Raw genomic sequence first — 115,343 nt, 5'->3', positions numbered from 1 at the left:
GCGATACACTTGGAATGCATGGCCTGCCTCATGCGTCAAAACATCTATATCCCCGGAAGTACCGTTGAAATTAGAAAAGATGAATGGAGCTTTATAGTCTTCTATAAAAGTACAATAGCCACCGCTTTCTTTTCCTTTCTTCGCCACAAGGTCCATCAGGTCATTATCAATCATATAGTTGAAAAACCGATCAGTTTCAGGCGAAAGCTCCTGGTACATCCTTTTCCCATTTTCGATGATCCACTCAGCATCGCCTTTTGGAATGGCATTACCCGTTCTGAAATGAAAATTCTCATCATAATAGTTCAGTTTCTCCAATCCAAGACGTTTGCGCTGACGTCCCTTCAGCCTGGTGACAAGCGGTACCACTTCCTCTTTCACCTGCTTGCGGAATGCGGCAACCATTTCAGCATCATAATCAGTCCGTGTCATCCGATAATACCCAAGTTCCACGAAATTCCCATAACCTAGCGCTGTCGAAATTCCATGCCTCACCTTGACTAGGTCATCGAAAATACGATCCAATTCCTCCTGTTTTTCTTCAAAGAAACCGTAATATGCCTCACTTGCATTTTTCCTTAACTCACGGTCCGAGGACTCCATAAAAGGCTGAAGCTGCGCAAGTGTTAATTCTTCTCCATCAAAGTGAATTTTTGCAGAGGCAATCAATTGCGAATATTCACTTGATAATTTATTTTCTTTTTGCAGCTGTGGGATGATTTCGGGAGAAAAAGTTTTGAGTTGGGCCTCTGCCAGGTCAAATAGTTGAGTTCCCCATTTTTTCTCAAGCTCCTTACGATATTTCGAGCGAACGAGTTCATTGTAAAACTTTGAGGTTAACTCTTCCATTTCAGGGGAAAAGTCATCTAAATAATCATTCTCAGCTTTATAAAAATCATCATTCGTATCAATGGAATGCCGTATATAGACCAAATTGAACATCGTACCTACATAATTTCGGATTTCATTTATTTCTTCCATAGCTTTTATCTGCGCATCAGCATTAGCGGCGTCAGTAAACTTTTCCAAAGCTTTCATGAATCGGGTTTTAATTTCATCCATTTCAGGACGTTTATATTCATACTCATTAAATTTCATATGTACGCTCCTTTTCGCGATATAAAAACATTTATTCAACCTGAGTAACATGATTCATCGAATTCGTTTTCAAGTCACATTTACCATTATCGCGGTTATCGTAATATAATTTAATTCGCCACAGCGTTACTAAAAACCTTTATTCCTCAAAACAAATTCAGATTTTATCAGAAATAAAAAACCAGCACCTGCAGTCAAATCCGGGTGCTGGTTCTTTAACTAATTTTGAGCGGAATACCCAATCTTTTTAAGCAATTCGATAACAGTGTCCTTTTCATCGTGCGTAAGTACACTCATGATATCATCGATTCTTTTTTCATGCTCAGGAAATACGCCTTCAATAAAGGCCTTTCCTTTATCCGTTATTTTTGCAAAGGTTACACGGCGATCCTCTTTACATGCTATTCGCTGTAGATATTCCTTCTGTTCAAGTTTATCCACGACATAGGTAATGCTGCCGCTAGCTAGCAGGATTTTTCCGCCTATTTGCTGCAGGGGCTGATCCCCTTTATGATAAAGTAATTCCAGTACTGCGAACTCAGTTGGATTCAAACCCTCTTCTGCTATATGTTTATTCACCACATCATTTATTGAACGATGGGCTCTAGACATCACAATAAACAGTTTCAAAGACTGTTGGATGTTATTATTCTCCATAACTTCACAACCTTAAAATTTTTAATTAAAATATCTTGAATTAAAAGTTATTATATGGCATAAAGACTTTTTTGTCAATCTCTCCTGTTAGTATGCACTATTGTTTAATCATTCATTTTGTTATACTTGAAAAAAAAGCTAAAGTAGTGACAATCATGAAAACAAGGCATAAATTCACCGCATATCTACTTATTGTTATTTTACCATTAATTATCCTCTCAATCATTTATTGGGTGCATTTAGAACGTTCGATTCAAAATGAAAGACAGGAACAAGCTGAATGGACGGTAACGGTTTATCAAGAATACATAGATCAAGTTATCAGAGAAACGAAGGCAAACCTTGAGCTGCTTAGCCTTAGCAGTTCCGTCCTTTATATGGATAACAAAAAAACTGAACTTCTTATGAAATGGATCAAAGATACAGATTCCAGGTATGCCGGAATATATTGGCTAAATCGCGACGGTGTCTCCATTTCAGGGACGAATAAGAATTTCAATCATTACTATCTAATTGAACAGAATGATATAGAACTTGCAGTAAAAACCCGAAAAGCCGTTGTTGTAGGAACAAAGGAGCTATATAACCCTGATTACAATTATTTTTCCATTTTTGCTCCCATTCTGGATCATGATAAAAAAGTGCAAGGGTTTTTATTGGCACATATCAGGCTGGACCATATGAAAAATATATTAAAAATTCTCAGCCCTGGTCAAACCTTTATATTGGAAACAAAGGACAAAACCCGAATTTTGGATAGAAATGCCGACGGATTCACTGGACATTCTAAATCGGTGGCTGTTCCTTTGACCGAAGTCGATTGGAAACTATCCGTCAAATTGCCCGACAAGATTAGCACAAATAACATGAATGTTTTTTTAATGCTTGTCTTTTTCACCTTCTTTTTTGCTCACATGATTTATACCATCGTGGAGGAACTTATCGTTCGCAGGAATGCCAAAAACCAAAAGTTAATAAATGAAAGGAAAAAAATAGAATTTGTCGGTACATTGGCTGCCAGTACTGCACATGAAATAAAAAACCCACTTACCGGCATAAAGGGGCTAGTGCAGTTATTGGTTGAAAAACACCCCGAAGAACAAGATCAGTTCTATTATTCTGTCATCATGAAGGAAATTGAACGGATCAATAGTATCGTCAGCGAATTTTTGATTTTAGGGAAGCCGATGGCCCAGACTTTATCCATATATGATATTCGCAGTATCATTGCTGAATTGAGACCAATAATAGAATCAGAAGCACGCCACTTCAATATTGAAGTGGAATGGAAAATCATAAAGGAGCCGATCCCGGTTCATTGTACAAAGGACCAACTTAAACAAGTCATTCTCAACATTGCCAAAAACGGTTTCGAGGCCATGGAAGTTGGGAAAAAGTTAAGGATTCAAATTCACCATGAAAATGAATGGGCTAAAATCATGATCATCGACACCGGGCAAGGACTGAGTGAAAAAGAAATAGGCAAAGTATTCGATCCCTTCTATACATCGAAAAAGGAAGGAACCGGATTAGGGCTATTTGTGTGTAAACGAATAATTGAATCTTTTAACGGTTCCATCGAGTTTTCAAGTAAACCTCTGAACGGTACAACCGTAACAATCAGCTTACCGTTGATAAAAGGCCACCATTAGCAATACTTAAAAGAGTTTCACTTTTTTATGAAGACCAGTAACGATTCCGATTTATTTAAAGGTGTCATGCATACGGTGCATGCTTTTTGAATCTATTAATGGAATAGGTAAAAAACTTAATCAGGAAGAAGGAAATATACAGATGGGAAGTATCGCTGCCATTAAAACAAAACCGCAAAAACAAGATATGACTCTGAAAATCATGATTGTCATTGGCATTTGCCATTTAATGAATGATTCTCTTCAGGCCGTCGTACCGGCCATGTTCCCAATCCTCGAAAAATCAATGTCGCTAACATATACACAGCTGGGAATGATTGCTTTCTGCCTGAATATCGTCTCATCGCTCCTGCAGCCGGCAGTCGGGTTCTATACGGATAAAAAGCCATTTCCATATGCATTGCCCATTGGGTTGACCAGTACTTTAATCGGGGTCATCATACTCGCAATCGCCCCAAACTATAGCATTATCCTTGGTGCAGTCATCTTGATGGGCTTAGGGTCGGCCATATTCCATCCCGAAGGCTCCAGGGTTGCCTATATGGCAGGCGGACCCAAAAGAGGCCTGGCACAATCAATTTATCAAGTCGGCGGGAATAGCGGGCAGGCACTTGCCCCACTCATCACTGCCATCGTGCTTGTTCCTTTTGGTCAAAAAGGTGCACTCTGGTTTGCCTTGGTTGCTTTATTGGCCGTTATCCTATTGCTGTATATTGCCAAGTGGTATTCCCAAAAATTAGTTCACTTCCAGCCTAAAAAGCTTGCTGCAAAAATAATCAATAAAGAGCGGACCCATAAAGTGGCCAAAGCCCTGGTATTGATTTTATTCATAATCTTTGCCCGTTCCTGGTATGTATCTTGCATGACGAACTTTTACAGTTTTTATTTGATCGAGCAGTATTCGTTCACGATAAAATCTGCACAATTTTTCCTATTTGCCTTTTTGGCTGCCGGTGCTGTAGGTACATTTTTCGGAGGTCCGCTTGCTGATAGATTCGGGCGTAAAAATATCATTTTCTTTTCTTTCGCCGCTAGCATGCCAATAACCGCACTTTTACCATTCGTACCTCCAACAGCCGCTTTTATTTTATTATTGTTGGCGGGATTCATTATAATGAGCAGTTTTTCCGTCACTGTAATATACGCACAGGAATTGGTCCCGGGAAAAGTCGGAACAATGGCAGGCTTGACAGTGGGGTTAGCCTTTGGAATGGGTGCCATTGGATCCGTTTCATTGGGAGCCATTGCAGATATAATTGGAATCGGTTCCATGATTAAGCTAGTGGGATTCCTGCCACTTCTGGGAATCATCAGCATACTGCTGCCGACTGATCTGACATTGAAAAAATGGTATACAGAAGAATGACTGCAAAATGGTTTTTTCCTGGAACATTTCCTTTATGTCTAAATACAATAAATTATTGTTCCACCCAAAAATTCACTAATGAGTAACGATACGTTCCATACAAAAAGGAGAAATTTATGAGTGGAGTTTTATTAGGCAGCATCCTTTCTGCAATGTCTACGGGGTTTGGTGCGTTACCAATCTTGTTCATTCAAGGATCAATCACACATCGATTCAGAGACACGCTTCTGGCATTTACGGCTGGAATTATGATGGCTGCTTCGTTATTGAGCCTGATCCCGGAGTCTCTGGCCACCGGAGGGTATGTGCCGCTAGTCATTGGGGTTTTTCTCGGAGTAATGACATTAACGATCATGGAAAAAAACATTCCTCATATCGATCTCAGCCATACGAAAAGTGGCATTCAGTTCGATGAAAAGGCTTTGCTCATCATCACTGCCATTACACTCCATAATATTCCTGAGGGTCTTTCTGTTGGGGTCAGTTACGCCTCTGATACTGCTGATACAGGTAATTTGATCGCTTTTGCCATCGGCCTGCAAAATGCTCCGGAAGGCTTACTAGTGGCCTTGTTTTTAATTAATCAAAAAATCGGTAAACTCACAGCCTTCCTGATAGCAACCTTAACCGGTACCATCGAAATAATTACTGGCTTACTAGGTTTTTATTTAACCTCTTACATTGGGTTCCTGGTCCCATACGGCCTAGCTTTCGCCGCCGGGGCCATGCTTTTCATCGTTTATAAGGAATTGATTCCAGAAAGCCATGGGGATGGTAATGAACGCACATCTACCTATTCCTTCATTGTCGGCCTTTTGTTCATGGTCATATTATTGGATGTTTTGTAATACCCGAACTTCCATGGCTGGCTCCATCAAGTGAGTCAGCTCTTACTTTTTATTTATCAGTGTAATCCATTCAGAAAAATTAAGACTTCTAAACAGATCCCGATGCATGAAGGACACCTTCTGGTGGCCTCCCCTCGATATATACCCCAAATCCATAGGAAATTCAAAAGATATATTGTCTTGTTTATATAAGTCTTTCATTAATTGTTTTCGGATATGTTTGCAAAGGTTCATTTCACCAGAAATCACACAAAGTTGCTAGTCTCCTTGCCTGCTACTTTAAAAAGTCATGCATGCATTCAAATCCCCACTAAAAGGTAATGTCGTCATTAAAGGGCTGCTGCACAATAACGACCATTTCTTCCCGCTTATTTCTCACTTCCACTGATGAATGATGTTGAAGGATCAAATACTCATTTATAAGTTTGTCAAGCTGCTCACTTTGGCGAAGGGTATTCTCATGATTTAGCCCATACATTTTGGCCAGCTCCATCATTTCCCAACGCTTCATTCGAATCTCAGAACAAATTTCCGTTGCACACCTAGAATTCATAACAACATTCACTACTCCTGCCTTTTTAAAGTTACATTATAATAAAGAAGTATTACAAAATATGCCTTATATGTAAATAGATTCGCAAAAAAAGACAAAACTTCTTAAATTGCGATAGTGCTTTAACCACCAGCAGACAGGATATGACGGAAATTTCTAAGCATGGCCCCTTATATTGATTAGGACAAGTTCATATGAAGCCCGCTTTGAAAATCGATTCGAAAGTTCTGCAATTTGGATGTCATTCTTATTTTCCAACATAAACTTCAGCAGCTTCTCTATAATGGGGTTCATTGTTACAACCCTCAATTGTGATTCTAAGATAATATAATATGAAAAAAGGAATCCAATAAAGGATTCCCATTAATTGATGAAAATTTCATGCTTTCCGTTAACTAAAAAAAGGTTTGGAACCTCCCCTTCTGCATTACTCGAATGGTAAATAAATATGAAAGCTCGTCCCTTTTCCCACTTCGCTTTCCACTTCTATATAGCCATTGTGCTCTTCAATGATTTTATAGCTGACCATGAGCCCGAGCCCGGTTCCCCTATCTTTCGTCGTATAAAAAGGTTCACCCAATTTTTTTAGCATTTCCGTTGAAATCCCCATTCCTTTGTCGGTAATCGAAATGCAAACGTATTTCTCTGAAAATCGGCTTGTTTTAATGGAAACAGACCCCCCATCCGGCATGACTTCCAATGCATTTTTGATGATGTTAATGAACACTTGCTTTAACTGGTTCGCTTCACATAAAACGTTAAATTCATCTTCTTCAAAGTCTGTCTCGAATTGAATATTTTCCAATAGTGCCTGAGCCGCCAGTAATTCAAGTGTCTCCCTCAATATGGTATGAACATCCTGTTTGAAAATTTTTAGCGCCTGCGGTTTTGCCAGTACCAAGAACTCCGTGATAATGGTTTCGATTCGCTTAATTTCGGAAGTAATCACATGAAAATATGTGGAAAACTCCCCTTTAACACCATCCTCAAGCAACTGGATAAAACCTTTTAAGGCTGTCATTGGATTCCTGATTTCGTGAGCAATTCCGGCCGCCAATTCACCAACGACATTCAAAGTATCCGATTTTCGGATTTGTTCCTGCATTTCGAGATTTTTACTCACATCACGGAAAATGCTTAAATTCAGGTTCGAATATAAATTTTTCCTCGTCAAAAATTCAATATGCTTAACCCTTCCATCTTCGAATGTTATCGGAATGATGGAAGAGTAGACCTCATGCTTATAAACATTTTCAATGTGAGCGTTCAAGACAGGAGCATTTTCAGGAATTTTTTCGATGAATCCCTGTACAGATAAAGATAGCAGTTTGCGCTTTGAAATCTCCAATATTTTCTGACCAGCTTCATTAATATCGGTGAACCCTTCATGATTCCATAATATCAAGCCGTCTAATGTTCCCTCAAAAATCTTCCTGAACTTCTTTTCACTATCCCTTAATTCCTTCTCAATCAGCCAACGCTCACTGACATTTCGAAAGATCGTTACGTTATATCCGTCACCTTCATGTTTTTTGGCAGTCAATTCAAGCAATTTAATTTGGTTATTAGGCATTTTATAAATCAGCTCACCCCGCACCTGGGTGTCTCTTTCAAACGTCTCCATCATCTGGCTAAAATGGTTACTATTGCTATACACGTATTTCCAGATATGACTGCCGATCAAATCCTCTCTGCTGGATTCGAATATTTTACATGCTGAATGATTGACCCGAAAAATGATCCCATCATCATTCCAGAATATGATTGCGTCCATGGACTGGTCGAATAATTCGGCAAAAATCCGTTCGCTCGTCTCTAACTTTTTTTCTATTATATTTGATTCTGTAATTTTTCGAAGCACCGACATATATAATTCATTTCCTACCGTTGAACTTATCGAGAAAGTGAAATGATGCAGTTCATCCCCAACCTTTATCTCTACCTCTCCTTTGAAGTTCGACTCATCAAAGGCCCTTTGTATGCTCCCATCCCAATATTCCCTATAATCTGGGGATATGAGGCCCCTCATATTCTTACCGACAATCTCTTTTTTCGGGATGCCCAAGACATGGATAAAGGCATGGTTCACTTCCATTATTATTCCTGAACTGTCGAATAGAACGATGCTTTCTATGGCTGTATCGAAAATGTCCAAAAACATCTGCCTTGACATCCTTGTTTCCCTTGATGAAGAAACATCCAATGTCACATCCCCCAAACGGTAGAACTGCTGTCCTTCAAAAAGTGAGCCTATACGCATAAACTCTATTTGCTTAAGGGCTCCGGTATGTAGTTGGATAATTTGCCTTTCACTTTCATTCGAGGTTTTTAGGGAACTTGACACTACCTGGTTATTTAAAGGGATGACATCGAGAAAATCAGTTATCTTCATGGACTCCAGCTGCTCTTTCGCGGTTTCCAGCAGGGCGCAAGCGGCATCATTGGCATAAGTGAGACGCAGTTCCTCATCAACCCTAATATAAGGCTCTGACATCGAATTGAAAATGTTCAAAAACCCTTCGATCTGTTTATTCAATTTTAAAATTTCCTGTTTATATTCCGATTCATTCTCATAACCGACTTTCATATTAACCCCCCTCATCAAAACCGATACTTACCACCTTTATTCGACATCCATCTTGATTTTCCTCGGTATTTTTCGAAAATCTGCGCAATCACGCTATTCCAAAATTATCCTATATATCAAATTATAGTATATTGAACACTATAAAACTTAGCGTTAAGCTTAATTTAAGGTTTTTATAATAAGTTTAATAAATATTGATTTAGTACAAGGTATTTAGGGTATAAGAAATAACAACGCTTTCTAGCTACCTTAAAAATTTATTAAATGGAGGCAACGATGAAACAACGTGATTTTTTCTTCGATAACGCCAAGTTCATTCTCATGGCTTTTGTCGTCTTTGGACATTTGCTGAATACGTATATACATGACAGTGAAACGATATATGCTTTATATAAAACCATTTATTCCTTTCACATGCCTGCCTTTATCCTTGTTTCAGGGTTCTTTGCGAAAGGTTTTTATCAAAAAGGGTATTTAGGTAAAATTACTAAAAAACTGATATTGCCCTATATCATTTTCCAATTGATCTATACCGTTTACTACTATTTCTTATATGAACGTTCTGCCATCACTGTAGACCTGCTTGACCCCCAATGGTCGCTATGGTTCCTGATCAGTTTATTCTGTTGGAACATCATGCTCCTTGGTTTCTCAAAGCTAAAGCCATCAGTAGGCATAGGTTTATCTTTTTTAATCGCATTATTGATTGGATATATTGACAATATCTCCAATTACCTTAGTCTCTCCAGGACATTCGTTTTTTTCCCGATGTTTTTGATCGGGTACCATTTAAGCAAGGAACATTTAAAAAAACTATTCACACCCAAAGTTCGTTTGGCTTCACTTAGTGTCATGTTAGTGATTTTTATCGGTTTTTATTTAAATGGCGATATCAATTATAAATGGCTGCTCGGTTCGAAACCATATGCCGAACTTGAAGATGCGACAATCGTGTCCATGTTTAAACGCCTAGGATTTTATGGATTAAGCATAATTTCAGTGTTCAGCTTCCTTTCGTTCATTCCACGCGGACAATATTTCTTTACGAACTGGGGTAAACAAACCCTTTATGTCTATCTGCTGCATGGTTTCTTCATTCGGTTTTTCCGTGAAAGCACCATCCAGGAATACTTCAGCAATACAGAAAGCTTTATCATGCTCGCCGGCCTCTCTTTCTTGATTACCGTGTTATTATCTAGCGAAATGATCGCTACCATGGCGCAGCCGATCATCGAATTGAAAGCGACCAAAACAAAACGTTTCATGACTAAAACGAAAGAGTATATTAAACAAGCTTTTTAAATAAAACGGATGAAGCATCTTCTGCTTCATCCGTTTTTCCAAATTCCATTTCATTTCGCTTTCAAGCTGAAAAGATTCCCCTTCAATATCATAACCCATTTTTCAAATGGAGCACGCTATGGTAAAATTACTCGTTAGTGCTTGTTGGCTTAAAAAGACATGTACACGAAAGGAGCCAGGCGTTTCTTTTACGCCCTTTAACATGAATATAATAATCAGTACTCTTAACGCAAAATATATCCATACATCGCTATCCATCCGATATTTAAAAGCTTATGCCCAGCCCGATTACGATGTACAGCTGGCAGAATATACGATAAAAGATCCAATTATGAACATAGTTGGTGATCTTCATTCCAAAAAACCCGATGTCATAGGGTTCAGCTGCTATATTTGGAACATCGAAGAAACAATGAAAGTCATAGCCATGCTGAAGAAGATCAATCCAGAATTGGTTATCATTCTCGGCGGGCCTGAAGTCACCTATGATGTCGGGGAATGGCTTGATCAGATTCCCGGGGCTGATTTCATCGTAATTGGCGAAGGTGAAGTCACTTTCAAGGCCCTTTTATCTGAAATTGAAGGTTCAAATGACTATAAGAAGGTAGGCGGCATTGCGTATCGACAGGATGGAAAAAAAATCATCCAGCCTCAGAACGGCAAGGTTGATTTGAAATCCCTCCCTTCTCCATATCGTTTGGAGGAAGACCGCGGAGACCTATCTAAACGTGTCACCTATATCGAAACTAGCCGAGGGTGCCCGTTCAGCTGCCAATTTTGCCTTTCATCGATTGAAGTGGGTGTCAGGTATTTTGATCGTGAGAAGATTAAAGAAGATATCAGATACCTTATGGCTAATGGTGCCAAGACCATTAAGTTCGTTGACCGAACCTTCAATATTAGCCGAAGCTATGCCATGGAGATGTTTCAATTCTTAATCGATGAACATCTTTCCGGTGTAGTTTTCCAGTTCGAGATCACGGCGGACATCATGCGTCCGGAAGTTATCCAGTTCTTGAACGATAATGCCCCTGCAGGACTGTTCCGCTTTGAAATAGGGGTACAATCGACGAATGATCATACGAATGATCTAGTAATGAGAAGGCAGAACTTCGAAAAACTGACAAGGACCGTAACCATGGTTAAAGAAGGGCAAAAAATTGATCAACATTTAGACCTTATTGCCGGTTTACCAGAAGAAGATTATCACTCTTTCAGAAAGACTTTCAATGATGTTTTCGAGCTCAGACCCGAAGAGATGCAGCTTGGTTTCTTAAAGATGCTTCGTGGAACTGGCCTACGGATACGCGCCGCTGAACACCAATATATATACAGCGAACATGCTCCCTATGAAATCCTAGGAAATAATGTCTTATCCTTTGATGACATTGTCCGAATTAAACAGGTTGAAGATGTCCTTGAAAAATACTGGAACGACCATAGAATGGATCATACCACAGAATATCTTGTCAAAACGGTCTTTCAATCACCATTCGACTTCTTTCAAGATTTCGGTACCTATTGGGATGAACAAGGCTGGTCACGAATCGGTCATCAGCTCGAAGACTTGTTCAGACGTTTACAGCAGTTTTTGGCTTCCCGGGAATCTGCTGAACTGAAAAACATTATCGGACTCATGAAATTGGATTATTTCATGAATCAGAAATACAAACCACGTAAACCTTGGTGGGAAGCTTCATTAGATAAAAATGGTCGGAAAGAGATATATGAAGAGATTCTGAATAATCCTGAACAGCTTGGTTCCTCTTTCGGAGCTTTGTCGCTTAATGAAAAAGAAATACACAAACACACATTGCTCGAGGCACTTCCCTTTGATTTGGAAACGTATTTATCTGAGGGAATGATTGTCGAGAAACCTTCGTTCATGCTTGCCTATTTTGATCCGAGTGGTAAGGGATCAACGATATTCCCTCTCACAAAATCTGGCAGCATCATTTTATAAGAATAAGGACGGACCCAAGAATTGGGTCCGTCCTTATTTACTTATCACTATCACGTTTTTTATTTTCTTTTGCCAAAATTTCATAAATTTTGGTTGCGTTCATATCGCCGCTGAATTCGATTCCAAATTCAGTTCGTACATGTTGTCCCAGCTTTTCCTGGCTGTTCTGTTTTTCTTTATCCATTAACTTCTTCCTTTTCTGCCTTGCTTCGAATTACGGTTGGCACCTTTCATTGTGTTTTCCTCCAATGCGAACTCATTGGAAAATTCATTTTCAGCTTGGTTTCTTTTTGGCGTTTTACTTGCTTTGACAGCTCCATCCACATTGGCTTTCCGTTTCATTTTCATCCACCCTTTTCATATAGTTTACATTTTAGAATGGGGTAAAAATGCCTGAAATTATTCAGGGATAATATAGGGACAGACGAGAAAAATAACCGTAAAACGGAAAGGGAGACACTACATGAAAAAGAAATTGGAGTCACCGGTTGTCGACGATACACAACCACACCAAATTAACGCACCAAGCTTTAAGGGAACCGGCCTAAAACCACAGGCTCCATTCGTCAATGATTATGGAGTCGTCATCGGCGACAGTAAATATGCATCTGAAAACTCTCCACTCGAAAATTGGAGCGAAAATACTGACCCGGAAATCATGGCTGGAGACGAATGGATACATCCCACCAATGATATAGGCTGGAATTCAACTGAAAACCGTGAACTGTTAGAGGCTAAAAAGGCGCCGCAGCCACCTTTCATGCATCCCGATAAGGATGTGAGCACTGATACCGATTGAATCGTTCTTGAGGGATTAAGGAACTAGTGAATCCAATTAAACTGGAAGGGGTGCATCATATACACCCCTTCTTCTCATTTCACCTGCAAAATCAACTTCCCTTTCGTTCGACGGGCGTTCATTTCCTCATGAACGGCTGCTGCCTTTTCAATTGGGTAGATGCCGCCGATAGTTAGCTTAAGTTCCCCGGACGTGACGTAAGAAAAAAGCTCTTGAATGCTAGGCAACAGCAAATCTGGATGTTTCATGATCTGTGGCAGGAAAAAGCCTACGACGGATTGATTGCGCCTCATCAATTGCTGCGGGTTCATCGTATAAGGCTTACGACTGGCATTACCAAAAACAACAAGACGTCCAAATGGAGCCAAACATTTCAATGTTTTATTGAAAACATCCCCTCCTGCCATTTCCAGCGCCACGTCTACTCCCTTGCCGGACGTGACCTCACGGACTTTCATTTCCCATCCTTCTTTCGTGTAATCGATAAGTTCATCTGCCCCCATCGATTTAGCCAGTTCCAACTTTTCCACTGTGCTGGCGGTGGCAATCACTCTTCCAGCCCCGAAGATTTTGGCTAATTGTACGGCAATCGTTCCCACACCACCTGCAGCAGCATGGACCAATACCGTTTCCCCCTGTTGCATGCGTCCCATTGTCTTTAGAATATGATAGGCACTCAGACCTTGAAGGGGCAGGGAAACAGCTTCATGGAACTGAATGGAATCAGGAAGCGGAATGGCCGAGAATTCATCCGAAAGGGCATATTCTGAATATCCACCAGATTCAATTAAACTCACGACCCTTGTACCAGGTTTGATTTTGGTCACCTTTCCACCAACTTCCACCACAACGCCAGCCACTTCCGCACCTGGAATGAACGGAAGCGGCGTAGGTACTACATATTGCCCTTCCCTTCTGGCTGTATCTGCATAATTGACGCCGACACAATCTATTTCAATCAGAACTTCATGCCCAGTTGGCACGGGCCTTTCCATTTCAGTCAATTTCAGTACTTCCGGTCCGCCGTATTCTTCAAAATGAATGGCTCTCATCTTTATCCCTCCCTTATTAATTCCCTGTAAATTCCGGTTTTCTTTTTTCTTTGAATGCTGCAACTCCCTCAAGATGGTCTTCTGTGGAGGCCATCAAGGTTTGCGTGATTCTTTCCTGTTCGAGCATTTCATCAAGTGTAGCCGTAAATGAATGGCTAACGAGCTTTTTCATCATCCCATAGGCTTTTGTCGGTCCATTTGCCAGCTTTTCCGCAAGTTTCAATGTTTCCTCTTCAAGTTGATTAAGTGGATATATATAATTAATGACACCTAACTGGTATAAGCGTTCCGCAGAAATTGGCTCGGCAGTAAAGAAGAGCTGCTTTGCAAGGTGTGGCCCTACTAATTTAGGTAAAAAATACGAACCACCTCCATCAGAGATCAGGCCTACCTGTGAAAAACTCATGGCAAATTGACTATCATCGGAAGCCACGATCAAATCACAGGCGAGTGCCAAATTAAATCCGGCCCCTGCCGCAAATCCATGGACGGCAGCGATTATGGGAACCTCAGAAGCATCCAGTGCCAATATGCATTCATTCATTCTGCCAACATGATCATACAATTGACTTGCAGAAGCCTTGCCCATTGACTTAACGTCACCTCCCGCAGTGAATGATCTTCCCGCCCCTTTGATGATGACTGCCCTTATATGTGGTGTTTTTTTTACATCCTTTATCGCTTTCGTTAAGCTTGCAATCATATCCGGGCTAAATGCATTCAAGCTTTCAGGACGATTCAAAGTCAGGATCATTACATTATCGGTTACCTCTGTCAATAAGTGTTCTTTTAACATTTACCCATCCCCTTTTTTATTGGCTTTTTTCGTTAAGATTGTTGTTTTTAAAAACTAAACGATTTAAGGTTGATTGGAGCGCAAGTGCGAGACTCCTGCGGGAGCAGCGGGACAGGTGAGACGCCACAGGCGTTTACGCCGAGGAGGCTCACCGACCGCCCCGCGGAAAGCGAGCATCTGGAGGGGAAATCAACCACAGCGCTTTACTTTGTAAATAGCAACAAAGTATGCGAAAACAGCCTTTTTATTTGATCAACCAGCCGCCATCAACCAATAAATCCGTCCCAGTCATATAGGAAGCCTCCGGCGAAGCAGCAAAGGTAATGACATTACTTATTTCCTCTGCTTTCCCCACTCTTTCCAGTGCCGTATTCCGTTGAATCGACTTTACGAATTTTTCATTTTGCAATCCATCCTCCGTTAAAGGCGTTTCAATGAATCCCGGTGATACGGAATTGACCCGAATGCCAACTGCAGCGAGTTCCAATGCCAATGATTTCGTTAAACTGATGACTCCTGCTTTAGCAGAGCTGTAATGCGGGATGAATGCCCCTGCCTGATGCCCTGACAGTGAAGCCACATTCACGATTGCCCGATTGATGGCTTTATTTCCACTGCCCGCTCCTTCTTCCATCACTTTTCCCAAGTACTTGGAAACTAGAAAGACACTTTTCAAATTGACATGTTGAATCATATCCCAATCAGCTGCAGATGTATCCAAAAGCTTCGAGGACTTTGATCCACCTGCATTATTGATTAAAATGTGAAGGTCACGATATTGTTCCTTCACATACATGGCCAAATTCTTTACATCTTTTTCGACGGTAACATCTGCAGCGAAAATGTCAGCCATGGGAATCTTGTGCCTTGCATTGATTTCTGCAGCTGCTTCCTCCAGCTTCCCTTTCGTCCTCCCTACCAACAACACTTTTGCCCCTTCGTCCGACAGGCGCATCGCTGTATCCTTCCCAATACCGGAACCTGCACCTGTCACCACCGCCATAGACTGTGAAAACCTCATCCCCTTCACTCCTTATCCAGGTTTTGAACTACGTTTCCTGCCTTTTCAATTCGGCTTCGATCTTTCCATCCACCAACTCTGGGACAAGACCCACCGACCCTTTTTGCGCCGCCAATTCCAAATCTGCGATCAAGCTGTGTTTGTCGAACAACTGTCCGACATATGATGATTTCAGGATATCAAAGGCATTTTCGACATTCGTTCGATAAAGCGTTTTTGCTGCCTTTGCTGCATCGTTGAGTATGAACGTACCTTGTGATCCAGCAATCAGGCAATCTATCAAATGACCTGCACCGTAAAAGTCTTCCAGACTGAATTCACCTGAGTTTCCTGAACATACGATGATGATCGTTTCTGTTTTATGATGTTTTTTTATTTTTTCAGCAACAGACGGATTATTTAACAAAGATGCGATATAGACCTTTTTTGCAGCGGCTGAATTCCTCAGTGCTACCGTTCCATTAGTCGTTGACAATATTAAAGTTTTTCCAGGTACCAACTTACTCAATAGCGTCGGACTTGGATACATTAAATCATCAACCGGTTTTGCTTTTAGTTCCCCTGCCACTATGGAATCCCCATGGTCCAATTCCTGGCTTTTCACCAAGGCATCCACTGGATCCATGACAGGTATCACCTGGCGTGCCCCATCATGAAGTGCTGAAATAATCGTTGTGGTCGCTAATAACACATCCAGGATGACCGCAACTTTATCCCCCTCTTGGAGTTTTTCCCTATCTATTTCTTCTTTTTTTAGTAGCAAATGAATGTTTTGTATATATTCCATTTATTTAAACTTCCTTCGCAGCTACATTTGCAGCATGAGTGAGTAAGCTTTTTACCGTTTTTCCGAGATTGGAAAAACGGGGATCATTAGTCTGGCCTTTTTTATATCGATAATAGATTTGCTGAAGGATGACAGCTAACTTAAAGTAACCAAAGGTTAAATAAAAATCGACGTTGGAAACATCCCTGCCGCTTCTTGCTGCATACGTCTCGATAAATTCCCTGCGTGTCAGGAAACCCGTTAAAGTCGTGATTGACGCTTGACCCACACCGAATTTGATAAGTTCCGGGTCACCGCTTTCCGTCCAGTAGCTTAAAGCCACTCCTAAATCGGCTAGCGGATCACCAACGGTGGACATTTCCCAATCAAATAAACCAACCATCTCTGTAAGGTCCTTGTTAAACATGGCATTATTGATCTTATAGTCATAATGGATAATTGAAGTCTGGCTATATTTTGGGATATTCTCTTGAAAATAATCGATAAGCGGACGAATTTCCTTGATTTCATCTGTCTTTGCTCTCTCATAGCGGGAAATCCATCCGCGCACTTGTCTTTCAATGAACCCTTCAGGTTTGGAAATTTCCACCAATCCTGTTTTCTCATAGGGAATCGAGTGAAGATCAGCAAGCCGGTTGACCATCACATATGAAAGCTGTCTGCACTTTTCAACAGTAGGCTCGATTCCCTTGGGAAATTCAGTATCTATTACAATTCCATGTTTCCTTTCCATTAGGAAAAAAGGGGCCCCCGCAATCGATTCATCATCCGAGAACAGAATAGGCTCGGGAGCTGCCTGAAAATATGGGTTGATTGAGGATAGGATATGATGTTCACGCTTCATATCATGTGCCTTTGGAGCAACAGGACCAAGAGGTGGCCTTCTGAGGACAGCCTCCCACTCACCAATTTTCAGTTGATAGGTCAAATTGGAATAGCCCGTGGAAAATTGTTGCAATTCTAACGGTTCATTTGGAAGGTCCAATACATTTTTTCTTAGGAAACCTTCTAATGCACCAATATTCAGTTCCTCGCCGGGCCGAACAGAAATCGTATCGTCTGCCACGTTCTTCCACTCCTTTAGACTTTTGACATTCTATTTATGAACAAGATGTGAAATGAGCTTTTCTTTAATAAATTCAGGAATAGGTTCACTTTTTTGATTCAAAAAATCAAAACAGACTAAGACTGCACTTCCCCTAGTGATCACTTCCCCAGTTTGTGAACAGAGGATATCATGGGCCATTTCACAACTTTTCGTCCCTACTTTTGTCAAAGATGTACGGATGGTCAATAGTTGATTGAAATATCCCTGAGCAATAAAGTCGCATTTAGTGGAGGCTAACAAAAAATTCCAAGATTCAACATTCGCCGCTAGGCCTAAAGCTTCAAAAAATTTCATTCGTGCTTCTTCGAGGTATATGAAATAGCTTGTGTTATTGATGTGGCCCAAAGCATCCGTTTCGGAAAAACGGACGTTGACTTCAAATTCATGCATAAGACCCCTCCTTGATTAACGATGTACGAAAGCTGGTTTACGTTTATCCAAGAAAGCGGAAACCCCTTCTTTAACATCTTCAGTTTGGAAGATTTCTTCAAAAAGATTCGTTTCAATCTCTAGACCTTGTTCAAGCGTTGCCTCACTTCCTTCATCAATCGCTTTCTTGATTCTCGAAAGTGCCTGAAGTGAGTGCCTTGTCAATCGTGAGGCCAAGACTTTCGCTTCCGATAAGCCGCAGCCTTGCTCAACGACTTTATTGACAAGCCCGATCTTTTCCGCTTCTATGGCACCAAGCGGATCACCGGTAAATATAATCTCTTTTGCTTTTGCGTTTCCTACAAGTCTGGACAAACGCTGTGTACCGCCAGCTCCAGGAAATAAGCCCAATTTCACTTCAGGCAGACCAATTTGAACCTGTGTTTCTGCCACTCGCAAATCACAGGCCAGAGCCAGTTCGCATCCGCCTCCCAAAGTCAGGCCATTTAATACAGCTATCGTAGGTTTAGGTAACTGGTCGATTTTGGTTAGGACGGCATGACTTTCCTTTACCATTTCTTTCATGTTCGGGTTCCCCATCATGTTGGGGAATTCTTTTATATCGGCACCAGCCGCAAATGCGATATTGCCTGCACCGGTTATGAGTACCGCAACAGTTTCAGTATCTTTTGAAAGTTCATCGAATGTTTCTCCCAATTCTCTGAATACTTGTTTACTGATTACGTTTAATGGAGGATTATCGATGGTGATGACCGCAAGCCTATTTTCCTTAACCACTCTAATTAATTTTGTCATCCATTCTTCACTCCTTGGTTTGGATAATCATACCAGCCTTTTCCTGTTTTCCTTCCTAAATGTCCTTTATTCACCTTTTCTTCAATACAAGCATTTGGCTTGTCTTCTGGATTTCCAGTTTCATTGTATCGCTGCTGCATGACAAAATATCCTACATCAATACCTGATAGATCCATCAGTTCAAAAGGGCCAATGGGGTGGCCTAAAGCTTTTCTGCAAATTAAATCGATATCCTTATAGTCCACAATCCCTTCTTCATACAAATATAAGGCCTCACGCTGCAAAGCTCCCAAAATTCGGTTGGCTACGAAACCCGATATCTCTTTCCTCAACAAAACTCCTGTCCTATTCATTTTTTCTGTGACTTCCATCGCAAGCCTCGCGGTTTCCTCCGATGTTTGATCACTCATGACAACTTCAACACAATCCATTATTAGAGGCGGGAAAAAGAAATGCATATTAATGAACTTATCCGGACGATTCGTCACATTCGCAATCAGGCTATTGACAATCGTTGAACTATTCGTAGCAAAAATGGTTTCTGCTGGGGCCGATTCTTCAAGTCTAGCAAAGACTTCCCGTTTCACATCAAGTTTTTCAACAACCGCTTCAATGATCAAATCAGCTCCACTGGCCGCTTTCTCAAGATCGGTGGTATATTGAAGACGGTTAAAAGCAGCCAACTTACGATCTTCGGACAATTTTCCTTTTTGAACCCATTTAGTCAAAATAACATCCAACTTTTCTTGGGCTGTATTCAACGCGTCTCCCTGAACATCCTGAAGAATCGTTTCGTAACCTCCAAGTGCAGCAAGCATCGCAATTTGATGCCCCATCTGCCCAGCCCCAATTACGGTTATTGATTGAATTTGCTTGTTGGTCATGCTTTCTATCTCCCTTCTGCTAACTGGTTAGTATGTTACCCGGTCACGCTTCAATTCCCTGCAGTATCATCCCCATAAAAATGGCTGCAACTTCCTGTTCGGTTTTTTCACCTTCTGGGTCGAACCAATGATAGCTCCAATTGGCCACACCCAAAATAGCAAAAGAGATGATGGATGCATCGAGATTGGAACGTAGTTCTCCGCTCTCGATGCCGCTATTCAGCACTTGCTCGATTTTATTACGGAACTCATCCCGCTTAGGAAGGATTTGTGCAAGTTTTTCGTCACTTAGATTTTTCATTTCACGGAAAAAGACCGTTGCGCTGGATTTTTTGGTTTTGATGCTTTTTAATAACATCAATACCATATCGAAAAGCTGATCCTTACAGCTTTTACCAGGCTCCAACATGATTATTTCCTGCTCACTAAGCAACTCGTCTATATAAGCTAGATGAATATCCATAAGCAACTGCTCTTTGCTCGTAAAGTAATAATAAAACGTTCCCTTCGTAACCCCGACCGATTCGACGATATCGGAAATCGACGTTTCACTAAAGCCCTTCTTTTCAAATAAGCGTATGCTATGTTCTGTCATTTTTTCTTTCATGTTTGCATCCTCGCAATCTGTTAAAATTTCAGCTGAATTGATATCATACGCGTTCGTACTATCAAAGCCCTCTTATTTCCTGGAAAGTTCTTCTCTTAAAGCCCGTCTTAAAATCTTTCCGACATTTGTTTTCGGTAACTCATAACGAAATTCAACGAAATTCGGAACTTTATAAGCCGATAGGCTTGCTCGGCAGTAATCGATGATTTCCCGTTCATTTGCCGTTTTATTATGTTTAAGTACAAGCACAGCTTTTACCGACTCCCCTCGGTAAGAATCTGGAACTCCGATGACAACCGCTTCCTGAACAGCAGGATGTTCATAAAGAACTTCCTCCACATCTCGCGGATAAATATTATAACCACTTGCGATGATCAAATCTTTTTTCCTGTCGACAATATAGAGATACCCGTCTTCATCAACTTTGGCAATATCACCCGTATAAAGCCAACCATCCCGAAGGGTCACCGCCGTTTCCTCCGGCATATTCCAGTAACCTTTCATCACTTGAGGTCCTTTGACGACCAATTCCCCCAATTCGCCAGGGGCCATTTCTTTTGTCCCGTCCCCCAGGTCCATCACTTTATATTCAGTCGATGGGAAACCAATTCCGACGCTCCCAGGCTTCCTTTTTGCAAATGCCGGGTTACAATGAGTTGTTGGCGAAGCTTCCGTAAGACCGTATCCTTCCAATATCTTCGCACCCGATTTTCGTTCGAACTCACGCAGCAGTTCCACAGGCATCGGTGCACTTCCGCTGTTGCAGACCCGAATTGAGCCCATTCCATATTCTTCTGCCTTTGGATGATTCGTCAACGCTACATACATGGTTGGTACACCAGGAAAAGTGGTCGGCTGTTCACGCTTAATCGTTTCCAGCACTTCTTCTATTTCAAATCGTGGCAGCATGATGGAATCACCCGCGATATACACGGATAAATTCATTGCGGACGTCATTCCAAAAACATGAAAAAGCGGGATGACCGACAGCGTTCTTTCAGAGCCCATTTTTAATTCATGCTTGAAGAATTCATACGATTGAATGACATTGGCCAGAATATTTCTGTGAGTCAGCATCGCCCCTTTTGAACGGCCGGTCGTTCCTCCTGTATACTGAAGAACGGCTATATCATTTTCCGGATCGATTGATACGTGACTGATATTCCCGTCCCCTGTCTTCATGAATTGGTCAAAAGAAGCATCAGGCTGGAAATCTGCATCCGAAGACTGAAGGCTTACGGCGATGATATTTTTCAAATTGGCGTGTTGCTGCACACTTTTCACCTTCGGGTATAATCCATCCAATACAACGATCGTTTCTGCACCGGAGTCCTGTAAAATATGCTGCAGCTCCCTTTCAACCAGCATTGGGTTGATTTGGGTGATTATTGCTCCTGTTGCTAACGATCCATAGTAGGCTATAACGTATTGCGGACAGTTAGGCAGCATGATGGCGACACGATCGCCTTTTTGAACACCTTTTTTTTGAAGGGCCGAAGCAAAGGCTTGCGATGCATGAAAAAGCTCCTGATAGGTTATCTTTCTGTCATAAAAAGTAATAGCTGTATTGTTTGGATAGGACTGACATGCATTTTGAAGGATCCTTTGCATCGGAAACTCAGGGACTTTTATTTCCTTTGAAATTGAATCAGGATAAACGGAAAGCCATTTTTTTTCATTCATCATTTCATACCCTCCAGCCATATTTACTTATCTTTCATTACTTTGCATGTGAACCCCCATCGACAATCAAGATATTTCCAGTCACAAAATCGGATGCCTTTGAGGCCAGGAAAACCGCTGCCCCTTTCAAATCATCATCACTCCCTAATCTTTTTAGCGGCGTGGAATCCAAGATCGGATTCTTTCCTTGCTCAAGAACACCTTTCGTCATTTTTGTAGGAAAGAAACCGGGTGCGATTGCATTAACATTGATATTATGCTGACCCCATTTAACAGCTAAATCCTTCGTTAAAGTAATGACCGCCCCTTTACTCGTATTATATCCGACCGTATCGAGCACCCTCGGGTCGGTTCCCCCTAATCCGGCAACGGAAGCGATATTTATGATTTTCCCATGTCCCTGTTCAATCATGACCCTGCCTGTTGTCTGGCTCATGATAAAGGTTCCGGTTACATTGACATTCATCACCTTCTGCCATGCTTCAAGGGGCATGTCGACGGCTGGTGCCCCCCAGGATGCCCCGCTATTGTTTACTAAAATGTCAATGGCGCCAAATTCACGGTACGTTTCGTTAACAACTTCCTGTACATCTGACGGATTGGTGATATCACACTTCAGGGAAAGCGTCTTGACTCCAAGCTTTTCGATTTGTGAAGCAACTTCATCGCATGCCTCCTTCTTCCGCGAACAAAGAACGACATTTGCCCCGGCTTCGGCAAAGCCGGTCGCTATTTGTGCTCCCAATCCTCTTCCTCCACCGGTTATGATCGCCGTCTTTCCAGTTAAATCGAATAAGTCGGTTACTTTCATATTTTCACCTCATGCTTTTGTTGGTATTTTCGAAGTTCTATCTTGGCAACTTGTGAGCGGTGAACTTCATCGGGACCATCAGCAAGCCTTAAAGTCCGTGCATTTGCCCAATGTGCAGCAAAAGGGAAATCATCGGAAATCCCAGCAGCTCCAAAGCCTTGGATGGCCCTGTCAAGCACATTCAAGGCCATATTTGGTGCCACCACTTTTATCATGGCAATCTCCGCCTTCGCTTCTTTGTTCCCGACTGTATCCATCATATAAGCAGCTTTTAAGGTCAGAAGTCTCGCCTGTTCGATTTCAATGCGTGAATCAGCAACCCACTCCATGATCACACCTTGTCTCGCCAATGTTTTACCAAAAGCGACACGATTTTGAATGCGCTTACACAATTCTTCAAGGGCTCTTTCAGCAGCGCCGATCAGCCTCATGCAATGATGTATCCTTCCAGGTCCGAGCCTTCCTTGGGCAATTGCAAATCCTTTGCCTTCACCCCATAGAATATTCGTTGCCGGGACCCTCACATTTTCAAAAGTGATTTCTGCATGGCCATGCGGGGCATGATCATAACCGAACACAGGGAGCATTCTCTCGATTTTGACACCCGGTGTATCCAGCGGCACAAGAATCATTGACTGTTGTTCATGCTTGGGCGCCTCAGGATCCGTCTTACCCATGACGATGGCGATCTTGCATCGGGGATCGCCTGCTCCTGATGACCACCATTTTCGGCCGTTAATGACATACTCATTACCCGTCTTTTCTATCCTGCATTCGATATTGGTTGCATCGGAGGACGCCACTTCCGGTTCTGTCATCGAGAAGCATGAGCGGATTTCCCCAGCAAGCAAGGGCTTCAGCCAGCGTTCTTTATGTTCATCTGAACCGTATCTCACCAACACTTCCATATTACCAGTGTCCGGTGCATTACAGTTGAAGATTTCAGGGCCTATCGTCGACCTACCCATGATTTCACAAAGAGGGGCATATTCTAGATTTGTTAAACCCGCGCCATAACCGCTATCAGGTAAAAATAAATTCCATAATCCTGCTTCTTTTGCTTTTGCCGTCAATTCAGATAATATCGGGGGTATTTCACTCCAGCGGCTCTCCTGTGTTGCGAGCTGCTTCTTGTATATTGATTCATTTGGATAGACGTGCTTTTCCATGAATTCCGTTAACTTCTTTTCCAGATCTTTCACCTTTTGAGTATGTTCAAAGTTCAAATTGAATTCCTCCTTTAAACTAACTAACCGGTTAGTATGTTATTACTCTTAAAGTATATACACAATATTCAGATTTTTTCAACGATTAAATCATTATTTTCTTGTCATTCGCGGCCATGCATCGAGACCTTTTCGTTCTCACTATTTTCCCTTTGTTGGACGGTTGGAAAGATACAAACGATTTTCGTACCTTTTTTAAGTTCACTTGTGATGAAAACTTTTCCGCCGTGCTTTTCGATGATTCTAAAACAAACCGAAAGACCCAATCCCGTTCCTGATGTTTTTGTAGTGAAAAATGGTTCTACTACTTTTTGAAGGGCGTTTTCCGGGATCCCCTCCCCTTCATCCAAAATGCTCAAAAGAACTTCCCCATTTTTTTCATTAATGCCTACAAAAATATTGCCGCCATTCGGCATCGATTCTATGGAATTTTTTATCATGTTTATTAATACTTGCTTGATTTGGTTTTCATCAAAGTACATAAAAATAGGTTCTGAATCATAATTTTTATGAATTTGAATATTGTTCAGTACGGCATTTGTCTGCAACAGCGTTACGACATGGTTGCAGCTTTCCTTTAAATCCTTCTCAAGAAAAACCGCCTCAGCAGGTTTCGATAGCATCAAGAGTTCGTTCAGCACTTGCTCGATTCGATTTATTTCCGAAAAAATAATATCATAGTATTCCTGCTTTTCGGAACCGCCATCTTTAATCAACTTCACGAATCCCATTATCGCTGTCATCGGATTCCTGACCTCATGTGCAATCCCTGCCGCAAGTTGGGCTGCCGTTGATAATTTGCTTGATGTGATTGCCAGGTGTTCGTTTAGGCTCACAAGCTTTTCCTCCGCATGTTTACGTTCATTGATCTCCGATAATATGCCCGCCGTCCCGATGAATTTCCCATCGTCATCGTAAATTAGTTTAACGAATGCTTCAACCCAACTTGTTCCCTTTTTCGCATTCAGCTTAATGTCCGCACGAAAATATTTGTCCCCTCGATGAAAGGAGTCCTCAAAGGTCTTTAATAGGTCTTGATAAGAAGCGTTATCCATATGTTTGGAAAAGTGAAGCCCCAGGGATTCATTCACGGTTGCACCACTCATCGATTTCCATGCCGGGTTTAAATACAACCATTTCCCTTTCTCATCCGTTAGGAAAACGACTTCATTGAAGCTATTGATCAATTCTTTAGAGTAATTGGAGATAATGCGATAATGCCCTTCGCTATCCTGCAACAAAGCAATCGTTTTCCGGTTATGATCGAAGATGGCACCCAAACACCAGGCAATGGTTAAAATTACGATTACATATATTCCTGAAAAGGCGGAAAACCCTCGTTCTTCATGCCCAAGCCACCCTATATAGGGTAATATCAATATGAAGAAAAGGGCAGGGACAAAAAACCTTCCAGTATATTTCTTCACTTCTTCCACCTCCTCACCAAAATGATTTATACTTCATCCGAATGAACTCAAAGTAAGGGGGCAAATTAGCATATTTTTGTATGTTTAAATGGTTGAAAACTCTCACTTATAGGTAAATTTCAACATTTTGTCCATGATTCCTGCAAACAAAACAAAAAACCTTTCCTCGATGGAAAGGTCACCGTTCTACTTTATTCATTTACCCAATAATGACACGTTCTTTAGGGTAATGGAAATTTTCCGTAACTTCTTTATGGCCTATGATATACAGGAGGGACGTTATCCCGACACGGCCAATGAACATAATGATCATAATGACAATTTTACCGATATTGCTGAGTTCAGGTGTAATTCCCATCGAAAGACCGACTGAACCGAAGGCCGAACATACTTCAAAAATGATTTGCATCAAAGTAAAATTCTCAGTAATCGATAAAATGAAGACCGCGATTATGCATAGGAGCGATCCCATGATCATAACTGCTGTCGCTTTTCGAATATCATCGGGATGAATCTCCCGCTTGAACACTTTAACGGAACGCCTTCCCCTCATGAAATTCCATAAAAATAGAATCATGATGGCCAGAGTCGTTGTCCGTATCCCTCCACCGACTGAACTTGGTGATGCTCCAATGAACATCAAAATGCTCAGCAATAAAAGGGTCGGTTCCGAGAAATCGCCCACATTCATCGTTGCAAGGCCACCACTTCTCGTATTCGATGACATAAATAGAGAATAAAAAAAAGATTCATGCCAGCTCTTACCTTTAAAAAACCCGTTCATTTCCAGCAAGTGAATCAGGATCGTTCCCCCAATGATAAGGGAAAAGAAAGTGACTGATGTCAGCTTCGTGAACAAAGAAAAATGAAACTTATAAGTACGGGCTTTATTGGATAAAAACTCTTTCAACTCAATCAAGACAGGAAACCCGATAGCTCCAAGGGTAAGCAGGATGATCGTGATGAACTGTACAAAATAATCGTTTTTAAATGGAATCATTGAAATACCGGTGATATCAAAACCTGCATTCGTGGTGGCACTTATGGCTAAAAACAAGCCATTTAAAAAGGCATCTTGCCAGCTTGGAAAATAATTCAGAAAGTAAATGCCTAAAACTAGAGCGCCAATCATTTCAATTACGACAAATATCTGAATGATTTGAATCAATAATTTAACAAGCCCCGAAAGATTCGATTGGTTTTGATCTGTCATGATCAATTGTCTTTCCTTCAAACCGATTTTCTTACCTAAAATCAACCAGAAAAACGTTCCAAGTGTCATAATGCCAATACCGCCAAATTGGAGAACAAACATTAGAATGAAATAGCCTACCTCATTATACACTTCAGGTAAACTTACAACTGTTAGACCTGTCACACTAACTGCACTTACGGCTGTGAATAATGCATCCATGAATTTAAATTCCACGCCTGGCTTAAGAGCAACAGGCAGGCTCAACAGTATGGTCGAGATACTTACGGCCAAAAAGTAATAACCGACGATAAGCTGAGCGGGTGTTAACTTTGATAATATTTTTTTGATAGCAAACATGAAGAGTTTCCTTTCTTACTCCTTTATAGTTATGCGAATCACATAACCATTAAAAATCTAGTTTACCCTTTTTTCATCCTTTTTTCATTCTTTTTTCCATTCTCTTTTAAAACTGACTTACTTACAACAAATAGGTAGGTTTACCAATAAGTTTGATGAGGCTCATATAAGTAAAACTCCACATTCTACTTATACTATCATTACAGCGGCAAAAGCCGTTGAAAAAGTAAAGGGGAGATTCAAATGGCTAACAGCAGTAACAACCTTCTTGTTCCTGGAATCGAACAAGCATTAGAACAAATCAAATATGAAATTGCATCTGAATTCGGTGTACAATTAGGTTCCGATACTTCAGCACGTGCCAATGGTTCAGTTGGCGGAGAAATCACGAAACGTCTTGTACAACAAGCACAATCTCAACTTAAAGGTCAATAATTCTTATTAAAATTAAATATCCATGGCTAAGAGTCCAGCTGCATGCTGGACTCTTTTTATTCATTATGTCCATTTCCGTTTCCATTATTGCCTTTACCCCATTTCGACTTATCCCAATCATTCTTATCTTGTTTATCTTGCTGCTTATCATGGTGGTTATATTGCTTACCATGTTTATCCTGCTTGCCCTGATTATTCTGCTTGCCCTGATTATTCTTCTTGCCCTGATTATCATGCCTGTCGGGCTTTCTTTGATCGTTATTATTCTTTTCTTTGGCTGATGGAACTTTTTTCACATCGAACTTTTTATTACCCTTATCATTTTTCTGCTTGTTCTTTGATTGGTTGCTGTAATCGCTATCAGATTTTCCTTTTGACTGGTTGCTTTTTTCCTTGTATCCATTTATGGCATTCCGTTTTCCAATTGTATCTACCTGTTCGTTTTGTTCCTTAATTTTGGTAAATTGCGTTCCCGGTCCTTTCCTTTCAGTCGGTTTGGCTTCATTGGCTGGCTTTTGCTTTATTTCAGTTGCATCATTCTCTTTTTTCTTTTCCCCATCCGATTTGTTTTCCGTACTCAGCGTTTCGCCCTTCTCTTTCGGAATAACAACTTTTCCCTCTACTTTTTTATCTGGTGCTGGAGCAGACTCCCTCTTATTGACTTTTACCTTCCCTTTTTCTTCATTCAACTTCTTTTCGAGATATCTACCCGTAGATATGCCTTGTTCCCTTGCTTGCTTCCGATCGCTTTTTGTTGCCTGGATCACTTTCATTCTTGTATCAGAAACATTATCCTGCTCAGATATTTCTTTTATCTCTTCTTTTAAATGCTTATCCAGTACTTTATTTTTTTCCAATAACGTTGTGGAAACGACTATTTGTTTATTTCCTTTCATATATCCAAGTTGCTTCGTCGTTTCAACGATTCGATTTGTAACAGTCTTTATATTCTTGCCTTTCCAGTCCTTCAGATGATCAATCACAAGCTTGCCGTCTTCATTTAAACCGGTAAGTTTGAGAACTTCTAAATCATCGTCAAGCTCCAATTCAATGCTTGGATTCACGTCTATCGTCATATATGCCGACACGTGATCGGAAAAATAAGAAGGAAGAATCGAAAAGAGTATCAAGAAGGTAGATGCAATGCTTAGCACGGCCGTTTTTTTGAAAGATGAATGAAAATTTGAAAAAGCTAAAGTGAACTTTTGGTTAGCAGGTGAAAAAGTGATTTCCTCGCCCACTTCATAAACCCGTTCCTGCCTTTTGGTTTTCAGAAATTCACCCTCGGGGGTCAATAGGGTTACATATCGCTTATTAACTGAAAGAATAACTCCTTTTTTCATCCATCGATAGCCCCTTTTATATAATCATTCAAATACAAAAAATCTCCGTTTATTATGATTGCCACAGCAATGATGTATTTTCTGTTCCGTTCAATCGTTTTTCTGCTTACTTCCACTTTTCCCTCAAGCTGTTTTACGGGCAGCCGCTTTTTTGCAAACAGGGTTTCTTTCAGTTCGGCATCTTCCATTAATAATTTAGCGATCATGATAGCTCCCTTCCTTGCATCTGCATGTTTGGGAGAGTTTTCAACTAAATCCTCAAATGACAGACCAAAATCCTGTAGATGGCTAATATAAAGCTGAATTTCTTCTTTTCTTCTTTCCGATTCCTTCTGCTTCTCGTACTCATTGATGGAATTTTCATTATCGATATAAATATGGCTTCGATCATTATCATCATTCAGTGATAAATCCAATAGTACTTCTTTTTGTTTGGATTGGCTTCTTAAATAATCTATAACCCTTCGTTTAACGAGGGTTTCGGCAAATGCCAATAAAGAACGGCCTTTTTCCGGGGAATATTTATCGATTGCCTCGTTAAAAGCAATCATACCAATACTGAATTCATCATCCGATTCGTATATGTACCGTTTGCAAACCGACGAGACGGTTTTCGCAATAAAAGGTTTGAATGACTCTATAGTATCATTTCGAAGGCTAATATCGCCTTGTTGAATTTTCAATACGGTTTCTTCTAAAGAACGCTTTTTTTTGAATGCTGTAAACAACAATCCAAGCATTTGCTCACCTCGCTCCTGTTGAACATAAAATACGCATCAACATACTTATCTTAAGCGGAGGGAGTCTAAATGACAGTACCAAAAGAACTATTTTTGCGATTTAAATAAAATCACACAATATATCAACATGATAAAATACTTAGTTTTTTCTCGTTTATTACAGTGCAATTACAGTAAAATAACTTTTTTCAGATTTCCGTCCAATACAATGGGACAATTGTCATTTTTATAATCGGAATTTAATATTCACATCTTTTAACATATCATACGTAAACATACCTGCGCTTTTGAGGGTCATCTCCATAAATACATTAAAAAACAAAAAAATAGGCGTGATTAACACGCCTGTTTTTTTAAGCTCCCTGTATTTTTTTCTCTTCTTTTTCTTTTTTTTCTTTTTTACTCGAGATGATCCATGCACCTGCTGCAATTCCAATCAATACAGTCCAGAAAATCGATTTCCAAAGAGTTGATTCAGGGAAATGATGATCGATGACAGCCAGTGAAGGGTGTGCGAGTGTGTGTACCGCCAATTTCACTCCAACCCAACCCACAATCAAAAATGCTGCCATTTCAAGTGAAGGTCGCTGATGAAGCAACTTCACGAATGCAGTTGCTGCAAATCGCATGATGACCAATCCGATCAAACCTCCGAGAAACATGACAGCGAATTGCCCTCCGTCAATACCGCCGACTTTCATCCAGCCTGTTGCAGGTAGTGTAACAGCCAGTGCGACGGCAGCCAACATGGAATCGATTGCGAAAGCTATATCTGCCGCTTCAACCTTTACCACGGTCATCCAGAAGCCCGATTGCTTTTTGGGTTTCGTGATTTCCTTCTCACCTTTACCAGTGTATTTTTTATAAATGTTCTGAAAAGCAATGAAAAGTAAATAAATCGCACCGATTGCTTGAACCTGCCACACATCGACAAGAAAGGAAATAAGGAATAAACTTGCAAAGCGGAAAACAAAAGCTCCCATCAGTCCATAAAACAAGGCTTTTCGCTGTTGTTCTTTTGGCAAATGCTTAACCATGACAGCCATGACGACTGCATTATCCGCAGCAAGTATCCCTTCCAATCCAACCAAGATAAGAAGGACCCAGCCATATTCCAATAATATTGATGCTTCCATCCATTCAACCTCCAATAGTTAGTATTTCCTTCCTATTGGCATTGGCAAAATAAAAAGACCTCTGCCATATAGGCAAAGGTCTTGCTGAACATGAAAACATGTCAACAAAGCCGATGAATGTTCAACATCCACGTAATGACGACTTTGTTTTAGGGCGAACCCTAACGCTACTCCCCTTTGAAAGGAAAATCAGTTATTAAGTATATTAATAGTATACGCGCGAGTTATGAAAATAACAATCTTTTTTATAAATGGATCTCATTTTCGATTCCCTTTTGATAATTTAATCAATCGCAAATATTCTTTGCCGAAACGAATCCAGTTAGGTTTGGCAGAAAAGTAGTTCTGAAACAGCGATAAAAAACTCGTGTATTTCCCTTCATATGGATACCATTGTATTTCTGTATTGTTTTTACCTTTATCGATCATGATCGCTTTTTCATGGCAGAAAATCTTCAATCCATGCTCGCCATGATAGCGGCCAACCCCACTTTGTTTGGCACCGCCAAATGGTAAATGATGATTAGCAACCGTTATCAGCACATCATTGATCGTCACCGCCCCGGTTACTAACCGTGTCGCAATCCTGCTTGCTTTTTCCCTATCCATCGTCCAAACGCTGGAATTGAGTCCATATTCACTTTCATTTGCCAGGGAGATCGCTTCTTCCTCCGTATCGAAAGGTATAACAGGCAACACAGGACCGAACGTTTCTTCTTTCATGATTTTCATGGAATGATCGACATTGGACAGAATTGTCGGCGGAATGAAATGGGTCTGTCCCATTTCCCACTCTTTCGGAGGTATACCGGTTTCAAGAACGGCCCCCTTATTCAGTGCATCCTCCAGGTGCCCAGCCACAATATCAACTTGTGCCGGGAAAGTCATTGAACCGATATCATCGTTCAATTGCACTCCCTGCCTCATGGACTTCGTTTTTTCTTTAAGAAGCATGAGGAACTCCTTATAAACAGGACGTTCCACATAAACCCTTTCAACACTCATGCACACCTGCCCACTATTTGTGAAAGCTCCCCATAGAGCCCCGTTCACAGCCCGCTCCAAGTTAGCATCACGCAGAACGATCATCGGATCCTTACCGCCAAGCTCCAGAGTCGTAGGGATCAGGTGCCTTGCTGCGACCTCACCAATCATTTTTCCAGTCCTTACAGATCCAGTGAAAAATATATAATCTGGTTTTTGCTCAGTTAATGCGGAACCCAATTCTTTCCCTCCATGGGCAAACTGTATAGTCCCTTCTGGGAAACCAGCTTCAAGAAACAGATTTTCGATGCACACTCCAACTAAAGGCGTTACCTCTGATGGCTTGGCGATGACTGTATTTCCCGCTGCTAAAGCATTAAGAATGGGTACCATGGAAAGCTGCAGCGGATAATTCCATGGTGAAATGACGAGAATCGTTCCACGGGGCATATAATGAATATAAGATTTTTTACCAATTAACATGAGTGGAGTGGTGACCTTCTGCCCAGAAAGGGTCTTCACTGCATGTTTCTCGATATGCTTGATTGCATCAATCGTTGGCATGATGTCAGCAACCAGCGCTTCAATTTTCACTTTTCCCGTATCTTTTGAAACGACTTCAGCTATTTCATCCATTTTTTCAACCATCAATAAACGAAGCCGTTTTAAATAGTGCAGCCGTTCCTTGATGGGAAGGTTCGACCATGATTGGAACGCATGTCTTGATTTCTTATATATATGAGGAATCGACTTCAATGGCGTTGGGACGATTTCCGAAATCTTCTCACCTGTTGCCGGAGAAAACACTTCCAACTTGTCATGTATTTCTTCCATAACTACTCCCCTTGCTTTACTTTATTTTTATTGGTATTCCATATCATTTTTATCCTTTGAATAAAGATCTACCCAGGAATAACACCTTCCATGAAATGCAGCAAAACTTCTCAGCTGAAGTGCTGTCTGTCAAAACTCCCTTTCTAAGTGAAAGTAAAATAGCGCTTCAATTCCACTCCTTGATTTCCCAGGATGGTTTGATAAGAGCGCCTGACTACTTTTCTTAAACAGCTCATAAACTTCACTAAACATACGAGGTTTTTCCTGAACCCTCTTATATAATGCCAGAGACGCAGCAGCCTGTATAATATAATCGATTGGAACCAAGCTAGCAACCGTAACCCTCTCTCCATAAAATTCCTGTTTGTTTCCCTGCAATATAATCGGGGATAATATAAGTATACCTCTTAAGATGAGTTATGCCTTTAACAAATTCGTTTACAGTATCCGCGACATCACATCACGTTTTACAACTCATTTGGTGAAACCCATGAACTACAGCCCAGTCATCAATAACCTTGAATAGTAATCTTTATAGCACTTCATAAATGGAATATATAGTAAAAAAATTCTCGATTTTAAAAGGAGTATTCACGTTTGCCATCGAAGGTAATATATAGGAATCCAAATTCGACCTTAAGCAAAAAGGAAATCCGGGAGACTAGATTATCGGTTTTAGTGTTTAATATTGGGTAACGGAGGATAAATTCATATTATCTAATATAAATTATTATCTATATAACCGATTTTCCGTTACTATATAAGAAGGCGATTTTTTCGCGCATACATATTTGAGGTGAGCGCACAAGTGAAAAGAATAATTAAAGCATACGACTTCCCTATTTTCATCGCTGTCGTATTACTCTGTTTGTTTGGTTTAGTCATGATTTACAGTTCGAGCATGATTACTGCTGTTGCTCGATACGGTCAGCCCATGGATTACTTTTTTGAGAAACAAAAAACGGCCTTTCTCATTTCATTCCTGGCAATGATCGTCACGATGATTCTTCCTTATAAGATGTACAAAAACAAAATGTTCTTGATGTCTATGATGTTTGGAATGGCCGGTATCCTTTTGATGCTATTTATCTTCGGCCATACAGCTGGAAATGCCACAAGCTGGTTCAAGTTAGGGACAAAATCGATCCAACCCGCAGAATTTTCCAAATTGGCGATGATCATTTATCTGGCAGCCATTTACGGAAAAAGGCAGGATCGAATCAATAGTATTGATAAAGCCGTCATCCCCCCGATTTTCTTTCTGGTATTCATCTGTTTTTTAATCGGGATACAACCTGACTACGGAACGGCAGCGGTCATTTTCCTGATTTCAAGTACCATGATCATTTCATCCGGGATGTCTTTTAAGAGCATATTCAAACTTTCATTGATCACTGCGATATTCGTTGCGATATTCGCATTAGGAGTACTTGTGACAGGTAATTTCTCATCCGTCTTCTCTCAAAATAAGGTGTCTCGTTTTACGGGGTTTGCCGATCCATTTGGAACGGCAGGAGAAAGCGGGTATCAACTCGTCAATTCATTATTCGCGATAGGATCCGGTGGCCTTACTGGAGTGGGACTTGGTGACAGTGTACAAAAATACGGATACCTGCCTGAATCACATACTGATTTCATCATGGCCGTCATTGCGGAAGAACTCGGGATATTCGGAGTCGGGTTCGTTCTATTGACACTAGGTTTTATCGTCCTAAGGGGATATGTGCTTTCCGCAAAATGCAAAGATCCTTTTGGAAGTCTTTTATTGATCGGCATCTCATCCATGATCGGCATTCAGGTTGGCATTAACGTAGGCGGAGTGACTGGACTTATCCCAATTACAGGGATCACCCTTCCATTCATCAGTTATGGAGGATCCTCCTTACTGCTTCTCATGCTTTCTATGGGTATATTCCAAAATGTCGTCATGCGAATGAACTTACTTGAACAGAAAGAAAAGGTCGTGTCCATCCCAAAGGATGAGATTGCGTCTTCAAAATAAACGTAAAATCCTATACCCCCTGACATTTCTGTTCATGTCAGGGGGTTTTCCCTATTGAAGTTCATATAAAAAAAACAGGCAGTCGAAACCGACCGCCTGTTTTTTTTCATTTATAATGGATACCGATTTTCGTAAAGCCAGAAATCAGACTGAGCAAAGGACAAAGTAAGCAGAAGAATGCAAATGGGGCATATTCAAGGGTTGAAACACCCAATACCTGTGTCAGGAATACACCGCAGACACCCCAAGGAACCAGAGGATTCACAACTGTTCCCGCATCTTCAAGTACCCTCGCAAGCGTTTTGGGCTGCAAGCCTAAATCTTCATATTTCTGCTGAAAGGCCTTCCCAGGCAGTATAACTGACAAATACTGTTCACCCACCAGGAAATTCACGCTGATTCCTGTAAATACAGTAGCGGAAATAACTTTCGCTACACTCGTCAATGAATCCTGGACCGCTATTAAAATAGAAGGGATGACTCCCAATTCGAACAATAGTCCGCCCATCGCCAATGCCAACAACACCATCGAAACGGAGAACATCATACTTTCAATGCCGCCCCGCGATAGGATTGTGTCGAGTTGATCCATTCCACTCTTCAGTACAAAACCCCCGTATAAGATATCCGCTAGTTTTGCAACGGTCAAGCTTGGCGTTTGAATGAAAGCAACCACGGCCGCCGAAATGATCCCTGCTGACAATGTCGGAATCGCCGACACCTTTTTCAAAGCCATGACTAGAACGATGACAAACGGAATCAAACTCCATATGCTTATATTCGTCTCCATTTCCAAGGCTTTGGTCATGGCTTCGATTTCCTCAACACGAGCCACTTTGACATTCGGTGAAAGGAAGTAAAAACTGATAAGTGATATTAAAAATCCTGGAATCGTTGTCCAAAGCATATTATTAATATGTTCAAATAATGATGCCCCAACCGTTCCCGATGCAAGGTTGGTCGAGTCGGATAATGGAGACATTTTATCCCCAAGAAATGCACCGGAAATGATTGCACCGGCTGTGATCGCCAACGATAAATCCAGCGCAGCCGCCATGCCTATTAAAGCAACGCCGATTGTGGCTGATGTTGTAAGTGAACTCCCTATACAGAGCCCTATTAGCGAACACACCAGAAATGTGATCGCATAGAAATATTCACCAGAAATCCAGTTAAACCCATAGTACATGATGGTAGGGATCGTCCCGCTTGCCATCCAGATGGAAATCAGCATTCCAATGAAAAAAAATATATAGATGGCTCCCATACCAGAAACTGCACCTTTGACGATAGCTGCCTCCATAATTGAAAAAGGCAGCTTCTTGATCATTCCATAGACAAATAGAAATAGGATTGCCGCTATAATTGGAATATGGGGGGCAAGTCCATAATGTATGATACCAGTTGCAATAATAAAGAATAGAACGGCCAAAACCCCAATTGCTTCAGGTAAGGAGAGTTTCAGCTTTGCATCTTCAAGACGCATAATGTATTTCCCCGCTTTCATGTTGTATATTCTCTGAGGTAAGGATCGGACCTTTTCACCCCTCACAATTACTGAAACGCTTTTAAGCACTAAAGTACAAGCTAAATATAAAGGAGTTTAAGGAGTTTGTCAAAGGAATAATTTAGTAGATATTACTTTTTCCAATGATATTTCTCTAAAAAGACTTTTATGTGATTCAATCATTATCTAGGCTAATTGAAAGCCCTTGGTTGTCCCATCGTTCTTCGTTAACTAATGAACAGTTTTTCCTCATCATGATCGATCAGGATCATGCAGCCTTTCTTTACGGAAAAAGATGGTCAAACTGGACTTCGCGAGAGGGAAATATGATCTAAATATCGAAGAGGTCAAATATTCTGTGTAACCGCTTCAAGTACAATAAAAAATCAAAAGGGTTTCCGAATGAGACCACTCCGAACCCCTTCTGTCTACAAACAGAAAGCCCGTGTATATTACACGGGCTTCTCCATTATTTCAAATCCATTGGATTATATAATTCCACGTCAGGATTTTTATCTTGGAACCAACGAAGTGCAAACTCATTTTCAAATAAGAATGCATATTTGTCAAACCGGTCTTTAACAAGAATGCTTCTTGAGCTATGAAGGTTTTCATCAAGCTTTTCATCTTCAGCCCAACGTGTTATCTTACTTCCCATGCGCTCCATCACGACTTCAACATTGTACTCGTTCCTCATTCGATGCTCGAATACTTCGAATTGAAGCTGCCCAACCGCACCAAGCAGATATTCTTCCATCCGAACCGTTTTGAAGAGCTGTATTGCCCCTTCCTGTACAAGTTGGTTAATTCCTTTATGGAAATGTTTCTGTTTCATGACGTTTTTAGCTGTTACCCTCATGAATAGTTCCGGTGTAAACTGAGGCAGCTTTTCAAACTGGAACATGTCTTTGCTTGTTGTGATCGTATCTCCAATCTGGTAGTTACCGGTATCATATAAACCGATGATATCTCCGCTTACCGCTTCATTTACGGTGTTCCGATCATCAGCCATGAATTGGGTAGAAGAAGAAAGGTTAATCGGTTTCCCTGTCCTGCTCAAGTTTACGCTCATTCCGCGCTCGAACTTACCGGAGCAGATACGAAGGAAAGCGATCCGGTCACGGTGTTTTGGATTCATATTCGCTTGGATCTTGAAAATGAAGCCAGAAAAATCATGACTGACAGGGTCCATTTCGCCAGACGTCGTCATCCGTGCTTGTGGAGCTGGTGCAAATTTCAAATAAGCATCCAAAAACGTCTGGACACCGAATGTCGTTAAAGCACTTCCGAAAAATACGGGACTTAATTTTCCATTCGCAATGTTTTCTTCAGAGAATTGGTTACCTGCTTCCGTCAACAGCATGATTTCTTCCAATGTTTGCTCATATAGCTGGGAATCCTTAAGTTTATGATCCACTTCAAGTTCACCTTCGTCATTCAACGGAAGGAAACGCTCTTCCCCTTCGGTTTTGAACTGTTCAATCCGATTATTGAACCTGTCGTAAATGCCCACGAAATCTTTTCCCATCCCAATCGGCCAGTTCATTGGATATGTTTCTATACCTAATACCTCTTCGAGTTCGGCAAGCAATTCAAGCGGCGTTTTACCTTGTCGGTCCATTTTATTGATAAAAGTGAAAATCGGGATGCCCCTCATCCGGCATACTTTGAATAACTTAACTGTCTGATCCTCGATACCCTTTGCCGAATCGATAATCATCACGGCGCTATCAACAGCCATTAGTGTGCGATATGTGTCTTCACTGAAATCTTGGTGGCCTGGTGTATCGAGAATATTGACACGGAAATCATCATATTCGAATTGCATCACTGAAGATGTAACGGAAATTCCCCGTTGTTTTTCAATCTCCATCCAGTCACTTGTTGCATACTTCCCTGTTTTTCTAGCTTTAACTGTTCCGGCATCACGGATCGCGCCGCCAAACAGCAATAATTTTTCTGTCAAAGTCGTTTTCCCGGCATCCGGGTGAGAGATGATTGCGAAGGTCCGTCGGGATTGAACCTCATCTTTTAATGTAGTCATAAAATGTTCCTTTCATTATTGGAGTCATCAAAAAAAATTTATAGGAGGTTTACTGTATTTTTCACATTGGTATGGCAACCTTTCTTTGCATGCAAAAATCCTGATCCTACACAATATATGTAAGAAAAAATATATCATAAGGCATGAGCCTTGGCTACTCTGCATTCTTGTCAATCAACCTTTCTATTTTAACACGATATGAAGGAAAGATGTAGAGGTGAATGAAACACCATAAGAGGATTTGTTCAGATGGCAAAACAAAAGACGCTTAATCAGCGCCCCTTATCTTAATCCATATGGTTATCGTTCATTTATTCATCGTTTAACATTTACCTTGCAGTTTTAATCGCTTTTTGATTTCGCTTGTTCTTCCAACGTTTCTTTACTTCCTTGAATATGATGGGAGCAGCAAAAATAAGGGCCCTTTTTAATAATTTCTTCATTTCATCAGTCCTTTCTTTCTAAACTATACCCGATTATTTTCGTGAAAAACTTAATGCCAAATAGTTTTCCTTATTTCAACCATCAAGGCTACTGCTCTTGGACATGGCAACCCTGTCAAATTTCTATCGAGGAAATTCCTGCACGGCAATACCGTTATGCTTCCCCTTATTAAACCTTCTTAAAATTATTTTCCCCAAACGGGAATGTATAATTTGCTTCCATTTGTTTTATCCTTTATAAAGGTGGGTATATACTAAAAAACTGGAAATTGATCCAGAGGTTAGTGGATTAATTTTTCCTCTAGGCTTTCACATATTATCAATCATCTTCGAATGATGACTTTAACTTGAATGAGGGTGCTGGATAATGTGTGAAATTGATTTTTCCATCCAGGTAAAATCTTCACCATTAATATTTTTTAACTTTTTAGGAGGATTCATCGAATGACAGTAACAGGTAAAGTGAAATGGTTCAATAGTGACAAAGGATTTGGATTCATCGAAGTACCAAACGAAGATGATGTTTTCGTTCATTTTTCCGCCATTCAAGGAGAAGGTTTCAAGAGCCTTGATGAAGGTCAAGAGGTTGAATTTGAGATCGAAGAAGGAAACCGTGGACCTCAAGCTAAAAACGTCGTAAAACTCTAAAGCATAGATACACAAACATATTTGATAGGCAATGCAAAAGGAGGCCGCCATATTGGGCGGCCTCTTTTCCTTTATATGTGTAAAAGCAAAATATTCACGTTATCTTTCATTAAAATGAGCCAAAATGAAGCCGGGAATATGTTCGCCAGAAAAACTCTTGATATCCACATCTCTGCTTTCTTTATAATAAAAGGCAGCTGAATACTCTCCGCCCCAATCGATCTGAGCATTATCAATCGCCGTCTCGATTTCCAAAGCCGTCTTGATTTTCATGCGATTTGGCTGTTGTTCAATCTGCTGTGCAAGTTCACCCTCAGATTTCGAATGATAAAATTTCGAATCGGTTTTCGCAACCAGGATATAAGAGATATCATCAGCCATTAACCGCGCTTTTTCAGATTGGCCGGTACTTTCCATCCATTTTGAAAACTGTGTATATGAAGAGTCCCAATTCATATAAATGGTTTTGTTATTATTCAAAAGAATTTCGATGGAGGCATAATCACCGAAAGAAGATGTCATTTGGGCGAACGATTGATTATTCAGATCCTCCGACAATGCCTTTACAGCAGCTTCCAGCTGTTGACCGTCCGTGATCGTTATTGATTTGTCCACTTGTCCGCTCGCCGTTATCTTGATTTTAGAAACGTCTACAGCGGATACATTCAATAACTCGTTAACCATTTTTTTATATTCATTCGACTCATAAATTTTCGCCAACAGTGGCATGTATGAGTCGTAATTTTGCAAATGATACTCTCTTGCTAACCGTTTTCCATTCTTGAGTTCATACATCAGAAATACGGATTGTCCATCATTCACTTCACCAATGGAAACCTTTTTACCCTTATCGATAATTTCCTGATGCAATAACCTGATCGCTTCTATATTGTCCTTCTCTTTAAGATGATTGAAAGCTTTATTCGACGTGTCATCATCTTCAAAAAATAAAGGAGAATCGCCAATATAAATTTGGCTAATCATCTTTTCATCAGGAATCTTGGCCTTATACTGAAAGGGATCTATTCTTATAATGAGTGCCAGTACAATGATGGCCACTATAAATGCTACATAACCTTTCAGGTTGACCCGTATTCGCCAAGTCTTTTGCAGGACGATTTCCCCTAAATAATATCCAAGCAAAGAACCGACAGCATATCCGAAGAAAATCCACCCAGGTTCACCTGTCGTTTCGCTAAAATAAAGCCCAGTAAACAGCATCATGCATAATGTCAGGCCGAATTTAAATAATGGCTTAATCTTCGGGTAAACAAATGCCTGCGACACATGCTCCAGCTTTCTCCTCTCATAGAGAAAAAGAGAGCAGATCAGAAATAGAAAGGTTAATATACTATAAATTAATGTATTAATAGAGAAAAATGTGATTTTATCCATCTCCGTTGCTGCTAATAAGGGGGAGATGCCATTCATATTAGCACTTAGATAATAATCTGCAGAAAATCCTGCTATCAAAAACTTCACATTGGCTGCAAACAAAACAAACAGCCCCACCGGCAAAGCAAGAAAAATATAGGTCAGCAATCCTTGAAATGCTGATAATCCCGTCACCATTCCAACAAGAACGGCAACAGAAAAGATCAAAGCTTCCAAAATAAATGTAGTCCCCATCCAAGACCATATATCCGTCATGGTATATAGCCTTTCTATATCAATTGCCGAGTGAAATAATATCAATATTGAACCTGTAAGTAAAATCGGCAAACCCATGAAGCCAATTCCCGTCCCAATCATATGAACGTAGATGCTGCGTCTAGTAATCGGTAAACTATGAATAAAGTCTGAAGCTTGTTTCATTTGTAAGAACCGAAAAAGGAAGATGGCAAGTAATACTGGAATAACGATGACCAAGACAAACTGTATCATCTGCTGACAGGAAAAAAGGTTTTCGAATTCCACATATTCATTGTTCTCGTTCAAGATAATCGCTAACATTTTCAAAGGCAGGGCAAATATGAGGCCTACGAGAGACAGGAAGCCAATCCAGCCAGTGGTTCTGAAAATATAGATAATCAGTTCTCTATTAAACCAGGTTATTCTGGATGACATAACCGATATCCCCCATTTCATAAATGAATATCTCCTCCAGAGTAAGTGGGAGAATATCTAATATTTCTGGCTGAAACTGATTAAAGTACGATTTAATCACGGATTCTTTACCTTTAACGATGCAAACGATCACGCTGCCGCGTCTTTCCTTGTTAAGAATTTGAATTCCGCGATATAATCCGTGGGGAATTTTATGTTTAAAGGCAATTTGCACTTTATGTACATCCGCTTTTAAGTCATCCAAATCCTTCTCGATAACAAGCTCACCCTTATGTAAAATCCCTACATGATCGGCTAGATCTTCAATTTCCCGGAGATTATGGGACGATAGTAAAATCGTCATATCCCTTTCCGAGACATCCTGAATCAACAACTGTCTCACATTTTTACGCATGACCGGATCTAATCCATCAAACGGTTCATCCAGGATGAGAACTTCCGGCATCGTCGAGAGTGCGAGCCAAAAAGCAACCTGTCTCTGCATCCCCTTCGATAGTTTATGTATTTTAGATTGGATGGGGATCTGGAATATTTCCTGTAATTGATAGAAACGTTCTTGATTCCACTCACTATAAATATGACTATAAAAACCTGCCATTTGCATGATCGTATAGTTAGCCAGGAAATAAGGTGTATCAGGAAGGAAGAAACAACGATTTTTCACTACACGGTTTTCAAACACATATGATCGATCAATAAGAACTTCACCTGCGTCTTGTATCAGATTGCCTGAAAGCATTTTTAATAAAGTCGTTTTCCCCGCCCCATTTGAACCTAATAACCCGAATATGGAGCCTTTTTGTATGACTAAGGTGACGTTTTTGATCGCTTCTTTTCCTTCATATAATTTACTCACCTGTTTTAATTCAATCATGATTCTCCCCCCTTTGCCAATGGGCTGATTTCCTTTATTAATCTATAAATTTCATGTTTATCGATTCCGATATACAGAGCTTCCGCGAGTATCTTTGAGAGCTCGTTTCTGATCTTTTCTTCTTTTAATGAGTTTTTCAAATATTTAGGAGGTGCCACGAAATTCCCTTTGCCTGGCAATGTATATATAAACCCATCAGTTTCAAGCTGCTTGTACGCTTTCTGGATCGTATTTGGGTTGATGGTCAATTCCTGAGCCAATATTCGTATGGATGGAAGCTGATTATGTTCTCGTAAAACTTTATTGATCATTAGTTCCTTAAACTTATCCATCAATTGCTCATATATCGGCTTTCCACTTTGGACATCCAACTCAAACATCATCAACCCCTCCTGACAAATGGGTGTATTACATCTCCTAATACAGTACATTATAAAACAATATCTTCCATTTTAAAACCGATTTCAAACAATACTATCCATACATTTGCTTTCATTTTGTTTAACAAGACTTACAGTAGGGAACTAAAGATAATAAGAATAAACAAAGGAGTTGTTTTCATTGAAACCATTATATACAGCTACAGTTACCGTACACGGTGGTCGTGAGGGACATGTAAAATCAGAGGACGGGATTCTGGATTTCGATGTGAGGTCACCGAAGGAATTAGGTGGTTCCGGTGAGCGCGCTACAAATCCTGAACAGTTATTTGCAGCCGGTTATGCGGCATGTTTTGACAGTGCCTTGAATCTTGTTCTGCAAAAAGAAAAGAAAAAAGTCGATACTTCCGTGACGGCAAATGTCACGATCGGTAAAGATGAGGAAGACGGTGGTTTTAAATTGGCTGTAAGGTTGGATGTTTCGATCCCGGACCTAAGCAGGGAAGAAGCCGAAGACTTTGCCAAAAAAGCTCACATGACCTGCCCATATTCAAAAGCAACTCGCGGGAACGTCGATGTCACTTTGATTTTAGTATAAAAATATGCAAGGGAATGGATACGGCATTAAGGCCGGCTCCATTCCCTTTTTACTATTTCACTTCTTCCAATCCCTTCAGCCTCAAAAGAAAGCCCAGGCCTATTACTGTCATGATGATCAGTGACCCTAATGCCATCCGGCTTGCCAATGTACCGAGGTCATGGAATACCAACGTTATCGTCCCATATAAAAGCGGACCGATTATGGAAGAAACTTTTCCGGAAAATGCAAATAGTCCAAAAAATTGCCCCCTTTTTCCTACCGGGGTCAATTCAACGATATATGTCCGTGATGTCACCCACATTGAACCTAGTGAAATGCCGAACATACTCCCTGCAATCCAGAACCAAAGAGCCGTTTGTGCGAAGACTGCTATAAATAAAGCGACCAAGAGCAGAACTCCTACATATGTCACAGCTAGCCGCGGACCCTTCGACTGCGTGATATATCCAAACAGAAACGATCCGGCAATACTCGAAACTGTCGATACCAAGTAAAGCAAAATGAATCCGCTTGAGGAAAATCCAACAACAGTCTTGGCATATACGGCCATCATGCCGATAGTGGTTGCAATTGCATCGTTTAAAAAGAAATAAGCAATCATGAATGTAAAAACCGATCGATAGGATTGCATCTCTTTAAATGTTGATTTAATTTCCTTATAACCTGATAAAAAAGGTTGTTTCGCTTTTTGCTGTTTTGGAGTCTCTTTTAAAAAAAAGAATAAAGGAAGGGAAAAAACCAGAAATAAAATGGCCGTTGGAATAAAGGCTTCATGTGAACTCCCCTTACTAATGAATGGATAGATCGACAGTCCCACTAACGTTCCAAGATAGCCTACCGCCACTCCAAATCCTGATATAAGCGGCAATTGCTGTTTCGTGCCTAAATCACTCATCATCGTATCATAGAAAACAAGACTCGAATGATAGAAAAACTTTGCTATCACAAATAAAAGAATGACGATTGCTAAAGAAATTGGAATGCCCAGAAGCTTTCCTTCGAACGGAGCCCCTCCAAATACCCCCATTAAAAATGTACATACAACAGAAATGAGTGTAAAAATTATAATGTATTTTTTCATTTTTCCCGTTCGATCGATCATGACTCCGAACAGCGGGGAAAATAAAACAAGAAACAAACTGGCAATCGCATTAGCATAGGAGATGAAGGTACTTGCAATCTGATCAAGAACGGCATTTTCCCCAATCTGTTCCTGGAGGAAGAATGGAAAGAAAATCGTATTGATATTAGAAGAAAAAATCGTATTGGCAAAATCGTAAAACGCCCAAGAGAGAATGGGCAGGGAAAAATATAAACCAAAATTCCCCTTCCATTTTTTAGACTTCGGTTTCACCTGCAATTCCATCCGCTTTCCCTCCTTTATAGATGCTTAAATTATATGTATTCCATACCTTTCCAATAAATCCTTTAAGTCTGGATTATAACATTGTGTAAAACATGATTTTTTCCTGCCTAACATGTAAAATTATGAAATGAGGCTGAGCTGCTGACTTCTTCTTTATATTCTTTAAGTTGGGGTAAAGGATATTTAAAATAATGTGCTTAATAGGAGTGTAAAAGATGATTGCATTTATTCTTATTATCTTGTTAACCATACTTGTCCTGTTCGCTATCTACGCTAAAAGATCAAAGAGCGATTTCCCTGAAAGCTTCATAATGCAGCATTCCCCCCTTAAAATTGGACATCGCGGTGCATCTGGATATTGTCCAGAGAATACAATGGCATCTTATATTAAAGCAATTGAATTGGGAGCTGATTTCCTGGAAGTGGATATCCATCTTAGTAAAGATGATGTACTTGTGATTCATCATGATCCCACACTGGATCGGACCACAAACGGCAAAGGGAGCCTCCGTAATTACACGGCAGCCGAATTAAAGGAATTGGATGCAGGAAGCTGGTATCATTCTCGCTATAAGAATGAGAGGATTCCTTTACTTAGTGAGGTATTGGAGAATTTCGGGTCAGAAGTTGGAATCTTAATCGAAATAAAACATCCATCTGCTTATCCTGGCATTGAACAGAAACTTGCAGAAGAATTAGAGAAATTCCGAGAATATTCAACAAGTAAAAATAGGATAATGGTACATTCGTTCGATATGGAATCCATGAAAAGGTTTCATCAATTAATGCCGGACATACAAGTGGGCGTTTTGATTAAACGGCGAATTAATGATCAAAAATTAAAAGAGATTGCCGAGTTTGCATCATTTTTGAATCCAAAGCAAACGATTTTAAGTACGAAGCTGCAAATGCGAATCCAAAAGCACGGGATGAAAGTATTTACATGGACCGTCAACAATAAAAAACAAATGCGCATGTTCAAAAAGATGCAGATAGATGGCATCATTTCTGATTTTCCTGATTATTTCTTGGATTGAAGCTTTTAATGTGATTTTCTTTAAAAACGTTCCAGTTGATTTCAGAAATCCGCACTTTTCAACATCTAGCGGGATCTTGGCTAGCCAGCTATTCGCTAGGGGTATTGCAAATTCCTTCAATCCAGTCGTTCGAAATGGTCTCTCCCCGAACCATGATTATAAATAAGACTTGAAATGAATCCCTGAACTCCCCCTTTTTCGACTGGACAATCCGCAAATGCGGATTGTTTTTTTTTTATTACATGGAAATGATTGTATCTCATGCCCATCCGTACCATAATAGGCCATTGCTGTTGCCCGTCACCATCGGTAACCTGCCACGGAATTTAACCGACAAGTGGGGGAAAAACAAAATGAGCGGGCATTCTTAAGCCATACATAAGTATGTTGGTAAAAGCGCCCATTCATTGAACCAGCGTCAATTGCTTTATACATTCCATGGTGAAGTTGTGGAATAAATAAAGGCGGAGCTATATGAGCGGGCCTCCTCTGTAGGACGGACCTGGCGGGCCAGGCAGAATCCTTACTTCCATTATTTGATTTCTTAATGGATTATCCATACTTCGGGGATGTGCATTTTGATATAAATTATTTTCAGTACCTTTATGGTGGTTCTGTTTTTCGAATGAATTGAGCTTCCTTTTATCCGTATGTAGACGAATGACCGTGTGTGAAATCTTCGCTCTCGAATCCAGGTTCTATATGGCCTTTAATCATAAATTGACGAACCAGAAAATATTCCCTGTTTATTTTTTGAAAAAATCCCTATATTTTTTGGCATTCTTGTACTAGAATTTGATATAGTGTTCTTAATGATTTAAACTTATTCCAGTCCCGAAATTGTTTTTGGGGACCAACCGAACTAAATTCTCCTATCTTAGAAAAAACGAGGGATTCCTATGTGGGAATTATTATTAGAATTCGATTATCAGACCGTTCGCCATGCGGTATGGGCAGGTTACTTATTTACCTTTGTCTTTCCACTGGCTGCGTTTTACTTCTTAAATAAAAAGCAATCACACTTGAACGACAAATATCAAGCTTCCGTCCATACAGATAAAAGTAAATCCCCAGTTCAGAAAGGTAACACTTTTGACTGGCGCGGTGCACAGCGCTTTTTCACATTTATCCGGCACAAGGATTCACCAGATGATTCCGATGAGCCAAGCCTCCTTCTCGTTGTTTAAACAATAACAATTCGAGGAGGAAATTATATTGAATAAGAAAAACATGCTTTTAATTGCCGTCCTATTTTTGGCAACGACCCTTTTGACAGGTTGCTCAGCAGCAACGAGCGGACCATTTCATACTGCATTGGTTAACCCGATGACAAAAATGCTAGAATTTAATGCTGATTTATTTAATGGCAACTATGGTTTAAGCATCATCATGATGACATTTTTGATTCGCCTTGTCTTGCTTCCACTGACTGCCAAGCAATATAAAACACAGCTTAGCATGAAAACGAAGATGAATGGGCTGAAACCGGAAATGACAGCAATCCAGCAGAAAATCAAAGAGACGAAAGATCCAGCTAAACAAAAGGCCCTTCAACAGGAAATGATGCAGCTTTACCAAAAACATGGAGTCAATCCTTTAAACATGGGATGTCTGCCGCTCTTGATTCAAATGCCGATTCTAATGGGCTTTTATTATGCGATTCAAGGTTCCCATGAAATTGCGACCCATAATTTCCTTTGGTACAGTCTTGGCCAGCCGAATATTGCCATGGCGATTATTGCTGGTGTCATTTATTACTTCCAATCGGTCATTTCCATGAGACAAATGCCGGAAGAACAGCAGAAACAAATGAAGCTGATGAGCCTGCTCTCACCAGCAATGATTTTATTCATTTCTTTCTCTGCTCCTGCTGCATTGCCGCTGTATTGGTCGATCGGAGGTATATTCATGATTGTTCAATCAATCGTGCTTCAGCGAATATATAAAAAAGACCATGCCGCTGTCCCGGCTGCAAATGAAACGGTTATTAAAAAAAGCTAATCCACTTGGATTAGCTCAGACTGTAGACAAACTGATTTGACCCCTAAAGTTAGACATTTAGTTTAAGCAGGTTCTAAGACCTGAGTTCGATCTTCTATCGGACTCAGGTCTTTTAATTTTTGCTTAACAGTTCCTGATACTAATTTAGAATCCACCACTTGTCATTGCTTATGTGAATAAAAAACGGTCCAGAAGCCCTGTGAGGCGATAAAAGTCTCATCCGTGTATTTATCCCTTTTAGTATTCCGTGACATATAAAAAGAAAAGTAGTGCAAATGATAAATCAATTCAAACTAATGTACCGCAGCTTCTATTTAGTTCGTTTACCTTGACTACTTCATTTCTACTATATGGGGAAGGAAATTATTAGAACGTGCACTCCGCAGGGCGGAATGCACGTTCTTTTATTTCTTCGGCAAAGGATTTGTTGAAACCTTTTCGAAAAACCTCTCTACATATTCGAAATCCGTGTAAAAGAACAATAATAGATCACCCGGTTGTGATGTTTCCCAGGCTTTTATGAACGCTTCCAATTCATTTAGTTCGATGAATGTCCGATCTTTCTGTAACCCAGCTTCTACGGCCGCTTCCTGAAGCAGCCCGGCTACTTCGAACGGCTCCCTTCCACGCAAATCATCATCTTCTTTAATGATGAATAGATCAGAATGCATGGCTGCCACCTTGGAGAGCTTGATAAGCTCTTCATCAATACGGTCCCCTGGTCCTGCCAAAACAGTGATTAGACGATTTTTATTATAGGCACTGACCGTTTCGAATATAGCCTTCAGCCCAGCTTCATTATGGGCATAGTCGATGATGATCGTACGCTCTTTCAACTTTTTTAAATTGAAACGTCCTTTGGACAAATTCGTATCAGGCATAAATGTGGCAGCCTTCCTTCTTAATTCTTCCATTGAAACGCCTTGTGTTTCGGCAGCGGCTAACGCCTGAAGTAAATTGGCGATATTATGACGTGCCATGCCGGAAATCGTAATTGGAATAACGGTGCAATCCATGAATGGATGGATGACTCCATCAGATGAATGACAAATCATGCCTTGTTCATTGACGAACCAAACTTCACATCCACCATTAATCGCAGCCTTAACGTGAGGCTGGGTTGCATCAGTAGAGGTGTAAATGACCTTCCCATCTGTATGGGCGTTCATGGCAGCTACATTCGGATCATCTGCATTCAGCACACAATAGCCTGTTTTCATTACGACTTCGGCAACCAGCCTCTTTAATTTTATGAGATCATCCAATGTATCGATTCCATCACGGCCGAGGTGATCTTCACTTACATTGGTGATGATCCCCACATCACATTTCCGAAAAGCCAGTCCTTCACGCAGAATTCCGCCCCGGGCCGTTTCCAATACGGCTACATCAACTTCAGGATGGGCCAATACCATTCTTGCACTGACAGGGCCACTGCAGTCACCTTGATCCAATACCTCATCGCCGATATATACTCCATCAGAATTTGTCATGCCAACCTTTGTTTTTTCATTAGTAAGAAAATAATGAATCAATCGCGTCGTTGTCGTCTTTCCATTTGTTCCGGTCACTGCGATGATCGGTATAGCAGCCTCTTCCCGAGTCGGAAATAAGTAATCGACAATGGCTTTGCCTACATCCCTTTTTTTTCCTTCACTCGGATAATGATGCATTCGAATTCCCGGTGCAGCATTCACTTCAATAATCGCAGTCCTTGAATGTTCGATTGGTTTTGATATATCCTCACAGATAAAATCTATTCCGGCTATATCCAAGCCGATCGCTTTTGCGGCAGCAACAGCCATATTTTTTATGGTGGGGTGAACCTGGTCCGTTACATCAATTGCCTTTCCACCAGTCGAAAGATTTGCATTGCCGACAACTTGAACCAATTCCCCTTGATTCGGAATGGTATCGAGCGTCCGATTCGATTTTTCCAAGTAACATGTCACGGTATGTGTAAGTGGAATTTTTGACATCGGCTTTTCATGACCTTCTCCCCGCAACTCATTACAATTTTCCCTTTCTATCAAACTGCGTATCGTTTCCTTACCGTTGCCAATAACATAGGGAGGAAGCCTCAAACTAGCGGCGATAAGTTCTCCGTTGACTATCAGTAACCGATAATCATGTCCTTCAATATGCCGTTCGACTATGTACTTCTCCACATGCAACTCCAAACAATTAATTACATTGAATAGCTCATCCTTATTTTTGATATGAGTGATGACACCCTGCCCCTGTCTCCCATTATACGGTTTTATGACCAGTGGAAAACCCAGCCTGTCCGCCGAGGCAAAGATATCTTCAATGGAATGGGCAACTTCCCCTTCAGGTACAGGGAGGCCACACCCGCTTAATATTGATTTAGTCAATGATTTGTCACATGAATTCTCAACGGCAATATTCGAAGTTTGGCTAGATATTGTCGCCTGGACATACTTCTGCCTTGTACCGGTTCCTAGACGCAGTAAGCTTTCATCACCCATTCGCTCGACAGGGATACCTTTTGCCTGCGCTGCCTTAAAAATGGCTTCAGTACTTGGCCCCAGTTTATTTTTATAATATAGCTCCTCTATTTGTTTTACATAAGATTGTACATTTATGATTTTTTCACCATTCAGGATGGCTTCCACGATATCTTTTGCTGCTAAAAATGCCTGAAGACCTGAGTGAGGCTCCTGATAGTCAAAGGTAACATAATAAACACCCTTCTTTTCCATCATTATCGTTTTTCCACGAATGGCTTCGATTCCGGCCAAGTTTTGAAGCTCAATCGTCATATGCTCCAATATATGTCCCATCCATGTTCCTTTTCTCAGCCTTTCGGCGAAACCGCCTCGATACCCTTTTGAACATGTATGGCTTCCCAAGTTCGGGAGCGCCTTTAACAATTTTTCATTGAATCCAGGTATTGAATCAGATGGTTTCTGTTCAAGTTCCCCTATATCCAATTCAATGCAAATCGTAGGTGTATAAGCAAAATAATTAGGTCCTTTTAAATAACGGACTCGATTGATCTTCATTGTTGGATCCCCTTTTTCATCAACAATTTCCTTGTAAGCAGGTCAAAACGGTATCCCCTTGTTAGGGCATGAAGGTTAAATCCCGAAAGAGTCAACTCTTCACTGCCATTATCAGAAGTTGTGATATTGATATAATCACTGGTGCTGCCATCAAGAACCAATACTTGATGTTGGCCAACAACTTCAAAATGACCGTCTTTAACTAAAATTGCTGTATTTTCATCAATGCCAATACCCATAATTTCTTTTTTCCCTGCTATCGCACTTAACAGACGGTCAAAGCGGCCACGCTGGGAAAAATGTTGATCGATTATCAGGCCGTCAAGGAAGCCGAAGCCTTCCCCAATTTCAACCTTTAATTTATTGTCATTCAGCATCGTGTCAGCAGCGGCGATCATGTACTTACCTAAAATCGAAGCGCCAGCACTTGTCCCTGCTATCACCAGTCCTTTATGCCAGGCTTTAGAAAGGGCATCGTGGAACTTGGTTTTTCCAATCAGTTCAGACAATCGGCTTTGGTTTCCCCCTGAAATGAAGATAGCCGAAAAAGATGGAAGCTGTTCACAAATTGCTGGATCGTCTGCATCCTGCCTTGAATCCAGCTTGATCACTTCCACCCTGTTCACGCCTAAATTCCTGAAGATCTTGATATACTCTGCACTCACTTCCTCAGGAATTTCACTTGCTGAAGGCAATATTCCTATTCCGCCGTCGTTATGGGTCGCAAGCTCGACAAATTTATTTAATACTTCACCTTCAAGGCACTTATCCTCTGCCCCGCCAATGATAAGTAATTCACCACAATTCATTCATCATACTCACCTTTACAAATGGATTAACATCATGAAACAGAACACATAATGACTAGTATGGCAACTTCTTTCAATCTTCATTCATAAAAATGGCAAACTGCATAATTTTGTTTAACTTAAAGGAAAAAGAGGAAAAGTAATAGAGTAAAAAAATAAAAGGAGTGTGCAAAAATGAGCCAAACCCAAATAAAAGAAAAAGTATTGAACATCATTCGTGATCATAAAATAGGAGTATTATCTACAGTTGAAAACAACAAACCACATTCGCGCTATATGACATTCTTTAACGATGAATTAACTTTATACACACCAACGAGTGGAAAGACGGAAAAAACTGATGAAATTGAAAAGAATCCTAATGTTCATATTCTGATCGGCTATGATAATGAAGGATTAGGCGATTCCTACTTGGAAATCTCAGGTACCGCGAAAATAAACGACTCACAGGAATTGAAGGATAAATTATGGAACGATTCATTTGAAGATTGGTTCGAAGGTCCGAAAGATCCCAATTATTTAATCCTTCAAATTAAACCGGAAAGCATTCGGTTGATGAACAACAATGGTGAACCCCCACAAGAATTATCATTATAAATCTTTATTTGTCACTCACGAGTATAAGAAAATTCTCGCTAAAACAAAAAAAAGCCCGCACTCATCTGATTATGAGTGCGGGCTTTTTTCACGATTAAACCAACTCTGATTGGATATAATGCAAAATCAGATTGGCTGTATGCTTTAATGAAGAGACATGCGTCCGCTCGAAGGCATGTGAAGCATCGATCCCCGGTCCGATCAGACCATGTACGACATCATATCCTGCCCGGATCGCAGCGGAAGCGTCCGAACCATAATATGGATAAATATCGACGCGATAGTCAACAGCATTTGCTTTGGAAAGGGCGACTAGATGCTGACGTAATTTATAATGATAAGGACCCGAGGAGTCTTTCGCACAAATGGAAACGCTGAATTCATCCGTCGATTGTCCGTCACCGATCGCTCCCATATCGACAGCTAGATATTCGACTGTTTTCTCAGGGATATTGGAATTGCCGCCATAGCCGATTTCTTCATTGTTTGAAATCAGGAAATGGGTCGTATATGCCAATTTTATCTTTCCTGCGGAAATGAGGTCAATGATATGAAGCAGGATGCCGACGCTTGCTTTATCATCCAAATGCCTTGATTTCAAAAAGCCGGTATCCGTAACTTCCACCCTTGGCTCGAAGGAGACAAAATCTCCAACAGAAATGCCAATGGCTTCCGTTTCCGCTTTAGTTTTCACGACAGCATCTATCCGGACCTCAATTGTTTCATCATCACGCTTGGCATCCCCGGCATTTTTATATACGTGGACAGAGGTCTGATTGATTAATATGGTCCCGGTGATAATTGCTCCGTCAGCTGTGTGGATTTTACAATACTCCCCTTCCACTGAGTTCCAGCGAAAACCGCCGATCATCGTCAATTTAAGGCGGCCATTTGTCTTGATTTCCTTTACCATGGCACCCAGAGTATCGACATGGGCAGTCAGCAATCGATGTTTGCCATCATCTTCGCCTTTTAATGTAGCAAGCACTGCACCTTTATTCGTGATTTTGTAAGGAACCTTCCTTTGCTCCATGAAATCGGCCGCGTATTTAATGGCCTGATCTGTATAGCCGGAGGGGCTGGGTATGGATACCAATTCTTTTATGTAAGATACGATTTCTTCCTCTTTGATAACACTCATGCATATCTCTCCTTTCCTCTTTGTTCATTATATCTTTTCATGGCAACTTTTAACATATTAAAAGACCGCCAAAAGACGGTCCTTTAATCGATTTAACTGATATGAGCCAGAACAGGCAAGATGGCCATAACTAATGACGAAATGCCATATAATGCTAAATTCTCCATATTAACTTTTCTTTTCCACTTTTCGCGCCATACTTTGTATCTGCTCATTTCTTCGTTCCTCATAAAAAAACCTCCTTCATGATGAAAGTTCAACTTACTTCAACTGTCTTTGTTTGTTGGACATTTCCTTCATATATTCCAAGAAGGCAATTCTCTTTTCGTCTGGATAGGCTACAATGTCAGCAATGATTTCCTCTTCAAGAGGTTTCAGTAACCGGCCAACCGATTCAGTAAACAATATTTCTAACTCTCTCTTTGTTTCATTAGGATTTCTCACTTCCATCCATATCACCCTTCCAATTACTTACTATTATCTATATAACCTTTATCCACTTCAATGAAACGCAAAAAAATCGACCGCCCATAAAGGCAGCCGATAGTCATCAATTAAATTATTTCGTTACACCCACATTATGCCACTGATATTGGCGGCCTGCGAGATAATCATAACCTGTAACGCGTTCATTCACTCCAGCCAATTGATAACGGAATAATGTCGGAATGACCGGAACTTCATCATGGATCAATTCTTGCCACTCATTATACGTATCGATCCGATATTGATCATCAAAGGCTTCCTCTGAAATCCCTTTATCAAGAAGCTCATCATTTTTTTCATTCACCCAGCGGGTATAGTTAAATTCCGAAGATCTAGCCCATAGACCAGATGGATCCGGATCGGAAGCCACTCCCCATGCAGCTGAATAAACATCAACTTGATCATTATCCTTTTTCAATAGGTCATAGAATGAATTGAACTCATGCAGCCTACCATCCTGCAATTCAACGTCCAAACCTACTTGTTCCCATTGTTGGATATAATACCTTGCAAGAGGCTCGGAAACATCGGAACCGCTCATGGAAGCAAAATTGATCTTGAACTCTTTTCCATCTGAATCTTCACGAATGCCATCATTATTCGTATCTACAAATCCTGCTTCATCCAAAAGTTTTTTTGCTTTTTCAGGATCATATTCATATGGTTTTACATCTTTATTATTATATTTAAAGTTCGGTGTAATGACAGAGTTGGCAGGGAAGCGCAGGCCCTTGTACATCTTTTCGCCAACTTCTTCATTATTGATGGCATATGCCATCGCCTGACGAAGGCGTTTGTCTCCAAATTTTGGATTCTCATCCATAATATTTTCTTCTTTTTCTTTATCATAATAGCCGAAATTGAAACCAATATAGGAATAAGCCAATTCAACTTTCCCCAATAATTCGACATTATCCAATTCCTTGGCCTGATCATATTGCTCAGCCAGGACCTCTGCTACATCGAGGTCACCATTTTCAAGTGACTTGACGACAACAGACGGATTCACGACTTTTAATGTGACACTGTCCAATTTAGGTGCACCGCGATAATAATCTTTATTCGCTTCGAATTCGACTGCTTCCCCCTGAACGATTTTCTTCACTTTGAATGGTCCAAAGCCAATCGGATTTTTACGGATTTTATCCGATGATTCCAACTCTGCAATCGGAACATCTTTTAAGTATTCTTTATGAAGCGGGTATGTCCATAATCCAGTCGTGACGGAAGGATTCGCTTTTTTGAATGTGAAAGTGATTTTCTTGCCGTCGACTTTAATGCCTGAAATCTTATCCGCTTTCCCTTCATGATACTCTTCCATACCCTCGATTAAAGCCATTTGTTCATCATAGCGTACACCTTTGTAATCTTTGCTGCCTATGACAAGATATGCATATTCTAAATCGGCACCTGTCAAAGGCTTTCCATCTTGCCAATTTACATTATCCTTAATCGTCAGCGTAACCGTTTTATGATCGTCTGAAATCTCATAGGAAGCGGCCCCTTCATTCGTGAACACATAGTTTTCGTCTGTATCCAATAAATCTTCATCATCCAGGAAAGTGATGATTTGATGATCTGGTTCGCCTTGATAGAAAACTTTGTTTAATATCCCTTCAAACGGGGTATCGGATACCAAACCATATGTCAAATGGCCGCCTTTAATCGGCTCCCCTTGATTTGTCGTCTTTGTCGGGAATTTAGAGGTATCGACCTGTTCGACATCTTTCCCTTTTTTCTCTTTCGTTGACGTTTTCTCCGTATCATTCGAACATGCAGCAAGCAGTAGAGACGAAATGGCCAATGCACTTAATACCTTACTATAGCTTTTGATTTTCATATCCTACACTCCCCTTTTTTTATCCTCTTCTTTGTCTTGCATCGGCGGCGCGTTTTAACGCTTGGCCAACGAAATTTATACTCAGCATCAACACTAGAATCATGAGTGATGCGGGTACCCATATCCACCACTTGTTTTCCAGAACATCTGGATTTCGAGCATAACTGATGAGCGTCCCTAAACTCGGTGTGCTCTCCGGAAGACCGAACCCTAAGAAAGTCAAACTGGATTCTAGGCCAATATTTCCTGCAAGGTTCAAAATGAAGTTGACGATGATCAACGAACTGACATTGGGCAGAAGCTGAAACAGGATGATTTTCCAATGTGGTGTCCCTAGTGTCTGTGAGGCGTGGATATAATCCAGCTCACGCTCAGACAAAGCCTTCGAACGAATCAGCCGTGCCTTACCTGTCCATAAAAACATCGTCATGATTAAAATGAAAACATATACATTGAAGATCGGCACAATCGTGACTACAACGATGATGAACATCATTTGCGGCAGGGCAATCACGAAATCGATAATACGCATGATCACATTATCGGTTGCCCCGCCGAAATAACCCGCCAGAAGCCCTAATGATAAACCGATGATAGCCGTGAATAATGTAATGAATAAACTGATCGTGAATGAATTCCTGGTACCTACTATTAGTTGTCCGAATACATCCCGGCCACCATAATCGGTTCCAAGCCAATAGTCTGAAGATGGCTCCAAATAAATGGAGAGGAAATCGACCTTGGCAATTTCTTTGGCATCCATGAAGAAAGCCGCACCATAAACAAACAGCAATATGGCTGTTAATAAAATCAATGAGCCCATGGCAAGTTTATCCTTTTTGATTTCCTGCCAGATGATTTTGATTCCTGAAGGGCTTACATCTTTCACTTGTATGTTCTTTCCGGTTTCCACTTTCATTTCCATATGACTCACCCCGCTCCTATTCTATCCGTATGCGCGGATCGACCGCACTAAGTATGATGTCCGAAAGAAGGGTGCCAAGCAGAGTGGCAAATCCCGTCATCATGACGATGGCCGTGACAACGCTGAAATCCCGCAGACTCACCGAACTAAGGAAAAGCTGCCCAAGGCCCGGATAACTGAAAATGGTCTCGATTATGACCGCACCGCCGACCAATCCAGTAATTTCATAACCTAAGAATGCTGCTATAGGTAAAAAGGAATTTCTCAGGATATGCCGTGAATATACTTTTGATTCAGGCACTCCCTTCGAACGCGCTGTCCTTACGAAATCCTTGATTTTATTGTCGATGATTTCATTTCGCAAATATTGGATCGTACTTGTTGTTGCAATTAAAGCTGTACTTAAAGCTGGTAAAATCACATGATTGATTTTACTTACAACATAGGCGAACGTTCCTTCATCCACTTTTGAATCGACACTGCCCCCAGACGGGAACCAATCCAGGGCAAAGCCGAAAACGAATAACATGATTAAAGCAAAAATGAAAATCGGCGTGCCAAATCCTAAATAGCTATATCCCGTAACGGTTTTATCCACCCAGGTATCGTTATACCTTCCGCTAAGTATGCCTAATGGAATAGCAAGCATATATGTAAAAATCAGCGTGACCAACGCCAGGAACACCGTGTTCCAAAGCCTGTCTTCGATCACATCCATGACGGGCGTCTTATGTGTATAGGAAATACCGAAATCCCCCTGTACTGCATTGGATGCCCACCTAAAATATTGTTGGTACCAAGGGTCATTCAAACCCAGTTCTTCCCTGATCCTATCAAGCTCGGCTGGATTGGCCCTAGGATTGATTTCCTGGCCTGACAGTGCATCTCCGGGCATTGCTTTTGCCATCATGAAAACGATGATGCTCAATAAAAAGAGCTGCGGGATCATTACTAATAATCGTCTTAGGATAAACTTCCACATAGTCCTTCCACCTCCTTATTGTATTGCGACTCTATGTGTTGATGAGATTGGCTTCAAATCGTAAGCACGTCCATTCTCATCGAAATATTTTGAGTAGGTAGACTCATATTCCGAGGTGAGTTTTTTTCTAAGCTGCACTTTATCTTGGCGAACTTCCGGCTCCAAATCCGGAATGGCCGCAATCAGGCGCTTCGTGTATATATGTTGGGGATTTTCATAGATTTCCTCACTTTTTCCTTCCTCTACCAATCTACCGCGATACATAACACCCATCCGGTCACACATATGCCGGATTACGCCTAAATCATGCCCGACAAATAAATAAGTCAAATTGAACTCTTGTTGGAGATCCTGAAGAAAATTCAATACCTGTGCCTGAACGGAAACATCCAATGCTGACACCGGTTCATCCGCAATGATCAGTTTAGGTTTCAATGTCAATGATCGGGCAATCCCAATCCGCTGCCGCTGCCCCCCTGAAAATTCATGAGGATACTTGTAAATCGATTCAGGACTCAGTCCGACTTTGTCCAAGAAGTCCTGTACGATTTTCTTTTCCTCTGAAGGGGATAACCGTTCGAAGTTCCTCAGCGGTTCGGCAATGATGTCCAGTACCCTCTTCTTCGGATTCAATGATGAATACGGGTCTTGGAAAATCATTTGGATATCTTTTCTGAATGGTTTAATTTCTCTTCTACTTAGAGAGGCTAAATCCCTGCCTTCAAATAGGATTTGTCCGGATGTCACCTCATTCAGTTTGACCACTGCCTTGCCTGTCGTGGACTTGCCGCTTCCGGATTCACCGACCAAGCCATATGTTTCCCCTTGCTGCAACTCCAAGGAAACACCGTCCACGGCCTTTACGTGATCGACCACCCTTCGAAAAAAACCGCCCCTTATCGGAAAATGCACTTTGAGATTATCTAATTTGAGTAATGTCATTGGTCGTTGCATCTCCTTCAGCTTGAAAATAAAATTCTTTATAGCAGGTACAGCGCACTAAATGATCGTTGCCCACATCGTGAAGCCGGGGTGTCTCTTCATGCGCATGTTTAGGTATCCATGGAATCCTATCTTGGAAGCGACATCCTATCCGATCCATTTTCGCTATCGATGGAACGATTCCTTCGATAACGTGCAAACGGTTTTTCTCGTTTGCAGCAGAAGGTATCGAATTTAATAACGACCTCGTATATGGATGAAGCGGATTGTTGAATATCTCTTTAACACTTCCCGTTTCCACTACCTGACCTGCATACATGACAACGATCCTGTCCGCGACCTCTGCTACGACGCTCAGATCATGTGTTATTAAGATGATCCCCATTTTTGTCCTGCTCTGGATATCTTTCAGCAGATCAAGTATTTGCGCTTGAATCGTAACATCCAGTGCCGTCGTGGGTTCATCGGCGATGACCAGTGCAGGGTTGCAAGCAATGGCAATCGAGATCATTGCCCTTTGGCGCATTCCCCCCGAGAGCTCATGCGGATATTGTTTGTACGTCCGTTCAGGATATGGAATTCCCACTTGTGTCAAAAGTTCGATCGTCCTGTTCTTTTTTTCAGCACTGGAGAGTTCAGTATGGTAATCAAGATTCTCCTCGATCTGTTTTCCGATGGTCATGAGCGGGTTCAAAGCCGTTAAAGGTTCCTGGAATATCATCCCCAATTCCTTACCCCGGACTTTATTCATTTGTACATCATTCAAGTTTAGTAGATTTTGACCTTTATAATTGATATTTCCTTCGGATTTCGTTCTCTGCCTATTATGTAATTGAATGATAGATAAGGCCAATGCACTCTTTCCACAACCTGATTCTCCAACAACTGCTACAATTTCATTTTCATTCACCGTAAACGAAACATCATCCACCGCTGCATGATATTTGTTGCCGATTCGAAATGAGGTAGTTAGGTTCTCTATTTGCAAAATAGCTTTCTTCATTCTTGCTCCCCCTAAACTATTTTATCGGGAAAATAATTAATCTTCTGATAATTATCTAGAATTTTAATCAATTTTTTACAATTATACAATAGGTTTTATAGAAAATAATCACATTTTTTTCATATTTTATAACTTTAAGAATAATTTTCTGCAATAAAAAATCGTTTCCTTTATAACGGTTATACAGTAAAGTTTTGAAGTCCGATTAAATGTAAAGAACCAATAATTTTTAATTTACTATTCCAAGATAACAACCTTAACGTTCATATCTATTTATTGACCTTGTCATTCTACATACCGCAGAATGGTTCCAATTAAATTTTTTTGATATTTCAGAAAAGTTAGTATATTTGTAAGGATATCATAAAACAGGTAATTATTTCATATATATTTCAATACTAAAAAAAAAACACTTTATTTTCATTAAATGGCATGAAACCTTTTTAAAACAGATTCGTAGAAAATGGTAGAAAATAAATGGTAGGTGTTTGAATGTATTCACAAACTGTACAAACATATATGCCGTCCGTCATGCGGACGTTCGCTTTGTCACTTGCCGTTTCCGTTTTAGGGATGGCTCTCGGCACACTTGTTCCGTCATCCTTGTTTCTTCCCTTAGCGATACTTGAGATCGCGATGTTGATTGGAGCATTCATATTGCGGAGGAAAAAAGCCATCGGTTATACATTTTTGTATAGCTTCACATTGATTTCAGGAATTACGACATATCCGATCATTGCACACTACCTAGCCGCTGCAGGGGCAAATGTGGTGATCCTGGCAGGTGTTACGACTACAGTTGTATTTGGTGGACTGGCGGTATATGCCACAACCACGAAAAGGGACCTTTCTTTCTTGGGCGGAATGTTATTTGCGGCCTTGCTAGCTTTAGTGGTCATTAGCATTTTCAACATTTTCTCTCCATTAAGCTCTACAGCCATGCTGGTCTTTTCCTTTATTGGGATTTTAGTTTTCAGTGGTTATATTTTATATGATTTCAACCGAATGAAGCATTACGGGGTAACAGCCGAAGAAGTACCCCTCATGGCCTTGAATCTATATCTAGATTTCATTAACCTATTCATTAACATCTTGCGCTTCTTCGGTATTTTAGCAAGCGATGACTGAAAAGCGGATATGATCAAACATAAAAAAGACGCTTGGGCTTATCCAAGCGTCTTTTCACGTTTCTTTCCCATACAGATAATGCCCAAAAACCAATGGCGATTAATAAAAGACCAAATCGCATTGAATTTGGTCAAAATCATCAATAAGATTGCTGAAGGGATGCGTATCTTATTTATATAATCCAGGCTTCGATTGATCGGTCCATGGCAGCTTCACACCGAAAGTACTTGCAATGAACTGTGTATCTTCCCTTCTTTTTTTCCTTATTTGGGCCCGTTGTTTTGCTGATTCATTTAAATTCATTTCCATCTCTGTTTCAGGAACCAAACGCGGGACCGGAATTGGTTTACCTTCTTCATTAATGGCAACAAATGTCAAGAAAGAAATGACACATAAATTCCGATCTCCTGTAACTAAATCCTCTGCAATCACCTTTACGATGATTTCCATTGATGTTCTGCCCGTATAAGTCACGAAGCTTTCAAGGCAGACTGCATTTCCTTCGTGAATAGGGTGCAGGAAATCGACAGAATCAGTTGATGCCGTAACGACGTTGCTTCGCGCATGACGCATGGCTGATATAGCCGCCACATCATCAATATATGCCATTAATTTGCCTCCGAACATCGTACCAATATTATTTGTATCCGGCGGGAGGACAAGGCTTGTTTTTATGACCAAAGAGTCCCGGCAATATTTTGTTTCTTCCATGGTGACTGCACTCCTTTATGTCTGATTTCTCACTATTCCACTTTATCGAATTCTTACCTGTAAAGCAATTCACATGCTTATTTTCCTGCTTTTAGTCAAAATTTATGCGGCATACATAGAAACCACTCACTATCACTGCCCTTTTGACCGCTTGCCTTGTTGCAGCTCACGCAGGTTAAAGCCAAATGTCATTTGTAAATGCGGATAATCCTTGAACCCAGCCCAATCCCCTCCCCAATCAAAACCTAACCCTTTAGCGATGGTTACAACTTCCATCCAATCCGACTTTCCATTATCGTTGCCGTCATAATTCATATCCCAAATGGCCTCGCCTTGTTTGTTAAGGAGGGCAAAATCTATCGCCAAACCGAAATTATGCAGCGACTCGCCACCTCTTGCATTCGTTACTATGTTGCCCGAGCCTGATCTGCCCTTTTCATAGAGTTCATTTTGCTCGGCTACAGACCGGAACCCCGCCGTAATGATAATCGGGATGCCTTTGTCATCAGCCAGTTGAATGAGCTCGTCTTTTTTTTCGGCGACGATCGGATTCAGCTCGTCAGTCAGTTCGATTTCATCTAGATCAGGCGGAAGCATATACTTGAACAAGAGCCCTAGCATCAATCCGAAAAAGCCCAATACCATACATGTCCTTACCCAAGTGGCTTTCACTGAAAAATCCTTCCTTTACGAATATCTGTCCGAAAGTGAAAAACTCAACCAAAGACGGATGAGTTTTTCTTCTATTATAACTTTGCTTTCAATTCTTCAATTTGTAATAAATGCCGTTTTTCATGCAGTCCCACGAATGGGATCCATTGCTTCAAGCTTAAATCTTTAAACAAAGGGTGTGAAAAAGATTTTTGTTCGAGATCAATTTCCTTTGCTTGGTCAACGACCCGTACAAAAGCTTTTCGGGATTCGGACAACTTTTCCTTAATCTCACTCAAAGTTTGGTATGATTCTGACGGAATGACAAAGGACGGGGCCTGGACCTTCATTTCACGATTTAAAGTAAGCTCGATCGGTTTATCCACAGCAGGAATGCTATCATCGCTTTTCAATTTATCGGAAATGCCCTTTGTAATGGCCCTCTCCATTAAATATAAATGATCCAAAACCTGCATGATGCTCCATCTTCCTGGTTCAGGATGGGTGTTTAGCTGTTCATCCGTTAGTCCGGTGACCGCATTTAAAAGCTCTTCCCTGACTTTTTCATTTTCATTCACTATTAGCATCTCCTCTTATCAGCTTCGCTAATCTCCTTTAATTATTCCATGTCCTATATGAACGTGTAAAATAATTAAACTTTTTGACTGAAATGAACCGCTTAAAAGTTGTCTATTCTTTGAAAAGCTCTATGATAGTCATAAAGGCAAAATCCATCTAATTCAAATGACTTTCAAAACATCAAGGATAGTCTAAATAGGAGTGATCGCTATGAGTGGAGGACATATTCCATTCAGCCACAAAGGCCGCAGTACCATGCATGCAATCCCCTCAAAAGGAAGCATATGGTTGATGCTCAAACAAATGTTCAATCGGGTCCCATCGAAGTGGAAGTTTTGCACTTTGGTTTTATGTATTATGCTTTTCATTTCATTGCTTGAGTTCTCCATCCCCCAGTTGACGCAGTTTACGATTGATACAATCATTCCCGAAAAAAGATATGACTCGTTAATCTGGATTGGCGCAGGAATTCTTTGTGCTGCCATTTTATTGGCTTTACTGAACTACTTTAACAGCTATATCGTTTCCAAGGTCGGTCAAAAGGCTATTACGGATATACGGAATAGCATGTATGACCATATTCAAACACTGGATATGAAATTCTTTGATAAAAACCGTACTGGTGACTTAATGTCGCGGTTGACCAATGATGTCAATTTACTGCAGCAGCTCATCTCTTCAAGCATGCTTCAAGTCTTGACTGACACGGTGACTTTCATTGCCGTGGCGGTATATATGCTTTTCATTAACTGGAAGCTGACCATTGTCCTTCTTTTTACATTCCCTTTCATGTTCTATATCACAAGGGCATTCGGGAAACGCATCAGGCTGTCATTTAGGTCTGTGCAAAGTTCCGCAGGAGATGTCAGCAACCAGTTACAGGATTCCATTTCGGGAATGCGGCTCATTCAATCTTTTACAAATGAAGAATTCGAATCAAGGAAGTTTGCGGAGCGTAATCAGGAAAATATGGCTGCAAACCTTAAGTCCGTTCGGCTACGCTCCATGTTCGGACCGATAATTGATTTATTGAACAATATCGGTCTTGTAGCAGTCATTGTGTTCGGTGCTTGGCAAGTGATGGAAGGCGAATTCACAATAGGGTTAATCGTGGCCTTTCTCGCCTATTTGAGGTTACTGCAGAGTCCCGTTCGCAATTTTAGCCGGGTCATCAGCATTGTCCAGCAATCAGCTGCGGCCTTTGAGCGGATAACTGAAATATTGGAAACCCAACCTGAAATAAGTGACAAGGAAAATGCCATCGAACTACCTTACATAAAAAGGAAAATCGAATTTCAATGTGTTGATTTTGCGTATGATGAGAGTGTACCTGTCCTCAGCCATTTAAGCCTGTCCATGAAAGCTGGTCAAGTAACTGCTCTGGTCGGTTCCTCTGGCGCTGGAAAATCGACCATCACGAACCTTTTGATCCGATTTTATGATCCGCAAGATGGCACGATTAAAATGGATGGTCATGATATCAAGGATGTGTCACTAAAATCATTACGGGGACAAATGGGGATTGTTTCCCAGGATATCATTTTATTCAATGGCTCCATTCGTGATAACATCGTGTATGGCAAACTTGATGCTACAGATGCTGAAATCATCGAATCCGCCAAAGCGGCAAATGCGCATGACTTTATCAGTGCCTTTCCTGATGGTTATGATTCTCAGATTGGAGAGCGCGGAGTCAAGCTTTCAGGCGGACAAAAACAGCGCATTGCCATAGCTAGGGCACTTTTGAAAAATCCGCAAATCATCATTCTCGATGAAGCAACGGCGGCCTTGGATACAGAATCCGAACATTTGATCCAGCAAGCATTGTCACGTTTAATGAAAAACCGGACTTCAATAGTAATTGCACATCGTTTATCGACCATTCATGATGCGGATCAAATTATCGTTCTGGAAAAAGGGCAGGTTCATGAAAAAGGAACACATGAAGAATTATTGCAAAACGACGGCAGATACAAGCAACTCCATGACTTGCAGTTCCCTCAACTTAAAGCGATATCAAATTCCTAGCTACTTCTTAGAGGGCAAAATGCACAGGAAGCCTTCCTGTGCATTTTGCTTTCATTTGAAATCATAACTTTCCAAAACCCGGTTCGCAATGAGCTGATACCCTTTTTCATTCGGATGTAATTTATCACTGAAATACTCTGTTTTCTTTTTATCTTCAAAAAGATCATTTGTAGGAATGAATAACATCCTTTTATCTTTATCCGCTATTCCCTTTATTGACAGGTTATAATCACGAATGTGCTTTTCAAGTTTTTGATTGTCTTTAATTGGGTTATATAGTCCTACTACCAGAATATCCGCCTTATCGTTTGCCTCTATCAAGGTTGATGTAATCTTTTTGAGATGGTTGATATACTCCCGTTTTCCTTCAATGATTTTTCGGTCACTTATTTTCTCCAAGTCCCCTCCGTTACTATTGATCAAGTCATTCGTTCCAATAAAAACGATGAAAGTATCGGCTTCATCAAGTTTCGTTTTAATGCGGTAATCATCAAGCTGTTTCATCACCCCATCCGTTTCCTGGCCTTTTATACCGTAATTCCAAAAACTCACTTTTTGTTCCGATTGCGGATTATTCAATTCATCCTCAAGGCCTTCTATATATCCTTCCCCATCCTTATCCCCTTTTCCATAGGTTAATGAATCTCCAAAAGCCATCACCCTTTGCACCTCTTCCGACTCCGAGGCCTGAAATTCATACGCAGCAAAACATATAACGAGTACTATAATCAATAAACCTGCCAATTTTTTCATTTGGTTCTCCTCTTGTCTCTTTACTAGAAGTATTTAATCTTTTACATACCCCAAAAATCTACAGTCTTAACATAAAAAAATTGTCAGATAAAGATTCAAGAGTGTATGATAATATAAAACTTTCAATGAATTGGGTGTCATTCACCATCCCTTAAACAAAATATGGGATTACCCTTCATTCTGGAGATTGAATAAATGATAGTTAGGAGTTTAAATCATGGAAGAGCTCATAGAGTTTAGAGAGGCAGGACTATCCGATCTGCCCAGAATTGTTGAAATATATAATTCAACAATTGCTTCAAGAATGGTCACGGCAGATACGGAGCCTGTATCCGTCCAATCGAGGGTTAAATGGTTTGAGGAACATCATTCAGAAAGTAGACCGCTATTTATCATTACTATAGAAGGGAAAACTGCTGGATGGATGAGCTTTCAATCCTTCTATGGCAGACCGGCATATAAATCCACTGCCGAAATCAGCATTTATATAGATGATTATTTCCGGGGAAAAGGAATCGGACAAATTTCGATTCAAAAGGCAATTGAATGGAGTCCAAAATTAGGTGTTAAGACTCTATTGGGTTTCATTTTCGCCCACAATACACCAAGCCTTAAGCTTTTTTCCAAATTCGGGTTTGAAGAATGGGCACATTTACCTCAAGTTGCCGAGTTGGATGGGATCGAGCGGGATTTGCTCATTCTTGGTAAACGTGTCGATATGTAATATCATTCTTTAGAGCTATTGCCTTGAGCAGTAGCTTTTTCATATTAATCGAGTGCGAATTGGCTAATTTAAAAATACCTATATGCTTTCTGGAGGTAAAAATGTTCACAATCTCTTTTACTTGTTAACGCATTTAATAGCGTATCCAATTCTTGACTGGCTTGAACAGTTAGCAGACTTGATAAGCCGTAAATTGCTGCCAAGTTGATCATTTCTTTTCTTTTCTCTTCTATTTTTTCTATAGTTACCTTAAGGCAAGGCATTATATAGCCACCTCCCATTTATTCAATTTTTTTACACTTTCATCATAATGAATCTACTAGTTAAAATCAACTATTTTTCGGAAATTAAATGTGTTATTTTAAAGGATAAATGTGACAAAATGACTATTAATCCTGTAATTATGTATATTTTGTGTCATTTTCTATTAAACGCAAAAAAGCATCCACTAGTGTAGACTGTGAATGCTTACATCATATCTCTTATCCAAGAACCCAAACTATAGTCCATCGTTTACTATGTCATCCATTCAGAAGGTGACTCGGTATTTGGTTTATTTATAACAATCTTATATTCATCTTCAAGTACTTTTAATGGGGCATCATAAAGATGCCTTTCATCAGAGGTTTTGTATACTCCATTGGCCAATAACTCTTCAATAAGCTTTGCCTTCCTCTGTTCGATCCTCTTAAATAATTCTGCCATGTAAATGGCTCCTTTCCTAGTCATCCTAGAGCCTGCTTCTAGTTAGCTAAACTTTATCAACTTGTTTTATTTTCACCAAATTATATATACCTTTTCTATTATGTCACTAAACGTTATTTCCCAAAAATAAAAGCCCCTTCTAATTCAAGAAGAGGCTGACAGTGTCCGTACGGCTCTTCTTATCTTCCAAGCATATGCTTGTTGGATTTAGCACAGTTCCCAAAACGGGTCCGCTGCCGAGGTTTCTTTGGGCCAAGTCCCTCCACCTCTCTGGATAAGAAATCGATATATAAATGATGTAGACATGATTTTATCCTAATAACCATCAAAAGTCAATTACCTGGTTCTCCCTTTTTTCCTGGACATAAAATGGTCCCTCTTTTAAATGTAGGTTGCATTTTCTTGTCTTTCTGATATGATGTCAGTAATTACATACAATTCACACCACTAGGGGAGTCTTTTTTTAAGACTGAGATGGAATTAGTTCCGGACCCTTTGAACCTGAACCGGCTCATACCGGCGGAGGGAAGTGGATGATATCGTCCATTTTCAGACTATATCCATCTACCCCGTTCCGTATTCAGGAACGGGGTTTTTTCATGAACAAAGGGATCCATTCTAAAGGAGGATGAACAATGGAGAATGTTAAATTAGAAACATTCAGTGATAGACTACATGCACGGTCAAAAGAGATTTGGAAAAGGAACCATTCACATCCCTTCGTCCAGGCAATTGGAAATGGTACGCTTCCTGAAAAGAAATTTGCCTATTATCTGAAGCAGGACTATATCTATCTCATGGATTATTCCAAGCTCTTTGCTTTAGGTGTAATCAAAGCTCATAACATCGAAACCATGGCAAAGTTTGCGAGTATTTTAAATGAAACCCTTCAAGTGGAAATGGATATTCATCGGCATTATGCTTCCGAATTCGGGATCACTTCCAAGGAATTGGAAGATACAGAACCTACTCCAACGACTCTAGCCTATACAGGCTATATGCTAAATGCAGCTCAGCATGGGACTTTGGCAGACTTGATCGCCTGTCTCCTGCCCTGCGCTTGGGATTATTATGAAATCGGTTTGCTACTAAAAGAACAAAATGGAGCAGCATTGGAAAACAATCGCTACGCAGATTGGATAAGGTCCTATTCATCTCCTGAATTCGGGGAAGCACATAAATGGCTGATCGCTTTGTTGGAAGAATTGACGGAAGGCATGCCAGAAAAGGAACTTCTTAGATTAGAAAAGCACTTTTTGGTTACTTCCCGATATGAATATTTATTTTGGGATATGGTTCATAATGAGCAAGATTGGCCGCTGTAGATGATGAATCCTGTCAAGAAACTGACGTTGACTGCCATGATCACGGCTATTACAACGCTGACCAGTTCATTTATTTTCATTCCTGCAGGATTTGCAAAGGTCTTTCCTATTCAGCATCTGGCAAATGTCCTGACGGCCGTTCTATTGGGGCCAGCTTATGCAGTGACACAAGCTTTTTTAGTTTCCATCATTAGAAACATGTCTGGTACCGGTTCAATTTTCGCCTTTCCCGGTAGCATGATCGGTGCACTTTTGGCTGCCATCCTTTACCGAAAAACACAAAGCTTAAAATTTGCCTGTTTAGGGGAAGTGATCGGGACCGGTATTCTCGGTTCCCTAGCCTGTTATCCACTTGCCCTCCTACTATTGGGGGAAAAAGCTGCTCTTTTTGGTTTTTTACCGGCTTTTATGCTCAGTTCATTCGCTGGTGCGATTTTAGCATTCATATTACTTAAAATACTTCTAAAAAATACTTATATGAAGGGGTTTTTTTATGAAAACAGCATTAACCATCGCAGGCTCTGATTCAGGGGGCGGCGCAGGAATACAAGCGGATTTAAAAACATTTTCTGCACATGGTGTCTTTGGAATGTCTGCCATCACAGCCGTAACCGCACAAAATACAATGGAAGTCCGTTCAGTACAGCCAATTGAAACAGCAATCATATCAGATCAAATTGCAGCTATCTTTGAAGATATTCCTGTCGATGCAGTAAAAATAGGCATGCTTGGATCAAAAGAAATCGTGGAAACTGTCGCTGCGTCCCTTAAAACCTTCTTGCCTGCCATCGTTATCCTTGACCCTGTCATGATTTCCAAAAGCGGTCATCATTTGCTCGACGAAAAGGCTGTCTCTGCCTTAAAAATGGATTTGCTTCCGCTTGCAACACTTGTAACCCCTAATGTACCGGAAGCGGAAGTACTTACTGGCTTGTCGATTCGAACGGAACAAGATTTCTACAAAGCATGCATTTCTATACAAGAAATGGGTCCCAAAGCCGTTTTACTTAAAGGAGGCCATGCAGCAGGAAATCCAAATGATCTTTTTTATGATGGGACTGACTTCCAATGGATCGAGGGAGAGCGCATCCATACAAAGAACACTCATGGCACGGGCTGTACCCTATCATCCGCCATTACATCAAACCTGGCAAATGGGCTGCCATTGCAAGAGTCGATCGAAAAGGCCAAGACCTATATTTCTGAAGCGATACGCAATAGCTTTTCAATCGGTAAAGGTCATGGACCTGTCCATCATTTTCATTCATTTTCAAAAAAAGAACGGAGTGAATTAATATGAAGGTTTCTGCAGCCGATTTATTCGTGAAGGTAAAAGAAAGAAAACCACTCATTCACCAAATCACCAACTTTGTTACGGTCAACGACTGTGCAAATGCCACCCTTGCCATCGGTGGTTCACCAGTAATGACTTCGAGCCCAAGAGAAGTGGCGGATATGGTCAAATTAGCAGATGCATTGGTTTTGAATTTCGGTACGATTGATGATAAAGCCTTGGAAGCAATGGAGATTGCCGGTAAGACGGCAAATACCATGGATATCCCGGTCATTTTGGACCCGGTGGGAGTTGGTGCCACCCCCTATCGTACAGAGCAGGTCAAAGGGCTCCTTAGTAAGGTTACTTTCCAAATCATTCGCGGGAATGCGAGTGAGATCCTTTCATTGATGGGTGGGGATACCGTTACACGCGGGGTGGATTCGGGGGAACTAGCGATTAGCCATGCAGAGCTGGCTGCACAAGCAGCTAATAAATTGAATAGCATCGTCGTGGTCAGCGGAGCAAAGGATGCGGTCAGCGACGGAAAACATACATCCATCATCGACAATGGAAACCTTCTTTTAACTAATGTTACAGGTACCGGCTGCATGTCCACCGCTCTTATCGGCACTTTTTCAGGAGTCACCGACGATTTCTATTCTGCGGCAATTGCCGGAATCTCAACCATGAGCATTTCAGGGGAACTAGCTGCTGCAAACCTTCAAAAAGATGAAGGAACAGGAACGTTTCGTGTGCGATTAATCGATGCAATATCAAGAATGGATAAGGAAATCTGGATGCATGAGGTGAAAATGAATGAAGAAGTCCCAAATTGATTTAAGCTTGTATTTAGTTACGGAAGAGTCCATAGCATTGGAAAAATTGACCAAAATCATTGCAGAATCGGTTTCAGGAGGAGTCTCGATCGTACAACTTAGGGAGAAAAACAATTCATCCCTTTCCTTTTATAAAAAAGCTTCTGCATTGAAACAGTTATTGAACGAGTTTTCCATTCCCCTTATCATCAACGACCGGGTGGATATAGCACTTGCGGTTGCAGCGGACGGAATTCATATTGGGCAAGATGACCTTCCACTGACTGTCGTCAAACAAATGGTTCCTGAAGATATGATTGTCGGAGTATCTGTCTCCACTCTTGAAGAAGCTCACGAAGCCGAACGAAATGGAGCAGACTATATCGGAGTCGGTTCCGTTTTCCCTACAAAGACCAAACAAGATGCAACCCTCATGGCCATTGGGGATCTGGAGCAAATTTGCCGCAGCGTATCCATTCCCGCCGTAGCCATCGGGGGTATCACTGCAGATAACATATCCGCTCTTTCTGATAGCGGGCTATCAGGTACCGCTGTCGTATCGGCGATCATGAATGCAGAAAGTCCGAAGAGCGCCTCCGAATCCCTTTTAAAAATCATAAAAGACTTCACTTAATGAAAGGCTATTTTCGTAAAGATTGTTGTTTTTAAAAACTAAACGATTTAAGGTTGATTGGAGCGCAAGTGCGAGACCCCTGCGGGGAGCAGCGGGACAGGTGAGACCCCACAGGCGTTTACGCCGAGGAGGCTCACCGCCCGCCCCGCGGAAAGCGAGCATCTGGAGGGGAAATCAACCACACCGCTTTACTTGGTAAATAGCAACAAAGTATGCGAAAACAGCCTAATGAAAAGAGGGGACTGATTACAGTCCCCTTCCTTTTGTTCATGTCAAAACGGTATTCTTTGTTTCCTTCCCAAAAGCTACGGCAATCGCACCCACTAGTATAGCGATTGTAAAAATGGTGAAAATCGAGGATATCGGGGTGTCTGCTGCAACTAAATACCCTACAAGCAACGGACCCAGGACACCGCCAATCCTCCCGATCCCTGCAGCTAACCCAGCACCAGTACCACGAACTGCTGTTGGATACTGCTCAGGTGTATATGCATATAGTGCACCCCACGCCCCCAGGTTGAAGAAAGATAGGAACATCCCAGAAACTATCAGCAGTGCCAGCCCCTCTGATGACCCAAAGAAAAAGGCACTGACGGCCGTTCCAATTAAGTATGTGATCAAAACGAATTTACGTCCCATCTTCTCTATCAGCCATGCAGCTGAAAAATAGCCCGGAAGCTGTGCAAGCGTCATGATCAAAACGTATTCAAAGCTTTGAATCATGCTGAAGCCTTTTAGGACCATCACACTTGGCAGCCATAAAAACATCCCATAATAAGAAAAGACCACGCAAAACCATAGGATCCACAATACAAGGGTCTGACGGGAGTATTCCTTTTTCCAGACACTTTTCATATTGCTTAATACAGATGGCCTCTGCTTTTTTTCTAGTTCCGTATACTTCGGTGAATCCGGCAGTTTCAAGCGCAGATACAGCGCATATAAAGCTGGAACTGCGCTCAATAACAATGCAACGCGCCAACCATAAGCCGGAATGATGAAATAGGAGATGAGTGCTGCCAAAATCCAGCCAACCGCCCAAAAACTTTCAAGAAGGACGACAACCCTTCCCCTTTTACTTGCTTCAACACTCTCAGAAACCAATGTCGAGGCAACCGGAAGTTCTCCTCCAAGTCCCATGCCAATCAAAAATCGCAATATCAAGAACAAACTGAGTGTACTGACTGCTGCAGACAGGCCACTTGCGATTGAAAACAATAATAATGTAATGATAAAGACATTCTTCCGTCCGACCCTGTCAGCCATCGCACCAAAGAATACGGCTCCTACAGCCATTCCGATAGAGTTTATGCTCCCAATCCAGCCAACCTGTTCACTGGTTAAGTTCCAGTCCTGTTTCAAAGCAACAATGATGAAAGAAAGCATACCGACATCAAGTGCATCGAACATCCATCCAAGACCCGCAACACCTAGTATCTTACGTTGCGATATCATTTTCGCATCATTTCCCATATATTCCTCCTGAAGAACTTTAGACCTTCTTGTTATTTTATCCTTATTCATTTTAACTATTAACTTTCATTTTTGCTATAGTATTTACACATGTCATGACAAAATAATACTTCATTTTTTTATGATGAAGAAATCTTGAATATTATGTCGAATGATATAGATTGAATATTCCCTTTTTTTCATTTATCATAAAAATTGGCATAAATCATAGCGTTAACAATAAGTCATCATGTTCTGCCCAAGATAATCACTTTATTCAGGAGGGTAATTATGACAAATCTAACGTTAGAAGTAAGTGGAAAGCTGCAAAAATTTTTAACAGGACCAAAAAAGCTCTATATTAATGGTCAGTTTGTAGAAAGTGCTTCAAAAAAAACCTTCTCCACACCTAATCCTGCTACAGGACAAAAACTTGCCGATGTTTATGAAGCTGATAAAGAAGATATCGACTTAGCCGTCAAAGCTGCACGCAAAGCATTCGATGAGGGGCCTTGGTCAAGAATGAGCGCGGCTTCACGCAGTAGGCTAATGTATAAACTTGCCGATTTAATGGAAGAAAATAAAACCGAACTTGCTCAATTGGAAACGTTGGATAATGGTAAACCAATCAGTGAAACTACCAATGCCGACATTCCTTTAGCTATAGAACATATGAGATATTTTGCCGGCTGGTCCACCAAGATTGTCGGACAGACCATTCCGGTAAGCGGAAATTACTTTAACTACACAAAACACGAGGCGGTTGGTGTTGTCGGCCAAATCATCCCATGGAACTTTCCGCTTCTTATGGCAATGTGGAAACTGGGAGCGGCACTTGCTACAGGTTGTACGGTTGTATTAAAGCCTGCTGAACAAACTCCGCTTTCCGCGCTTTACCTGGCTGAATTATTGGCTGAAGCCGGTTTCCCTGATGGGGTCGTCAATATCGTTCCCGGTTTCGGTGAAACCGCTGGACAAGCACTTGTCGACCATCCGCAAGTAAATAAAATTGCATTTACCGGTTCGACCGAGGTTGGAAAATTGATCATGCGCTCCGCTTCATATTCATTGAAACGGGTCACATTGGAACTTGGAGGGAAATCGCCAAACATCATCCTGCCTGATGCGGATTTCTCCAAGGCCATCCCTGGTGCTTTGAATGGGGTCATGTTTAACCAAGGGCAGGTATGCTGTGCCGGTTCCAGGGTGTATATCCAAAAGAAACATTATGATAACGTAGTTGCCGATATGGCAAGCCATGCAAAAAACATCAAACAAGGGGTAGGTCTCGATCCAAGTACACAAATTGGACCGCTTGTTTCCGAGGAGCAGCAAAATCGAGTAATGGGCTATATTGAAAAAGGGAAAAACGAGGGTGCGGAAGTACTTGTCGGCGGAAATAAACCGGGTGAACAAGGCTACTTTGTTTCTCCTACTATATTTGCTGGTGTCGAAGAGGATATGACGATAGCCAAAGAAGAGATTTTCGGTCCGGTCATAGCGGCAATGCCATTCGAGGATTTAGATGATGTCATTAACCGTGCAAATGCAAGTGAGTATGGATTGGCTGCCGGCTTATGGACCAGCGATATAGCCAATGCCCATTATGTTGCAGGAAAACTCCGTGCCGGTACTGTATGGGTGAACTGTTATAACGCGTTCGACGCAGCTTCCCCGTTCGGCGGTTACAAACAATCCGGAATCGGACGTGAAATGGGATCTTATGCATTGGACAACTATTCTGAAGTGAAAAGTGTCTGGATTAATTTGGGTAAGTGATTTTTGACTATTAAGAAAGAGGGTCTCAAAGAGGCCCTCTTTCTTTCAGTCCATTGTTCACTGTCCCAAATAATCAAATTATTCAACTATTCAAACCTTTTCAATAGTCTTTCCTTCGATAATTTTGGTAGAATGCAAGGTAGACAAACCGGCTGCTACTTGAGGTGGTTCATAGGATAATGATGCCGGGGTTTGTGCTAAATTGAATGAGCCTTAACTGATTCATCTCCTTGCCGGTTATAATGAACTCCTTCGTCTAATACCTATAAGTTTTCACAAACGATGTAAAAAGTTTCTTTTTTATATGACAATTAAGTACAATTAAAAATGTAGAAAATGGAAAAGGAGTTTTGAAATGATGAGTGATTTTCAAACGAATTTAGAAAAATATGCAGAACTTGCTGTAAAAGTCGGTGTAAACATCCAACAAGATCAAACCCTGGTCGTAAACACAACATTAGAGGGTGCTGACCTTGTACGTCTCATTGTAAAAAAGGCTTATGAGAACGGTGCGCGTAATGTCATCGTTAATTGGAATGACGATATCGTTTCACGTACCAAATATGAACTGGCTCCAGATGAGGTGTTCCAAGAATATCCAAAGTGGCGAGCGGAAGAAACGATCGAACTTGCAGAAAACGGAGCTGCCTATCTATCCGTCATCTCCTCCAGCCCTGACTTATTAAAAGGTGTAAAGCCAGAAAGGATTGCCAACTTCCAAAAAGCATCCGGGACTGCACTGAAGAAGTGGCGTCAGTATATGCAATCCGATAAAGTAAGCTGGTCCATCGTTGCCGTCCCTTCAGAGGCTTGGGCTGATAAAGTATTCCCTGAAGAGGCAGAAGAAAAACGCGTTGATTTGCTATGGGAAGCCATTTTCAAAGCAGTTCGTGTTGATGTGAAGGACCCTGTGGAGGCCTGGAAAAAACACGATGATACCCTGCATGAAAAGGTTGATTATTTAAATGACAAGCATTACCAAAAATTGCATTACACGGCTCCTGGAACAGACCTGACAATCGAGTTACCCGACAAACACCTATGGGTCGGAGCAGGAAGCATCAACGTACAGGGTCATGAATTCATGGCTAACATGCCTACCGAAGAAGTGTTTACGGTTCCATTGAAAACAGGTGTTAATGGTACGGTTTCCAGTACGAAACCCCTTAGTTACGGCGGCAACATCATTAATAATTTTTCCGTGACCTTTAAGGAAGGAAGGATCATTGAAGTAAAAGCAGAGGAAGGGGAAGAAATCCTAAAACAATTGGTTGAAACGGATGAGGGTTCACACTATCTTGGTGAAGTGGCACTTGTTCCATTCAACTCACCGATTTCCCAATCGAATGTTTTATTCTTCAACACATTATTCGATGAAAATGCTTCAAACCATCTCGCTATCGGCAGCTCCTATGCTTTCTGTATTGAAGGCGGAAAAAACATGAGTCCAGAAGAGCTTGCAGAAAATGGATTGAATGAAAGCCTTACACATGTCGATTTCATGATTGGATCAGAGAAAATGAACATCGACGGCATCAAACAGGACGGCACTTCGGAACCTGTCTTCCGTAATGGGGATTGGGCGTTTTAATTAACTGACAGTCTTGAAATCTTCAGATATATAGCCGCGTGATTCCTGAATTACTTAGGAACATGTGGCTGTTTTTTTATGCACCTTTATAATCATCCTCAGGCTTTTAGCTTTTGTACAGCCAAAATAATTGGGCTAGTTCCGTAAACATAGCCTGATTTTTCAACCCCAATATATCATTGGAATATCTTGAACACATCTTTCATTCACAAATATGTTATACTATTAATAGAGAGGGTGGCTAAATTGAGAAGCAATAAGTATAATACTGGTGAAACAGTAACTATTCAGGATACTAATGAATCAGTAACCATTAATAAATGGGCATATGTAAAAAACATGAAGAGATATTCTTACACTGTTAAAGAACATCCAACTACTTTTTTCTTTGAAGAGGAATTAAAAAAAGCTTAATGACAAGTCACTAAAACCCTACTCATTTCAGAGTGGGATTTTTTTCGCTTTCATTTTTTAGCATAATAAAAAACAGACTCCCATCGAGGAAGTCTGTTCATATCGGTTACGATTTAATTTAGAAATTAAGCTTTTTGAACGTTAGCTGCTTGAGCTCCACGAGCACCTTGCTCAACGTCGAAAGTTACTTTTTGACCTTCGTCTAAAGATTTGAAGCCTTCGCTTTGGATAGCTGAGAAATGTACGAATACGTCGTCTCCGTTTTCACGTTCGATAAATCCAAAACCTTTTTCTGCATTAAACCATTTAACTGTACCTTGTTCCATTGTTGTTGCCTCCTAGTGCATAACACACATTGTATTACTATTTTTAATCATTTGGAAAATAATCAATATCCTCTTCCACAATCAAAAACAATTCTTTATTAGAGTAACATGAATTGATGAAGATAGCAAATTATCCGGTGATATTTTAAAGACGGCTTCAGTTCTTTTCTCCTTCCCATTTTCTTTATTTATCCAATTTAATGATTCAGATATTAATAAATGGGTATATCAGAGTAATAAGAAACAGTACCAAGGATGATCAACAAGGAGGTCAATCAATGAAATATTACAAGGTATCCAATAACGGTTTTGACAGTAAGGTAATTGTAGCCTATAGCGGGTATGAGGCACTCGGATTTTATTTAATGGAAAGCAATGATCAACTTGGTTTTGTTGATGATATAGATGTGGAAGAAGTGGATGCTGATGAACAAGTCGAGATTTCCTATACGGGTTTTCCCGTTTTTAAGACACTTAAGGAGCTATATCAAGAGAAAGACTTTTGGGAAGTTCCTAATGTTGTCGTGGAAGTTGAGTAAAGTAAGCAACCTCCCATCTTTAGCCTCTGGATGTTACCTCCCAATCAACTCTGTTAAATAGTATTTGGTAATTGCAAGATATTCACGGGTATATGATTTCAACAGTGACACTTTTGGTGTTTTTGCCGGCATCCCCTTTATGTCCAAGCCTTCTATTCTTGCTATTTCAACTGCCCGGTAGATATGAAAGTCATTGCTTACAATCAATCCTGAAGCTGCTGTATCAGGAATGAGTTCTTTTGAGAAAACAATATTCTCGTGAGTTGTTGTAGATTTGTCTTCCATCATGATGCGCGCATCTTCAATTCCCTGGTCGATTAGCCCCTGTTGCATTGCTCTTGCTTCCGATATATCTTCCCCCGGTCCTTTTCCGCCAGATACAATGGCCACTGTTTGTTTATTGGCCTTTAAATATTCTGCAGCTTTATCAATCCGGTATTGTAAGGATAATGATGGAACCGAACCTTTGACCCTTGCTCCAAGAATAATGAGGTAATCGGCATTTTCAGGAATTTGCTGGTGAATGCTTTCTTGAATTTTCATGTGTAAAAAACCAAAATACCCCAGTAATATTACAACACTCATTACGCCTAATTTCATCGCGCTTTTCAAGGTTTTTCCCCGCTTCATTTTCCTTTCATTTAACATTCTTCACTGACCCCTCTATAGCCAAAATCGAAGAGCGTGAAATCTCGAAAGACTTCCCGCACTTCCAAAAATATTCAAACTGACTGTTTATTCTGCGATAATATCATCATATATCAATTTTCCAATTTTACTGATTACTTGACGGCTCTCTTCCTCTGATTTCATATCTTCAGTAAGAACTGCAGCATAGACTGTTTGTGTTTCTGAACGAATGATTGCACAATCATGGGAAACTCCGCGAATTCCGCCAGTTTTGCTTGCTACCTTGACCCCTTTGCCCATCAGTGATGGAAGTTTATCCCTTAATTGTTGATTGTCAAATACACGCAATATTCTTTCTTGGCTTTCTTTCGTTAAAAAGTTTCCTGTATGTATCGCTTTCAGGCAGGTAATCGTATCTTCCGCCGATATGGTATTGTCGCGCCCTTCTTTTAATGCCTTAAAATCCTGCATTTTTCGTTCAAGGACAGTATTTTTCAAGCCAAGATCCTTGATGCATTGATTAATTTCCTCAAATCCCAGCAGGCTCATCATCATGTTCGTGGATGTATTGTCAGAAACAGTTATCATCAATGTCAATAAATCCTCAACAGTTAAAAATACCTTATTCGATAAGACATGCAGAACCCCAGATCCCCCCGTCACTTCATTAGGCGGGATGGTCACTGGTTGATTCAAATAGATTTTCTTTTGTTCACTTTGACGATAACCTTCGATGATCATCGGTATTTTGATAAGACTCGCTGATTGAAAGGATTCATTCTCGTGGTATCCAATCGTTTCCCCATGACCATTTTCAATTTTATATGCGATTTTCCCATTAAATGTTTCAATTAATGCCAAGATATCATGTTCTATAGTTTGTAAGGTCATCTATTTCCTGTTCCTCCCTTAGATATCATTTAAACCCCTATAAAAAACTCCCTTATCCCCTAACTTATTCTACCATGTTGAATGCAGTACAATCTTCTTCTAAATTCCAATTTAATAATTTTTTGCATAAAAAAGAGCCTTCATATCGAAAGCCCCGTTACTAACGAATATTCATCTGGATTTAACTGCCCTGCCCTTCACTAATGGGAATCGTTTCTTCTCGGTTGTATCCACCTGTGTGATTTCACCATCATGTATGGTTATTATCACTGATCCATATTGCAAATCTTCCAAGCTTGAAATAATATGCCTGATTTTCAATTCTTCTTTCTTTTCCATAATATCTCCCCTTCACTACTGGTAATAAAGTTTCGTTTCATGCCTACTGTTTAAAGCGCACGTACGCTTCCCGCTTTCCATGTTTTCTTGAGGAAGTTGGTTTACCTATCATATCCTCACATTACTTTCCGTATAAGAATAGCCAGTTAATAGGAACTCCACATTCCCCTCCCCTCACTAATAAAAGATAAAAGGCACCCGCCATCTAACAGAAGTAGATGTAAGGGTGCCTTTAGTTGACTAATCGGCAATATTTAGGAGTTGCATATGTTATTGAAAAATACGATTCAAAGGAAAACCTCATTATTCTTACCAACTAACTTGGTATTTACTAATATAATCCAATTCCCTCGTTTTGTCAATGAAAATTATAATTTTCTGATTAGTCTGCGTTTTACATTTTACTTATTTACCACTTTACCAAACTAAACTATTTGAGATATACTATTTTAGTATAAGTTGTCGGTATAAACACACACTGTATTTAAGAAAGGTTCGATATAAATGGTAAACAAAAAATGGGGTTTATTGATTTTGACCACATTCGTTATTGGGAATATGGTCGGTGGCGGAATTTTCATGCTCCCTGCTCAATTAGCACAGGTATCCAGTCCATTAGGGGCCACATTGGCATGGATCGTTACTGGACTGGGAGTTTTTCTAATAGCTTTGGTGTTTGGTAACCTGGCAGTACGGAAACCTGATTTGAAAGCTGGACCGCAAAGTTATGCTCAATCATTATTTAAATCCCCTGCTAAAGGAAGGGTTTCAGGTTATAGCATGGCATGGGGCTATTGGGCTGCGAATTGGGCTGCGACAGCTTCTGTCATCATTTCATTTGCTGGTTACCTATCAACGTTTTTCCCGGTGATGCATAGTGCGAAAGTGATTTATACAGTCGGGTCGTTTCAACTTGAACTAGGTAAAGGATTAACGTTTGCGGTATGTTCCGTTGCCCTTTGGGGGATTCAGGCAATCTTGGTAAGAAGTTTTAACAGCGCTGGGAAAATGAATCTTTTTGCTACGGTTACCAAAGTGCTTGGATTCTTATTTTTCATCATTATCACGATTTTCATTTTCGATACTTCCAACCTAGGGAACGGAGCTGAATTTTATGATAAGGCGGGATCTGCAATCTCTTTAGGTGCTCAAGTGAATGCTGCTGCAATTTCAACATTATGGGCTTTCATCGGTATTGAAGCCGCCGTCATGCTGTCAAACCGCGCCAAGTCACAAAATGATGTAAAGAAAGCGACGATCCTTGGTTTACTTATCGCTGTTGCCATTTATATCGGCATTACTTTATTGACGATGGGTGCCATATCGCAAGACGATTTGAAAATATCTCAAAAACCGCTTGTTGACGCATTGCAAGCTGTAGTTGGTTCAAGCGGTACGTATTTAATGGCTGCTCTTGCCGTCATTTCCTTATTGGGATCTACAATCGGATGGATTGTCGTTGCATCAGAGGTTCCTTACCAGGCAGCGAAATCGGACCTGTTTCCGGCCTATTTTGCGAAAGCGAACAAAAATGGCACACCCGTCCGTTCTATGACAATAACAAATATCATGACACAGATATTCTTATTCTCCACTATTTCGGGTACGATTTTGGAAGCTTATCAATTCTCGATGATCGTCGCTACACTCGCTTACTTGATCCCGTATCTTGCTTCGGTTCTGTATCAATTGAAATTAGTCATGACTGGGGAAACCTATGACATCATGAAAGGCTCAAGGGTACGTGATGGCATCATTACCATCCTGGCGTTAATTTACTCGATCTGGGTCATCAAGACAGGTACAGCTGATATGAATACATTCATACTTGGCATAGCCTTATATGTATTCGGAATCGTCCTATACCCATTATGGATGAGAAAAAAAGCATAACCTTAAACACCTTGGCACTTATGGATGCCAAGGTGTTTTTTATATATCTTTCATAATCAATCTAGTTTTCAGCTGAACTGTTTCCCCTGAGCATAATTCCCGCAATCCAGTCATTTTTGCAGACAAATCCAAATTAGGTGCATTCGTTACCCATGTATATGGTTCAGGACAGACAAACCCCTGCTGGTTGAACAATACCCAAAACTTAAAATGTCGATCGCCATGATAGATGACCTGTATGCCAGCCGCTTGGTCAGTAAGTATGCACTCGTTTTCCAGCGCTCTTTCCTCATCATAGCCAAATAGGTCATCAAATAGCCTGCCGTCCAATCTAATACCATTTTGGATTTCCAATGTATTGTCCGTTTCATGAATTGTACCAGTGGGCAATGACCTTTCATTCAACTCCCAATGCTTATTGACAGGAAGTGATATTCTGCAATTCTCCAATTTACTCCCTGTTCCAAATGGAAAATTGAATACGGTATGATAACCTGCTCCCCATGGTAAGGGTTCAATGCCCTTGTTGGTGATTTCCAATTGTATTTCCAATGTTTCTTCCTTTAAAGAGAAAGACATATTCACAGTGATATCTTGTGGGAAGCTGCCTTTTAGATCAAAATCGCTGCTTGTAAATTCAGTATTAATGACGACTGCTTTCCCGTTCACTTCCTTTTTGCAGACTTGCCACGGCTTGTCATGCAAAAAACCATGAATATGATTGGATTTTTTCATTTCATTGATTGGAAACTTATATACAGTCCCCTTATATGTAAATTGACCATCTTCAATCCGATTAGGAGGAAACAGGATTGGCATTCCATATAAAATGGGAGCTTTTTTATACTCTTCCACGCTATCCGGAGTGCGCAGCAACTCAATATCCTTGTGCTTGTACTTCAACGAAAGCAGATTGCTTCCTAAAGATGGCGCAAGTATCGCTTCCACTTTTTCATTGCCGAACTTTATGGCCTTTTCATTTAAAAAAATGATATCTTCAATATAACCTTTCACTAATTCTCCTCCTTTGACTTGAACATATATCAATCCTACTTCCATGGACCATTTTTTGCAACAAATGGAAAATATATATTTTTGAGTTTGAAATAAGTGTTGGTAATCTAGGATTTTGCTTAGTTCGCTTTACTATTTTTCTATTTCTTTTTTATCCTTTTCCTCCGCATAGATCGCCCTGTGCCTTATTAAATAAAAAAAGGATGCCGTTACGGCATCCTTTTTTCCTTATCTATTACTTTCACTTACTAAAGCCACTATGCCTTCTTCATCATCCAATACAAGTTCAATACCAGAGTATGGATCTTTATTCATATATTCATCCAGCCATAAGCGAAGCGCTTCTATCAAGTTGATGGTAATTAACACTTGTTTCCGGCCATCGACGAACGCTTCCGCCGAAAAGCCATAATCATCATCAAACATTAACTCCACTTCTACCTCATTGGGTTGTACCTGTTTTTTACGGGCAATGTAAACACAAACCGCATTGATGATATCTTGTTCGGAAATCTTTAGCCTCTCCATGGGTTTGTATCCTCTTTCTTCTTCTTATCTTTGAAATATGTGAATATTTTACGGATTACAACGATTAATACAACGACCGCTAACACGTTGATTAATAGACCAAGTATAGAACCAAGGGCTCCCATATTGGCGAATAGGCTACCAAAAAGTAAACCGGCCAGTCCACCTAGCATAATTCCTTTCATTAAGCCGCCTTTTGAGAATGTATTTCCAGTCTTGGCTTTATTAGCAGTAGTAGCATCGGACTTCTTAGTTTCTTTATTTTGGAAATTTGATTTGTTATTGTTGTTGCTGTTAAAACTTCTTTTTCCGGACTTGTAACCCCTTGCATCGACTGACTCCGAATGATCTTGGAATACATAAGTGCCGACTGGCGAGAATGCTAGTGTAATTGTAAGTAATGCAGCCATAAATTTTTTCATCATGTTTTTTTGCCTCCGTTTAATAGTATGGAATGTCGATTCTATAAATGTTTTCCCAGATTTACTGAAAGTCCACATCACCTATCCTTGTTTTATCTTATAGTATTTACGTTCAATTTCAAAATAAGTTTCATTTTTTTCGATTTTTTTCAAAAAAAAAAATAAGCAGGGGCATTTACTCCCCTGCTAACTTAAAGAACGATTAGTTTACACGAACGACACGGCCGTTGAATTTACTTGCCCAATATCCGCTTTCCATATTGGCGATCGCAACACCTGTTGAACTTTGGGAACCGATAAATTTGCCGCCGCCGACATAAATACCGACATGCCCATCAGTTTTGTAGGTATTGAAAAACACTAAATCTCCAGGTTGCATTTGACTCTTGGATACTTGACGTCCTGCACTTGTCAATGCACCCGTATTTGCTGGAAGGTTCACACCAGCTTGTTTATAAGCCCATGCAACGAATCCTGAACAATCGAAAAGACCGTTAGCGATATCGGATGCCGTTCTTCCGCCACCAAATTTATAAGTGGAGTTACCGATATATTTATAGCCGGCTGTAATGGCCGAGCCTGTATTTGCACTGCTAGGCTTGCTTGATGTTTCAGTTTTACTTACTGCTGGCTTACTAGCTGCTGCAGGTTTATCAACAGAACTGCTTTTAGATGAATTAGATGATGCTTCACCTTTAGACGAACCAGATGCTGACGATTCAGCTTTAGAAGCACTTGTTGATTCTTTGCTAGAAACACTTGTTGATTCTTTGCTAGAAGAACTTGATGATCCATCATTGGAAGAATTTGAAGAATTCACTTCTTCAGCAGCACGGTCAAGATCCGCTTTCTCTGCTGCTTTACGTTCTTCCTCTTTTTTGATATTTTCACGAATGGATGCAATTTGTGATTCTAAACCGGCATCTTTATTCTCTAAAGATTGTTTTAGGGCCTTTGTTTCCGATTCTTTCTTTTCAACGATTTCCTTCATTTTGACAGTTTCAGCTTTTTGATCTTTAATTTGAGATTGCATGCCCTTAAGTTCTACTTCCATATCCTTTAGGCTTTGCAATTTTTTCTCAACAGTCGCTTGTTTTTTTTCTAAGTCAGCTTTATCCGCTTCCTGTTCTCTTAGAATCTGTTGGTCAGCTTCCACGATGGTGGCTACCGCTCCAACACGATTAACGAATTCACCAAAGCTTTTAGAACCTAAAACAACTTCCAGGTACTCAACGTCCCCGCCGCTCTCTTGGAATGAAAGCGCGCGCTCTTTCAAGACTTCCTCGCGTTTTGCGATTCTTTCTTCCAACGCTTTAATTTCTTTCTTTAAAGAATCTATGTCTTTTTCGGTGTCTTTAATTTCTTGTTTAGTATCTTTGATTTTTTGGTCATTTTCTTTCATTGCCGATTCTATCTGGGCAATTTGTGCATTCATCTTCGTTTGTTCTTTTTTCAATTCCTGAATAACTTGTTCTGCCTCTGAAATATCTGATTGTATTCCTGTGCGTTGTGATTGAATATCCGAGATAGATTCAGCTTTTACAGACGGTATGGCAAAAGCGCTCCCTAATCCAAGCATAATTGTCGTGTTCAATACGATAAGTTTTTTCTTCAAACTCATTTCCCCTGCTTTCCTCCCCTTGCATTTCCATCGACCCACTTCTTTTTCTCTATGAAAAATTATTAGTCAAAATAAATTGCTGGGAACTCTTCTCTATTTTTTTTACTCTTTATGTAATCTTCTAACGTTGTGATTGTATTAAATACATTTCTTAAACTCTACTATGTTTTCATCTAAGTCGTAGTATATCATCAGATTTTGTCAAATGCGTAATAACAATATTACAATTATATTTCAATTTTAACATTAAACATAAAAATTCGACTTTTTCTCGTGATATAACATCCAATATCTTACATAACACTCTTCTTATTTTGATGCAAGACTTTTTATCTAGTGTATGGCACCATGTGACCATAGACTATTGACGGGTAAAAACTCTCCATTTCCGATTGCAAGGAAGCCCTTTTATAACAGTTTGCAGCTTATTTACCTTTACGGGAAGTTCCTGCTGTCAGCATCCTTAAAAAAACTAAAAAAAACCGCTCTTAGCGGTTTTTCCGTCAATATTCGACCCATTCTTAAATCCCAGCCATAAAGTCGACAAAAACTCTCAATTCTTTTGGACGGACATATACCCTTTCCCCTTTGCTTATTCCCAGATTCAAATATTGTTCTTTCGTCAGTTCGATTTCCAGCGGTTCGTTTGTATCCTGACGAATGACTTCTATCCGGACGATGGGGCCAATCGTATGGATATGGTCAATGATGGATGCGATCGAGTCCTTTTCCGATGGTTCTCTTTCTATGATAAAGTTATGATTCCTTACATAACCAGTGCCCATTCCATCTTCAATGTCCGGGGCATTCATTTCCACATTCCCAGTTACCAATTTTCCTTTATGGACGTTGCCCTTTAATAGATTGACACTGCCGAGGAAATCATAAACAAAAGGATTTTCAGGGTGATCATATACTTCTTCCGGAGTTCCAATCTGTTCAATTTTCCCTTCATTCATGATTACGACCCGATCGGCAACATCCATCGCCTCTTCTTGATCATGCGTCACGAACACACTCGTAACATTGAATTCGTCGTGAAGCCTTCTTAGCCAACGCCTAAGTTCTTTGCGAACCTTGGCATCCAATGCCCCGAATGGTTCATCAAGCAAAAGGATATTCGGTTCAACCGCAAGTGCCCTTGCCAATGCGACACGCTGCCGCTGGCCGCCAGATAATTGGGATGGATAACGATCTTTATATCCTTCCAACTTTACAAGCTGAAGCAATTCAGTGACTTTTTGTTCAATATCTTTTTTACTTGGCCTTATTTTTCTAGGGCGGACCTTTAATCCATAGGCAATGTTATCAAAAATCGTCATATTTCGAAAAAGGGCGTAATGCTGAAAGACGAATCCCACATTTCGATCTTTTACATGTTTATGCGTATAATTCTCTTCATTGAAGAGGATCCTTCCGTTCTCTGCTTGTTCAAGACCGGCGATGATACGCAGTAATGACGTTTTCCCCGATCCGGAAGGGCCAAGGAGGGCTACGAGTTCACCGCTCTTTATTTCCAAATTGATGTTTTGGAGTGCTTGATAGGACCCGTAATATTTTGTAACATTTTCAATGATGATACTCATTTCATTCCTCCTAACTCGCTTTGGTTGATTTAAAGTCGGTTTTCCATTCTATGAAACTTTTAATGATCAAGGTCATGATTGCAAAGATGGACATCAGGGATGCAACGGCAAATGCAGCCGAAAATTGATATTCATTGTATAGGATTTCAATATGAAGCGGCATCGTATTGGTCATGCCCCGTATATGGCCCGATACGACCGATACAGCCCCAAACTCTCCGATTGTCCTTGCATTGCAAAGGATGACTCCATATAGAAGTCCCCATTTTATATTGGGAAGCGTCACATACCAAAATGTCTTAAACCCTCCAGCACCCAGCGTGAGTGAAGCCTCTTCTTCAGACGTCCCCTGACTTTGCATGAGCGGGATCAATTCGCGTGCAATGAATGGAAAGGTGATGAAGATGGAAGCGATGACAATCCCCGGTACTGAAAATATCACTTTAATGTCAAAGGATTGCAACAGCGGACCAAATGTTCCATGTAAGCCAAACAGAAGAACAAAAATCAACCCAGCAATGACGGGTGAAACGGAAAAAGGCAAATCTATCAGTGTTATTAAGAAGTTTTTTCCCTTGAAATCATATTTTGTTATGGTCCACGCAGCCACAATTCCGAATATGGCATTAAGTGGCAAGGTGATGAGGACAACGATCAATGTTAACTTAATCGCAGCCAAGGAATCAGGGTGGGCAATGGCCGCAAAATAGGCTTCTGCACCTTTTTCAAAAGCCTTTACAAAGATTGCGATTAATGGGACAACTAAAAACAAAGTCAAAAATAGCAATACAATTGAAATAAGGACCCATTGTATCGATTTAGGCTCTTTTGTTGCGTTTCTCGTAATGCTGACTGGGTGCTTCGTTTCAGCAACCACTGAATTACCATGTTCCATCATATTTCCTCCTACTTCCCTGAATACCTTTTGCCGGTCCACCATTGCAAGATATTGATGGTGAACAAAATTATAAATGTAATCATGAGCATGACGGCCGCAATAGCTGTTGCCCCTTCATAATCATATTGTTCAAGCTTTGTCATGATGATCAGCGGGGAAATCTCCGTTTTAAACGGCATATTTCCGGCAATGAAGACTACGGACCCATACTCTCCAAGTGCTCTCGCAAACGAAAGTGCAAAACCCGTCAATATCGCTGGAATCAATTCCGGGAAGATGATTTTAATGAATGTCTGCATTCGATTCGCCCCTAAAGAAGCAGACGCTTCTTCCATCCCTTTTTCGATATTTTCAAGCACCGGTTGAACCATCCGCACCACGAATGGAAGGCCGATAAATATTAGGGCGATGATGATTCCGGCAGGAGTGAAAGCGATTTTAAAACCGAAAAATTGCCCAATCCATCCGTTCGGTGAGTACAGGGTGGTCAAAGTAATTCCTGCCACGGCAGTCGGGAGGGCAAAAGGCAAATCCACCAGTCCATCGATGATGCGTTTGCCGGGAAACTCATAACGAGTAAGCACCCAGGCAATTAACACACCAAAAACTGCGTTCACAAAGGCCGCAGTTAACGCTGTCAGGAAACTCAATTTATACGAAGCAACAACCCTCGGCTCAGTTATGGTCGCCCAAAAGTCCTGAAGCCCCATTGAAAATGTGTTTAGAAAAACCATGGATAACGGAATCAAAACGATGATGGAAAGATAGAGTAACGTAAAACCCATCGTCAATCCAAAACCGGGTATGGTCCTCTTTTTCGTCTGTTTACCTTCTGTCACTATATTCATAGCTTCGCCTCAGCTCTTTTTCCGATTTATGAAGGAGAAGGTGATAAAGCCATCTTCTCCTTCATGCTTATTACTGTTGATAAATCTCGTCAAATGTTCCGCCATCATTAAAATGTGTTTCTTGGGCCTTTTTCCAGCCGCCAAACGTATCTTCAACAGTCACCATATCGATTTTTGCAAATTGGTCTTCGTATTCAGCCAGAACCTTCTCATCCCTTGGACGATAGAAGTTTTTCGCGGCAATTTCCTGACCGACATCCGTATATAGGTATTCCAGGTAAGCTTCAGCCACTTCCTTTGTTCCTTTTTTCTCGACCACTTCATCGACAACAGCTACCGGTGGCTCTGCTAATATACTGATGGAAGGATTGACGATTTCATATTTGTCATCACCGAATTCTTCCAGTGTTAAATAGGCTTCATTCTCCCAAGCGATAAGTACGTCACCAATACCCCTTTCTACAAAAGTCGTGGTTGCACCGCGGGCCCCTGAATCCAGGACTTCAACGTTCTGATAAAGTTTTTTCATGAAATCCTTCACTTTTGTTTCGTCCTTATCGAAATTCTTCTCCGCATAAGCCCAGGCAGCCAGGTAATTCCACCTTGCCCCTCCGCTTGTCTTTGGATTTGGTGTAATGACGGATACATCCTTTTTAATAAGATCATCCCAATCTTTAATGCCTTTAGGGTTATCTTTTTTCACCAAAAACACAATCGTTGATGTGTATGGTGTCGAGTTTTCCGGTAAACGTTTTTGCCAATCCTTCGCTAATAGGTTACTCGCTTCATAAATGGCATCAATATCATAAGCCAATGCCAATGTAACGACATCCGCCTCCAATCCATCAATAACGGCCCTGCCCTGTTTACCAGATCCGCCATGTGATTGTTGAATCGTTACATCCTGACCGGATTCTTCTTTCCAGTGCTTCACGAACGCTTCATTGAATTCCTGGTACAGTTCCCGTGTCGGATCATATGACACATTCAGTAGCTCGACTGACTTTGATGACCCGTCCCCTTCCGTTTTTTCCGAGTTGCATCCTGCAAGTACACCGAAGGCTAAAATCAAACTTGTCAATAATACCATCAATTTTTTCATGGAATCCCCCCTGTTTTTTGCAACAAAAAAAGCACACTACTTCCCTTTTTATTTTTGGAGATAGTATGCCTTCAGTTCTCTGATCAGCAAATATTCTGAATTTATTTATATTAACATAAAACAAAGTATACCAAGTTGTCAACTGAGTTTTATAAATAAACATGTACTTTTATTTCAATGCAAACTTCCCAAACGAAAAGGGCTCGATCCAACAGGGAGATCGAGCCCTTTAATACCTGGCCAACACTATGAATTTGATGCTTTTTGATACAGCTTATTGTCCACGATATACTGATAACATTGATCAGGCAGTAAATATCTTGGCTCCCCGCCCATCGCGAATTCATCCCTTATATATGTAGAACTGATTTCCATGGAAAGACCTTTATCTATAAGGTGAAATGTATTGCCATCATCATAATTTCTTAGCAATGGACTTTTGGATATAATTTTCAACATATCGATCCCATTCCGTGCCATGACGATGAATTTATGATTGGCAATCAATTTTTCCCTGAATTTCCATCGTAAGTGTACCGGTAACTCTTGATTATCAATATCTTCAAGTAAATCTGCACCCATTATGAAATAAACTTCGTCATTTGGAAATCGTGCTTTAAAATATTCCATCGTGTACCAAGTATATTGTTTACTCGTTCCGGCGCGTTCATTGATTTCATAATCACTAACTTCGAACAGCGGGTTGTCCCCTATTGCCAAATTCAGCATTTCCCAACGGTGTTCATTGCTCGTTTTCATCTGTTTATCGATACGGCCATTTGCGCAAGGTAAAAAAATCACCTTGTCTAGCTTTGCACGATGCGCAATGGTCGATGCTGTCCATAAATGCACATTCGTGACCGGATCGAAGGAAGATCCATAAACTCCAATTTTGCCCATCCTTATCTCTCCCCATCTGCCTTTCCTTTTCACAGCGACCCTGACCGGACTCCCTTCCCCTCATACAATCGGCAATGCGGCCAAGTCGTACAGTCCAGGCTCCAGTCCGTCAAGGACCAGCCCTTCCATTGACCTCTTGTCAGCAAGTGCCGGAACCCCCTGTATGCCTTCAAAATCTTTCATGCCAATGCTTCAGCTGCAGCTACCACAATAGCAGTGCCAAAATACAGCATTTCTTTCCATTTCCATGAAAGGGGGCATCCATTTGAGTTCCTAATGGGTACTCATCCGGATTTACCCTACATTGACAGTTAATCCTTCAGCCATTGATGAATTCAGCCGATATGAATATTGCGTATCTCCTGGCCAATATAGCGTATTTTCATTCAGGCGCTTTAAAATAACTAACCATTGATTCATGTATTTCTCCCGCAAATCAAAGCTTACAGTTTGGTCCTTAATGTCCAAAGCTCAGGAAAAAATGGCTGTTCGACCACTTTCTTCAGATAACTTATACCGGACGATCCGCCAGTTCCCTTTTTATTACCGATGATCCGTTCGACGGTGCTCATATGATTGAATCTCCAGAACTGTTGTTGACTTCCAATATCAACAAGCTTTTCGGCCAATTCATACAAATCCCAGTATTTATGCACATCACGGTAAACTGTCAGCCACGCGGTTTCAACACTTGCATTTTCCTGATAAATTACAGACCAATCCCTGTTGCGGGCCGAATGATCAATAGGAAGCCCTCTTGCAGCCAAAGCCCCTATAGCCGCATCATAAATACTAGGTTTATTCAAGGCTGCCAACATCGACTCATAAAGCTCGGGCTTGTGACGGAAAACGGCCAATATTTGCGAATTCTTTTGACCCATTGCAAATTCTATCAACCTGTTCTGATATGATTGGAACCCTGAAGAGTTTCCTAGTTTCTCCCGGAATTCCATATAATCGGATGGCGTCAAGGTCGAAAGCACATTCCAGGATTGAACAAGTTGCTGTTGGATCCTGGCCACTCGGGATAGCATCTTAAAGGAAGGCTCCAAACTTCCTGCCTCAATAAGGGCTGTTGCCGCAGTCAATTCATGGAGGATCAATTTCATCCATAATTCACTTGTTTGGTGAATGATGATGAACAACATTTCATCGTGATGACCGGAAAGCCGATGCTGGCTTGATAATATTTGATTTAAATGCAGGTAGTCCCCATAGGACATATCTTTTTCAAAATCAGTTACCATACTTTCTTCCGAACGGTGTTCATCTCTTGGACCCTTATCCATACTATCCCTCTTTCCCTTTACATTCTTTTGATTTTCGACATCAATACATAAACAATGCAAAGAAAGATCAGCCATGGTACACCGAACTGGAGTACAATTTTAAACGGGCCGGTGAACCAGGTGGATACCGTCAAAGCAAACAAAAGAAATGCACCAAGAATCGTTAGATATGGAAATCCATACATTTTAACCGGTAATTTGCGTCCCCCCGATTTCTCCCACCTCTTCCTGAAAAATAAGTGGGAAATGAACACCATGAACCAGGTAAAAATGGCTCCGAACATCGATATGCCCATCATGAATGCATATGAAGTATCAGGAAGCAGGACCTTCACTCCTGCAGCAAGAAATATGCCCAAAGTGGATATGAGAAGGGCCCTTACCGGGACTCCTTTATTACTCACTTTTTGAAATAGGGCTGGAGCCTGCTTCTGCTCTGATAATGAAAATATCATTCTGGTTGAAGCATATAATTGACTGTTCATTGCAGATATTGCAGCGGTTAAAATAATGAAATTCATGATCCCCGATGCCCCGGGAATATTCAGGATTTCCATTACCCTAACAAATGGGCTTTTATCAATACCGGCCGATTGCCAGGGAACAATTATTAACATGATCCCGATTGTCAGTACATAAAAAGTGGCAAGCCTGAAGACAGTTGCCTTCAAAGCTTTAGGGACGGCAATATCCGGATCCTTCGCTTCCCCCGCCGTCACCGCAATCAACTCAGTTCCTAAAAAACTGAAGAGAGAAATGAATATGGCGACCCAGAGGCCCCAAAAACCGAAAGGCATAAAACCGCCATCATTGGCATAGTTCTCTACACCGATCCCGCTTGACGGTTCGGCGCCAAACACCACGTAGGCGCCCAGTAGTATGAATATGACAATGGCGCTGATTTTGATCATGGAAAATACATACTCAAAATTCCCGAATGTATTGACACTCGTCGCATTTACATAGATTAGCAGTGCAGCAAAAAGGAAAATCCAAACGCTCCCAGGTACATCCGGGAACCAATATTTCATATAAACAGCGATGGCACTCACCTCGACACCGATGGCAAGGACATTCGCTATCCAATATGAATATCTCACAACAAAACCCGCAAATGGACTTAAATATTTTTCAGCAATGGTCCCAAAGGATCCCGATGTTGGGTGGGCTACAGTCATTTCCGCCAAACAGCCCATCAGCAGAAGGACAATGAATGCACCAATTGCATAGCTGATAAGTACACTTGGACCTGCCGTAGAAATCGCAAGGCCGCTCCCCAAAAATAATCCGGTGCCAATTGCACACCCCATGGCAATCATTGTGATTTGACTCGATGATAATTCACGATGCAGTTTATTTTTCTCCATATGTTGCTCCCATTCCAGGCAATGATTCCCCTTTTGTTTTCATAGTTTTCATATAATCTGCCGGGCTAGGCCCCAGCCGTCTATTCCATACCTTTTCCAATCTTCCAATGACAACTCATCCATGGATCCAAATAGAACCCTTCTCTGTAAGAAACTAATGGATCTTCCTGATCCAAAATTCCCGCATAATCTTTCGTTGACATGAAATTGTTGATATCCATGTTCTCCCCGCTTTCTTCCCATCCACTATTTTTCACTTGTAAATCCCCACCCCTTCCCATGCCAACCTTATCATCCTGTCAGGGTCTTTTTCAATATAATCCTTTTTATCAAAAATCATGGTGTAGTGGTTGGTTTCATCATATTTTGGCCAAATTTCACCTTCCGGGGGATTGGGGTTTCCATGTTTCGCAAAGTTAACCCAATGGCCCTGCATTCTGTGGGAAACCTTTAGGGCAGCTGACCTTGAACCGAATGAAGTGATCCGTTTCCCAAATGCCGAGTCGAAAGTCTGGAAGGCAAAAGGGATTTCCATACCATGCGTCGCCCCTAATTTACTTATGCACATTGCCGCCGTTTTATAATCAAAACGGTACATCCAAGTTTTTTTTTCAAAGCGGCTGTATGCCTCCGCATACCAAACCGAGGGAATATGGAAGGTCGCATCACGGCCAATGCCAAGCACAGCTTTCTTTTCTGGGTAGTTTATATAAGCATTCGTAATTCGCTCTTTCGCCTCTGGATCTGTATTTTCGAACATTTTATGGATCATTGCCGCATTAGTCGGGATCAAAGGGAGATCCATCTGTTCGAATAATGTCGCTTCGTCCCTATTTGTTCCTATAAGTAAGGGTATTCCCTTTGCTTTTCCGGATCGAATCGAATCTAGTGGATAATCGGGCAGGAAGTCACCATCTACGACAGGTCCAAAGGATAGTGAGCCCGGCATGGCTTGTGAGTTTTCCCGTAAGAGTTGGTAGGAGGCCGCGACAATCTCTTGAACTGGAAGTGTTTTTAACCGATGGATTTCATTCTTTCCAATGCCCAATATCTCAAGGAACCGTTCACTGAATTGGCGCGCAAATCCTTTTCCGTAAACAGATGTTGGAGCGGGACTTTCTGCAATGGCCTGTTTAAAAAGACCTCGCGCTGATGGAACAGTAAGTAAAGTGGTAACCGCATTGCCTCCAGCTGATTCACCAAATATCGTAACATTATCAGGGTCGCCGCCAAACGCTTCTATATTATCTTTAACCCATTTAAGAGACGCAACTTGATCACGTAAACCTAAATTGGTTTCAAATATTTCCCCATCACCTGCCAACTCGGTAAAGTCCAGATACCCCAGTGCCCCCAGCCTATAGTTAATGCTTACTACGACTACATCTCCATTTTTAGCCAGTAAATGTCCATTGTACATATCAAGGGATCCAGCTCCCGTTATATATGCTCCTCCAGGAATCCAGACCATGACCGGGCGCTTTTTATCATCAGCTCTTGGTGACCAAATATTCAGGAACAAACAATCTTCATCCATTTTTTCATTTCCGGCCATTCCTGTTCTTACCGCCCGATCCATCGGCTGCGGGGGAATGGCACCAAAATCCACTGCATCGATGACACCGCTCCACTTATCAACTGGCTCCGGTGAGCGGAAACGCAGAGCCCCGACCGGCGCTTTAGCATACCTGACTCCACGCCAAACGCATATATCGTTTTCCATAGTACCTTGAAGATGTCCTTTTACCGTCGTAACTATTGATCCAATCATTCCCTTTCACCTCATCATATAATAGTAGATATTTAAGTTCTTCTTTTTCCATTCCCTTATATCCTTCATCCTTATCGAAAAAAGATTTATAGAGTCAGTTAAGCAAAGATAAAGTACCGCTATCGTATAAAGCTCAGGTTATGAGTTTGGATATAGATTTTCAAATCACCAGTTCAACAAAAAAAGACCCAATCAGGTCTTTTTTGTTGAACTCGGCAATTAGCTTAAGTGAGCATGGCAATGATGCTCAATAAAGAGCTGCCCCGAACGGAAAGCTGTTGTGCAGCATATGTTAATTGCTGTTCATCGAGCTGTTCCAGTAACGGCTTTAATTCAAGCAATTCATTCTCCAGTCCTTTAAGATCTGTAGATATCTTGTCCACCATCAAGAGGACTTGCTCGGATTCAACTGTGGTTTCAGACAAGACTTGTAACCGTTCCTTGATTTCAGTCAACGGCATATTCTGTTCCTTATACCGATTAATCATTTGAAGACGATTTAAAGCATCTTCTGTGTAATATCGATATCTTGACCCAGTTTTTTCATAGTTCAGCATTCCTAATTGTGTGTAATAGTCAATGGTTCTTCGCGAAACATTCGCAAGTTCAGCAAGCTGGCCAATCCGATATACATTCACCCAGATAGTCACCTTCTTTTAAAATCTACTGTTAACGATACTATAACATAACTATCCTAAAAGGTGACTTCGAGGATGAATCTATTAGACTACTTTATCCGGATTGCCCTTCAACTGCTTCTTGGCAAAATACAGGGCATCTTCCTTCGATTTAAAAAAGTGCTGTTTTTCTATCTTATGATACAAACCTGTACTGAGTAACAATTCCTTTGGTTGCTGCTGGATTCCGGAAATGATTAATTTCCCCTTATATTTACCGATGCGATTAACAATCGCCAATAGTGCAGCCTCTGCTGAAGTGTCCATATATGTTACCCGGCGCATGCTTAATACCAACACTTTCGTCTTATTATCCAAGTTCTCCAATATCGATGACTCCAGGACGTCTATCGAACCAAAGAAGAGAGGGCCTTCCAAGTTATACACATTGATTTTTGACTCCGAATTATCAATTGGAACAATCTCAGTAATCTCATGACTTCTTTCCCTAACCTTTAACGTGTGGCTCATTTTTGCAATGAAGGTGATGAATGCAATCAATAAGCCGATTCCCACTCCCATGATTAAATCAGTGAAGACAGTGACGAGGAAGGTCACCAGCAAAACCGCAGAATCCGTCGTCTTCGTTTTCAATACATGTGCGAATTCCTTTCTTTCACTCATATTCCAGGCAACAAACATCAATATGGGAGCCATGCTAGCCAAAGGTATATGTGCTGCATATGGAGAAAGCACCAGCAAAACCAGTAAAACGACAATACCGTGAATGACTCCGGACATCGGGGAGACTGCCCCGCTTTTTATATTGGTAGCTGTCCTGGCAATAGCACCTGTTGCAGGTATCCCGCCGAAGAATGGGGTTGCGATGTTCGCAATTCCTTGCCCAACCAATTCCTTATTGCTATCATGCTTGGTTCCCCCCATGTTATCGGCCACGGTAGCGGATAACAATGACTCGACACCGCCTAACAAGGCAATTGTAAACGCAACGGGAAGGAGTGTGATAATGACTTCCACTGAAAGCTCCGGCACTTGGAATTCCGGAAAACCTTTCGGAATCGCTCCATACGTGGAACCAATCGTGGCCACCTTATCGGGAAATAAAAAGTAGGCTGCCATTGTTGATAGCAGCAGGCCCAGAAGCGGTCCCGGCACTCGGGGCAGGAGTCTAGGTGCCAGCAGTATGACGACAAAACATATAATCGCAACAAACACACTATATATATTGATCGTGTCTGCTTTAATCACCAGTTCCTTCATGTTATCCATGAACGCTTCATGTTTTTCCACTTTCATGCCAAAGAAGTTGGCAATTTGCCCTGAAAAGATTATTATCGCAATTCCTGTTGTAAATCCAATAATGACTGGACGGGGAATGAACTTCATCAAATTGCCCAACTTAAGAAGACCCATCAAGACCAATATCATCCCCGCTAAAAACCCGGCAATAAGCAGACTTTCATACCCATATTGCATGACGATTCCAAATAATAAAGGAACAAACGCCCCGGTTGGTCCTCCAATTTGATACTTGGAGCCACCCAAAATCGATATGAGGATTCCAGCGATGATTGTCGTATATAACCCATATATTGGTTCGACGCCTGAAGCAATTGCAAAAGCCAATCCTAAAGGAATGGCTACAACACCTACAACCAATCCTGCCGTTACGTCCTTTTGAAAACCCTTCATATTATACCCTTGAAATCTAGAATCTTTTATCATCCTTTTCAAACTCACATCCTTAGTCGTTTTTTTAATATGAATCTACCATCATCAGGAAAAATGACATTCTTTCATTCTTGAGGAAATTACTTGATCGAAATGAATCTAACTATTGTAGGTTGTTTCAACGGGACAAACCATTCGGGGGACTTTTCAAAACTAAGAAATAATCGTCATATGTAATCTCCTTTGTTAAGTTATTTGACATGGCCTCGACCACGCTTCAACATTATACAGTAAAACGTTAAACTGTACATTATTAGTAATATTAACATTTGTTTACAATTTTTCTGTCTTTTTTACATTTACATTACAATCCGGGACCATACTTCCAGTCTGGTTAATTTGAAGCTGGAGATTCAGACTACGAATCAGGAAGTTTGAACTTTGGACTAATTTCCCATGCCGGAAACCTTGATTACAATAGAAAAAGCATGTTTTGAGAAAGATTGCTCAAAACATGCCCTATAAACCTAATTTTGTATTTCGGCTCAGGCTCTATATATACACAAAAACCTTTTGATTAAAATCAAGAGGTTTTCTTTTTAGTTTACAGCTCTTCTCCCCTCGTCTCGATAATATGCTTATACCAATGAAACGACAGCTTCTTTTTCCGGTTTAACTGATCATGATGATCCACGTAAATAAATCCGTATTGCTTCTTATACCCGTTTAACCAACTTAATAGATCAATGACAGACCATGCGTAATACCCTTTTAAATGGATACCTTCTTTGATTGCACGTTTAATCACTTTTAAGTGTTCCTCAATATATTTAATACGGGGAACATCCACTATTTCACCATCGATAATCGGATCCTCATCACCAAGTCCGTTCTCTGTAACATACATTTTAATTTCACCATAACGTTCTTTTAACATATGCAGCCCATCTAAAAATCCTTGAGGTGAGATTTCCCAGCCCCATTTTGTATATGTTTTATCATCCATTTTTATGGTCCGATAAAAGCCATCAAAAGACGGATTCCCTGGAGCTAGAGTAGATGTTTCTCTTGAATGTTCGATGTTTGAAACGGCTTCCCGATTTTTTTCCACTCGAATGGGCTGGTAATAATTGAGTCCAATAAAATCATTTTTCCCCGCATTTCTTTTTAGCGTATCCAGTTCTTCTTCGGTCCAACTTGGAGTCCAGCCTTTTTCCTTTAATTGCTCAACCACATAAGCTGGATATTCACCTTTTAAAATAGGGTCATAATACCAAAAAGTTTCATATTCATTGGCATGCCGAGCAGCCAATACATTCTCATGTTTGTCATTTATACTGTAAGCAGGCAGGAAAACATGGGTAATCCCAATTTCACCGTAATGATTCAGTGACTTGTATACCTCTACCGCTTTTGCATGTGCATAAAAAACATAATGTGTCGCTTGAAAGTATTTATTTTCATCGTTTTGGATTCCAGGCGGGTGTGCTCCTTTTAAATAGCCCAGACCGCAAAACATAACCGTTTCATTAAACGTGATCCAATGTTTAATGCGGTCTCCGAAAGCGCGAAAGCAAATTTCCGCATACTTGACGAATGCTTCAGCTGTTCGCTTATTCGTCCATCCCCCATCTTGTTCAAGCGTCAAAGGCAAATCCCAATGATACAGCGTAACAAATGGAACAATCCCATATTTTAAGCATTCATCAATGACATTATTATAAAATTCCACGCCTTTTTCGTTTACTTCCCCGTCACCTGCCGGCAAAATACGTGCCCATGAAATGGAAAACCGGTACGATTCAAGTCCCATCTCTGCCATTAATTTAATATCTTCTTTGTAACGATGATAATGGTCTATCGCTACATCCCCGTTTGTACCTTCAAATGTTTTCCCTGGAATCTTTGAAAAGACATCCCAATTCGTTATACCTTTTCCATCTTCATCCCATGCTCCTTCTATTTGAAAAGAAGCAGAAGCTGCTCCGAATAAAAAATCGTGTGGAAATTTCATTACAACCCCTCCTTTTTCATACCAACCTAAGAAATTGATGATAATACATCTTGTTTATTGGTACAAATATTAATATGATTATATTACTTTCATTCATATTTGCCTACATAAACTTTGCATTAAAGATAGTATTCACTATGAAGAATGAATAAATCCAGAGTCAATCTCACTTTTAGCAAAGGATCAATGACTTACATCTGTTGTTAGTTTCATATGTACACATACAAAACCCGTCCTCCTTTGGAGGACGGGTAACATATTATTCAAGACATTAAGAATCACTCCACAACCGGGAGCCAACCTTTTATCCCAATCAACTTTTCCCAAAGCGGATCTGGAATGACCAGTTCATCCTGATCTTTTTTGGAGAGGGTAGTCCGTATTTCCGCTTCTTTTCCAGACCTGATTTTTTCAATCCAATGCGGTTCCATGAGAAGCTCACGCCCAAGGGCGATAAAAGGGACACCCGTTTCCATAGCTTCTGCTACTTCATCAGGTGTATGCAGTGATCCAACACCGACCACAGGGATACGATTACCTACTTTATCGTAAATTTTAACGATGCGTGACTTTGTCCTATCACTCTCACGGAATGAGCCATTCCAGAAGTGACCTACCGATATATGTAGATAATCCAGGTTTTGATTCGCTAGTCTGTCAACGAGTTGGATCGTATCATCTAAAGTGATTCCAGGATTGCTGCCTTCTTCAGGAGAAAGGCGGTAGCCGATGATAAACGGCTTTCTCGCATGCTCAGCAACCGTTTTCTCGACTTCATTCACAATGGTAAGCGGGAAAATCAATCGTTGTCCAAGCGTCCCGCCCCAGTTATCCGTACGACGGTTCGAGTGTGGCGAGAAGAATTGTTGAAGCAAGTACGTATTGGCACCATGGATTTCCACACCATCAAATCCTGCTTCGATGGCCCTTCTTGTTGCTTCGCTAAATGCCTTAATAACCTCTTGTATTTCGTCTTCACTCATTTCCCGCGGTACAGGTGCTTCATCGTTTGAAGCAATGGCACTTGCAGAAACAGGTTGGTTATCAGGCAATAAATCCGGCGGACTTTGCCGGCCTCCATGATATATTTGCAGAATCGCTTTTGACCCGTTGGACTGGATCGTTTCGGCTAGTTTTCTCAAGGATGGGATAAAGGAATCGTCATCTGCACTAAGCTGGCCTGGGAATCCCTTTCCTCCAGCAGATACATAGGCACATGCCGTGACCACCGCTCCTACACCAGCCGAGCGCTCAGCGTAATAGGCCAGTTCATCATCGGTTACAAACCCTTGATCATCCGAAGAATAAGTGGTCATAGGAGCCATCATGATACGATTTTTCACTTCTACCCCTGATGGAAATTTATATGGTTGAAAGATCTTTTCGTATTTTTGATTCATGTCAATCCTCCCCCTTTACTCTTAGTAGTGATGATGTCCGTGCGGTTCTTTAGAAGGGTTCGTGATTTCAAAGCCTTCTTCAGGTACATAAAAATATTTTATCCAGACACCATCCAGAAATTCTTCACGTGAATCCAGTAAAATATCGATATCTTTATCTGTTTTGACGATTTCATCATGTTCTGCCGGTGTATCTAATTTCATGTCATAATGGGCATGATCGCCATGCATATGGGTGATATATACACGAATCATTTTCCCTTTCGCTTCTTCAGTGCTCAGCATTTTTTGTAAGACCTTAGCTGCATTACGATTAATTTTGCACTTCATGTCCATTCCCCCAACAATAAAATTATCCCTGTACTGAATTCTACCCAATTACGGGTTATCAGTAACATCCATTTTTCCCCTTCCTTATTGCCATGTCCACTCATATGCTTATAAGCGGTCTGAAGGAAAGACGATTCCGATTTGCTTTCTTGCTTCATCCATGATTTCCATAGTCAATAGTGAATTCGCATACGAATTTATATCGGACTCCATTTTCCCCTGCTGTATCAATTCAACAAACTCTTTCGCTTCATAATACATGGTAGGCATATCCTGTTTAACCGAAATATTTTCATTTGTTCCATCCCGATACTTAATATCCACCGCTTGCGGTCCTGAAATTTTCTGAATGGTGATGCTTCCATGTTCACCTTGAATTTCCGAAGGCAAATTGGATTCAGTAATCTTGGAGAACATGACGACTGCCTCCATCTCATCATAGGAAAGCAGAATCGTACCCTGCCCATCGACTCCTGATTCAAGCATCGTTCCTGATGCCTGTACCTTATTTGGTTTACCGAACAGAACAACAAGCGGATAAAGTACGTAAATACCAAGATCCATTAAAGAGCCACTGGAGAATTCAGGGTTGAATGCATTCAGCACAGTGCCTTGTTTATACGAATCATATCGAGAGGAATATTGGCAAAAGCTTCCCGAGAAACGCCGTACCTTCCCGATTTTATCCAGATTCCCCTTTATGCTTCCGAAATTCGGCATGATGGTCGATTTCATCGCTTCCATCAATAGCACATCATTTTGTTTTGCAGCCTCAATCATTTTCCTTACTTCTGCAGCATTTGAAGCCATTGGTTTTTCACATAATACATGTTTTTTATTTTGTAAAAACAACACGGCTTGCCTGCAATGATGAGAATTAGGGCTTGCTATGTATACAGCGTCGATTTCATTGCTGGCGGCCATTGCTTCTAAATTCGTAAAAGTCGTATGTACTTCGTATTTATTGGCAAATTCCTTGGCTTTCTCTTCTGTACGTGAGTACACGGCGGTTAACGATAAATCCTCTACATGCTTTGCAGCCTCCAAAAATCGTTCCGTGATCCAATTTGTACCTATTACCCCAAATCTTATCAACTTCCTATCCCCTTTCAAGCTAACTTGAATATGTCCTCAATATACAGACATTTCAATGAAAAACAAAGTATAATGAACGCTCGCAACTGTTTAAATTGGATTTTTTAGGCAATGTTCGTTTATAATTTTTCTATAATGCCACTGCCATGATGTTTCTACATACTCCCTAACGGGAAAGCAAAATGAAAAGGAGCGTGTGAAGTTTATGACAGAATTAATGAAAAACAAAGTTGCCATCATTACCGGTGGAGGGTCGGGAATTGGCCGGGGTGCCGCACTGAAACTAGCTGAAAACGGCGCGAACATCATCTTTTTTGACCGTACAGTCGAAAATGCCGAAAAAGTGAAGGACGAAGTGGAAAACCTTGGTCGAAAGGCATTAGTCATTAAAACGGATGTTTCCAAGGCTGAGCAAGTTGAACATGCCTACAAGAAGGCCCATGAACAGTTTGGGAAAATTGATTTTGTATTTGCAAACGCAGGCATTAACGGAGTGATTGCCCCTATAGAAGATATAAAGCCAGAAGATTGGGATCAGACACATACCATCAACCTCAAAGGCACCTTTCTCACCATCAAATACGCCATTCCCTACATGAAGGAAACGGGTGGCAGCATCGTAATCAACAGCTCCATCAATGGAAACCGATATTTCAAGAATTTTGGTTTTTCCGCTTATAGTTCATCCAAAGCTGGTCAAGTCGCTTTTGGGAAAATGGCTGCACTCGAATTGGCAAGATATAAAATCAGGGTAAATACCATTTGTCCCGGCTCCATCGATACGAACATTCACGATAACACATTCCCGGAAGATGAAAGCTTAAAAAAAATCAGTATTCCCATTGAATATCCGCAAGGCTCTCAGCCCCTGGCGAAAAAAGCGGGGAGTACCGAACAAGCTGGTGATCTCGTATTGTTTCTAGCATCGGACATGTCTTCCCATATTACGGGCACGGAAGTTTATATCGATGGAGCAGAATCGCTATTATGATTCATACTTACGCCCCTAAAGGAAAAAGCTGAAATCCACATCAAGGATTTCAGCTTTTCCTAATTAAACTCGCCTTAACCCACGACGGGCAAGGATTAAATAAGCGAACATGGCGATGACATGACAGCTTACCATCACAATTCCCATAGGCAAGGGTGACTCACCTGAGCCTAGTCCCACCAAGGGAGCCATTAGTGATCCTAATATAAAAGGAAGCAGGCCAATTAAAGCCGAAGCACTGCCTGCTGTTTTTTTCTGATTTTGCATCGCTAAAGAAAAACTAGTAGTACCGACAATACCGACGCTGGAGACGGAGAGGAATAAAGCGACCAAGATTCCTGCCAACCCAATTTCGAGAAGGACTGAGGCAAGTAGTAATATTCCCCCAAACAATGCTAGACATAATCCCATTTGAAGTAGTTTTTCCTCTTTAACCTTCCCGGCAAGCTTCCCGGCAACTTGTGAAGCGATGATGATCCCAATTCCGTTTATTGCAAAAATCAAACTGAAGGTCTGTGGGGAAACGCCATAAATGTTCTGGAGAACAAATGGCGATCCGGAAATATAAGCGAACATGGCGGCACTTATGAATCCTTGTGAAAAAGCATAACCCATAAACACACGATCTCTCAATAAGTTCCCAAATGTCCTGATAGTATCTTTTACCCCACCTGCACTTCTGAGATTAAACGTTAAAGTTTCCTTTATCCCAAAAAATGCAGCTGCAACCATAATGATACTTAATACTGAAATGACAACGAAGACTCCCCGCCAAGACGTGAACTGCAAAAGCTGACCGCCAAAAACCGGAGCCAATATCGGAGCCGCCCCATTCACCAGCATTAACATGGAGAAGAACTTGGTCAAATCCGATCCTGAAAAAAGGTCACGAACTATCGCCCTTGAAATGACAATGCCCCCCGCTCCCGCAATACCTTGGATAAAACGTAATAATAAAAGCAATTCAATGGTTGGAGCAAAGGCGCATAACAGAGAGGATATGCAATAAATGGATAAAGATATGATTAACGGTATCCGTCTTCCTTTTGCATCACTTAGCGGCCCTAAATAAATTTGGCCTAAAGCCAATCCTAACAAACAGGCCGTCAAGCTCAGCTGCGCTAAAGACGTACTGCTTTTCAGATCCTCCGCCAGTGTGGGAAGACCCGGTAAATACATATCAAGTGACAGTGGCCCAATCGCTGCAAAAGACCCCAGCATAAGAGCCATCAACAGCCTTTTGGATTTAGTCATTTCGTTGCCTGATGATATCGTTTCCTTCATTTCAATCATTATTACCCCTATCCCTTTCAACTAATTGTTTTTCCTTAATAAAACTCGACTTTCTTTATTTTACAAAAGATCCGAACAATTTACGATAAGTATGCATCCCCTAGAATTGGATTCTTCCCTCGAGAATTCAATTAAGTAATGTTCAAAACTCAGGAAATCTTCCAAAAAGGAAAAATCTTAAATCAGGAAATATATTTGAAGATGCTACTATCCAAAGTAAGGCTATAAAAGGTCAATCAATTCCCCATAAAAAATGACCCCATTTTGGAGTCATTTCAAACTCTAGACAAACTCGAAGAAAAGCCAGTTTGCATTTCTTAAATCCGCTACCTTTCCGCCGACCGTTGCCAAGCCTCATCAAAACGAGCGCCTGGGGGTCTCGGCTAGCCAGTTATTCGGGATGAGGGCATTCCGAATCCCATATTCAGAGTCATTTTGATTTATTCAACAATACTAAATTACGCGGAGTATCACCAGATAATCCATCCATCAAGTTTTGTACCGCAAGAGCTGCCATCTTCAATCTTGTGGCAATGCTGGCACTCCCAATATGCGGCAGTGTAACGACATTGGGCAATGTTAGCAGCGGGTGATCCACAGGGACGGGCTCTTCTTCGAACACATCCAATCCAGCCGCCCAAATCTCTCGGTTTTCCAGCGCCTGGTATAAGGCCTTTTCATCAATAATCCCACCTCTTGCTGTATTAATGAGCACAGCCGTCCCTTTCATTAATTCAAGCTGCTCCTTGCCAATCATATAAGTGGTTTCCGGTGTGAGCGGCAGCATGACACAAACGAAATCCGATATTTGGAGCAATTTTTCAAGGGACTGATATTCGATTCCTAACTCTTTTTCCTGTTCATATTTACGGCTTCGATTAAAATAAACCAAGTTCATATCAAATCCCTTAGCTCTTTTTGCAAGGGCTTCCCCAATCCTACCCAAACCGATTATACCAAGCGTTGCACCGTGCACATCTTGTCCGGTCAGCTGCATCGGCGACCATGTTTCCCACTTTCCACTCCTTAAATAATCTTCTGCCTCCATCATCCTTCTTGCCGTTGCAAGCAGCAAGCCGAAGGTTAAATCAGCTGTCGTTTCCGTTAAAACTCCCGGTGTGTTCGTGACCATGATGCCCCGTTTTGTTGCACTTCGAACATCAATATTATTATGGCCCACTGCCATATTCGCGATGATTTTCAGGTTAGGCGCCCGTTGAATCAGTGACTCATCGATTTGTTCCGTCAATAAACAAAGCAGCCCCTCGACTTCTTTCATTTCTCCTTCAAGGACCTCTCTAGGGACCGGTATATCCTCTTGATCCCACATCCTGACATTATATGTCCGACTAAGACTTTCGATGATTTGTTCCGGCAATTTCCTTGTAATATAAATTTTTGGCTTCAAACCATAACCTCCTATATCGTTTCATTCCATTAACGCATTCTTGCACCATTTTTCACCTTCAGTTTTCGTTACCCAACAATTAATTATAAGAATATTGGCTAAATTACTAGCCTGTTTATTTAATTTTAAAATAAACTAGATAAATAGACCATCTATTTCCAATCATTCTACTATTAATTTTCTCGTTTACAAGGAGGCTTCCGCTTGACAGTTTCAATTCATTCAACTAATCATAGAATAATAACCCTTTAAATCTATTCGGTCATTAGTAATACAACAATTTTCCAGATGAAGTTTATCTCGATTTAGGAGGATATGGGACGTTCATGAAAACGAAAACAACATTTAATATTTATCCAATCATAGCTCCAAGTGCTTTATCTTTAAAAAGTATAAACTTTTATTTAGTTAAGCAGGATGAATCTCTAACATTAGTCGATGCAGGCATGAATGATGACGTCTGCTGGAATGCCCTTCAGCAAACATTAAACGAAATTGGATTTTCCGTTGGAGATATCACGGGAATTTTATTAACCCATCACCATGGAGACCATGTTGGTTTGGTCAATCGGATTACCGAACTCCATCCGATTCCCGTTTATGCCCATTCTAAATCCATCCCCCGTTTAAAAAGGGACCCTGACTTCTTAAGTATGAGAATTGAATTCTATAAGCAGCTTTACATTGAGATGGGCTGTGGTGAACTTGGAGATAAACAAGTGGCTTACCTATTCAACGCGGTCGATAATAATAAAGATCAAAAACTGAATGGTGACATCATCGCAATCACGGAAAAACAATGGCTGAATTTTGAAGTGATCGAATTTCCCGGGCATGCCCCGGATCAAATTGCTTTCCTTGACCAGGAAGGGAAACGGCTTCTTGCCGGTGATTTATTGATTGAACATATATCAAGCAATGCCTTGATCGAACCTGATGAAAACGGTAATAGAATGCTGACTCTTGTAGATCATATCGATTCATTAAAACGATGTTTGGCCTTACAGGTGAATCTTCTCTTTCCTGGTCATGGAAACATCATTGAACAACCTGGTCATTTGATTGAAAAAAGACTCAACAGCATAGAGAGAAAATCACAAAAGATCCTTAGCTTGATAGAATCCGGAATTTCTACCGGCAATGAACTGGCAAAGGAGTTTTACAAACAAAAATATATTGCGGAATTCCCGCTCGTCATGTCAGAAATCATTGGCCACTTGGATTATTTGGAATATCAGGGGAAGGTCACGAAACAACTCGTTGAAAATGTAGTTCATTATCAAGCTAAATGACATCAAGAAACGCGGGAATTGATATTATCCCCACTAAGTGGAAAATGTAAAAGGCTACTGGCAATCCGTAGATGATACACTCACACTTGGAGGGGATTTTACTATATCCAAAAGAAAAAATGTAAATCACATTGAATCTGAAATACATAGGTCTATTTGAGTGTTTTAATTAATCGAACAGGAAAAAGAAGAGAAAGTGAAGAATTACTTTTCTGAATATTAAATATTTTCAGAATAGGAGAATGGATGTGAAAAGGAAATTTTTAAAGGTTTTAAGTTCAACAGTAGTAGCCGCAGCATTACTTGGCCCAAATGTCAGCTTAGCTGAACGAGGACCAAATCCAACAGGTGGAACGAATCTCTCCACCGAAGCATTCCTTAATTATGACGAACTTGTAAAAAAATTAAATCAACTTGAGCAAGTGAGTGCAGGGAAAGTCAAAGTAGAAGTCGCTGGACAAACAAATCAGGGTCGTTCCATTCAAAAAGTGACTGTCGGTCATGGTGACAAAGTCGTTCTTATTCAAAGTGAAATTCATGGAAATGAAAAAACAGGAACTGTTGCGTTATTGAACATTCTTGAAAACCTTGGTCAAAGTAACTCACCCGAGGTAAAGAAAGTGCTTGATGAACTAACAATTGTTGCTATTCCAATGATGAACGCAGACGGCTCAGAGCTTGATCGTCGTGGAAATGAGATGACATGGTCTGAGGTTGTAGGGAAATTCCCCCAACTTTCTAATGTGAAACCTACTTGGAACTATTACACTACTCCCAGATCAGGCGACGACTATGCTAGCAAACCGGGATTTGATGTTAATCGTGACTTTAATCCTAACCTAAACTATGTACCGAAGCCTCAAGACTTCCCGGGGGCATCTGAAAAGCCGGGCTGGTTTATTACACCTGAAGCGCAAACGGTACGTGACACATATAAAGGGTTAAAGTCGAAATTCGGGAAAGTGGATGTTTTTATCGACCTTCATCATCAAGGGTTCCCATATATCGAAGGAACTGATGAGCGTGTGACTATGTCAATATCAGGAAAATTCGTTCCTAACCCAAGCACTCCCGAAGGGGCTAAATATGCAGAGTATGCAGATAATTTTAAATATGATTTCTCCCGTCAGTTGACACTTACTGCGTATAACGCACTACAAGCAAAAGGGAATTCAGTGTTTACAAATATTTCACTATACGATCAATCAATTGACCTGCCTGGAACTGCTTTAGGTACTTTTGCTTTAAACGGAAGTGGAACGGTTCTATTTGAAGTTAGTGGTCAAACACAAAACTTTGGGCAAAAAAAGAAAGGCCAGCTCGTAAAAACGGTTGAAACAGGGCTAATGGGTATTATCAATGGTGTAACAGATGGATCGGTTCATAACCTTAATCCATCAGACTATGAAAATATTCCTGAAAGTTCATCTACACCGGGAATTTAGTCAAGTTTAAAACTTAATTTTAAAGGGGGCTTGTCCGCCATCAGGCACCGATTGAATATCGAGCCAGATGGCAGCATAGCCTTTTTTAGTTGTCAACTTGACATGGTAAGTCCATATCCATTCAAAGATTTCAGCCTTTTCTTGATGAAGGAACCTACACACACAATACAACCTCTCTGGAAAAAATGCCTTTCCTGGCCACACAGCGATCAGCAATTTCAAATCCTGCTTCTTCAATCATATGATCCATCGTGTCGATCGTTACGACGACGACCTTGTCAGCAAAGCTTCTGGCATGTTTAAGGATCGATAGCTGATCTTCCGGCGTCGCATGTGTATATAAATTGTAAGGCATATCGATAATCGCTACATCATATTTACTGGTGACCTCCGAAATCGGACCTGTAGTTACATCACCTTCGAGGCCGAAATAGGCAATATTCTCCCTGGAACCGTCGGTAACAAGCGGGTTGATATCCCGGCCATCAATATTGATCCCCATCGATAGGGCTTCTACCAATACCGTTCCAATTCCGCAGCATGGATCAATTGCCTTCACTCCATCCGGATGTGGAACGGCTATGTTAGCAATGGCCCTTGCCACTCTTGTGCTAAGCGCTGTCGAATATTCCCGGGGCTTCTTCATATGTTTTAACCAAACCGCTTCAGGCTTGACATACTTCCCAAAATACCATCGTCCGCCAAGGGTCACGATTCCAAAGACCTGATCAGGATTGCGCACATCGGCATCCCCCTGAATATGCCAGCCTATCTCCCGTTCAATTTCACGCTGTCCATCATAATCTATTTTTGCGTCTTTATTCAAATCATTAATTTTTACGAATAATACTTTGAATGTCGAATCAGGCAAATGAATACCTTTCACTTGCTCAACGATTTCGGATATGCTTTCCCCTTCAAACATGACGTCGACCCGCCCTTTTATAAAAGGGCTCCTGCTCGGTTCAATTGCTATATCACTTTTCAAAATATTCCCTGAAGTCTCAAAGCCAAAGAACGAGCGCATCTCCATTTTAGATAATGAGCGTTCGTCAGGGCTGCATGTAAACGTGTATATATATGCCGGTTTGCGGCTATGATTAGTCAATCAATTCCCATCCTTCATTACTTTAGATTATATCTTTCTATCAAACATAGCTGTAATGGTATAGAAAAGCAAATGGAATCGTATGTAAAAAAGCATGAATGCTTTTCTTTCAACACTCATGCCGTTTAATTTATCATTGTTCCTTCACTATAGGAAAGGAATTATTAATCCAATTTATGCAGCCGGCTACTTATATACTTTGCACGGGCCTCAATGAATTCCTGGATGAATTTGGGCTCATCATCAAATTTCACAATATTCCCCTTGATATATGGATCTTTTGAAACATAAGGTCTTATTTGATCATGCATTTCCTGAATGATAGGTTTCATATAGTCCACGTTAAAATGATTGTTCAAAATCTCCTTAAGAAGTTCTTGGTACCGGACACGAAATCCTCTTACATCAAGGATTCTAGCAGTCAATGTATTGAATCCCTCGATTCCCACATAATCCTCTTCCATCACTTTCCCGTTAACATCCCTGCCCCATGTCGCATCATAATCCCATGGAATCATTTCAAAGAGTCCCGTATCTCCATTTCGATACAAGGCATAGTTATGAACGAACCCATCAAAGTTTTGCGTAAATATGACACCGGCCAGCCAGCGCAGGTACTTTTCCACATCGACATATTTTACGATTTCCTTTTCAAAATCCACTCTTGAAATTGTATTGATTTGGAGGATCAACTCTTGTAAAAATAATTCATCCTTTGCTGTCCCGCATTTTTTTTGATAGCCCATCTCCAATGATTTTTTGATTCCTTTATCCAAATCGCTCATCAATGAGAAATTGGCATCACCATCCACTGCATAGAAAATGGCACCCTTGGGCAGCCCCCTTTTCTTCAAATAATATTCATCCACCGATTCCAATTCTAGGTATATCCCTTCGTCCCTTCCGTTCAGATTCAGGAAAACGAACTGGGAGTTCGGCGATAAGGTGCCTATATCCGCAAAAAAGTCTAAAGATAATTTATTTCTTAGTAAAGATTTATCTTTATATTCGGCATTTAAATGAACTTCCTTGGCATTCTTATAAGTATTAGGTTTATAAAAGACTACATTATAGGATTTTTTAGGAAAACCGCGGATATGTGAGCCACGGTAAACAATATCAATATCCAGTTTTTTTCTGTTAAGTGTTAACTTTGCCGGTAAAGGATCATTGCACCATATATCTCTGCGAAGTTCCCTTAAATTAACTGGTGGAATAAAAAGCTGGTACACAGGCAGCTTCTTGTCAGAATTCATACAACCCTTCACTTCCCTTTCACTTTCATATTAAATTATGAAAAAAAGCGAGGGGTGTCACCAAAAATAAATTTTCATTAAAAATTGTGCTATTATCCCTGGCATATTACGTACAAGCGCATAGTTTAACGTATAGAAAGGGGGATATGTAAATATGTCTGATATCATTCAAAATATACAAAATGCCGTAGATAGAGCCAATTCCTTCGGGTTAGGCGATTTCATGTATAATGACCCTTGTTCAAAAGGTCGTTCTTCACGTAAAAACAACAATAATAAGCGAACTTCCCGCAGACGCACTAAACGTTGCTTTAGCATGAAGAGGTCCACTTGCCGTACGCAAAGGCGCACTAGCAGGATGAGATCCACTTGTCGTACGCAAAGGCGCACTAGCAGGATGAGATCCACTTGCCGTACGCAAAGGCGCACTAGCAGGATGAGGTCCACTTGCCGTACGCAAAGGCGCACTAGCAGGATGAGGTCCACTTGCCGTATGCAACGGTGCACCAGCAGAAACCGATGTTCCATATGCAACAGACAAAGGCGCTGCAACAGAAACCGGTGTTCCTCCAACCACTGCAGTTGGCTTTGCGGCAATAACTTTCGAAATAAACGGGAATGTTGCTTCTAGTTTCTTGGTTCCGTTTTAATGTACAACTAATTTTTTTCACTGGATATTAAGCTTTATTTTAAAGTCCAACTTCCAACAAAAAAACACAAGCTCGTCGTAAAGGGGCGAGTTTTTTGTTTTTTTAAAAAATTATCACGATCGTTATATCCACTCAAATGTACCGTTCCTTAAACAATGAAAAACACTGCCATTTATAATGACAGTGGACTTATTTGAGATGTACCCGAACCTATAAAAAAGGATCCCACCCTTTTTACATACGGTAGGATCCTCCCAGTTTCGCTTATTTAACGGAGACCGATTCGAACTGTGCATACACATCCTTCAGCCCTGCTTGAATGGCTTGACCAGCCTTTCCACGATAATGCATTTGTACACGATCAATCAATTCTTCGATACCATCTTTCAGGCAATAACCGCGCAGTAGTTGACGAATGAATTCCCTGCCATGTTCTGTAGCAAGTGTACAGGAAGCCTCGACTATTACACCATATTTAAAGTCAAGCTCCACCGTGATCGTGATGGAATCATATAAATTTCTCGCCGCCATCCCTTGTGGAAGTTTTGCATGCCCTGCAATAAAGTATGTGTTCATCATCTGATCTCCTCTATCTATAGTTAATGGACGGAAACCTGCTCGAAGGGCCATGCAGGCAATTGCTTTCGAAGCTCTTTATCTTGTCTGTAGCCAAGTGCGTATTCGCCCTGCATTACAGTATGAATCTCACGGGTTCCTTCGTAAATGACCGGGGCTTTTGAATTCCGCAGAAAACGTTCCACTGGATATTCATCCGAGTATCCGTAGGCACCATGAATTTGAACAGCATCATTGGCCGCTTCGTTAGCAGCATTACATGATATCCACTTTGCAAGTGAAGTTTCCTTCGTATTCCTTTTTCCTTGATTTTTCAAGGTACCCGCTTTAAAGACCAGCAATCTGGAAATCTCTAAATTTGCGGTCATCTTGGCAATCATCTGTTGAACGAGCTGATGCCTGCCAATCTCTTTTCCGAATGTACTTCGTTCATGGCAATATTTCAAGCTTGCTTCCAGGCTTGCTTCAATTAACCCTACAGCACCTGCGGCCACTGTAAACCGGCCGCTGTCCAATGCCGACATGGAAATTTTAAAGCCCTCACCTTCTTCACCGAGCCTATTCTCGACCGGAACTTTTACATCGGTTAAAAAGATTTCGCCTGTATTCCCGGCACGAATTCCTAATTTCCCTTTAATGGCTTTCGACTCCACTCCCTCGAAAGTCCGTTCCACAATAAAAGCAGTGATTCCCCTTGAACCGGCATCATGATCCGTCTTGGCGAAAATGAGGAAATGATCTGCATAATCACAGAGCGAAATCCATGTTTTTGACCCGTTCAAGATATAATGGTCCCCAACACGTTTTGCCGTTGATTTCATAGCTGCAACATCAGACCCTGCATTCGGTTCAGTCAGCCCAAAAGCGCCAATCTTGATCCCTTTTGCCTGCGGTACTAAATATTTCTGTTTTTGTTCTTCCGTCCCCCATTGCAGCAAGGTCATGCTATTTAATCCTGTATGTACAGAAACTGCAGTTCGGTAAGCCGTATCGCCTCGCTCCAACTCTTCACAAACGATGGCAAGCGTATTATAATCCATTCCGACTCCACCATACTCTTCGGGTATACAAACGCCCATCAACTGCAATTCCGCTAACCTTTTTAAAATATGCGGCTGGAATTGACCTTTCCTATCCCACTCTTGAATGTATGGGATAATTTCCTTATCAACAAATTTCCTTACCACTTTCTTCACACTTTGCTGCTCTTCTGTTAATTCGAAATTCATCATTAATATTCCTCCTAAATAATTTTATTTTCCTTGAATTTGTTTATTTGGTCTGGACTATATCCAATTTCAGCCAGAATGGAACCGGTATGCTCACCATACAGTGGCGGATGCTTTCTCATCGTAACCGGCGTTTTTGAAAGGTTCAGTGGCGATCCCGTCACTCTAAGATCTTCGATTGTGGGATGTTCCATGTTCACCAACATGCCTCTTGCGATGATTTGCGGGTCCTCGAACATCTCTGCGATATCATTAATCGGTCCATTGGGTATCCCTGCATCATCAAATAGCCTTTTCCATTCTTTCTTTGTCTTTCCTTTCAACAAATCCTCTATTATCGGTATTAATCCTTCCTTGTTCAGCAAACGTTTTTCATTATGCTTAAACTGTTCCTGCTCGGCTAAATCAGGTCTGCCGATAACGGCTGAAAATCTCCTGAACTGATCATCATTTCCTACAGCCACAACAAGCTCCCCATCACTTGTCCGGAACGTTTGGTATGGAACGATATTGGGATGTTGATTTCCCATTCGTTCAGGGGTCTGGCCACTGAATAAATAGTTGCTGGCGACATTCACCAATGAAGAAACCTGGCAATCCATTAACGAAATATCAATTTCCTGTCCTTCCCCCGCTTCATCCCTATGATGCAAAGCGGATAAAATGCCAATGCATGTATACAAGCCAGTCAATATGTCAGCTATGGCCACCCCGACCTTCACGGGACTTCCATCTTTTTCTCCTGTGATACTCATCAAACCACTCATCGCTTGAATGATATAATCATAGCCAGGCAAATCTTTATAAGGTCCGGTTAAACCAAATCCCGTAATCGAGGCCATGATCAGTTTGGGGTTCATTTCCTTTAAATCCTCGTAACCCAGCCCCATTTTTTCCAACGTGCCCGTCTTGAAATTTTGAATCACAATATCCCCTGAAGACACCAACTTCCGGAAGATTTCTTTCCCTTGTTCCGACTTTAAATTCAAGGTCATGCTTTGCTTATTTCGATTGGCACATAAATAGTAAGCGCTTTCTCCTTGGGCGAATGGCGGACCCCATCCTCTCGTTTCATCCCCTGCCTCATGATGCTCGATTTTAATAACATCGGCACCCAAATCACCGAGGATCATTGAACAAAACGGCCCCGCCAAAACACGGGATACATCGATAATCCTGACTCCTTCCAAAGCTCCATTCATATCATCACCCCTTTCAAACTGTCGGGATACACAAAAAAGAGCCAGTAAAACCAACAATGTCATTACATTGAATGTTTCACTGACCCTTATCCACGAACTGTCTTCCTGCAAAGGAAGATCAAGTGAACCAAGTCAACTTTTATGGATTCCAGTTTTATGACAAGCCGGCCATGCAGCAAGGTAACTTGCTGTCATCGGTTTGGTAAATTAAGTATAGTCTTATTTTTTGAATTTTGCAATAATTTTGTTCAAGGGTTTTCATTACTTCCACTGAAATACTCATTAGCATACTTCCCGTTTAATATAAAAAATACAGCCCTCAATCCATAGTAATCGGAAATTGCCTTTATTCGTGAGGCATGGGATGATTGAATATGCATAATTGTCAATATATGAATTTTTCATACTATCGATTATCGCTCGACAGACAAGGAAAGATGAAGGGAGATGACGATATGAACAATAAAAAAGCGGAAATAATCGAAGCGATTAAGAAATACCACACAATTATCATTCATCGCCATGTTAATCCGGACCCTGATGCATTGGGATCGCAAATCGGTTTAAAGAAGCTTTTGAAGCATTCCTATCCTTCTAAAGAAGTCTATGCGGTAGGCGAGGAAGTGGATAAGCTTCTATTCATTGGTGATATGGATGTCATTTCCGATAACAAATACAAAGGTGCCTTAGTGATTGTTTGTGATACTGCCAACATTTCACGGATCAGTGATTCACGATATGATCACGGGGACATGCTAATCAAGATTGATCACCACCCCGAATATGAGCAGTTTGGTGATTTTTCCTGGGTCGACCCTTCTTATAGCTCTACCAGTGAAATGCTTGTTGATTTATTCTTGGAATCTCCGGAAGGCTTTATCATGAATAAAGAAGCGGCTAAATCATTTTATGCAGGAATACTTAGTGATACAGGTAATTTCATGAATGGGAATACAACTTCCAGGACATTAAAAATGGTTTCCCACTTAAGAACTTATCATATTCATCCAGAAAGAATCCATAACAGCCTTAATATAAAGACGAAAAACGCTTCAAGACTTCAAACAGACATCCTCATGAGCTTCAATGTAACCGATAAAGGGGTAGCTTACTTCATTATTACGGAGGATCTGTTAAATATGTATGGCGTGGATCGAATTGAAGCTTCGAATTTAGTTAACACGCTATCGAGTGTCAGGAGCAATAAAATCTGGGCTTTCTTCATCGAATATCCTGCTGAAATCCGTGTCAGGATACGTTCACGGAGCATTCCCATCGCTTCAGTCGCACGTCAATTCAATGGTGGGGGACATTCACTGGCTTCAGGCGCTACCATCCATTCCTGGGATGAGGTTGATCACGTTATCCAAGCGTTGGATCAAGTATGCCCATAACAGGGATTTCATGACCTGCCGTGGTTATATGCATGATTATATTCCCAGGCGCAATGCAATGGAATAATTCTGCCTTTACCTGATAAAAAAAAAGCGCCAAAGCCAGGATGGCTGAGGCGCTTGCTTGTTTCAATTTATTTGGACACTTCTTCAAGAATTGATAAATCGATCATGCCTTTTATATCATTGCTAGGGATATAACCAGCTTCTTTGCTTATGTCTGCCATTTCCTGAATAACTTGCTCATTAACTTCAGTCGTCACTTCAAGGCGTGAAAATGCTGAAGCCACCTCATCTTTACTTAATTCTTTTCCAGTCAGTTCCTTCAAATGCTTAATAACCAGCTCTTGGCTTTCTTCAGGGTTGTCTTGTATAAACTTCACCGCTTTTTCATGCGCCTTCAAATAAGAAGCAGCGAGCCCCTTTTTATCCAAGAACTTCTGGCTTGCAGCCACTACCGTGTTAGGTGAATCTTTCCCCCATGCAAATTGATCCCAGTCAAGCAATAACTTTCCTTTTGCCTGGTTTTCCAATACATAACCCCATGGTTCCTGAGTTGCTGCTGCATCGACAGATTTTTGGACAAAAAGCGCGGTTGTGTCAGCAGGTGCGGCCGCATACAGCTCAACCGTCCCCCCATTCGTAGTCGGCTTTAAGTCAACATC

Annotated in this window: 111 protein-coding genes, 1 pseudogene and 2 riboswitches (2 of these 114 cut by a window edge); of the genes and pseudogenes, 32 read left to right on the top strand and 80 right to left on the bottom strand. The window is 40.9% G+C overall.

Translation table 11 applies throughout. The features are described from left to right. Both N0M92_RS01130 and N0M92_RS01125 read right to left on the bottom strand, forming a co-directional pair. Positions 1-1,098, bottom strand: partial view of a M3 family oligoendopeptidase gene (locus N0M92_RS01130; protein WP_260284126.1) — the 5' portion only. The gene continues 597 nt to the left of window position 1, outside the view; only the first 1,098 of its 1,695 coding nucleotides appear in the window; its start codon is at positions 1,096-1,098; the stop codon falls past the left edge of the window. A 219-nt stretch (positions 1,099-1,317) separates the two neighbouring features. Further along, positions 1,318-1,755 (bottom strand): MarR family winged helix-turn-helix transcriptional regulator, encoded by a 438-nt coding sequence (locus N0M92_RS01125; RefSeq protein WP_192203855.1) that lies wholly within the window; start codon positions 1,753-1,755, stop codon positions 1,318-1,320. 155 nt (positions 1,756-1,910) lie between these two features. Here N0M92_RS01125 and N0M92_RS01120 point away from each other — a divergent pair, with 155 nt between their 5' ends. The 3 genes from N0M92_RS01120 (at position 1,911) to N0M92_RS01110 (ending at position 5,621) form a co-directional block, all read left to right on the top strand. Continuing rightward, entirely contained in the window at positions 1,911-3,407 is a 1,497-nt protein-coding gene (locus tag N0M92_RS01120) for a sensor histidine kinase (protein WP_260284125.1), read from the top strand. A gap of 142 nt (positions 3,408-3,549) precedes the next feature. Continuing rightward, a complete protein-coding gene (locus tag N0M92_RS01115) occupies positions 3,550-4,773 on the top strand; it encodes an MFS transporter (RefSeq protein WP_260284335.1) in 1,224 nt (407 codons plus the stop codon). A gap of 116 nt (positions 4,774-4,889) precedes the next feature. After that, on the top strand, positions 4,890-5,621 hold the full coding sequence (locus N0M92_RS01110) for a ZIP family metal transporter (RefSeq protein ID WP_260284124.1): 732 nt from the start codon (positions 4,890-4,892) through the stop codon (positions 5,619-5,621). A gap of 310 nt (positions 5,622-5,931) precedes the next feature. On the opposite strand, the gene N0M92_RS01105 is transcribed toward N0M92_RS01110, so the two are convergent. After that, the gene (locus N0M92_RS01105) at positions 5,932-6,174 is read right to left on the bottom strand and encodes an aspartyl-phosphate phosphatase Spo0E family protein (protein ID WP_192203849.1); all 243 of its coding nucleotides are present in this window, start codon (positions 6,172-6,174) and stop codon (positions 5,932-5,934) included. Between the two features lie 427 nt (positions 6,175-6,601). Next, entirely contained in the window at positions 6,602-8,761 is a 2,160-nt protein-coding gene (locus tag N0M92_RS01100) for a PAS domain-containing sensor histidine kinase (protein ID WP_260284123.1), read from the bottom strand. Between the two features lie 276 nt (positions 8,762-9,037). Here N0M92_RS01100 and N0M92_RS01095 point away from each other — a divergent pair, with 276 nt between their 5' ends. Both N0M92_RS01095 and N0M92_RS01090 read left to right on the top strand, forming a co-directional pair. Next, positions 9,038-10,063 (top strand): acyltransferase family protein, encoded by a 1,026-nt coding sequence (locus N0M92_RS01095; protein ID WP_260284122.1) that lies wholly within the window; start codon positions 9,038-9,040, stop codon positions 10,061-10,063. 202 nt (positions 10,064-10,265) lie between these two features. Beyond that, complete coding sequence (locus N0M92_RS01090; RefSeq protein WP_260284334.1) at positions 10,266-12,026, top strand: B12-binding domain-containing radical SAM protein; 1,761 nt, start codon at positions 10,266-10,268, stop codon at positions 12,024-12,026. A 37-nt stretch (positions 12,027-12,063) separates the two neighbouring features. Here the strand turns inward: N0M92_RS01090 and N0M92_RS01085 are convergent, their stop codons facing one another. Together N0M92_RS01085 and N0M92_RS01080 are read right to left on the bottom strand one after the other, a co-directional pair. After that, a complete protein-coding gene (locus tag N0M92_RS01085; protein ID WP_192203844.1) occupies positions 12,064-12,210 on the bottom strand; it encodes a hypothetical protein in 147 nt (48 codons plus the stop codon). Then, positions 12,210-12,368: a hypothetical protein gene (locus N0M92_RS01080; RefSeq protein WP_192208350.1), complete on the bottom strand. Its 159-nt coding sequence runs from the start codon at positions 12,366-12,368 to the stop codon at positions 12,210-12,212. Before N0M92_RS01080 ends, N0M92_RS01085 begins: the two co-directional genes overlap by 1 nt. Before the next feature lie 121 nt (positions 12,369-12,489). On the opposite strand from N0M92_RS01080, the gene N0M92_RS01075 reads away from it, so the two are divergent. After that, positions 12,490-12,825 carry a DUF3905 domain-containing protein gene (locus tag N0M92_RS01075; protein WP_260284121.1) on the top strand — a complete coding sequence of 112 codons (336 nt, stop codon included), beginning with the start codon at positions 12,490-12,492 and terminating at the stop codon, positions 12,823-12,825. Positions 12,826-12,899: 74 nt separating this feature from the next. On the opposite strand, the gene N0M92_RS01070 is transcribed toward N0M92_RS01075, so the two are convergent. The 14 genes from N0M92_RS01070 to N0M92_RS01005 all read right to left on the bottom strand — a co-directional run bounded on the left by N0M92_RS01070 (position 12,900) and on the right by N0M92_RS01005 (position 26,964). Next, positions 12,900-13,877 (bottom strand): quinone oxidoreductase family protein, encoded by a 978-nt coding sequence (locus N0M92_RS01070; protein ID WP_260284120.1) that lies wholly within the window; start codon positions 13,875-13,877, stop codon positions 12,900-12,902. 16 nt (positions 13,878-13,893) lie between these two features. Next, a complete protein-coding gene (locus N0M92_RS01065) occupies positions 13,894-14,673 on the bottom strand; it encodes an enoyl-CoA hydratase/isomerase family protein (RefSeq protein ID WP_260284119.1) in 780 nt (259 codons plus the stop codon). A 244-nt stretch (positions 14,674-14,917) separates the two neighbouring features. Then, entirely contained in the window at positions 14,918-15,694 is a 777-nt protein-coding gene (locus N0M92_RS01060) for an SDR family NAD(P)-dependent oxidoreductase (RefSeq protein WP_260284118.1), read from the bottom strand. A 28-nt stretch (positions 15,695-15,722) separates the two neighbouring features. Next, positions 15,723-16,481 (bottom strand): 2-phosphosulfolactate phosphatase, encoded by a 759-nt coding sequence (locus N0M92_RS01055; RefSeq protein WP_260284117.1) that lies wholly within the window; start codon positions 16,479-16,481, stop codon positions 15,723-15,725. Between the two features lie 4 nt (positions 16,482-16,485). Beyond that, positions 16,486-17,547 (bottom strand): phosphotransferase family protein, encoded by a 1,062-nt coding sequence (locus tag N0M92_RS01050; RefSeq protein WP_260284116.1) that lies wholly within the window; start codon positions 17,545-17,547, stop codon positions 16,486-16,488. Positions 17,548-17,577: 30 nt separating this feature from the next. Next, on the bottom strand, positions 17,578-17,979 hold the full coding sequence (locus N0M92_RS01045) for an acyl-CoA thioesterase (protein ID WP_260284115.1): 402 nt from the start codon (positions 17,977-17,979) through the stop codon (positions 17,578-17,580). A 15-nt stretch (positions 17,980-17,994) separates the two neighbouring features. After that, positions 17,995-18,774 (bottom strand): enoyl-CoA hydratase, encoded by a 780-nt coding sequence (locus N0M92_RS01040; protein ID WP_260284114.1) that lies wholly within the window; start codon positions 18,772-18,774, stop codon positions 17,995-17,997. Beyond that, positions 18,771-19,658, bottom strand: a complete 888-nt coding sequence (locus N0M92_RS01035; protein ID WP_260284113.1) for a 3-hydroxyacyl-CoA dehydrogenase family protein — start codon at positions 19,656-19,658, stop codon at positions 18,771-18,773. Before N0M92_RS01035 ends, N0M92_RS01040 begins: the two co-directional genes overlap by 4 nt. A 43-nt stretch (positions 19,659-19,701) precedes the next feature. Beyond that, on the bottom strand, positions 19,702-20,265 hold the full coding sequence (locus tag N0M92_RS01030) for a TetR/AcrR family transcriptional regulator (protein ID WP_260284112.1): 564 nt from the start codon (positions 20,263-20,265) through the stop codon (positions 19,702-19,704). Between the two features lie 72 nt (positions 20,266-20,337). Continuing rightward, the gene (locus tag N0M92_RS01025) at positions 20,338-21,948 is read right to left on the bottom strand and encodes a long-chain-fatty-acid--CoA ligase (protein WP_311202502.1); all 1,611 of its coding nucleotides are present in this window, start codon (positions 21,946-21,948) and stop codon (positions 20,338-20,340) included. A 37-nt stretch (positions 21,949-21,985) separates the two neighbouring features. Further along, positions 21,986-22,759: an SDR family oxidoreductase gene (locus N0M92_RS01020; RefSeq protein ID WP_260284110.1), complete on the bottom strand. Its 774-nt coding sequence runs from the start codon at positions 22,757-22,759 to the stop codon at positions 21,986-21,988. After that, positions 22,756-23,985: an acyl-CoA dehydrogenase family protein gene (locus tag N0M92_RS01015; protein ID WP_260284109.1), complete on the bottom strand. Its 1,230-nt coding sequence runs from the start codon at positions 23,983-23,985 to the stop codon at positions 22,756-22,758. The genes N0M92_RS01020 and N0M92_RS01015 overlap by 4 nt, the downstream gene beginning before the upstream one ends. A gap of 104 nt (positions 23,986-24,089) precedes the next feature. After that, a complete protein-coding gene (locus N0M92_RS01010; protein ID WP_260284108.1) occupies positions 24,090-25,412 on the bottom strand; it encodes an ATP-binding protein in 1,323 nt (440 codons plus the stop codon). Positions 25,413-25,611: 199 nt separating this feature from the next. Then, positions 25,612-26,964, bottom strand: coding sequence for a TrkH family potassium uptake protein (locus N0M92_RS01005; protein ID WP_260284107.1), 1,353 nt, complete (start codon positions 26,962-26,964; stop codon positions 25,612-25,614). 243 nt (positions 26,965-27,207) lie between these two features. On the opposite strand from N0M92_RS01005, the gene N0M92_RS01000 reads away from it, so the two are divergent. Then, positions 27,208-27,399 carry an alpha/beta-type small acid-soluble spore protein gene (locus tag N0M92_RS01000; protein ID WP_034314196.1) on the top strand — a complete coding sequence of 64 codons (192 nt, stop codon included), beginning with the start codon at positions 27,208-27,210 and terminating at the stop codon, positions 27,397-27,399. Between the two features lie 56 nt (positions 27,400-27,455). On the opposite strand, the gene N0M92_RS00995 is transcribed toward N0M92_RS01000, so the two are convergent. The 4 genes from N0M92_RS00995 to N0M92_RS00980 form a co-directional block, all read right to left on the bottom strand. Beyond that, on the bottom strand, positions 27,456-28,742 hold the full coding sequence (locus N0M92_RS00995; protein ID WP_260284106.1) for an anti-sigma factor domain-containing protein: 1,287 nt from the start codon (positions 28,740-28,742) through the stop codon (positions 27,456-27,458). Continuing rightward, positions 28,739-29,482 carry an RNA polymerase sigma factor SigI gene (gene sigI, locus N0M92_RS00990; RefSeq protein WP_260284105.1) on the bottom strand — a complete coding sequence of 248 codons (744 nt, stop codon included), beginning with the start codon at positions 29,480-29,482 and terminating at the stop codon, positions 28,739-28,741. The genes N0M92_RS00995 and sigI overlap by 4 nt, the downstream gene beginning before the upstream one ends. Positions 29,483-29,835: 353 nt before the next feature. After that, a complete protein-coding gene (locus tag N0M92_RS00985) occupies positions 29,836-30,618 on the bottom strand; it encodes a TerC family protein (RefSeq protein ID WP_260284104.1) in 783 nt (260 codons plus the stop codon). Positions 30,619-30,876: 258 nt separating this feature from the next. Beyond that, on the bottom strand, positions 30,877-32,436 hold the full coding sequence (locus N0M92_RS00980; protein ID WP_260284103.1) for an aldehyde dehydrogenase family protein: 1,560 nt from the start codon (positions 32,434-32,436) through the stop codon (positions 30,877-30,879). 808 nt (positions 32,437-33,244) lie between these two features. Here N0M92_RS00980 and N0M92_RS00975 point away from each other — a divergent pair. Continuing rightward, positions 33,245-34,438, top strand: coding sequence for an FtsW/RodA/SpoVE family cell cycle protein (locus tag N0M92_RS00975; protein ID WP_260284102.1), 1,194 nt, complete (start codon positions 33,245-33,247; stop codon positions 34,436-34,438). Positions 34,439-34,544: 106 nt separating this feature from the next. On the opposite strand, the gene nhaC is transcribed toward N0M92_RS00975, so the two are convergent. Further along, on the bottom strand, positions 34,545-35,924 hold the full coding sequence (gene nhaC, locus N0M92_RS00970; RefSeq protein WP_260284101.1) for a Na+/H+ antiporter NhaC: 1,380 nt from the start codon (positions 35,922-35,924) through the stop codon (positions 34,545-34,547). Between the two features lie 490 nt (positions 35,925-36,414). Continuing rightward, positions 36,415-37,989, bottom strand: coding sequence for a peptide chain release factor 3 (locus N0M92_RS00965; RefSeq protein ID WP_260284100.1), 1,575 nt, complete (start codon positions 37,987-37,989; stop codon positions 36,415-36,417). Positions 37,990-38,876: 887 nt separating this feature from the next. On the opposite strand from N0M92_RS00965, the gene N0M92_RS00960 reads away from it, so the two are divergent. Next, positions 38,877-39,080, top strand: coding sequence for a cold-shock protein (locus N0M92_RS00960; RefSeq protein WP_061462203.1), 204 nt, complete (start codon positions 38,877-38,879; stop codon positions 39,078-39,080). Positions 39,081-39,179: 99 nt separating this feature from the next. Here N0M92_RS00960 and N0M92_RS00955 read toward each other — a convergent pair whose 3' ends face one another. Genes N0M92_RS00955 through N0M92_RS00945 form a run of 3 tightly spaced genes read right to left on the bottom strand, consistent with a single transcriptional unit; the run spans position 39,180 to position 42,401 of the window. Next, positions 39,180-41,147: a DUF6449 domain-containing protein gene (locus tag N0M92_RS00955; protein WP_260284099.1), complete on the bottom strand. Its 1,968-nt coding sequence runs from the start codon at positions 41,145-41,147 to the stop codon at positions 39,180-39,182. Continuing rightward, positions 41,122-42,021: an ABC transporter ATP-binding protein gene (locus N0M92_RS00950; protein WP_260284098.1), complete on the bottom strand. Its 900-nt coding sequence runs from the start codon at positions 42,019-42,021 to the stop codon at positions 41,122-41,124. Before N0M92_RS00950 ends, N0M92_RS00955 begins: the two co-directional genes overlap by 26 nt. Beyond that, positions 42,018-42,401 (bottom strand): GntR family transcriptional regulator, encoded by a 384-nt coding sequence (locus N0M92_RS00945; protein ID WP_260284097.1) that lies wholly within the window; start codon positions 42,399-42,401, stop codon positions 42,018-42,020. The genes N0M92_RS00950 and N0M92_RS00945 overlap by 4 nt, the downstream gene beginning before the upstream one ends. A 181-nt stretch (positions 42,402-42,582) precedes the next feature. Here N0M92_RS00945 and N0M92_RS00940 point away from each other — a divergent pair, with 181 nt between their 5' ends. After that, on the top strand, positions 42,583-42,999 hold the full coding sequence (locus N0M92_RS00940) for an organic hydroperoxide resistance protein (protein ID WP_076366919.1): 417 nt from the start codon (positions 42,583-42,585) through the stop codon (positions 42,997-42,999). 52 nt (positions 43,000-43,051) lie between these two features. On the opposite strand, the gene N0M92_RS00935 is transcribed toward N0M92_RS00940, so the two are convergent. Then, a complete protein-coding gene (locus tag N0M92_RS00935) occupies positions 43,052-44,368 on the bottom strand; it encodes an MFS transporter (protein ID WP_260284096.1) in 1,317 nt (438 codons plus the stop codon). A gap of 215 nt (positions 44,369-44,583) precedes the next feature. Between N0M92_RS00935 and N0M92_RS00930 the strand changes: the two genes are divergently transcribed. The 3 genes from N0M92_RS00930 to yidC all read left to right on the top strand — a co-directional run bounded on the left by N0M92_RS00930 (position 44,584) and on the right by yidC (position 47,406). Next, the gene (locus N0M92_RS00930; protein WP_260284095.1) at positions 44,584-45,405 is read left to right on the top strand and encodes a glycerophosphodiester phosphodiesterase; all 822 of its coding nucleotides are present in this window, start codon (positions 44,584-44,586) and stop codon (positions 45,403-45,405) included. A gap of 899 nt (positions 45,406-46,304) precedes the next feature. Further along, a complete protein-coding gene (locus tag N0M92_RS00925) occupies positions 46,305-46,592 on the top strand; it encodes a hypothetical protein (RefSeq protein ID WP_260284094.1) in 288 nt (95 codons plus the stop codon). Positions 46,593-46,620: 28 nt separating this feature from the next. After that, complete coding sequence (gene yidC, locus N0M92_RS00920; RefSeq protein ID WP_311202497.1) at positions 46,621-47,406, top strand: membrane protein insertase YidC; 786 nt, start codon at positions 46,621-46,623, stop codon at positions 47,404-47,406. A 404-nt stretch (positions 47,407-47,810) separates the two neighbouring features. Here yidC and cphA read toward each other — a convergent pair whose 3' ends face one another. Together cphA and N0M92_RS00910 are read right to left on the bottom strand one after the other, a co-directional pair. Continuing rightward, positions 47,811-50,432 carry a cyanophycin synthetase gene (gene cphA / locus N0M92_RS00915; protein WP_260284093.1) on the bottom strand — a complete coding sequence of 874 codons (2,622 nt, stop codon included), beginning with the start codon at positions 50,430-50,432 and terminating at the stop codon, positions 47,811-47,813. Beyond that, positions 50,429-51,241, bottom strand: coding sequence for a cyanophycinase (locus tag N0M92_RS00910; RefSeq protein ID WP_260284092.1), 813 nt, complete (start codon positions 51,239-51,241; stop codon positions 50,429-50,431). The genes cphA and N0M92_RS00910 overlap by 4 nt, the downstream gene beginning before the upstream one ends. A 174-nt stretch (positions 51,242-51,415) precedes the next feature. Between N0M92_RS00910 and N0M92_RS00905 the strand changes: the two genes are divergently transcribed. After that, positions 51,416-51,838 carry a pyridoxamine 5'-phosphate oxidase family protein gene (locus tag N0M92_RS00905; RefSeq protein WP_260284091.1) on the top strand — a complete coding sequence of 141 codons (423 nt, stop codon included), beginning with the start codon at positions 51,416-51,418 and terminating at the stop codon, positions 51,836-51,838. 94 nt (positions 51,839-51,932) lie between these two features. On the opposite strand, the gene N0M92_RS00900 is transcribed toward N0M92_RS00905, so the two are convergent. From N0M92_RS00900 to N0M92_RS00865, 8 genes are all read right to left on the bottom strand, one after another. Continuing rightward, complete coding sequence (locus N0M92_RS00900) at positions 51,933-52,979, bottom strand: M42 family metallopeptidase (RefSeq protein ID WP_260284090.1); 1,047 nt, start codon at positions 52,977-52,979, stop codon at positions 51,933-51,935. A gap of 92 nt (positions 52,980-53,071) precedes the next feature. Next, positions 53,072-53,209: a hypothetical protein gene (locus tag N0M92_RS00895; protein ID WP_260284089.1), complete on the bottom strand. Its 138-nt coding sequence runs from the start codon at positions 53,207-53,209 to the stop codon at positions 53,072-53,074. Positions 53,210-53,240: 31 nt separating this feature from the next. After that, positions 53,241-53,429 carry a hypothetical protein gene (locus N0M92_RS00890; protein WP_034314269.1) on the bottom strand — a complete coding sequence of 63 codons (189 nt, stop codon included), beginning with the start codon at positions 53,427-53,429 and terminating at the stop codon, positions 53,241-53,243. A 109-nt stretch (positions 53,430-53,538) separates the two neighbouring features. After that, positions 53,539-55,305, bottom strand: a complete 1,767-nt coding sequence (gene opp4A / locus N0M92_RS00885) for an oligopeptide ABC transporter substrate-binding protein (RefSeq protein WP_260284088.1) — start codon at positions 55,303-55,305, stop codon at positions 53,539-53,541. Between the two features lie 19 nt (positions 55,306-55,324). Then, complete coding sequence (locus N0M92_RS00880) at positions 55,325-56,224, bottom strand: ABC transporter permease (protein ID WP_387600252.1); 900 nt, start codon at positions 56,222-56,224, stop codon at positions 55,325-55,327. Positions 56,225-56,246: 22 nt separating this feature from the next. Beyond that, positions 56,247-57,212, bottom strand: coding sequence for an oligopeptide ABC transporter permease (opp4B, locus tag N0M92_RS00875; RefSeq protein ID WP_260284086.1), 966 nt, complete (start codon positions 57,210-57,212; stop codon positions 56,247-56,249). Between the two features lie 15 nt (positions 57,213-57,227). Beyond that, positions 57,228-58,154: an ABC transporter ATP-binding protein gene (locus N0M92_RS00870; protein WP_260284084.1), complete on the bottom strand. Its 927-nt coding sequence runs from the start codon at positions 58,152-58,154 to the stop codon at positions 57,228-57,230. Continuing rightward, complete coding sequence (locus tag N0M92_RS00865) at positions 58,132-59,157, bottom strand: ABC transporter ATP-binding protein (protein ID WP_260284083.1); 1,026 nt, start codon at positions 59,155-59,157, stop codon at positions 58,132-58,134. The genes N0M92_RS00870 and N0M92_RS00865 overlap by 23 nt, the downstream gene beginning before the upstream one ends. 492 nt (positions 59,158-59,649) lie before the next feature. Here N0M92_RS00865 and N0M92_RS00860 point away from each other — a divergent pair, with 492 nt between their 5' ends. Next, positions 59,650-60,285, top strand: a complete 636-nt coding sequence (locus N0M92_RS00860; protein ID WP_260284082.1) for a Bax inhibitor-1/YccA family protein — start codon at positions 59,650-59,652, stop codon at positions 60,283-60,285. A 168-nt stretch (positions 60,286-60,453) separates the two neighbouring features. Here the strand turns inward: N0M92_RS00860 and N0M92_RS00855 are convergent, their stop codons facing one another. From N0M92_RS00855 to N0M92_RS00845, 3 genes are all read right to left on the bottom strand, one after another. Next, positions 60,454-60,996: an acyl-CoA thioesterase gene (locus tag N0M92_RS00855; RefSeq protein ID WP_192203801.1), complete on the bottom strand. Its 543-nt coding sequence runs from the start codon at positions 60,994-60,996 to the stop codon at positions 60,454-60,456. Between the two features lie 132 nt (positions 60,997-61,128). Next, positions 61,129-61,668, bottom strand: coding sequence for a M15 family metallopeptidase (locus N0M92_RS00850; protein WP_397443792.1), 540 nt, complete (start codon positions 61,666-61,668; stop codon positions 61,129-61,131). 74 nt (positions 61,669-61,742) lie between these two features. Next, positions 61,743-62,225 carry a DinB family protein gene (locus N0M92_RS00845; protein ID WP_260284081.1) on the bottom strand — a complete coding sequence of 161 codons (483 nt, stop codon included), beginning with the start codon at positions 62,223-62,225 and terminating at the stop codon, positions 61,743-61,745. Between the two features lie 211 nt (positions 62,226-62,436). On the opposite strand from N0M92_RS00845, the gene N0M92_RS00840 reads away from it, so the two are divergent. Beyond that, complete coding sequence (locus tag N0M92_RS00840; RefSeq protein ID WP_260284080.1) at positions 62,437-64,254, top strand: ABC transporter ATP-binding protein; 1,818 nt, start codon at positions 62,437-62,439, stop codon at positions 64,252-64,254. A 51-nt stretch (positions 64,255-64,305) separates the two neighbouring features. Here N0M92_RS00840 and N0M92_RS00835 read toward each other — a convergent pair whose 3' ends face one another. Further along, entirely contained in the window at positions 64,306-65,007 is a 702-nt protein-coding gene (locus N0M92_RS00835) for a GDSL-type esterase/lipase family protein (protein WP_260284079.1), read from the bottom strand. 217 nt (positions 65,008-65,224) lie between these two features. Here N0M92_RS00835 and N0M92_RS00830 point away from each other — a divergent pair, with 217 nt between their 5' ends. Beyond that, entirely contained in the window at positions 65,225-65,731 is a 507-nt protein-coding gene (locus N0M92_RS00830) for a GNAT family N-acetyltransferase (RefSeq protein ID WP_260284078.1), read from the top strand. Positions 65,732-65,799: 68 nt separating this feature from the next. On the opposite strand, the gene N0M92_RS00825 is transcribed toward N0M92_RS00830, so the two are convergent. After that, a complete protein-coding gene (locus N0M92_RS00825) occupies positions 65,800-65,994 on the bottom strand; it encodes an aspartyl-phosphate phosphatase Spo0E family protein (RefSeq protein WP_260284077.1) in 195 nt (64 codons plus the stop codon). Between the two features lie 253 nt (positions 65,995-66,247). Next, the gene (locus N0M92_RS00820) at positions 66,248-66,436 is read right to left on the bottom strand and encodes a Fur-regulated basic protein FbpA (protein WP_192203796.1); all 189 of its coding nucleotides are present in this window, start codon (positions 66,434-66,436) and stop codon (positions 66,248-66,250) included. Between the two features lie 176 nt (positions 66,437-66,612). Continuing rightward, positions 66,613-66,717: riboswitch (SAM riboswitch) on the bottom strand. Between the two features lie 158 nt (positions 66,718-66,875). Further along, a riboswitch (TPP riboswitch) is annotated at positions 66,876-66,981 on the top strand. A gap of 90 nt (positions 66,982-67,071) precedes the next feature. On the opposite strand from N0M92_RS00820, the gene tenA reads away from it, so the two are divergent. Genes tenA through thiE form a run of 5 tightly spaced genes read left to right on the top strand, consistent with a single transcriptional unit; the run spans position 67,072 to position 70,486 of the window. Then, positions 67,072-67,761, top strand: coding sequence for a thiaminase II (tenA, locus tag N0M92_RS00815; protein WP_260284076.1), 690 nt, complete (start codon positions 67,072-67,074; stop codon positions 67,759-67,761). 3 nt (positions 67,762-67,764) lie between these two features. Next, positions 67,765-68,286, top strand: a complete 522-nt coding sequence (gene thiW, locus N0M92_RS00810; protein ID WP_260284331.1) for an energy coupling factor transporter S component ThiW — start codon at positions 67,765-67,767, stop codon at positions 68,284-68,286. Beyond that, positions 68,255-69,061: a bifunctional hydroxymethylpyrimidine kinase/phosphomethylpyrimidine kinase gene (thiD, locus tag N0M92_RS00805; protein ID WP_260284075.1), complete on the top strand. Its 807-nt coding sequence runs from the start codon at positions 68,255-68,257 to the stop codon at positions 69,059-69,061. Before thiW ends, thiD begins: the two co-directional genes overlap by 32 nt. Next, positions 69,058-69,873 (top strand): hydroxyethylthiazole kinase, encoded by an 816-nt coding sequence (gene thiM, locus N0M92_RS00800; RefSeq protein WP_260284074.1) that lies wholly within the window; start codon positions 69,058-69,060, stop codon positions 69,871-69,873. Before thiD ends, thiM begins: the two co-directional genes overlap by 4 nt. Beyond that, entirely contained in the window at positions 69,854-70,486 is a 633-nt protein-coding gene (thiE, locus tag N0M92_RS00795) for a thiamine phosphate synthase (protein WP_260284073.1), read from the top strand. The genes thiM and thiE overlap by 20 nt, the downstream gene beginning before the upstream one ends. A 267-nt stretch (positions 70,487-70,753) precedes the next feature. On the opposite strand, the gene N0M92_RS00790 is transcribed toward thiE, so the two are convergent. Then, complete coding sequence (locus N0M92_RS00790) at positions 70,754-71,959, bottom strand: MFS transporter (protein ID WP_260284072.1); 1,206 nt, start codon at positions 71,957-71,959, stop codon at positions 70,754-70,756. A 270-nt stretch (positions 71,960-72,229) separates the two neighbouring features. Here N0M92_RS00790 and N0M92_RS00785 point away from each other — a divergent pair, with 270 nt between their 5' ends. From N0M92_RS00785 to N0M92_RS00775, 3 genes are all read left to right on the top strand, one after another. Then, the gene (locus N0M92_RS00785; protein ID WP_076366967.1) at positions 72,230-73,717 is read left to right on the top strand and encodes an aldehyde dehydrogenase family protein; all 1,488 of its coding nucleotides are present in this window, start codon (positions 72,230-72,232) and stop codon (positions 73,715-73,717) included. Positions 73,718-74,075: 358 nt separating this feature from the next. Further along, positions 74,076-75,308 (top strand): aminopeptidase, encoded by a 1,233-nt coding sequence (locus tag N0M92_RS00780; RefSeq protein WP_260284071.1) that lies wholly within the window; start codon positions 74,076-74,078, stop codon positions 75,306-75,308. 246 nt (positions 75,309-75,554) lie between these two features. Beyond that, the gene (locus N0M92_RS00775; protein WP_179086028.1) at positions 75,555-75,722 is read left to right on the top strand and encodes a hypothetical protein; all 168 of its coding nucleotides are present in this window, start codon (positions 75,555-75,557) and stop codon (positions 75,720-75,722) included. A gap of 125 nt (positions 75,723-75,847) precedes the next feature. On the opposite strand, the gene cspC is transcribed toward N0M92_RS00775, so the two are convergent. Continuing rightward, positions 75,848-76,048, bottom strand: coding sequence for a cold shock protein CspC (gene cspC / locus N0M92_RS00770; RefSeq protein ID WP_010331195.1), 201 nt, complete (start codon positions 76,046-76,048; stop codon positions 75,848-75,850). Between the two features lie 278 nt (positions 76,049-76,326). On the opposite strand from cspC, the gene N0M92_RS00765 reads away from it, so the two are divergent. After that, positions 76,327-76,587 carry a hypothetical protein gene (locus N0M92_RS00765; protein WP_260284070.1) on the top strand — a complete coding sequence of 87 codons (261 nt, stop codon included), beginning with the start codon at positions 76,327-76,329 and terminating at the stop codon, positions 76,585-76,587. A gap of 33 nt (positions 76,588-76,620) precedes the next feature. On the opposite strand, the gene N0M92_RS00760 is transcribed toward N0M92_RS00765, so the two are convergent. The 3 genes from N0M92_RS00760 to N0M92_RS00750 form a co-directional block, all read right to left on the bottom strand. Next, positions 76,621-77,235 (bottom strand): YdcF family protein, encoded by a 615-nt coding sequence (locus N0M92_RS00760; protein WP_260284069.1) that lies wholly within the window; start codon positions 77,233-77,235, stop codon positions 76,621-76,623. 87 nt (positions 77,236-77,322) lie between these two features. Then, positions 77,323-78,108, bottom strand: a complete 786-nt coding sequence (locus tag N0M92_RS00755; RefSeq protein ID WP_260284068.1) for a serine hydrolase — start codon at positions 78,106-78,108, stop codon at positions 77,323-77,325. A gap of 171 nt (positions 78,109-78,279) precedes the next feature. Next, positions 78,280-78,447, bottom strand: coding sequence for a YezD family protein (locus N0M92_RS00750; RefSeq protein WP_098371233.1), 168 nt, complete (start codon positions 78,445-78,447; stop codon positions 78,280-78,282). 504 nt (positions 78,448-78,951) lie between these two features. Here N0M92_RS00750 and N0M92_RS00745 point away from each other — a divergent pair. Continuing rightward, positions 78,952-80,340, top strand: a complete 1,389-nt coding sequence (locus N0M92_RS00745) for an amino acid permease (protein ID WP_260284067.1) — start codon at positions 78,952-78,954, stop codon at positions 80,338-80,340. A 39-nt stretch (positions 80,341-80,379) separates the two neighbouring features. Here the strand turns inward: N0M92_RS00745 and N0M92_RS00740 are convergent, their stop codons facing one another. The 20 genes from N0M92_RS00740 to N0M92_RS00645 all read right to left on the bottom strand — a co-directional run bounded on the left by N0M92_RS00740 (position 80,380) and on the right by N0M92_RS00645 (position 100,834). After that, positions 80,380-81,354, bottom strand: a complete 975-nt coding sequence (locus tag N0M92_RS00740) for an aldose 1-epimerase (protein ID WP_260284066.1) — start codon at positions 81,352-81,354, stop codon at positions 80,380-80,382. A 228-nt stretch (positions 81,355-81,582) separates the two neighbouring features. Beyond that, positions 81,583-81,882, bottom strand: a complete 300-nt coding sequence (locus tag N0M92_RS00735) for a YxcD family protein (protein WP_098371236.1) — start codon at positions 81,880-81,882, stop codon at positions 81,583-81,585. Next, positions 81,870-82,304, bottom strand: coding sequence for a hypothetical protein (locus N0M92_RS00730; protein WP_192208180.1), 435 nt, complete (start codon positions 82,302-82,304; stop codon positions 81,870-81,872). Before N0M92_RS00730 ends, N0M92_RS00735 begins: the two co-directional genes overlap by 13 nt. A 202-nt stretch (positions 82,305-82,506) precedes the next feature. Continuing rightward, on the bottom strand, positions 82,507-83,925 hold the full coding sequence (locus N0M92_RS00725; protein ID WP_311202496.1) for a C40 family peptidase: 1,419 nt from the start codon (positions 83,923-83,925) through the stop codon (positions 82,507-82,509). Between the two features lie 521 nt (positions 83,926-84,446). After that, positions 84,447-85,511 (bottom strand): sulfate/molybdate ABC transporter ATP-binding protein, encoded by a 1,065-nt coding sequence (locus tag N0M92_RS00720; RefSeq protein ID WP_192203783.1) that lies wholly within the window; start codon positions 85,509-85,511, stop codon positions 84,447-84,449. Between the two features lie 10 nt (positions 85,512-85,521). After that, positions 85,522-86,406, bottom strand: a complete 885-nt coding sequence (gene cysW / locus N0M92_RS00715; RefSeq protein WP_260284064.1) for a sulfate ABC transporter permease subunit CysW — start codon at positions 86,404-86,406, stop codon at positions 85,522-85,524. An 11-nt stretch (positions 86,407-86,417) separates the two neighbouring features. Further along, positions 86,418-87,257, bottom strand: coding sequence for a sulfate ABC transporter permease subunit CysT (gene cysT / locus N0M92_RS00710; RefSeq protein WP_260284063.1), 840 nt, complete (start codon positions 87,255-87,257; stop codon positions 86,418-86,420). Positions 87,258-87,327: 70 nt separating this feature from the next. After that, on the bottom strand, positions 87,328-88,359 hold the full coding sequence (locus N0M92_RS00705; protein WP_192203780.1) for a sulfate ABC transporter substrate-binding protein: 1,032 nt from the start codon (positions 88,357-88,359) through the stop codon (positions 87,328-87,330). Between the two features lie 246 nt (positions 88,360-88,605). After that, positions 88,606-89,259, bottom strand: coding sequence for a nicotinate (nicotinamide) nucleotide adenylyltransferase (gene nadD, locus N0M92_RS00700; protein WP_260284062.1), 654 nt, complete (start codon positions 89,257-89,259; stop codon positions 88,606-88,608). A 294-nt stretch (positions 89,260-89,553) separates the two neighbouring features. After that, positions 89,554-89,679 carry a hypothetical protein gene (locus N0M92_RS00695; protein WP_260284061.1) on the bottom strand — a complete coding sequence of 42 codons (126 nt, stop codon included), beginning with the start codon at positions 89,677-89,679 and terminating at the stop codon, positions 89,554-89,556. A gap of 23 nt (positions 89,680-89,702) precedes the next feature. Continuing rightward, positions 89,703-90,548, bottom strand: a complete 846-nt coding sequence (gene kynA, locus N0M92_RS00690; RefSeq protein WP_260284060.1) for a tryptophan 2,3-dioxygenase — start codon at positions 90,546-90,548, stop codon at positions 89,703-89,705. Between the two features lie 17 nt (positions 90,549-90,565). Next, positions 90,566-91,915, bottom strand: a complete 1,350-nt coding sequence (locus tag N0M92_RS00685) for an amino acid permease (RefSeq protein WP_260284059.1) — start codon at positions 91,913-91,915, stop codon at positions 90,566-90,568. Positions 91,916-91,995: 80 nt separating this feature from the next. Next, positions 91,996-92,172 carry a hypothetical protein gene (locus N0M92_RS00680; RefSeq protein ID WP_260284057.1) on the bottom strand — a complete coding sequence of 59 codons (177 nt, stop codon included), beginning with the start codon at positions 92,170-92,172 and terminating at the stop codon, positions 91,996-91,998. Continuing rightward, the gene (locus N0M92_RS00675; protein WP_260284056.1) at positions 92,169-93,686 is read right to left on the bottom strand and encodes a carboxylesterase/lipase family protein; all 1,518 of its coding nucleotides are present in this window, start codon (positions 93,684-93,686) and stop codon (positions 92,169-92,171) included. The genes N0M92_RS00680 and N0M92_RS00675 overlap by 4 nt, the downstream gene beginning before the upstream one ends. Before the next feature lie 224 nt (positions 93,687-93,910). Beyond that, the gene (locus N0M92_RS00670) at positions 93,911-94,324 is read right to left on the bottom strand and encodes a MerR family transcriptional regulator (RefSeq protein WP_192203773.1); all 414 of its coding nucleotides are present in this window, start codon (positions 94,322-94,324) and stop codon (positions 93,911-93,913) included. Positions 94,325-94,408: 84 nt separating this feature from the next. Continuing rightward, positions 94,409-96,049 (bottom strand): SulP family inorganic anion transporter, encoded by a 1,641-nt coding sequence (locus N0M92_RS00665; RefSeq protein ID WP_260284330.1) that lies wholly within the window; start codon positions 96,047-96,049, stop codon positions 94,409-94,411. Between the two features lie 550 nt (positions 96,050-96,599). Next, positions 96,600-98,009, bottom strand: a complete 1,410-nt coding sequence (locus tag N0M92_RS00660) for a GH1 family beta-glucosidase (RefSeq protein WP_260284055.1) — start codon at positions 98,007-98,009, stop codon at positions 96,600-96,602. Positions 98,010-98,287: 278 nt separating this feature from the next. Further along, positions 98,288-99,409 carry an NADH-dependent flavin oxidoreductase gene (locus N0M92_RS00655; protein WP_192203771.1) on the bottom strand — a complete coding sequence of 374 codons (1,122 nt, stop codon included), beginning with the start codon at positions 99,407-99,409 and terminating at the stop codon, positions 98,288-98,290. Positions 99,410-99,430: 21 nt separating this feature from the next. After that, positions 99,431-99,739 (bottom strand): iron-sulfur cluster assembly accessory protein, encoded by a 309-nt coding sequence (locus tag N0M92_RS00650; protein WP_260284054.1) that lies wholly within the window; start codon positions 99,737-99,739, stop codon positions 99,431-99,433. 108 nt (positions 99,740-99,847) lie between these two features. Further along, positions 99,848-100,834, bottom strand: coding sequence for a Gfo/Idh/MocA family protein (locus N0M92_RS00645; RefSeq protein WP_260284053.1), 987 nt, complete (start codon positions 100,832-100,834; stop codon positions 99,848-99,850). A 205-nt stretch (positions 100,835-101,039) separates the two neighbouring features. Between N0M92_RS00645 and N0M92_RS00640 the strand changes: the two genes are divergently transcribed. Then, positions 101,040-101,825, top strand: coding sequence for an SDR family oxidoreductase (locus N0M92_RS00640; RefSeq protein WP_260284052.1), 786 nt, complete (start codon positions 101,040-101,042; stop codon positions 101,823-101,825). A gap of 63 nt (positions 101,826-101,888) precedes the next feature. On the opposite strand, the gene N0M92_RS00635 is transcribed toward N0M92_RS00640, so the two are convergent. Further along, complete coding sequence (locus N0M92_RS00635) at positions 101,889-103,109, bottom strand: multidrug effflux MFS transporter (RefSeq protein ID WP_260284329.1); 1,221 nt, start codon at positions 103,107-103,109, stop codon at positions 101,889-101,891. Between the two features lie 439 nt (positions 103,110-103,548). Next, positions 103,549-104,526 carry a 2-hydroxyacid dehydrogenase gene (locus tag N0M92_RS00630; protein WP_260284051.1) on the bottom strand — a complete coding sequence of 326 codons (978 nt, stop codon included), beginning with the start codon at positions 104,524-104,526 and terminating at the stop codon, positions 103,549-103,551. A 326-nt stretch (positions 104,527-104,852) separates the two neighbouring features. Here N0M92_RS00630 and N0M92_RS00625 point away from each other — a divergent pair, with 326 nt between their 5' ends. Then, the gene (locus N0M92_RS00625; RefSeq protein WP_260284050.1) at positions 104,853-105,818 is read left to right on the top strand and encodes an MBL fold metallo-hydrolase; all 966 of its coding nucleotides are present in this window, start codon (positions 104,853-104,855) and stop codon (positions 105,816-105,818) included. Positions 105,819-106,066: 248 nt separating this feature from the next. Then, on the top strand, positions 106,067-107,263 hold the full coding sequence (locus tag N0M92_RS00620) for a M14 family metallopeptidase (protein WP_260284049.1): 1,197 nt from the start codon (positions 106,067-106,069) through the stop codon (positions 107,261-107,263). 154 nt (positions 107,264-107,417) lie between these two features. Here N0M92_RS00620 and N0M92_RS00615 read toward each other — a convergent pair whose 3' ends face one another. Next, the gene (locus N0M92_RS00615; protein ID WP_260284048.1) at positions 107,418-108,371 is read right to left on the bottom strand and encodes a TRM11 family SAM-dependent methyltransferase; all 954 of its coding nucleotides are present in this window, start codon (positions 108,369-108,371) and stop codon (positions 107,418-107,420) included. Positions 108,372-108,535: 164 nt separating this feature from the next. Continuing rightward, positions 108,536-109,627, bottom strand: a complete 1,092-nt coding sequence (locus tag N0M92_RS00610) for a CotH kinase family protein (protein WP_260284047.1) — start codon at positions 109,625-109,627, stop codon at positions 108,536-108,538. 154 nt (positions 109,628-109,781) lie between these two features. Here N0M92_RS00610 and N0M92_RS29395 point away from each other — a divergent pair. Beyond that, positions 109,782-109,862: pseudogene (locus tag N0M92_RS29395) on the top strand (CotG/ExsB N-terminal domain-containing protein); the annotation flags it as partial. Positions 109,863-109,883: 21 nt separating this feature from the next. Here N0M92_RS29395 and N0M92_RS00605 read toward each other — a convergent pair. From N0M92_RS00605 to N0M92_RS00590, 4 genes are all read right to left on the bottom strand, one after another. Continuing rightward, positions 109,884-110,204 carry a hypothetical protein gene (locus N0M92_RS00605; protein WP_260284045.1) on the bottom strand — a complete coding sequence of 107 codons (321 nt, stop codon included), beginning with the start codon at positions 110,202-110,204 and terminating at the stop codon, positions 109,884-109,886. A gap of 337 nt (positions 110,205-110,541) precedes the next feature. Further along, a complete protein-coding gene (locus N0M92_RS00600) occupies positions 110,542-110,853 on the bottom strand; it encodes a DUF3870 domain-containing protein (protein WP_260284044.1) in 312 nt (103 codons plus the stop codon). 23 nt (positions 110,854-110,876) lie between these two features. Further along, a complete protein-coding gene (locus tag N0M92_RS00595) occupies positions 110,877-112,082 on the bottom strand; it encodes an acyl-CoA dehydrogenase family protein (protein WP_192208176.1) in 1,206 nt (401 codons plus the stop codon). A gap of 14 nt (positions 112,083-112,096) precedes the next feature. Then, the gene (locus tag N0M92_RS00590) at positions 112,097-113,284 is read right to left on the bottom strand and encodes a CaiB/BaiF CoA transferase family protein (RefSeq protein WP_260284043.1); all 1,188 of its coding nucleotides are present in this window, start codon (positions 113,282-113,284) and stop codon (positions 112,097-112,099) included. Between the two features lie 455 nt (positions 113,285-113,739). Between N0M92_RS00590 and N0M92_RS00585 the strand changes: the two genes are divergently transcribed. After that, positions 113,740-114,678, top strand: a complete 939-nt coding sequence (locus N0M92_RS00585; protein WP_260284042.1) for a DHH family phosphoesterase — start codon at positions 113,740-113,742, stop codon at positions 114,676-114,678. A gap of 134 nt (positions 114,679-114,812) precedes the next feature. On the opposite strand, the gene N0M92_RS00580 is transcribed toward N0M92_RS00585, so the two are convergent. After that, positions 114,813-115,343, bottom strand: the 3' portion of a protein-coding gene (locus N0M92_RS00580) for an aliphatic sulfonate ABC transporter substrate-binding protein (protein ID WP_260284041.1). The gene runs 486 nt beyond the window's last position; 531 of the gene's 1,017 nt are visible here — the last part of the coding sequence; its start codon lies beyond the right edge, outside the window — the gene reads right to left on this strand; its stop codon occupies positions 114,813-114,815.

This window comes from Peribacillus aracenensis (genome assembly GCF_025175645.1).
Lineage (GTDB): Bacteria > Bacillota > Bacilli > Bacillales > DSM-1321 > Peribacillus > Peribacillus aracenensis.
This window is presented reverse-complemented; position numbering and strand designations above follow the sequence as displayed.

What these genes read in the sequence shown, in the direction of transcription:
- N0M92_RS01125 (WP_192203855.1), bottom strand. Translation starts at nt 1,755, where the DNA reads ATGGAGAATAATAACATCCAACAGTCTTTGAAACTGTTTATTGTGATG.
- N0M92_RS01120 (WP_260284125.1), top strand. Translation starts at nt 1,911, where the DNA reads ATGAAAACAAGGCATAAATTCACCGCATATCTACTTATTGTTATTTTA.
- N0M92_RS01115 (WP_260284335.1), top strand. Translation starts at nt 3,550, where the DNA reads ATGGGAAGTATCGCTGCCATTAAAACAAAACCGCAAAAACAAGATATG.
- N0M92_RS01110 (WP_260284124.1), top strand. Translation starts at nt 4,890, where the DNA reads ATGAGTGGAGTTTTATTAGGCAGCATCCTTTCTGCAATGTCTACGGGG.
- N0M92_RS01105 (WP_192203849.1), bottom strand. Translation starts at nt 6,174, where the DNA reads ATGAATTCTAGGTGTGCAACGGAAATTTGTTCTGAGATTCGAATGAAG.
- N0M92_RS01100 (WP_260284123.1), bottom strand. Translation starts at nt 8,761, where the DNA reads ATGAAAGTCGGTTATGAGAATGAATCGGAATATAAACAGGAAATTTTA.
- N0M92_RS01095 (WP_260284122.1), top strand. Translation starts at nt 9,038, where the DNA reads ATGAAACAACGTGATTTTTTCTTCGATAACGCCAAGTTCATTCTCATG.
- N0M92_RS01090 (WP_260284334.1), top strand. Translation starts at nt 10,266, where the DNA reads ATGAATATAATAATCAGTACTCTTAACGCAAAATATATCCATACATCG.
- N0M92_RS01085 (WP_192203844.1), bottom strand. Translation starts at nt 12,210, where the DNA reads ATGGATAAAGAAAAACAGAACAGCCAGGAAAAGCTGGGACAACATGTA.
- N0M92_RS01080 (WP_192208350.1), bottom strand. Translation starts at nt 12,368, where the DNA reads ATGAAACGGAAAGCCAATGTGGATGGAGCTGTCAAAGCAAGTAAAACG.
- N0M92_RS01075 (WP_260284121.1), top strand. Translation starts at nt 12,490, where the DNA reads ATGAAAAAGAAATTGGAGTCACCGGTTGTCGACGATACACAACCACAC.
- N0M92_RS01070 (WP_260284120.1), bottom strand. Translation starts at nt 13,877, where the DNA reads ATGAGAGCCATTCATTTTGAAGAATACGGCGGACCGGAAGTACTGAAA.
- N0M92_RS01065 (WP_260284119.1), bottom strand. Translation starts at nt 14,673, where the DNA reads ATGTTAAAAGAACACTTATTGACAGAGGTAACCGATAATGTAATGATC.
- N0M92_RS01060 (WP_260284118.1), bottom strand. Translation starts at nt 15,694, where the DNA reads ATGAGGTTTTCACAGTCTATGGCGGTGGTGACAGGTGCAGGTTCCGGT.
- N0M92_RS01055 (WP_260284117.1), bottom strand. Translation starts at nt 16,481, where the DNA reads ATGGAATATATACAAAACATTCATTTGCTACTAAAAAAAGAAGAAATA.
- N0M92_RS01045 (WP_260284115.1), bottom strand. Translation starts at nt 17,979, where the DNA reads ATGCATGAATTTGAAGTCAACGTCCGTTTTTCCGAAACGGATGCTTTG.
- N0M92_RS01040 (WP_260284114.1), bottom strand. Translation starts at nt 18,774, where the DNA reads ATGACAAAATTAATTAGAGTGGTTAAGGAAAATAGGCTTGCGGTCATC.
- N0M92_RS01035 (WP_260284113.1), bottom strand. Translation starts at nt 19,658, where the DNA reads ATGACCAACAAGCAAATTCAATCAATAACCGTAATTGGGGCTGGGCAG.
- N0M92_RS01030 (WP_260284112.1), bottom strand. Translation starts at nt 20,265, where the DNA reads ATGAAAGAAAAAATGACAGAACATAGCATACGCTTATTTGAAAAGAAG.
- N0M92_RS01025 (WP_311202502.1), bottom strand. Translation starts at nt 21,948, where the DNA reads ATGAATGAAAAAAAATGGCTTTCCGTTTATCCTGATTCAATTTCAAAG.
- N0M92_RS01020 (WP_260284110.1), bottom strand. Translation starts at nt 22,759, where the DNA reads ATGAAAGTAACCGACTTATTCGATTTAACTGGAAAGACGGCGATCATA.
- N0M92_RS01005 (WP_260284107.1), bottom strand. Translation starts at nt 26,964, where the DNA reads ATGTTTGCTATCAAAAAAATATTATCAAAGTTAACACCCGCTCAGCTT.
- N0M92_RS01000 (WP_034314196.1), top strand. Translation starts at nt 27,208, where the DNA reads ATGGCTAACAGCAGTAACAACCTTCTTGTTCCTGGAATCGAACAAGCA.
- N0M92_RS00995 (WP_260284106.1), bottom strand. Translation starts at nt 28,742, where the DNA reads ATGAAAAAAGGAGTTATTCTTTCAGTTAATAAGCGATATGTAACCCTA.
- sigI (WP_260284105.1), bottom strand. Translation starts at nt 29,482, where the DNA reads ATGCTTGGATTGTTGTTTACAGCATTCAAAAAAAAGCGTTCTTTAGAA.
- N0M92_RS00985 (WP_260284104.1), bottom strand. Translation starts at nt 30,618, where the DNA reads ATGGAAGCATCAATATTATTGGAATATGGCTGGGTCCTTCTTATCTTG.
- N0M92_RS00980 (WP_260284103.1), bottom strand. Translation starts at nt 32,436, where the DNA reads ATGGAAGAAATACATGACAAGTTGGAAGTGTTTTCTCCGGCAACAGGT.
- nhaC (WP_260284101.1), bottom strand. Translation starts at nt 35,924, where the DNA reads ATGCGTCTTGAAGATGCAAAGCTGAAACTCTCCTTACCTGAAGCAATT.
- N0M92_RS00965 (WP_260284100.1), bottom strand. Translation starts at nt 37,989, where the DNA reads ATGACTACATTAAAAGATGAGGTTCAATCCCGACGGACCTTCGCAATC.
- N0M92_RS00960 (WP_061462203.1), top strand. Translation starts at nt 38,877, where the DNA reads ATGACAGTAACAGGTAAAGTGAAATGGTTCAATAGTGACAAAGGATTT.
- N0M92_RS00955 (WP_260284099.1), bottom strand. Translation starts at nt 41,147, where the DNA reads ATGTCATCCAGAATAACCTGGTTTAATAGAGAACTGATTATCTATATT.
- N0M92_RS00950 (WP_260284098.1), bottom strand. Translation starts at nt 42,021, where the DNA reads ATGATTGAATTAAAACAGGTGAGTAAATTATATGAAGGAAAAGAAGCG.
- N0M92_RS00945 (WP_260284097.1), bottom strand. Translation starts at nt 42,401, where the DNA reads ATGTTTGAGTTGGATGTCCAAAGTGGAAAGCCGATATATGAGCAATTG.
- N0M92_RS00935 (WP_260284096.1), bottom strand. Translation starts at nt 44,368, where the DNA reads ATGGAATTGCAGGTGAAACCGAAGTCTAAAAAATGGAAGGGGAATTTT.
- N0M92_RS00930 (WP_260284095.1), top strand. Translation starts at nt 44,584, where the DNA reads ATGATTGCATTTATTCTTATTATCTTGTTAACCATACTTGTCCTGTTC.
- N0M92_RS00925 (WP_260284094.1), top strand. Translation starts at nt 46,305, where the DNA reads ATGTGGGAATTATTATTAGAATTCGATTATCAGACCGTTCGCCATGCG.
- cphA (WP_260284093.1), bottom strand. Translation starts at nt 50,432, where the DNA reads ATGAAGATCAATCGAGTCCGTTATTTAAAAGGACCTAATTATTTTGCT.
- N0M92_RS00910 (WP_260284092.1), bottom strand. Translation starts at nt 51,241, where the DNA reads ATGAATTGTGGTGAATTACTTATCATTGGCGGGGCAGAGGATAAGTGC.
- N0M92_RS00905 (WP_260284091.1), top strand. Translation starts at nt 51,416, where the DNA reads ATGAGCCAAACCCAAATAAAAGAAAAAGTATTGAACATCATTCGTGAT.
- N0M92_RS00900 (WP_260284090.1), bottom strand. Translation starts at nt 52,979, where the DNA reads ATGAGTGTTATCAAAGAGGAAGAAATCGTATCTTACATAAAAGAATTG.
- N0M92_RS00895 (WP_260284089.1), bottom strand. Translation starts at nt 53,209, where the DNA reads ATGAGGAACGAAGAAATGAGCAGATACAAAGTATGGCGCGAAAAGTGG.
- N0M92_RS00890 (WP_034314269.1), bottom strand. Translation starts at nt 53,429, where the DNA reads ATGGAAGTGAGAAATCCTAATGAAACAAAGAGAGAGTTAGAAATATTG.
- opp4A (WP_260284088.1), bottom strand. Translation starts at nt 55,305, where the DNA reads ATGAAAATCAAAAGCTATAGTAAGGTATTAAGTGCATTGGCCATTTCG.
- N0M92_RS00880 (WP_387600252.1), bottom strand. Translation starts at nt 56,224, where the DNA reads ATGAAAGTGGAAACCGGAAAGAACATACAAGTGAAAGATGTAAGCCCT.
- opp4B (WP_260284086.1), bottom strand. Translation starts at nt 57,212, where the DNA reads ATGTGGAAGTTTATCCTAAGACGATTATTAGTAATGATCCCGCAGCTC.
- N0M92_RS00870 (WP_260284084.1), bottom strand. Translation starts at nt 58,154, where the DNA reads ATGACATTACTCAAATTAGATAATCTCAAAGTGCATTTTCCGATAAGG.
- N0M92_RS00865 (WP_260284083.1), bottom strand. Translation starts at nt 59,157, where the DNA reads ATGAAGAAAGCTATTTTGCAAATAGAGAACCTAACTACCTCATTTCGA.
- N0M92_RS00860 (WP_260284082.1), top strand. Translation starts at nt 59,650, where the DNA reads ATGTATTCACAAACTGTACAAACATATATGCCGTCCGTCATGCGGACG.
- N0M92_RS00855 (WP_192203801.1), bottom strand. Translation starts at nt 60,996, where the DNA reads ATGGAAGAAACAAAATATTGCCGGGACTCTTTGGTCATAAAAACAAGC.
- N0M92_RS00840 (WP_260284080.1), top strand. Translation starts at nt 62,437, where the DNA reads ATGAGTGGAGGACATATTCCATTCAGCCACAAAGGCCGCAGTACCATG.
- N0M92_RS00835 (WP_260284079.1), bottom strand. Translation starts at nt 65,007, where the DNA reads ATGAAAAAATTGGCAGGTTTATTGATTATAGTACTCGTTATATGTTTT.
- N0M92_RS00830 (WP_260284078.1), top strand. Translation starts at nt 65,225, where the DNA reads ATGGAAGAGCTCATAGAGTTTAGAGAGGCAGGACTATCCGATCTGCCC.
- N0M92_RS00825 (WP_260284077.1), bottom strand. Translation starts at nt 65,994, where the DNA reads ATGCCTTGCCTTAAGGTAACTATAGAAAAAATAGAAGAGAAAAGAAAA.
- N0M92_RS00820 (WP_192203796.1), bottom strand. Translation starts at nt 66,436, where the DNA reads ATGGCAGAATTATTTAAGAGGATCGAACAGAGGAAGGCAAAGCTTATT.
- tenA (WP_260284076.1), top strand. Translation starts at nt 67,072, where the DNA reads ATGGAGAATGTTAAATTAGAAACATTCAGTGATAGACTACATGCACGG.
- thiW (WP_260284331.1), top strand. Translation starts at nt 67,765, where the DNA reads ATGAATCCTGTCAAGAAACTGACGTTGACTGCCATGATCACGGCTATT.
- thiD (WP_260284075.1), top strand. Translation starts at nt 68,255, where the DNA reads ATGAAAACAGCATTAACCATCGCAGGCTCTGATTCAGGGGGCGGCGCA.
- thiM (WP_260284074.1), top strand. Translation starts at nt 69,058, where the DNA reads ATGAAGGTTTCTGCAGCCGATTTATTCGTGAAGGTAAAAGAAAGAAAA.
- thiE (WP_260284073.1), top strand. Translation starts at nt 69,854, where the DNA reads ATGAAGAAGTCCCAAATTGATTTAAGCTTGTATTTAGTTACGGAAGAG.
- N0M92_RS00790 (WP_260284072.1), bottom strand. Translation starts at nt 71,959, where the DNA reads ATGGGAAATGATGCGAAAATGATATCGCAACGTAAGATACTAGGTGTT.
- N0M92_RS00785 (WP_076366967.1), top strand. Translation starts at nt 72,230, where the DNA reads ATGACAAATCTAACGTTAGAAGTAAGTGGAAAGCTGCAAAAATTTTTA.
- N0M92_RS00780 (WP_260284071.1), top strand. Translation starts at nt 74,076, where the DNA reads ATGAGTGATTTTCAAACGAATTTAGAAAAATATGCAGAACTTGCTGTA.
- cspC (WP_010331195.1), bottom strand. Translation starts at nt 76,048, where the DNA reads ATGGAACAAGGTACAGTTAAATGGTTTAATGCAGAAAAAGGTTTTGGA.
- N0M92_RS00765 (WP_260284070.1), top strand. Translation starts at nt 76,327, where the DNA reads ATGAAATATTACAAGGTATCCAATAACGGTTTTGACAGTAAGGTAATT.
- N0M92_RS00760 (WP_260284069.1), bottom strand. Translation starts at nt 77,235, where the DNA reads ATGTTAAATGAAAGGAAAATGAAGCGGGGAAAAACCTTGAAAAGCGCG.
- N0M92_RS00755 (WP_260284068.1), bottom strand. Translation starts at nt 78,108, where the DNA reads ATGACCTTACAAACTATAGAACATGATATCTTGGCATTAATTGAAACA.
- N0M92_RS00750 (WP_098371233.1), bottom strand. Translation starts at nt 78,447, where the DNA reads ATGGAAAAGAAAGAAGAATTGAAAATCAGGCATATTATTTCAAGCTTG.
- N0M92_RS00745 (WP_260284067.1), top strand. Translation starts at nt 78,952, where the DNA reads ATGGTAAACAAAAAATGGGGTTTATTGATTTTGACCACATTCGTTATT.
- N0M92_RS00735 (WP_098371236.1), bottom strand. Translation starts at nt 81,882, where the DNA reads ATGGAGAGGCTAAAGATTTCCGAACAAGATATCATCAATGCGGTTTGT.
- N0M92_RS00730 (WP_192208180.1), bottom strand. Translation starts at nt 82,304, where the DNA reads ATGAAAAAATTTATGGCTGCATTACTTACAATTACACTAGCATTCTCG.
- N0M92_RS00725 (WP_311202496.1), bottom strand. Translation starts at nt 83,925, where the DNA reads ATGAGTTTGAAGAAAAAACTTATCGTATTGAACACGACAATTATGCTT.
- N0M92_RS00720 (WP_192203783.1), bottom strand. Translation starts at nt 85,511, where the DNA reads ATGAGTATCATCATTGAAAATGTTACAAAATATTACGGGTCCTATCAA.
- cysW (WP_260284064.1), bottom strand. Translation starts at nt 86,406, where the DNA reads ATGGAACATGGTAATTCAGTGGTTGCTGAAACGAAGCACCCAGTCAGC.
- cysT (WP_260284063.1), bottom strand. Translation starts at nt 87,257, where the DNA reads ATGAATATAGTGACAGAAGGTAAACAGACGAAAAAGAGGACCATACCC.
- N0M92_RS00705 (WP_192203780.1), bottom strand. Translation starts at nt 88,359, where the DNA reads ATGAAAAAATTGATGGTATTATTGACAAGTTTGATTTTAGCCTTCGGT.
- nadD (WP_260284062.1), bottom strand. Translation starts at nt 89,259, where the DNA reads ATGGGCAAAATTGGAGTTTATGGATCTTCCTTCGATCCGGTCACGAAT.
- N0M92_RS00695 (WP_260284061.1), bottom strand. Translation starts at nt 89,679, where the DNA reads ATGAATCAATGGTTAGTTATTTTAAAGCGCCTGAATGAAAATACGCTA.
- kynA (WP_260284060.1), bottom strand. Translation starts at nt 90,548, where the DNA reads ATGGATAAGGGTCCAAGAGATGAACACCGTTCGGAAGAAAGTATGGTA.
- N0M92_RS00685 (WP_260284059.1), bottom strand. Translation starts at nt 91,915, where the DNA reads ATGGAGAAAAATAAACTGCATCGTGAATTATCATCGAGTCAAATCACA.
- N0M92_RS00675 (WP_260284056.1), bottom strand. Translation starts at nt 93,686, where the DNA reads ATGATTGGATCAATAGTTACGACGGTAAAAGGACATCTTCAAGGTACT.
- N0M92_RS00665 (WP_260284330.1), bottom strand. Translation starts at nt 96,049, where the DNA reads ATGATAAAAGATTCTAGATTTCAAGGGTATAATATGAAGGGTTTTCAA.
- N0M92_RS00660 (WP_260284055.1), bottom strand. Translation starts at nt 98,009, where the DNA reads ATGAAATTTCCACACGATTTTTTATTCGGAGCAGCTTCTGCTTCTTTT.
- N0M92_RS00655 (WP_192203771.1), bottom strand. Translation starts at nt 99,409, where the DNA reads ATGAATCAAAAATACGAAAAGATCTTTCAACCATATAAATTTCCATCA.
- N0M92_RS00650 (WP_260284054.1), bottom strand. Translation starts at nt 99,739, where the DNA reads ATGAAGTGCAAAATTAATCGTAATGCAGCTAAGGTCTTACAAAAAATG.
- N0M92_RS00640 (WP_260284052.1), top strand. Translation starts at nt 101,040, where the DNA reads ATGACAGAATTAATGAAAAACAAAGTTGCCATCATTACCGGTGGAGGG.
- N0M92_RS00635 (WP_260284329.1), bottom strand. Translation starts at nt 103,109, where the DNA reads ATGAAGGAAACGATATCATCAGGCAACGAAATGACTAAATCCAAAAGG.
- N0M92_RS00625 (WP_260284050.1), top strand. Translation starts at nt 104,853, where the DNA reads ATGAAAACGAAAACAACATTTAATATTTATCCAATCATAGCTCCAAGT.
- N0M92_RS00610 (WP_260284047.1), bottom strand. Translation starts at nt 109,627, where the DNA reads ATGAATTCTGACAAGAAGCTGCCTGTGTACCAGCTTTTTATTCCACCA.
- N0M92_RS00600 (WP_260284044.1), bottom strand. Translation starts at nt 110,853, where the DNA reads ATGAACACATACTTTATTGCAGGGCATGCAAAACTTCCACAAGGGATG.
- N0M92_RS00595 (WP_192208176.1), bottom strand. Translation starts at nt 112,082, where the DNA reads ATGAATTTCGAATTAACAGAAGAGCAGCAAAGTGTGAAGAAAGTGGTA.
- N0M92_RS00590 (WP_260284043.1), bottom strand. Translation starts at nt 113,284, where the DNA reads ATGAATGGAGCTTTGGAAGGAGTCAGGATTATCGATGTATCCCGTGTT.
- N0M92_RS00585 (WP_260284042.1), top strand. Translation starts at nt 113,740, where the DNA reads ATGAACAATAAAAAAGCGGAAATAATCGAAGCGATTAAGAAATACCAC.